At 46.7% G+C, this 115,343-nt stretch carries 98 protein-coding genes, 1 tRNA gene and 2 pseudogenes (2 of these 101 cut by a window edge); 36 read left to right on the plus strand and 65 right to left on the minus strand.

The window, feature by feature from the left end; translation table 11 throughout:
• From ACFS25_RS06450 to ACFS25_RS06465, 4 genes and pseudogenes are all read left to right on the plus strand, one after another.
• Positions 1–240: the 3' portion of a YybH family protein gene (locus ACFS25_RS06450; protein WP_381497756.1), read on the plus strand. 216 nt of this gene lie to the left of the window's left edge; 240 of the gene's 456 nt are visible here — the last part of the coding sequence; the start codon falls outside the window, past its left edge; the stop codon is at positions 238–240.
• A gap of 114 nt (positions 241–354) precedes the next feature.
• Positions 355–681, plus strand: a pseudogene (locus ACFS25_RS06455) (outer membrane protein assembly factor BamB family protein); the annotation flags it as partial.
• 114 nt (positions 682–795) lie between these two features.
• Entirely contained in the window at positions 796–1,701 is a 906-nt protein-coding gene (locus ACFS25_RS06460) for an alpha/beta hydrolase (protein WP_381497758.1), read from the plus strand.
• A 557-nt stretch (positions 1,702–2,258) separates the two neighbouring features.
• A complete protein-coding gene (locus ACFS25_RS06465) occupies positions 2,259–3,047 on the plus strand; it encodes an alpha/beta hydrolase (protein ID WP_381497760.1) in 789 nt (262 codons plus the stop codon).
• 195 nt (positions 3,048–3,242) lie between these two features.
• Here the strand turns inward: ACFS25_RS06465 and ACFS25_RS06470 are convergent, their stop codons facing one another.
• Together ACFS25_RS06470 and ACFS25_RS06475 are read right to left on the minus strand one after the other, a co-directional pair.
• Positions 3,243–4,010 (minus strand): cupin domain-containing protein, encoded by a 768-nt coding sequence (locus tag ACFS25_RS06470; RefSeq protein WP_381497763.1) that lies wholly within the window; start codon positions 4,008–4,010, stop codon positions 3,243–3,245.
• A gap of 136 nt (positions 4,011–4,146) precedes the next feature.
• A complete protein-coding gene (locus tag ACFS25_RS06475; protein WP_381497765.1) occupies positions 4,147–5,445 on the minus strand; it encodes a T9SS type A sorting domain-containing protein in 1,299 nt (432 codons plus the stop codon).
• Positions 5,446–5,599: 154 nt separating this feature from the next.
• On the opposite strand from ACFS25_RS06475, the gene ACFS25_RS06480 reads away from it, so the two are divergent.
• Both ACFS25_RS06480 and ACFS25_RS06485 read left to right on the plus strand, forming a co-directional pair.
• Positions 5,600–6,661 (plus strand): SDR family NAD(P)-dependent oxidoreductase, encoded by a 1,062-nt coding sequence (locus ACFS25_RS06480; protein WP_381497767.1) that lies wholly within the window; start codon positions 5,600–5,602, stop codon positions 6,659–6,661.
• Positions 6,662–6,770: 109 nt separating this feature from the next.
• Entirely contained in the window at positions 6,771–7,055 is a 285-nt protein-coding gene (locus ACFS25_RS06485) for a hypothetical protein (protein WP_381497769.1), read from the plus strand.
• 83 nt (positions 7,056–7,138) lie between these two features.
• Here the strand turns inward: ACFS25_RS06485 and ACFS25_RS06490 are convergent, their stop codons facing one another.
• Entirely contained in the window at positions 7,139–7,204 is a 66-nt protein-coding gene (locus tag ACFS25_RS06490; protein ID WP_381500770.1) for a hypothetical protein, read from the minus strand.
• 40 nt (positions 7,205–7,244) lie between these two features.
• On the minus strand, positions 7,245–7,427 hold the full coding sequence (locus tag ACFS25_RS06495; RefSeq protein WP_381497771.1) for a DUF6582 domain-containing protein: 183 nt from the start codon (positions 7,425–7,427) through the stop codon (positions 7,245–7,247).
• 82 nt (positions 7,428–7,509) lie between these two features.
• Between ACFS25_RS06495 and namA the strand changes: the two genes are divergently transcribed.
• Both namA and ypfJ read left to right on the plus strand, forming a co-directional pair.
• Complete coding sequence (gene namA, locus ACFS25_RS06500) at positions 7,510–8,580, plus strand: NADPH dehydrogenase NamA (RefSeq protein ID WP_381497773.1); 1,071 nt, start codon at positions 7,510–7,512, stop codon at positions 8,578–8,580.
• A gap of 95 nt (positions 8,581–8,675) precedes the next feature.
• On the plus strand, positions 8,676–9,533 hold the full coding sequence (gene ypfJ / locus ACFS25_RS06505) for a KPN_02809 family neutral zinc metallopeptidase (protein ID WP_381497775.1): 858 nt from the start codon (positions 8,676–8,678) through the stop codon (positions 9,531–9,533).
• An 83-nt stretch (positions 9,534–9,616) separates the two neighbouring features.
• Here the strand turns inward: ypfJ and ACFS25_RS06510 are convergent, their stop codons facing one another.
• From ACFS25_RS06510 to ACFS25_RS06525, 4 genes are all read right to left on the minus strand, one after another.
• A complete protein-coding gene (locus ACFS25_RS06510) occupies positions 9,617–9,985 on the minus strand; it encodes a hypothetical protein (RefSeq protein WP_381497777.1) in 369 nt (122 codons plus the stop codon).
• 23 nt (positions 9,986–10,008) lie between these two features.
• On the minus strand, positions 10,009–12,747 hold the full coding sequence (locus ACFS25_RS06515) for an ABC transporter permease (RefSeq protein WP_381497780.1): 2,739 nt from the start codon (positions 12,745–12,747) through the stop codon (positions 10,009–10,011).
• A 3-nt stretch (positions 12,748–12,750) separates the two neighbouring features.
• On the minus strand, positions 12,751–13,077 hold the full coding sequence (locus ACFS25_RS06520) for a PadR family transcriptional regulator (protein ID WP_381497782.1): 327 nt from the start codon (positions 13,075–13,077) through the stop codon (positions 12,751–12,753).
• A 231-nt stretch (positions 13,078–13,308) separates the two neighbouring features.
• Entirely contained in the window at positions 13,309–17,034 is a 3,726-nt protein-coding gene (locus ACFS25_RS06525; protein ID WP_381497784.1) for a PAS domain S-box protein, read from the minus strand.
• A gap of 160 nt (positions 17,035–17,194) precedes the next feature.
• Here ACFS25_RS06525 and ACFS25_RS06530 point away from each other — a divergent pair, with 160 nt between their 5' ends.
• From ACFS25_RS06530 to ACFS25_RS06540, 3 genes are all read left to right on the plus strand, one after another.
• Positions 17,195–17,530 (plus strand): PKD domain-containing protein, encoded by a 336-nt coding sequence (locus ACFS25_RS06530; protein ID WP_381497786.1) that lies wholly within the window; start codon positions 17,195–17,197, stop codon positions 17,528–17,530.
• 6 nt (positions 17,531–17,536) lie between these two features.
• Entirely contained in the window at positions 17,537–18,646 is a 1,110-nt protein-coding gene (locus tag ACFS25_RS06535) for a hypothetical protein (RefSeq protein WP_381497789.1), read from the plus strand.
• Between the two features lie 63 nt (positions 18,647–18,709).
• A complete protein-coding gene (locus ACFS25_RS06540) occupies positions 18,710–19,573 on the plus strand; it encodes a hypothetical protein (RefSeq protein WP_381497791.1) in 864 nt (287 codons plus the stop codon).
• 124 nt (positions 19,574–19,697) lie between these two features.
• On the opposite strand, the gene ACFS25_RS06545 is transcribed toward ACFS25_RS06540, so the two are convergent.
• From ACFS25_RS06545 to ACFS25_RS06575, 7 genes are all read right to left on the minus strand, one after another.
• Positions 19,698–21,122, minus strand: a complete 1,425-nt coding sequence (locus ACFS25_RS06545) for a WG repeat-containing protein (protein ID WP_381497793.1) — start codon at positions 21,120–21,122, stop codon at positions 19,698–19,700.
• A 48-nt stretch (positions 21,123–21,170) separates the two neighbouring features.
• On the minus strand, positions 21,171–21,737 hold the full coding sequence (locus ACFS25_RS06550) for a retropepsin-like aspartic protease family protein (protein WP_381497795.1): 567 nt from the start codon (positions 21,735–21,737) through the stop codon (positions 21,171–21,173).
• Between the two features lie 82 nt (positions 21,738–21,819).
• On the minus strand, positions 21,820–23,172 hold the full coding sequence (locus ACFS25_RS06555; RefSeq protein ID WP_381497797.1) for a hypothetical protein: 1,353 nt from the start codon (positions 23,170–23,172) through the stop codon (positions 21,820–21,822).
• Between the two features lie 77 nt (positions 23,173–23,249).
• Positions 23,250–26,684, minus strand: a complete 3,435-nt coding sequence (locus ACFS25_RS06560) for a hypothetical protein (RefSeq protein WP_381497799.1) — start codon at positions 26,682–26,684, stop codon at positions 23,250–23,252.
• 141 nt (positions 26,685–26,825) lie between these two features.
• Positions 26,826–28,316 (minus strand): hypothetical protein, encoded by a 1,491-nt coding sequence (locus tag ACFS25_RS06565; protein ID WP_381497801.1) that lies wholly within the window; start codon positions 28,314–28,316, stop codon positions 26,826–26,828.
• An 8-nt stretch (positions 28,317–28,324) separates the two neighbouring features.
• The gene (locus tag ACFS25_RS06570; protein WP_381497803.1) at positions 28,325–28,768 is read right to left on the minus strand and encodes a hypothetical protein; all 444 of its coding nucleotides are present in this window, start codon (positions 28,766–28,768) and stop codon (positions 28,325–28,327) included.
• A 65-nt stretch (positions 28,769–28,833) separates the two neighbouring features.
• Positions 28,834–30,342: a tellurite resistance TerB family protein gene (locus ACFS25_RS06575; protein WP_381497805.1), complete on the minus strand. Its 1,509-nt coding sequence runs from the start codon at positions 30,340–30,342 to the stop codon at positions 28,834–28,836.
• A gap of 245 nt (positions 30,343–30,587) precedes the next feature.
• Here ACFS25_RS06575 and ACFS25_RS06580 point away from each other — a divergent pair, with 245 nt between their 5' ends.
• Complete coding sequence (locus ACFS25_RS06580) at positions 30,588–32,342, plus strand: Ig-like domain-containing domain (RefSeq protein ID WP_381497807.1); 1,755 nt, start codon at positions 30,588–30,590, stop codon at positions 32,340–32,342.
• Between the two features lie 165 nt (positions 32,343–32,507).
• Here the strand turns inward: ACFS25_RS06580 and ACFS25_RS06585 are convergent, their stop codons facing one another.
• Complete coding sequence (locus ACFS25_RS06585; protein ID WP_381497809.1) at positions 32,508–32,960, minus strand: hypothetical protein; 453 nt, start codon at positions 32,958–32,960, stop codon at positions 32,508–32,510.
• Between the two features lie 345 nt (positions 32,961–33,305).
• Here ACFS25_RS06585 and rsmA point away from each other — a divergent pair, with 345 nt between their 5' ends.
• Together rsmA and mgtE are read left to right on the plus strand one after the other, a co-directional pair.
• The gene (rsmA, locus tag ACFS25_RS06590) at positions 33,306–34,124 is read left to right on the plus strand and encodes a 16S rRNA (adenine(1518)-N(6)/adenine(1519)-N(6))-dimethyltransferase RsmA (protein WP_381497811.1); all 819 of its coding nucleotides are present in this window, start codon (positions 33,306–33,308) and stop codon (positions 34,122–34,124) included.
• A 56-nt stretch (positions 34,125–34,180) separates the two neighbouring features.
• On the plus strand, positions 34,181–35,533 hold the full coding sequence (gene mgtE, locus ACFS25_RS06595; protein WP_381497813.1) for a magnesium transporter: 1,353 nt from the start codon (positions 34,181–34,183) through the stop codon (positions 35,531–35,533).
• Between the two features lie 89 nt (positions 35,534–35,622).
• On the opposite strand, the gene ACFS25_RS06600 is transcribed toward mgtE, so the two are convergent.
• A complete protein-coding gene (locus ACFS25_RS06600; RefSeq protein ID WP_381497815.1) occupies positions 35,623–36,225 on the minus strand; it encodes a hypothetical protein in 603 nt (200 codons plus the stop codon).
• Between the two features lie 246 nt (positions 36,226–36,471).
• Between ACFS25_RS06600 and ACFS25_RS06605 the strand changes: the two genes are divergently transcribed.
• From ACFS25_RS06605 to ACFS25_RS06615, 3 genes are all read left to right on the plus strand, one after another.
• Entirely contained in the window at positions 36,472–37,038 is a 567-nt protein-coding gene (locus ACFS25_RS06605; RefSeq protein WP_381497818.1) for a DoxX family membrane protein, read from the plus strand.
• A gap of 818 nt (positions 37,039–37,856) precedes the next feature.
• Positions 37,857–38,222, plus strand: a complete 366-nt coding sequence (locus ACFS25_RS06610; protein ID WP_381497820.1) for a hypothetical protein — start codon at positions 37,857–37,859, stop codon at positions 38,220–38,222.
• Positions 38,223–39,070: 848 nt separating this feature from the next.
• Positions 39,071–40,186, plus strand: a complete 1,116-nt coding sequence (locus ACFS25_RS06615) for an alpha/beta hydrolase (RefSeq protein WP_381497822.1) — start codon at positions 39,071–39,073, stop codon at positions 40,184–40,186.
• A gap of 218 nt (positions 40,187–40,404) precedes the next feature.
• Here ACFS25_RS06615 and ACFS25_RS06620 read toward each other — a convergent pair whose 3' ends face one another.
• The 11 genes from ACFS25_RS06620 to ACFS25_RS06670 form a co-directional block, all read right to left on the minus strand.
• Positions 40,405–42,006: a hypothetical protein gene (locus tag ACFS25_RS06620; protein WP_381497824.1), complete on the minus strand. Its 1,602-nt coding sequence runs from the start codon at positions 42,004–42,006 to the stop codon at positions 40,405–40,407.
• Positions 42,007–42,016: 10 nt separating this feature from the next.
• On the minus strand, positions 42,017–42,727 hold the full coding sequence (locus ACFS25_RS06625) for a hypothetical protein (RefSeq protein ID WP_381497825.1): 711 nt from the start codon (positions 42,725–42,727) through the stop codon (positions 42,017–42,019).
• A gap of 1,006 nt (positions 42,728–43,733) precedes the next feature.
• The gene (locus ACFS25_RS06630; RefSeq protein ID WP_381497826.1) at positions 43,734–45,101 is read right to left on the minus strand and encodes a TldD/PmbA family protein; all 1,368 of its coding nucleotides are present in this window, start codon (positions 45,099–45,101) and stop codon (positions 43,734–43,736) included.
• Positions 45,102–45,241: 140 nt separating this feature from the next.
• Complete coding sequence (locus ACFS25_RS06635; RefSeq protein WP_381497828.1) at positions 45,242–46,882, minus strand: TldD/PmbA family protein; 1,641 nt, start codon at positions 46,880–46,882, stop codon at positions 45,242–45,244.
• 512 nt (positions 46,883–47,394) lie between these two features.
• Positions 47,395–47,471 (minus strand) — tRNA-Asp (locus tag ACFS25_RS06640).
• A 186-nt stretch (positions 47,472–47,657) separates the two neighbouring features.
• Positions 47,658–48,803: a cellulase family glycosylhydrolase gene (locus tag ACFS25_RS06645; RefSeq protein ID WP_381497829.1), complete on the minus strand. Its 1,146-nt coding sequence runs from the start codon at positions 48,801–48,803 to the stop codon at positions 47,658–47,660.
• A 38-nt stretch (positions 48,804–48,841) separates the two neighbouring features.
• A complete protein-coding gene (locus ACFS25_RS06650) occupies positions 48,842–49,948 on the minus strand; it encodes a glycoside hydrolase family 43 protein (RefSeq protein WP_381497831.1) in 1,107 nt (368 codons plus the stop codon).
• Between the two features lie 56 nt (positions 49,949–50,004).
• Positions 50,005–50,484, minus strand: a complete 480-nt coding sequence (locus tag ACFS25_RS06655; protein WP_381497833.1) for a Fur family transcriptional regulator — start codon at positions 50,482–50,484, stop codon at positions 50,005–50,007.
• A gap of 428 nt (positions 50,485–50,912) precedes the next feature.
• Entirely contained in the window at positions 50,913–51,257 is a 345-nt protein-coding gene (locus tag ACFS25_RS06660; protein ID WP_381497835.1) for a DUF6686 family protein, read from the minus strand.
• A 19-nt stretch (positions 51,258–51,276) separates the two neighbouring features.
• On the minus strand, positions 51,277–51,612 hold the full coding sequence (locus ACFS25_RS06665; RefSeq protein ID WP_381497837.1) for a hypothetical protein: 336 nt from the start codon (positions 51,610–51,612) through the stop codon (positions 51,277–51,279).
• Between the two features lie 344 nt (positions 51,613–51,956).
• A complete protein-coding gene (locus ACFS25_RS06670) occupies positions 51,957–56,663 on the minus strand; it encodes a translocation/assembly module TamB domain-containing protein (protein WP_381497839.1) in 4,707 nt (1,568 codons plus the stop codon).
• A gap of 132 nt (positions 56,664–56,795) precedes the next feature.
• On the opposite strand from ACFS25_RS06670, the gene tsaD reads away from it, so the two are divergent.
• The 4 genes from tsaD to ACFS25_RS06690 all read left to right on the plus strand — a co-directional run bounded on the left by tsaD (position 56,796) and on the right by ACFS25_RS06690 (position 60,215).
• Positions 56,796–57,794 carry a tRNA (adenosine(37)-N6)-threonylcarbamoyltransferase complex transferase subunit TsaD gene (gene tsaD / locus ACFS25_RS06675; protein WP_381497842.1) on the plus strand — a complete coding sequence of 333 codons (999 nt, stop codon included), beginning with the start codon at positions 56,796–56,798 and terminating at the stop codon, positions 57,792–57,794.
• A gap of 74 nt (positions 57,795–57,868) precedes the next feature.
• Entirely contained in the window at positions 57,869–58,756 is an 888-nt protein-coding gene (locus ACFS25_RS06680; RefSeq protein WP_381497844.1) for an MOSC domain-containing protein, read from the plus strand.
• A 143-nt stretch (positions 58,757–58,899) separates the two neighbouring features.
• A complete protein-coding gene (locus tag ACFS25_RS06685) occupies positions 58,900–59,742 on the plus strand; it encodes a UbiA prenyltransferase family protein (protein ID WP_381497846.1) in 843 nt (280 codons plus the stop codon).
• Between the two features lie 80 nt (positions 59,743–59,822).
• Complete coding sequence (locus ACFS25_RS06690) at positions 59,823–60,215, plus strand: VOC family protein (RefSeq protein WP_381497848.1); 393 nt, start codon at positions 59,823–59,825, stop codon at positions 60,213–60,215.
• An 18-nt stretch (positions 60,216–60,233) separates the two neighbouring features.
• Here ACFS25_RS06690 and ACFS25_RS06695 read toward each other — a convergent pair whose 3' ends face one another.
• The 9 genes from ACFS25_RS06695 to ACFS25_RS06735 form a co-directional block, all read right to left on the minus strand.
• Positions 60,234–61,220, minus strand: coding sequence for an alpha/beta fold hydrolase (locus ACFS25_RS06695; RefSeq protein ID WP_381497850.1), 987 nt, complete (start codon positions 61,218–61,220; stop codon positions 60,234–60,236).
• A 236-nt stretch (positions 61,221–61,456) separates the two neighbouring features.
• Complete coding sequence (locus ACFS25_RS06700) at positions 61,457–61,597, minus strand: tetratricopeptide repeat protein (RefSeq protein ID WP_381500772.1); 141 nt, start codon at positions 61,595–61,597, stop codon at positions 61,457–61,459.
• 51 nt (positions 61,598–61,648) lie between these two features.
• Complete coding sequence (locus tag ACFS25_RS06705; protein WP_381497852.1) at positions 61,649–62,884, minus strand: serine hydrolase domain-containing protein; 1,236 nt, start codon at positions 62,882–62,884, stop codon at positions 61,649–61,651.
• Between the two features lie 17 nt (positions 62,885–62,901).
• Entirely contained in the window at positions 62,902–63,339 is a 438-nt protein-coding gene (locus tag ACFS25_RS06710) for a MarR family winged helix-turn-helix transcriptional regulator (protein ID WP_381497854.1), read from the minus strand.
• A 240-nt stretch (positions 63,340–63,579) separates the two neighbouring features.
• Positions 63,580–66,147 (minus strand): penicillin-binding protein 1A, encoded by a 2,568-nt coding sequence (locus ACFS25_RS06715; protein ID WP_381497856.1) that lies wholly within the window; start codon positions 66,145–66,147, stop codon positions 63,580–63,582.
• 323 nt (positions 66,148–66,470) lie between these two features.
• Positions 66,471–66,938, minus strand: coding sequence for a peptide-methionine (R)-S-oxide reductase MsrB (gene msrB / locus ACFS25_RS06720; RefSeq protein WP_381497858.1), 468 nt, complete (start codon positions 66,936–66,938; stop codon positions 66,471–66,473).
• Positions 66,939–67,113: 175 nt separating this feature from the next.
• A complete protein-coding gene (locus ACFS25_RS06725; RefSeq protein ID WP_381497860.1) occupies positions 67,114–67,929 on the minus strand; it encodes an anti-sigma factor in 816 nt (271 codons plus the stop codon).
• On the minus strand, positions 67,926–68,480 hold the full coding sequence (locus ACFS25_RS06730) for an RNA polymerase sigma factor (RefSeq protein WP_381497862.1): 555 nt from the start codon (positions 68,478–68,480) through the stop codon (positions 67,926–67,928). The genes ACFS25_RS06725 and ACFS25_RS06730 overlap by 4 nt, the downstream gene beginning before the upstream one ends.
• Before the next feature lie 218 nt (positions 68,481–68,698).
• Complete coding sequence (locus tag ACFS25_RS06735; RefSeq protein WP_381497864.1) at positions 68,699–69,739, minus strand: fasciclin domain-containing protein; 1,041 nt, start codon at positions 69,737–69,739, stop codon at positions 68,699–68,701.
• A gap of 140 nt (positions 69,740–69,879) precedes the next feature.
• Between ACFS25_RS06735 and amaB the strand changes: the two genes are divergently transcribed.
• Positions 69,880–71,406 carry an L-piperidine-6-carboxylate dehydrogenase gene (gene amaB, locus ACFS25_RS06740; RefSeq protein ID WP_381497866.1) on the plus strand — a complete coding sequence of 509 codons (1,527 nt, stop codon included), beginning with the start codon at positions 69,880–69,882 and terminating at the stop codon, positions 71,404–71,406.
• A 52-nt stretch (positions 71,407–71,458) separates the two neighbouring features.
• Positions 71,459–72,187 carry a 3-keto-disaccharide hydrolase gene (locus tag ACFS25_RS06745; protein ID WP_381497868.1) on the plus strand — a complete coding sequence of 243 codons (729 nt, stop codon included), beginning with the start codon at positions 71,459–71,461 and terminating at the stop codon, positions 72,185–72,187.
• A gap of 3 nt (positions 72,188–72,190) precedes the next feature.
• Here the strand turns inward: ACFS25_RS06745 and ACFS25_RS06750 are convergent, their stop codons facing one another.
• The 3 genes from ACFS25_RS06750 to ACFS25_RS06760 form a co-directional block, all read right to left on the minus strand.
• Positions 72,191–73,222 carry an aldose 1-epimerase gene (locus ACFS25_RS06750; RefSeq protein WP_381497870.1) on the minus strand — a complete coding sequence of 344 codons (1,032 nt, stop codon included), beginning with the start codon at positions 73,220–73,222 and terminating at the stop codon, positions 72,191–72,193.
• Positions 73,223–73,334: 112 nt separating this feature from the next.
• Positions 73,335–74,408 carry a response regulator gene (locus ACFS25_RS06755; protein WP_381497872.1) on the minus strand — a complete coding sequence of 358 codons (1,074 nt, stop codon included), beginning with the start codon at positions 74,406–74,408 and terminating at the stop codon, positions 73,335–73,337.
• Positions 74,386–75,603, minus strand: coding sequence for a PAS domain-containing sensor histidine kinase (locus ACFS25_RS06760; protein ID WP_381497875.1), 1,218 nt, complete (start codon positions 75,601–75,603; stop codon positions 74,386–74,388). The genes ACFS25_RS06755 and ACFS25_RS06760 overlap by 23 nt, the downstream gene beginning before the upstream one ends.
• 139 nt (positions 75,604–75,742) lie before the next feature.
• On the opposite strand from ACFS25_RS06760, the gene ACFS25_RS06765 reads away from it, so the two are divergent.
• Together ACFS25_RS06765 and ACFS25_RS06770 are read left to right on the plus strand one after the other, a co-directional pair.
• Complete coding sequence (locus tag ACFS25_RS06765; protein ID WP_381497877.1) at positions 75,743–76,072, plus strand: thioredoxin family protein; 330 nt, start codon at positions 75,743–75,745, stop codon at positions 76,070–76,072.
• A 9-nt stretch (positions 76,073–76,081) separates the two neighbouring features.
• Positions 76,082–76,501 (plus strand): hypothetical protein, encoded by a 420-nt coding sequence (locus tag ACFS25_RS06770; RefSeq protein ID WP_381497879.1) that lies wholly within the window; start codon positions 76,082–76,084, stop codon positions 76,499–76,501.
• A gap of 108 nt (positions 76,502–76,609) precedes the next feature.
• On the opposite strand, the gene ACFS25_RS06775 is transcribed toward ACFS25_RS06770, so the two are convergent.
• The 7 genes from ACFS25_RS06775 to ccoS form a co-directional block, all read right to left on the minus strand.
• The gene (locus ACFS25_RS06775) at positions 76,610–77,308 is read right to left on the minus strand and encodes a sulfite exporter TauE/SafE family protein (RefSeq protein WP_381497881.1); all 699 of its coding nucleotides are present in this window, start codon (positions 77,306–77,308) and stop codon (positions 76,610–76,612) included.
• Positions 77,309–77,734: a FixH family protein gene (locus tag ACFS25_RS06780; protein WP_381497883.1), complete on the minus strand. Its 426-nt coding sequence runs from the start codon at positions 77,732–77,734 to the stop codon at positions 77,309–77,311.
• An 86-nt stretch (positions 77,735–77,820) separates the two neighbouring features.
• Complete coding sequence (gene ccoG, locus ACFS25_RS06785) at positions 77,821–79,284, minus strand: cytochrome c oxidase accessory protein CcoG (RefSeq protein ID WP_381497885.1); 1,464 nt, start codon at positions 79,282–79,284, stop codon at positions 77,821–77,823.
• 22 nt (positions 79,285–79,306) lie between these two features.
• Positions 79,307–80,152, minus strand: a complete 846-nt coding sequence (locus ACFS25_RS06790; RefSeq protein ID WP_381497887.1) for a cbb3-type cytochrome c oxidase N-terminal domain-containing protein — start codon at positions 80,150–80,152, stop codon at positions 79,307–79,309.
• Positions 80,153–80,165: 13 nt separating this feature from the next.
• Complete coding sequence (locus ACFS25_RS06795; RefSeq protein WP_381497889.1) at positions 80,166–80,336, minus strand: hypothetical protein; 171 nt, start codon at positions 80,334–80,336, stop codon at positions 80,166–80,168.
• Between the two features lie 83 nt (positions 80,337–80,419).
• Positions 80,420–82,579: a cytochrome-c oxidase, cbb3-type subunit I gene (gene ccoN / locus ACFS25_RS06800; RefSeq protein WP_381500775.1), complete on the minus strand. Its 2,160-nt coding sequence runs from the start codon at positions 82,577–82,579 to the stop codon at positions 80,420–80,422.
• Positions 82,580–82,663: 84 nt separating this feature from the next.
• Complete coding sequence (gene ccoS, locus ACFS25_RS06805; protein ID WP_381497891.1) at positions 82,664–82,840, minus strand: cbb3-type cytochrome oxidase assembly protein CcoS; 177 nt, start codon at positions 82,838–82,840, stop codon at positions 82,664–82,666.
• Between the two features lie 216 nt (positions 82,841–83,056).
• Here ccoS and ACFS25_RS06810 point away from each other — a divergent pair, with 216 nt between their 5' ends.
• Entirely contained in the window at positions 83,057–83,806 is a 750-nt protein-coding gene (locus tag ACFS25_RS06810) for an acyl-CoA desaturase (RefSeq protein ID WP_381497893.1), read from the plus strand.
• A gap of 284 nt (positions 83,807–84,090) precedes the next feature.
• Here the strand turns inward: ACFS25_RS06810 and ACFS25_RS06815 are convergent, their stop codons facing one another.
• Positions 84,091–85,098, minus strand: a complete 1,008-nt coding sequence (locus ACFS25_RS06815) for a hypothetical protein (RefSeq protein WP_381497895.1) — start codon at positions 85,096–85,098, stop codon at positions 84,091–84,093.
• 398 nt (positions 85,099–85,496) lie between these two features.
• Between ACFS25_RS06815 and ACFS25_RS06820 the strand changes: the two genes are divergently transcribed.
• Positions 85,497–85,748 carry a group III truncated hemoglobin gene (locus tag ACFS25_RS06820; RefSeq protein WP_381497897.1) on the plus strand — a complete coding sequence of 84 codons (252 nt, stop codon included), beginning with the start codon at positions 85,497–85,499 and terminating at the stop codon, positions 85,746–85,748.
• A gap of 23 nt (positions 85,749–85,771) precedes the next feature.
• On the opposite strand, the gene ACFS25_RS06825 is transcribed toward ACFS25_RS06820, so the two are convergent.
• Complete coding sequence (locus tag ACFS25_RS06825; RefSeq protein WP_381497899.1) at positions 85,772–88,249, minus strand: heavy metal translocating P-type ATPase; 2,478 nt, start codon at positions 88,247–88,249, stop codon at positions 85,772–85,774.
• A gap of 171 nt (positions 88,250–88,420) precedes the next feature.
• On the opposite strand from ACFS25_RS06825, the pseudogene hemN reads away from it, so the two are divergent.
• Positions 88,421–89,796 (plus strand): annotated as a pseudogene (gene hemN / locus ACFS25_RS06835) (oxygen-independent coproporphyrinogen III oxidase).
• A gap of 49 nt (positions 89,797–89,845) precedes the next feature.
• Here the strand turns inward: hemN and ACFS25_RS06840 are convergent.
• Genes ACFS25_RS06840 through ACFS25_RS06850 form a run of 3 tightly spaced genes read right to left on the minus strand, consistent with a single transcriptional unit; the run spans position 89,846 to position 92,118 of the window.
• Entirely contained in the window at positions 89,846–90,661 is an 816-nt protein-coding gene (locus tag ACFS25_RS06840) for a TIGR02757 family protein (RefSeq protein ID WP_381497906.1), read from the minus strand.
• A 37-nt stretch (positions 90,662–90,698) separates the two neighbouring features.
• Positions 90,699–90,911 carry a hypothetical protein gene (locus ACFS25_RS06845; RefSeq protein ID WP_381497908.1) on the minus strand — a complete coding sequence of 71 codons (213 nt, stop codon included), beginning with the start codon at positions 90,909–90,911 and terminating at the stop codon, positions 90,699–90,701.
• 7 nt (positions 90,912–90,918) lie between these two features.
• Entirely contained in the window at positions 90,919–92,118 is a 1,200-nt protein-coding gene (locus ACFS25_RS06850; RefSeq protein ID WP_381497910.1) for a LysM peptidoglycan-binding domain-containing protein, read from the minus strand.
• Between the two features lie 327 nt (positions 92,119–92,445).
• On the opposite strand from ACFS25_RS06850, the gene porX reads away from it, so the two are divergent.
• On the plus strand, positions 92,446–94,005 hold the full coding sequence (gene porX, locus ACFS25_RS06855; RefSeq protein ID WP_381497911.1) for a T9SS response regulator signal transducer PorX: 1,560 nt from the start codon (positions 92,446–92,448) through the stop codon (positions 94,003–94,005).
• Between the two features lie 96 nt (positions 94,006–94,101).
• Here porX and ACFS25_RS06860 read toward each other — a convergent pair whose 3' ends face one another.
• The 4 genes from ACFS25_RS06860 to galK all read right to left on the minus strand — a co-directional run bounded on the left by ACFS25_RS06860 (position 94,102) and on the right by galK (position 98,561).
• The gene (locus tag ACFS25_RS06860; protein ID WP_381497912.1) at positions 94,102–95,334 is read right to left on the minus strand and encodes an ROK family protein; all 1,233 of its coding nucleotides are present in this window, start codon (positions 95,332–95,334) and stop codon (positions 94,102–94,104) included.
• 522 nt (positions 95,335–95,856) lie between these two features.
• Entirely contained in the window at positions 95,857–96,537 is a 681-nt protein-coding gene (locus tag ACFS25_RS06865; protein ID WP_381497913.1) for a cell division ATP-binding protein FtsE, read from the minus strand.
• 84 nt (positions 96,538–96,621) lie between these two features.
• Entirely contained in the window at positions 96,622–97,290 is a 669-nt protein-coding gene (fsa, locus tag ACFS25_RS06870; protein ID WP_381497914.1) for a fructose-6-phosphate aldolase, read from the minus strand.
• A gap of 89 nt (positions 97,291–97,379) precedes the next feature.
• Complete coding sequence (gene galK, locus ACFS25_RS06875) at positions 97,380–98,561, minus strand: galactokinase (RefSeq protein ID WP_381497915.1); 1,182 nt, start codon at positions 98,559–98,561, stop codon at positions 97,380–97,382.
• Between the two features lie 272 nt (positions 98,562–98,833).
• Here galK and ACFS25_RS06880 point away from each other — a divergent pair, with 272 nt between their 5' ends.
• The 3 genes from ACFS25_RS06880 (at position 98,834) to ACFS25_RS06890 (ending at position 100,808) form a co-directional block, all read left to right on the plus strand.
• Positions 98,834–99,553 (plus strand): tetratricopeptide repeat protein, encoded by a 720-nt coding sequence (locus ACFS25_RS06880; RefSeq protein ID WP_381497916.1) that lies wholly within the window; start codon positions 98,834–98,836, stop codon positions 99,551–99,553.
• A 65-nt stretch (positions 99,554–99,618) separates the two neighbouring features.
• The gene (locus ACFS25_RS06885) at positions 99,619–99,969 is read left to right on the plus strand and encodes a transmembrane 220 family protein (protein ID WP_381497917.1); all 351 of its coding nucleotides are present in this window, start codon (positions 99,619–99,621) and stop codon (positions 99,967–99,969) included.
• Positions 99,966–100,808, plus strand: coding sequence for a hydroxymethylglutaryl-CoA lyase (locus ACFS25_RS06890; protein ID WP_381497918.1), 843 nt, complete (start codon positions 99,966–99,968; stop codon positions 100,806–100,808). The genes ACFS25_RS06885 and ACFS25_RS06890 overlap by 4 nt, the downstream gene beginning before the upstream one ends.
• Before the next feature lie 106 nt (positions 100,809–100,914).
• Here the strand turns inward: ACFS25_RS06890 and ACFS25_RS06895 are convergent, their stop codons facing one another.
• Positions 100,915–101,439, minus strand: coding sequence for a DUF7935 family protein (locus ACFS25_RS06895; protein WP_381497919.1), 525 nt, complete (start codon positions 101,437–101,439; stop codon positions 100,915–100,917).
• A gap of 105 nt (positions 101,440–101,544) precedes the next feature.
• Here ACFS25_RS06895 and ACFS25_RS06900 point away from each other — a divergent pair, with 105 nt between their 5' ends.
• Both ACFS25_RS06900 and ACFS25_RS06905 read left to right on the plus strand, forming a co-directional pair.
• Positions 101,545–101,823 carry a HesB/IscA family protein gene (locus ACFS25_RS06900; protein ID WP_381497920.1) on the plus strand — a complete coding sequence of 93 codons (279 nt, stop codon included), beginning with the start codon at positions 101,545–101,547 and terminating at the stop codon, positions 101,821–101,823.
• Positions 101,824–101,956: 133 nt separating this feature from the next.
• Positions 101,957–105,808 (plus strand): sensor histidine kinase, encoded by a 3,852-nt coding sequence (locus tag ACFS25_RS06905; protein ID WP_381497921.1) that lies wholly within the window; start codon positions 101,957–101,959, stop codon positions 105,806–105,808.
• A 46-nt stretch (positions 105,809–105,854) separates the two neighbouring features.
• Here ACFS25_RS06905 and ACFS25_RS06910 read toward each other — a convergent pair whose 3' ends face one another.
• Entirely contained in the window at positions 105,855–106,448 is a 594-nt protein-coding gene (locus tag ACFS25_RS06910; RefSeq protein WP_381497922.1) for an NUMOD4 domain-containing protein, read from the minus strand.
• A 395-nt stretch (positions 106,449–106,843) separates the two neighbouring features.
• Here ACFS25_RS06910 and ACFS25_RS06915 point away from each other — a divergent pair, with 395 nt between their 5' ends.
• Positions 106,844–107,215, plus strand: coding sequence for a CoA-binding protein (locus ACFS25_RS06915; protein WP_381497923.1), 372 nt, complete (start codon positions 106,844–106,846; stop codon positions 107,213–107,215).
• 38 nt (positions 107,216–107,253) lie between these two features.
• Here ACFS25_RS06915 and ACFS25_RS06920 read toward each other — a convergent pair whose 3' ends face one another.
• The 7 genes from ACFS25_RS06920 to selD all read right to left on the minus strand — a co-directional run bounded on the left by ACFS25_RS06920 (position 107,254) and on the right by selD (position 112,947).
• Entirely contained in the window at positions 107,254–108,261 is a 1,008-nt protein-coding gene (locus ACFS25_RS06920) for a 3-oxoacyl-ACP synthase III family protein (protein ID WP_381497924.1), read from the minus strand.
• A 101-nt stretch (positions 108,262–108,362) separates the two neighbouring features.
• Complete coding sequence (gene purS, locus ACFS25_RS06925) at positions 108,363–108,614, minus strand: phosphoribosylformylglycinamidine synthase subunit PurS (protein WP_381497925.1); 252 nt, start codon at positions 108,612–108,614, stop codon at positions 108,363–108,365.
• A gap of 78 nt (positions 108,615–108,692) precedes the next feature.
• The gene (pssA, locus tag ACFS25_RS06930) at positions 108,693–109,391 is read right to left on the minus strand and encodes a CDP-diacylglycerol--serine O-phosphatidyltransferase (RefSeq protein WP_381497926.1); all 699 of its coding nucleotides are present in this window, start codon (positions 109,389–109,391) and stop codon (positions 108,693–108,695) included.
• Between the two features lie 102 nt (positions 109,392–109,493).
• A complete protein-coding gene (locus tag ACFS25_RS06935) occupies positions 109,494–110,132 on the minus strand; it encodes an MBL fold metallo-hydrolase (protein WP_381497927.1) in 639 nt (212 codons plus the stop codon).
• Between the two features lie 49 nt (positions 110,133–110,181).
• On the minus strand, positions 110,182–110,883 hold the full coding sequence (locus tag ACFS25_RS06940; protein ID WP_381497929.1) for an SAM-dependent methyltransferase: 702 nt from the start codon (positions 110,881–110,883) through the stop codon (positions 110,182–110,184).
• 149 nt (positions 110,884–111,032) lie between these two features.
• On the minus strand, positions 111,033–111,818 hold the full coding sequence (locus ACFS25_RS06945; protein ID WP_381497930.1) for an alpha/beta fold hydrolase: 786 nt from the start codon (positions 111,816–111,818) through the stop codon (positions 111,033–111,035).
• Positions 111,819–111,894: 76 nt separating this feature from the next.
• Entirely contained in the window at positions 111,895–112,947 is a 1,053-nt protein-coding gene (selD, locus tag ACFS25_RS06950) for a selenide, water dikinase SelD (RefSeq protein WP_381497932.1), read from the minus strand.
• A gap of 323 nt (positions 112,948–113,270) precedes the next feature.
• Here selD and ACFS25_RS06955 point away from each other — a divergent pair, with 323 nt between their 5' ends.
• On the plus strand, positions 113,271–115,343 hold the 5' portion of the coding sequence (locus ACFS25_RS06955) for a TonB-dependent receptor (RefSeq protein ID WP_381497934.1). It continues 1,320 nt past the right edge of the window; the window shows 2,073 of its 3,393 coding nt (coding positions 1–2,073); its start codon is at positions 113,271–113,273; its stop codon lies off the right edge, out of view.

A 115,343-nucleotide genomic window follows, 5' to 3' on the forward strand; every position in this document is an offset into this window, starting at 1 on the left:
GTGCAGGCAACTCTACCAACGTTGACGAATTTAAAAACCAATGTTATCAGTTCCGCTACCGACACGCATACCGCTTATGAAGCAGGCACGTTCGCTGTCGATTTGTTGCCTGAAGCGCCCAACCAGCCCCGTGCTTTCGGCGAGGGTAACTTTATTCTCCTCTGGAAAAAAGGCGATGATGGAGTCTGGAAACTTAGTTATGCCCAATTAGAGGATTTGCCGGTGCAGGCCAAAAATTAGACGCCTTTCTGCTTCTGTTCTACGAGCAAGGTCTGTGTTTTCACAGACCTTGCTCATGTTAAAGGGGTATACTTCGTTTTATTTCCCAGTCATTCCATTGAAAATAGAGCGCGGACGGGTGAACATCGCTGGCAAGTGCCATTGGGTGAATACCCTGAACTTATGGCAAAAGGTATTCCACCGACGGGAACAGACAATTATGGGGGCCCTTTAGTGACCGGAAGCGGTCTGATTTTCATTGCGGCTAGTAAAGACGAGCAATTACGGGCATTCGATAAAAAAACGGGCCAAGTGCTATGGCAGGCATCCTTACCGGCGGCTGGTTATGCGTCGCCCAGTACATATGCAATTGGTGGGAAGCAATACATTGTAATTGCCTGTGGGGACGGCAAACTCAACACTAAATCGGGTGATAGGTATGTTGCGTTTAGTCTTGACTAATGGCTCGGCACTGTTGGGTTCTGGTCGTTAAGAATTGATTATAATACTTTTCACACAATCCAGAAGCCTTTTTTGGGTGTATGTATAAGTAAACACTTTTTCTAATTCCTCCTGATGAGGTTTCCACAAATGCTTTTTCTCCGACTGCTCTGGCAGATTCCATGTACACTGCTGATTCTGATTACGGTGTTGTTACTCGCAAACGAATATGCTATGGCCCGGCCTAGTCGGCGGACGAAAGATATTCCCTACACAACGATTGATCCATCTGGCACCGATGCTGAACGACATCTATTGGATGTTTACGCGCCAAGAAAATTATCATCTACTGCCAAAAGACCCGTTGTGATGTTTATTCACGGAGGCAATTGGAATAGTGGCAATAAAAATATCTATACGTTTATTGGTCGGCGGTTGGCTAAGCAGGGCGTGGTAGCTGTAATTATTAACTATCAACTCTCGCCCAATGTGCAGGTACCCGCAATGGCCAATGACTGTGCTCAGGCTGTGCTTTGGACTACGCAGCATATCGCCGAGTATGGCGGTGACCCAGACCGGATCTTTGTGATGGGCCACTCAGCAGGTGGTGGCTTGGCAGCTTTGCTAGCCACTGACGATCAATTATTTGCAAAGATTGGTTTGGCTCAAAATCCTGTAAAGGGCGCTATTCTCGATGATGCAGCCGGGCTGGATATGTTCGATTACCTGACTAAAATGGAGTACTCTAACGATGCGCAATATCTGACTGCATTTGGGAAGAATCCGGCTGTTTGGAAGGCCGTATCGCCCATGTACTATGTTAAGGCTAGTAGTCCACCTATGTTGGTCTACGCAGGTGGCCGCACATATCCAAGCATCACCAACAGCACACAACGATTTCATCAACGGCTTCAGGAACTCAACGTGAAGCACGAATTCAGGGTGTTGCCGGGCAAGAAACACATTGGTATGGTAACGCAGTTGTTTTGGCAGCACAGCATTATTTATCGCGATTTGCTAACGTTTGTGGGGGTAAAGTAGTGAATTGAAAAGCAGGCATGTAGAACTATAATTTACAGGTCATCACTATATGATTAATGCATTATTTGTAGTACAGATCTGTACAGTGGGTTTAAATGACCGTCGAAAAAGTAAAAATTCGCTTACAGATAAATAGGTAAGTATGATAATTAAAAGGTAATTGATTTAATTTCAATGAATTAGGATGATTTATTGACTTGAGTTTTTATTTTTGGGTACTCCTTACTGGACAGCGAAACAGACCATAAAGGGGAATTCTACAACAGGTGGCAAAACGTTTGTGAGCACCATAGTTGCATTATTATACCGTTGCATCCTGTTTTTTTTACCTCGATGTTCTGGGTCCATCATTGAGTCGTATCGAAAACTAATGTCAAGTCGGTAACGATTTGTCGCCCGCCTGTTTTGACCTAGGTTAATTCTATTGTTTGTTTCTCTGCTGACTTTTGTTCTGTTCAACTTACAAAGACAGTAGTAAAGTAAGGTTTATTCTGTTCGCTTTATTAATACGATGACGAGTTTATCCTTTTCTTGAACCATAAACACACGATGTAAGTATGAAAACCAGTAAAACAAAAACTGTTGTATTTGTTACCGGTGCATTTGTCAGCAATAGTGGCTGGGATGAATGGAAAGCGTATTTTGAAAGTAAAGGGTACGACACCATCGCTCCCGCGTGGCCTTTTAAGGATGGCACTGCCGCAGAATTACGAGCCAGACAGCCGAATGACACTGACTTGGCCCATTTGACGTTAGATGAACTGGTTACTCACTATGAGAACATTGTGAAAGCATTACCCGAAAAACCAATTGTGATAGGGCATTCACTGGGCGGGCTTGTTACTCAAATTATTGTAAATCAAGGACTGGCAGCCGCAGGCGTCGCCATTCACTCCGTTCCACCACAGGGCGTTTTCCCTTACGAGTTCTCGTTTCTCAAAGCCGGTTGGAAATCACTGGGCTTGTTTACCTCGCTAGATGAAACCTACCTGATGTCCTTTGAGGACTGGCAGTATGCGTTCGTTAATGAAATGCCACTGGAAGAGCAGCAAGCAGCCTATGAGGCCAACACGATTCCAGAATCAAAAAACGTGGCCAGAGGTGGATTGACTAGTGCTGCTCACGTAGATTATGAAAAACCGCATCCTCCATTATTACTTACGTCGGGTAGCATCGATAATATTATACCTGCCCACCTCAATCACCGGAATTATGAGGCTTATAAAAGCAGTGGTTCAGTTTTGGATTACAAAGAGTTTCCCGGTCGCAACCACTATGTGCTAGGTCAGCCTACCTGGAAAGAAGATGCAGATTATATTTTGGCCTGGCTTGACAAAAATGCATAGCCGTCAAGAATAAATTTTTCTGTTTTCGTTAAAAATACGTCATCCCTACTTAAACGTCGGGATGACGTATTTATGTAAAGCCCGTTCTACTACAAAACTTCATTCTATTTTATTGAGCATTTCCGCCTACTCGTATCCGTGTTTGTATAGGCGAGCTAGACGCAAAATCAACCATATTGTAGTCGAAGAAAAAACTTACTCAAACTGGAACGCGAAGTAAGTACATGTTCCCCGGCTGGTATTTTGAATGGCATGGGGAACGTTGGACTCCAAAAAAATAAGGTCGCCTGCGGTGGCCGGGTGAAGCCCACCTTGTATACTTTCCTGAGCCGTACTATCGACCATGAGTAAGATTTCAGCCGCTCGGTGGGTATGGGGTGGATGGCTCCATAAGTCTTCGTTTAGCGTTGTAACGTGCATCTCAAAGCGTTTTGTCATGGCAGTAGGGCGGTCGAACATACGCCGAATACCGCCTTTATCGTGCGGCTGGAAAGGTACATCGTTCCAATCGACCCAAAATGAACCACCCGCTTTTTTGCCCCGTTCCATATCTTTCGGCTCTTTCGACGCATACCGCATCACGTAGTAAGTAGCCGGAGAGTCTTCCTTATTGTCAAATCCATGTTTGTCGCCCGGCATAAACAGGGCGATACTTCCGGTACCCAGCGTCCTCGTTTTGCCATTGATTGTTATGGTTAGCTTTCCTTCTTTAATGATAATTAATTCCTCGTCGTCATGGGTATGGGCCGGATGCGGAGCCTGATGTGGTGGGAGCGTTGTCGCATGAATCTCGATATGCTGAAAGTCTATCGAAGTGCCTTGCAGAATGGCTCTTTGTTCAGAATTTTCTTTTTTTACCGTTGAGGCTTTTGCCCATACATACACTTTTGACTCAATGGGTTGGGCTAACGTCAATGTAGTTGTTAGAAAAGGCACAACGAAAACAGCGATACATGACTTCATGGAGGATTTTGGCTTTTAATTCCATAAAGCCAAGTATCAGGGAAGGCTACTTCTGGTTTCTTTAAAACAACTGTTGCTGCGATTCTCTAGTGAATACAAAGTGAGACAATTGGTGGTAATTGAGCAATATGGAATGTTATTGCTTAATTACCTTGCGCATAAAGTGCTGATCGCCAATGTGAATGTTTGCAAAATAGAATCCAGTTGGAAAGCTATTTGTGGCTATTGTTCGCGTAACAGCCGGTGCGCTTTTTTCGCCCGTTACCGACGAGTAGAGCTTTCCGCTAGCAGAGTAAAGTTCAATTACATATGCTCCGTTTACGGACGTATTCAGCGTAATACTCAACTCATCTGAAAACGGATTTGGCGTTATCGTAGCTGTCTTGTCATCATTGTTGAAGGCGACACCAACAATTTTTGAATACGTGTAAGTGTTGTCCAGATCAACTTGTTTTAGCCGATAATAAAACGTGCCGCTTCGGGCGCTAACGTCCGTCCATTCATAATTACGGGTAGTAGTTTGTTCAAGTGAAGACGCAATATGAGGGCTTACGGCGTCAAAGCTTACGGCATCTGAACTACGCTCGACCTGATAATAATCGAAACTCTGCTCAAGTGAACTGGTCCAATTTAGCCGTATACCCTCACCAAACGATTGCGCCTGAAAGGAGACCAGCCGCACGGGTAATGCAGCTAAACACCCGCCACCCGCCGATGCATTTGAGCAATTGGGATTAACTGTTGCGCTACCCAATTTGCTGGAGTTGGGGACAGCACCCGGCAGGCAGACATAAACACTGCTGCTGTTCGTTAACACCTGATTGAAGTTACTGACACTGGCCCGAACGGCATAACATCCCTTGCTTGTGGTCGTAGTGGAATTAAGTTGATCATTTTTGGTAAATTGATTTGTGTTGATAACACCATTGTTGAAACATACAGAGCCGCCACCGTTTATACCAAAATTACCATTTACATAAAGCGTCGAACCCTGATCAACAATTAGTTTGCCGTTTAGATCTAAGTTGGCAACGGTAAGTGTCGCGCTGTTTTCAACGATAACTGTGGCCGACCCATTGATTGATGTCAGATTCGTTAGGGTAATGCTACTGCGAATTCGTAATGTACCTCCCCCAATACTGACGTTCAGCGGATTTGTAGCAGAGCTGCCATTGTAAATAACAGTGCCGCCATTCACGTTTCCACCGTTAATTTGGCCGGCACCCGATACACAAATAACGGCTGATCCGCTTAGATTTAAATTACTGATCGAGGACGTGACACAATACGTGCCGGAACTAATGTTTAAGTTACTGCCCGTGAGGTTTGTACAACTGGCGCAGCTGGGTAATGCCGGTGCGCATTGACCCCAAACCCCCGTTTGGGATGTAAACAAAAAACAGAAAGCGAAAATGGCAGGGAAAATTTGTTTCATGCTTTATTGGGATACTGGAGTAACCAAAAATTTATTTTGGTGAATATCAGTAGAAGAGAACTCTATTCAAATGATTTCGGGAAAGAATGTTAGGCTCGCGTGATAACCTTCCGGTAAAACGTCTGTTATCTTAATTCAACGATATGAACAAGCCATGAAGGTTTCGATTCCAACAAAAGCCCTTCTGTGGGCGCTGGCCGGTGTAGGCGCGTGGACAGCCATTAAAGCAACATTGGCTCAGAAACGTAAAATTGATTTTCGCGATAAAACTATTGTTATTACTGGCGGCTCACGGGGATTAGGGCTTGAACTGGCTAGATTATTAGCAAAGGAGGGCGCAAACCTGGCTTTGTGCGCCCGTGATGCAGACGAACTCGACCGCGCCAAATCTGAGTTAGTGCAATTTGGTGTATCAGTTTATACGCAGGTTTGCGATGTTACGAACAAAGTTCAGGTCGAACGCTTTGCTGAAAACGTTCGGCAAGCTATTGGCCCAGTTGATGTACTCATTAATAATGCTGGTATCATCGTTGTGACACCCTATGAACACGCCACAGAAGATGATTTTCGGGAAGCGATGGACACTCATTTCTGGGCAGCTTTCCACATGATTAATGCCGTATTGCCCCAAATGCTGGCGCGTATTAAAAGCACCTCCATGCCGGACATCTCCATGCGGGGCCGCATTGTGAATATTGCATCGATTGGCGGTAAAGTGTCGGTGCCGCATTTGTTGCCTTATTCAACCAGTAAATTTACCCTGGTGGGCTATTCGGAAGGGCTGCGGGCCGAGTTGCAGAAAGATGGAATTTATGTCACGACAATCTGCCCCGGCCTGATGCGGACGGGTAGCCCACGCAATGCCTTATTTAAAGGCCAGAATGAGAAAGAGTATGCTGCCTTTAAAATCAGTGATTCACTGCCGTTTCTGACGATGGGTTCCACTGAAGCTGCCCGCGAAATCGTTGATGCCTGCCGTTACGGTGAAGCTGAACGAATAATAACTCTACCGGCTAAAGTAGCCATTGGGCTTCAGGGACTAGCACCAAATATGATGGCCGAGACGATGGCTGTTGTGAGCAGGATGTTACCGGCACCCGGTGGCATTGGCGAACAGCGGGCTACCGGTAACGATAGCGAAACCAGCCTCTCAGATTCGGCGCTGACAACGCTCACCGACAAGGCGGCTGAGCGCAATAATGAAGCCCTTCGCTGAAAAAATTCGTTGAATTCAAACAAGATTAACTCTTGCTTGTTTAGTTAAAGAAATCCACTTAAAAGGATTAAATCAATCACTCACTAAAGGGTTTAGGCCCAAAATAGTCATGAAAAAAGTACTTGTCGTTTTTGCTGCCCTTGCATTGACACTAAGCGTTGCGCAGGCTCAAGATAGCAAATTGAAGAAAAAAGCTGAAGTTGTTGAGGCAAAAGGTGAAGTAGCTGCTGACAAAGCCGCTATAAAAGCCAACAAAATGGCCCGTGAAGCCGATAAGGCATCTGGCGATAAAACTGCCTTGAAAGCGCATCGCAAAGAACACATGAAACAAGAAGGCGAGTTGATGAAAGATCGCGCCAAGAAAGACGTTAAGGTCGTAAAAGAAAAAATTTAAGCAAGCGGTAAAGGCTAAAAGCAAGAATGCCCGGTTTAAACAAACCGGGCATTCTTGCTTTTAGCTTAGAAAAGGTTAGTAGGTTAATCATCCCCAATGGTTACATCGTGTTTTATGGCTGCTTTCTTAATCCGATCTTTAATTACCACTACTTCATCGGCATCATACTTCGCTGCGTTGGCATTGTGGTTAATCCGAGTCGCCGGCGCGATAATTCCAGGCAACCCGAACGTGCTCTGGCGTATCAATGGGATACTTTTTATTCGTTCGGTCAGCAAACCGGAACGCCGGACCGTGTCCATCGCCATATTTGTGTTCGCCCTCGGTTGTTCGAACCTCGTCTCGTCGGGCAATTTTTGGATCGTTTGCCATAGTTGTTGAGGTTTTAGCTGGATTATTCTAACGATATTCCAGAATCGAATGTTTATCGTTGGTAATACCTTATATGAAAATTATGTCTGTCCTTTTTTCTCCAATTTCCATTCGTAGCATTCACCTTAAAAATCGTATTGTTGTTTCACCCATGTGCCAATATTCCAGCGAAGATGGGTTTTCGACTGATTGGCACCTCGTGCATTTAGGAAGTCGGGCCGTTGGAGGGGCGAGCCTGATAATAAGCGAGGCAGCAGCCGTATCGCCAGAGGGACGCATTTCGCCTAATGATCTGGGTATCTGGAAAGATGAACACATTGCCGGCCTGAAACGGATTACTCAGTTTATTCAGCAAAACGGGGCCGTTGCTGGTATTCAACTAGCGCATGCTGGTCGTAAAGCCAGTACGAACCGCCCGTGGGAGGGAGGTGCAGCCATCTCTCCGACCGACCCGAAAGGATGGCAGACTGTAGCGCCCAGTGCGATTCCGTTCACTGAAGGAAATCCTGAGCCATTGGCTCTGACCGACGAGGGCCTCGAAAAAGTACGGGCTGATTTTGTGTCGGCCACTCAACGAGCTCTATCGGCTGGTTTTCAAGTTATTGAACTTCACGCGGCTCACGGGTATTTACTGCACCAATTTCTGTCGCCGTTAAGTAACCAGCGCACCGATGAGTATGGCGGTTCGTTTGATAATCGCATTCGCCTGTTACTAGAAATCATTGAAGACGTCCAAACAGTCTGGCCTTCAACGCTGCCATTGTTCGTACGCATATCCGCAACTGACTGGACCGAAGGCGGCTGGACAATTGACGATTCTGTACGGTTAGCGGGGGTTCTTAAAAATAAAGGTGTGGACGTTATCGATTGCTCGACGGGCGGCAACGTAGCCAACGCAAAAATTCCAGTTGGCCCCGGCTATCAGGTCCCGTTTGCCGAACGTATCAAACAGGAAACCGGCATAACGACAGCCGCTGTTGGTCTAGTTACAACGGCTGAAGAGGCCGAAGCAATCCTGACGAATGGACAGGCTGATCTAGTTCTATTAGCTCGCGAGTTTTTGCGTGATTCTTATTTTCCGTTGCATGCTGCTCATACGTTAGGCGATGAGATACAGTGGCCTGTACAGTACGAACGGGCTAAACCCCGATGAATAATTGAGGTAAGGTTAAACATTTTGTCGCCAGAAATAGTAATCTTGCCATCAGAAGTCAATCTTGTATAATCACCATTTAACTGAAGAAAATCATGCGTTGGTTAGGAGGACGTGAAAGTGATAATGTCGAAGATCGGCGGGGAAGCGGTGGTGGGGGACTACTCGTTGGGGGTGGTATTGGCACAGTTGTCATAGCTGTTATTGTCATGCTGCTGGGGGGCGATCCGTCAGAAATTCTGAATCAGAGTTCGCCCGATCAGGCAACAGCTCAGGCTCCTGCTGATCAACAGGCCGACGATCAGGCTGCCACATTTACAAAAAAAACGCTGGCCAGTACAGAAGATGTGTGGACAAAAATGTTTGCCGATCAGGGAGCGCAGTATGCTAAACCAACACTGGTAATGTTTCGTAACGCGACCTCATCGGGATGTGGTACGGCCCAGGAAGCAATGGGTCCCTTTTACTGCCCTGCTGACCAAAAAGTGTATATCGACCTCTCGTTTTATGATGAATTGCGTGAGCGCTTCAATGCTCCCGGCGACTTTGCCATGGCCTATGTTATTGCCCACGAGATAGGGCACCATGTGCAGAAACAACTGGGAATTATGGATAAGGTAGACCAGCTTCGCGGGCGTCAGGGTGAGCGGGAGAATAATAAACTGTCGGTCAGGCTCGAATTACAGGCTGATTTTTTTGCTGGTGTCTGGGCGAATCACGCTCAGGGACAAAGCATTGATCTAGATAAAAATGATATCGAGAGCGCACTTACAGCGGCCAACGCCATTGGTGATGACCGGATTCAGAAGGAGACACGCGGCACTGTAGTGCCCGACGCTTTTACGCATGGCACCTCAGCCCAGCGCGTGTACTGGTTCTCGAAGGGATTTAAAACCGGCGACATCAAGCAGGGCGATACATTTAACAGTAATGAAGATGCTAATTTGCAATAGCAGGTTGATAGAAAATCAGGAAGCCGGAATCAGAACGATTCCGGCTTTTTTATTGGTCGATCTGTATTTGGGCTCTGTTCTGCTTATAAGCGTTGCATTGAGCCCACAAGTGCCCTTTTTCTGGTTTGGTATCGCACAATCAGGAGCGTAATAATCAACGCCGGCAAACCCAAAATCACCAAAATCAACCAGGGTATTTCGCTGAGTGGTGCGGTTAGGCCAGCATCATTAAAAACCTGATATTTCAGCAGGTCTTTCTGCAGGCTATTCATATTCGCTACGTCGAACGTTTTGTCGAGATGAATCTTATGTCCGTTTGCATTCCCATCAACCTGAATCGAGAGTGCTTTCTCGTCGTCGGATATTCGCGTTCGTAGGTTCGACGCTACTGCTTTTTGGGCTATTGTAAGCATGCCGATACTTAGTAGCAAGCTCATTAAAAGGAGTTTCATAATTTTATTGGTTTAGTTGGGGGCTATTCACTTCGTAAACTCTTCACCGGGTTCATCAATGCAGCTTTTACACTATGAAAGCTCACCGTTACCAGCGCAATCAGGATGGCGGCAAAACCAACCAATACGAAAATCCATACGCTTATTTCGATTCGATACGAATAGTTGTTCAACCATTTCTGCATAAAAAACCAGGCCAGGGGCGTAGCAATGACTATGGCCAAAATGACCATTTTTACGAAGTCCTGAGAGAGAATATAAACGATACTCGGAATGCTGGCACCCAACACTTTCCGAACGCCAATCTCTTTGGTTCGCTGCTCAATCACCATCAGGGCGATAGCAAACAGACCCAGGCAGGATAGGAGGATGGCGATACCGGAAGCAAGGCTAAAAACCTGCGAAAAGCGTTCCTCTTCCTTATACCAGCTGTCGGTATTTTCATCCACAAATGAACCCGTAAATTCCGATTGTGGCGCTACGTCTTTCCATATAGCTTTCAACTTATCCATTGAACTAGCCAGACTTTGCGGATTGACCCGAACGAAGATGTAGTTTATATCCTCATTGTGAGACAAATACATGGTAATCGGTTTATTCTCACTTGTTGTGGAGTATAAATGAAAATCAGGTACCACGCCAATAATCTGGTATCTGGCACCAGCAGTATCAGTCTGAAAAAATTTGCCAACCGGATCTTTCTCACTGATTATTTTAGCCATACTTTCCGTGATAATCACTCGGTTCAGCGAATCAGATGGATAAGCCGGATTAAATTCACGACCAGCCAACAACTTAATATTGAGGGTTTTGAGGTACTCGTAATCAATATGTACCCAATCGGTCGAGACCTCTTTTTCTTTGTATGTAAATCCCATAACCGACCTCGACGTACTTCTATCCTTACCAAGTCCGAGGTTTACACCGCTCCCCGTGATAGCAACAACGGTGGGGTCGTTTGCTAACGTATTACGCATCCGTCTGAGCGCTTGCCGGCCATCCACTTTATTTCCAACTGGAATACTAATTACCTGTTCTTTCTGAAAACCCAATGGCTGATTCCGCATGTGGTCTACCTGCTGAACGGCAATAATTGTACAACAAATTAATAAACTTGATAGTGTAAACTGCGTAACAATGAGTGAGTTACGTAGTAGACCAGGCCGCTTCAATGTGATTTTTCCCTTCAATACCTCTACCGCATTAAATTTGGACATTTGCCAGGCCGGATACCCACCAGCTATTAGCGTAACCAGCACAAATATGCCCAGTATAAGGGCAATCTTATCGGGTTGTAAGATATAGTCAAGTGTGAGTTTCCCATGAAACGCAGCATTGAAGGCGGGCAAAAGTAGGTACGCGAGAACCATCCCGACAACAAAACCAACGAAGCATATCATAGCCGCTTCGCCCCAGATTTGTACAAAGAGTTGATTTTTAAGTGCCCCCAGCGACTTACGAACGCCAACTTCTTTGGCGCGGGTGAATGAGCGGGCAACGCTCAAGTTGATGAAGTTTATACAGGCAATGAGCAGGATAAAAAGAGCGATGCCCGCCAGCGCATAGACAACGGCGATTGACGTACCCGATCCGCCCGATATGGCTGTATTAAAATGGACATCCGACAGTTTCTGTAATCGAATGGTAAACAAGTCACCGCGCTCATCAGGCTTAGCCCCTTTCTTTTTTAGCCCCTCCAAATTTTCCTGAAAGTACTTAGTCGCAAAGGATTTTAGGCGGGTTTCAAATGTTACCTGATCGACATTAGACGCTAATTTTAGATAAACACTATGCGACATAGCATCCCATTTATCCTTGTCGGACTGATAGTTAACGGAATTTGCGATCTGAATAAAGGCATCGTATTTAATCGATGAATTATCTGGAAAATCGCCCAATACACCCGTTACGATAAAGTCTTTTTTGTTGGCATCAAACCCCAACTGAACTTGTTTTCCTATTGGGTCTTCGTTCCCAAATACGGCCTTCGCCATAGTCTGGCTGATGACGATGCTCCTCCGATCGTTGAGCGCCGTTGCCCGGTTCCCTTTAATCATTGGAAAGGAAAATATCTTCAGAAAGTCAGGATCGGTCAACATGACATTCTTATCGAGAGATTTCCCTTTATACGTCACCACATCACTTCCATTCATTAGCCTCGCTGCGGCTTCAATTTCCGGATATTCTGCTTTTATGGTAGGCCCTAGCGGAAACGGCATGTTACCTGATCGGCTTGCTTTTTCAGGATCATTCGAGAAAAGGTACGTCTGGAAAATACGGTTGCCATCCTGATGAAAGGAATCGAAAGAGAGCTGAAAATAAGCGGTCAAAAACAAAAAGACACTGACGAAGAACGCTACCGAAAGACCAACAACATTGATGGCCGCATAGCCTTTGCTTTTCCAAAGGTTACGGAAGGCGATTTTTAAGTAATTACGTAGCATAGATGGATTCAGTAAAAATGGTTGAGGGTAGTCCCTGATTCGGCTGACCGTCGGTTTATGTGAAGTACGCGTTGTTTTGACAGTTACGTTCGTGTTGTTAAGGAGGCTAATAGCTTGCTGCATAAGAAAGTAAGGACGCACAAACTTGACAACCTCCAGTATGTAAAGCTGACGTGCTTTCTGTTCACCAATTTGATCTACCTGGTCGGCAAACTGCTCATGCAGATCACCCAAAAGTTCTTCCAGCAACTGAGGTGGGCACAGCCACGTTAGTAAGCGGTCGGCCCAAGCGGGGGGAGTAGGGGGGTAATTAGCCATGATTTACGTCAGAGAAGGAGTAGGAATAGAATCCCAAAGCTGGTTGCGAACCTCGCGCATATCGCTCAGGGTTTGCTTCCCCATTGCAGTAATCGTAAATAACCGCTTTCGGCGTCCTCCTCTAGCCGTTGTTGCGCCCCCCAGTTCAGAAATCACGAAGCCTTTCTCTTCCAGACGATACAAGGCAATATGGACGCCACTAAGGCTTATGGCGCGGCTAGTACGTTGCTTCAACTCGGCTGCAATGGTTACGCCATACGCCTGACCTTCCAGTACAGCCACCATCAGTAAGACTATCTCTTCAAATTCGCCTAAGTATGCTCTACTCATGATGGCTAATTACTTCCCTGGTACATTATCTTATCATTTGCTAAACAAATGCCTTGCCAGAATAAGAAAGTGCCATTTCTGCTTAATGGTGGCTTGTCTTTCCTATTTGCTCATAAAAAAACTGTCCAGTAACGGACAGTGTGAGTACGTTTCTGGACAGTTTGATAAAGAAATGAAAATGGAAAATTGCCTATTTCTGGGGCTGTCGCTTCCCTCACAGACTGCATATGTTTACTTCTTCCATTCTGCCAAAAAATCCCCAAATGCAAATTCCAATGCTTGCAGTGCGTCTGATAGCCCGCTGGTATCGTTTACTTTGAGTTTACCTTCGGCGGTGCGAGCAATATCGGCCATACGGGCTACACCAATGGTTCCGGCACTGCCTTTCAGGGTGTGTAGATTGCTTTTTACAGTTGGTATGTCTCCGAGAGCATACGCAGACAGGGCACCTTTTACCAGATCATTAGCCTCCGTGACGAACTCCTCCATAATACTGTCAACTAACTCCTGCCCCCCAATATCAAGTAATTGACCAATAATCTCGTCGTCAATAATGGGTATACTGGGGTCGATAGGTACCAAAGCGGGAACGGACAGTTGCGATGTCACTGTGTTCATGGTCTGTTTGGACCGGTTGGCGTCCGTCAGTTCCTTCACCTTGGCAATCAGGCTTTGGGCACGGATAGGCTTGGCAATATAATCGTCGAGGCCCTGGCTAAGGAAGCGCTCGCGGTCTTCGCGCATCGAATAAGCCGTCATGGCCACAATGATAGGTAGCTGATTGCCAAACTGTTTGCGAAGATGGCGGGTGGTCTCAACACCGTCCATGTCGGGCATCTGAATGTCCATAAAAATGACATCGAACCCGTCGAGTTTATTATCTTTTTTACGCTCTTCGGCTTTCTGTACCTCAATAATAGCCGCCGGACCACTATCAACGGTAGTCACAAGGCAACCTGACTTGCGCAGAATCTCGCTGGCAACTTTGCGGTTTACAGCGTTATCGTCTACCAGCAATACATTGGGGTGATAGGTGCTAAAGAAGTTGGCAAGGGCAACTTCGGCCACTTCCGTTGCTTGCTGCGTAGGGCTAATGCTGGTCTCTTTCAACTCAATTGTGAACCAGAATGTGCTGCCCATACCTACCGTTGATTCGACACCAATCTCGCCCTTCATCAGGCTCGCCAATTCTTTCGAGATGGCTAACCCCAGTCCTGTGCCGCCAAACGATTTTCGCGAAGAGGTATCGACCTGACTAAACGAGTTGAACAGCAGATTGATATTTTGGGGCGAAATACCAATGCCCGAATCCTGCACGGCTACCCGAATTCGATTGAATTTGCCGTGCTTACTAATCAGTGTCACTTCAATTTGTATAGTACCGTTCTCGGTAAACTTGATGGCGTTAGACGTCAGATTCGACAATACTTGCAGGAGCCGGGTCTGGTCAGCTATTACGAACGTTGGCAGATCAGGGCCAATATGGTATGTCAGTTCGTTGTTTTTGGAGTTGGCCTGTTGGCCAAAGAGCGCTATAAGTTTCTCAAAAATCTCCTTAAACGATACGGGTGCTTCATGCAGAACCATCTTCCCGGCTTCAATCTTCGAGAGGTCCAGGATGTCATTCAGAATATTCAGTAATGTTTCCGACGAGCGTTTAACAGTTTTGACATAGCTGCGTTGCTCTTCGTCTAGTTTCGTGTCGTTCAGCAAGTCGATCATGCCAATAACGCCATTCATGGGTGTCCGGATTTCATGGCTCATGTTGGCCAGAAACTGTTCTTTCACTTTCAGAGATCGTTCGGCTTCATCTTTAGCTTTCACCAACTCGGCCGATTGCTTCTTCAGTTCGGTAATGTCACGGGCCAGCACAGCAACGACTGAATCATTACCCCGTGTAGATTCGCCCAGCGTAGAAGCGCCCGGTCCATCGTTCAGCATCAGCATGTTAAACATAAACTGCCGCTCGCTGCCATCTTTTCGACGCATACGGGCCTCGAAATTTCGAAGACTGCGGTTACGGCCAAGTTTAAACATGGCGTGGCGAATGTCCTCCTCCTCGATGAAATATTGGGTTATATCTTGTCCCAGCACCTCGTCGGGTGTGTAGCCCATGCGCTTAAACACCGATGGACTAATCATGGTAATACGCCCTTTTCGATCTACACGGGCGTATATGTCCTGTAAATTCTCAAAAATACCCCTAAATTTCTCTTCGCTCTGGCGCGTGGCAATCTCGGCTCGTTTGCGATTGGTTATGTCTCGCGCAATGCCCGATACTTCGTCAATGACACCACCCGCTAACAGAATTGGGTTGAGGTGAAATTCGAGGTACGTTTCGCCTTTGGGCGTTTCGAAAAATAATTCAAAATTTTGCGCAAATCCCCGAAAAGCTTGTCGGTAGCGATCTTCCAGACGTTTGTGGTTAATATCGCCAATCATGCGCCAGCCAAGATCGGGCGCACTCACCTGGATAGAAGCTGTTACATCCGATTGAGCTTCAATGAGTCGGGCATAATTTTTGTTGAATGATGTCAGTTTCAGTGCCTTATTTACCGACCAGATCAGGTACGTGCTGCTATCAAAAATGGCATTCAGACGAGCGTTCTGCTTATCTAACCGGGCTTCCGATTGTTTGCGGGCAATGGCCAGCGCGACTTGTCCCGAAATAAATTCCAGTAATTCAAGGTCGCGGGGACCATACGTCTGTGCATCATCGTATGATTTCACGCCAATAATACCCGTAATTTCATCGCCAATGCGAAGGGGAGCCGTTAGCATCACCTGAGGTTGAAGCTGACCGTAAAGGTCAATTTGTTGATGATCAGCTAATTGGCGAATGTCTTTTTCGTAAAGGAACAAGGGTTTATTGGCCAGAATTGTGTATTCGAGTAGGCCATTTCCCAGCTTGCGTTTCGTGAATCGCATGTTACCGCCGAAATACTCATCGACGTAATACGGAAACGATAAATAGGTTTTGCTTGAATCGTAGAGTGCAATAAAGAAATTGCGTGCATCGATAATGTTGCCTAGCTCCTCGTGAATTCTGTGGTAAAATTCGTCGAGGTTGGGTGTATTAATTGTCCAGTTAGCAATACTGTAATAAAGCTTCTGCGATTTTTCGGCTCGGATTTTGCCGGTTGTATCGTGCAGGATGCAGCGAAAAGCTGTTGGGCGGCCATTATCGAATCGGCAGTTGACACTTCCCGACAGAAATAGTACTTTCCCAGCTTTAGTTCGAAAAACGGTTTCAATATAAGGGAGTTTGTCTCCTCCCTGAATTCGTTTGAGTAAGCCAAGCGTACTATTGGCGTAATCAGGATGGAGTACGTCGCTTAGGTTGAGTGCCGATATTTCTTCGGAACTGTAGCCTAGTGCTTCGCGCCAGGCACGATTGACGAAAATAAATTTGCCGTCGAGGGTTAGTAGCTGAATCAGGTCGGAGGTATTATCCACCAAATCCTGCAACTGCGCATTGGTATTCGACAGGGCCGAGGCTACCCGCCGTTTATTAGTTACGTCTTCGCCAATAATTGTAAACGAAGAAACATGACCGTTGAGACCATTGATAATGAAGGAATTAACCTGCACACTGCGCAGTGCTCCACTACGGGCCAGCAAGATAATTTCTTTCTGTTCGGGAAAACCACCTTTGGTCAACGCTTCGTGAAACTCGGTTTCGAGCCGGGCGCGGTCGGCTGGCGGAATAAAAACATCGAAAAAGTTTTTACCGATAATGTGCTCTGGTTGCCAGGCAGTTACGCGGTAAGTGTAAGGATTCGCGTAACTAAGGGTTCCGTCGCGCTCAATAGTAAGACCAACCAGATTTAGTTGGTCAACCGTATGTCGAACGTCGAATGCCGGTAACGCATCGGTTACAGCTACGTCGTTGCGTTCGTGGTGAAGCCGATGAATTTCGGCTACCAATTCGTCTTTGGTTTTAGCAGACCAGCGCATGGGTAAGTTGGTAGTTGATATGTCGTCGGACTCTTTAAATTTACGAAAAATGTTGGTTTTTGGCTAGTGCGGAAATGAATGTAAGAAAGGAATTTAGTCTATACGACATTCTTTGGTTGCCTAACTATTGCTTACTTTGCTGAGTCTCACCTGACAAATTATGCTAAAACGATCTATCTGCCTATTGATATTGCTGGCTATGATGGCCTGTGAACCGTTTGACCTGACGAAAAAAAACTTTCCGGTATGTGCTAAACCCTCCGCTGCTATCGGCTATACTGCTGGCCAGCTAGACGTTACGCTTTTTCTCGATAATCCACAGGGTGATATTGGTATTGCTGGTTGGGACCCCGGCGATGGTAAGGGTAAAAATCGCGTTGGAACGCGCGTGACCTACTCCTACGACAAAGCGGGTACCTATACCGTCACGCTTGTGCTTGCCAATTTGTGCGATGATACATTCACCACTACTCGGCAGATTACCGTTAGTAACTAACTCACCATGCGTCTACTTCTTGCTTTTTTTATTTGTCTAGTTGCAGTATTATCGGGCCAGGCGCAAGAGCGTCTTCGCAATGTTCGGATTCGTGTAGTTGACTCGTCACAACTCGAAATCCGGTATGATTTGGTCAATGTCCGACCGGGCGATTCTGTTTATGTTGAAGTACGCAGCCGGTTGCGCGGTGCCCTGCGCATTTTACCTGAATTTGTTCGGGGTGATATTGGTAATCGACTTACAGCTGGTTCTGACCGGCGTATTGTATGGAATGCGCTGGAAAACGGGTATTCACTCAACGAAGAAGTGCAGGCAAAGGTACTCCTCAGAACCGGTCTTCCCGTGTCTCCCCAACCCATACCAGCAGAACCAGCGATTGTGCAGAAACCAGCTACACCACCAATTGCAACGACTCCGACGGCAGAAGTTGTTCCTCCAAAAGCTACCCGAAGTGAACCTGTAGTGGTTACGGAACAGAAACCAATCGTTCCTCCGGTCGAACCGACATTACGACAGGAGAAAAATAAGCGTGCGAAGCCGTCCATTTTTGCGGTCGATTCCAGCACATCTCAACTCGCACCGCCTGTTGTTTCGGCACCGGCACCGCAACCGACGACCACGCGAACTGAGCCAACGGTGAAGCCTGTTGACCCTAGCTTGGCAACCGCCGACCCCGTAAAACCCCGAAAAACGCATTACGCCGGGCCTGCATGGGCACTATTGTCAGTGGTAGCACCGGGTATCGGTAATATTTTCGTGCAGATGCCAAAGCCAAAAGTAGGCCTGCGCCCATTATTGACAGTAGGGTGTTATGGTTTACTGGTTTATGGATTTATGGAGCGGCAGAAATCGCAGGATGACTACAGTAGCTATGAACAGCAGAAAAACATGGCTGCTGGCGAGCCTTATTATCAAACAGCAAACGATCATCACCACCGCTATTTTCTAGCTACGCGAGGGGCTATTGTCGTAGCGGCAGCCGACGTTATTTTGACGTTCATCAAAGGTGTTCACAATAGCCAGTTACAAAAAGAAGCGCGACGGTATCAAAGCCTTACATTGAGGCCGGGTCTTCAGGCTGGGCAGCCAACGGCTGTTGTGCGGTATTCGTTTTAAGAGGAACTTTACAGTAACAGACCTACAAGGTGTCAAAAACCTATGGTTTAACCAAATACATTTATGCGCTTACTCCTGACAATTGGCTTTATAACGCTACTTCTGGTCAATAGCTTTGGCCAGTCGGCGGGGCGACGTGTAAAGTCGGTTACTTGTTCGGCCTCCAGCGAATGGCAGAAGGTGACCCTTAAACAAACCGCCCGATTGCAGGCAAATCAAACCGGCAGTGGGTTAACAGCCCCGGTTCGTCAGGCTACTGCCCCGCCAACCGTCCAACCGGAACTCCCGACCAGAGTAAATTCGAATGTGGCTGTATCGGCTCCCAGTACGGCTCCTTTATCCGGAGGTAATCCTGATTTTCGACCGGCCTTCACGGGTGATTTTGCTACCAATCGTAACGGCTGGAAGGCGGGTAACAAGGGCGATTATTATTACCAGATTGGCTTAGGTCGTTACAGCATCCGCAAGCGCAACACAAACACGCAGCAAGTGGCATTCAGCGCGGTCGAACTACCCGCCGACATAAACCTGAATACGGCTGACATATTTACTATAAAGGTAGATGTGCTGGCGGATTCAGGACGGGTTCCTACAGGTGGGTTGCTATTTGGGGTGAGAGACTCACTCAATTTTAGCGCCTTCACCATGAATGGGAAAGGAGAGGTTTCGATTATTCGAGTAGCCAATGGGAAAACGTTCAGCGATTACATGCCCGGCGATTTCTTCTCACCGGGGGTATCGGTTGAAAAAAACCGTAATCGACTCAGTATACAACGTAAAGGCGATGTCCTGCATTTTTACATCAACGCACAGGAAATTCGGAGTAGTCCCTATCCGTTCAAAATGCTGTCTGGAAATGGTATTGGATTAACATCTTCCGCTTACTGGACATCTTTTCAGAAACTTAGCGTTACGTTAGGGCCGTAATTTGGGAACGTTTAATTATCTGTAGAGCCAGATTTATTGATAGGAAATAACTCTGTCAAAGGCGACGTTTGCCACGCTTTTTGGCTTTGTTCATGGCTCTATTAAAAACCCGACGCAGTACGCCCTAATTCCGAACCTGCTCGCCCGTGCGGTTGATGGTCATGAGTTGGCCATTTAAAAATACGGATGCGGTACTACCCCGAAAGGGGGTCACGGCTTCAAATTCGGGTTGAATAACCCACTCGTCGCGCTCATTAATGTATCCCCACCGGCCTTTACTCCGGGCGCGACGCCAGCCACGTTCATCGGCTCCCAGTTCTACTTTGTCGTAAGGCTTATCACCAAACGCTTCTTCGTATTTTCCCTGACGAGCATCAGATGGTGAAGCTGGTTTTGTTTCTGGCTCGGATGAAGCTATTTTTTCTTCAACTGGCTTACTAACGGGCAAATCGACTTTGTTCGGCTTATCGGGTAGGGGTATCGTAACCGTCGGCTCGCTGGTGGTTTCGGCTGGCGTGTCAGTCGCTTCGGTTGTCTTTGTTTCGGCTTCTGGTTGAGGATCTTCCCGATTTATGTTTGTTTTTTTGCTTGAGCCTTCACCAGACGAAGAACCCGTTGTGCGTTCTGTTTTGTGTTTAGCCTTGGGTGTTCTCTCGCTGGAATTGCTACTTTTTATAAACCAATAGATTACGGCTAGCAAGGCTAACGCGAATAAAACGCCATATATACCACTCCGGTCGGGCTTAATTACCTCCACGTGGACAGTGCTCAGCGGGTTATCATTGGCGTCGAAGAGCGTGTAATCGGTCGTCTTCTGTGGCTTCACCCAACCCCGATTAACTGGCGATAAGCCTTCACCTAAATCATCAATCGTTATCGCCAACAAATTTTCGACTTCCCAGGCGAGGGTGACAGGCTGCCCCTTGCTTACCCGGGCGGGTGTAGCCGTAAACGACCGTACAATGGGGGGAGGTTCTGGCGGACCTTTTGGAGCAACAGGCCGTTCAACTGTAACTACCGGAGGCACAACAGGGACAAACGGTTCAATGGTTGGGCTGGTAGGTTTGATTGGCTCAACAAGTGTAACGGCTGGTTTAGGCGATTCCGGCTCACTCTTTACTAAGTCGTCAAGCGCAGTTCTATTGGTCTGTTCGGTTATAGCAGGGGGAGTAGGAACAACGGCTGGCTCGGTTTGCTGCGCCTTCGCTGCGACTGCCAATCGCTGCAATACAGCCGGTACCCACTGATTTCTGACAAAATCGGCTGATAGTTTGAGCGAGCTAGCCGCGTTTACAATCTGGCTTTGATCCTGATCAATCAGATGACTACGCGAAGGCTGAGCTAATCGAGCAATGCGGGCTTGTATATTTTGAAAAAGCAGATTGTTGTTAGCAACTTCCTGATTTAGTTCAGTTGCCCGTTTTAGGGCATCAGCCAGCGACAGACCAGCCTGTTGGGCGTCCTGAAGATAGCCGTTGTTACGCCAAACGTCGGGGCCGTTGAGCACGATGGCTTCACGAAGTCGGTCGGTCAGTTCGGTTTCTGTCATTGAAAAAGAAAACAGGGTTTATCCTGTATTAAGGTAAAATACCGAATTTCAATCGAACGTCACAATATTACGCCGATAATCCACCGAAATCTTACCAAACTGCGACAAAGCTGACTGACCGAGTAGCAGTGGGGCTTTGGCATTACTAACCACATTGGCATTGACATTTTCAAGAACCCGGTCACCAATCTGTACCGATTTGAGCCGAATAACAGCACCGGGCGAGATGTTGCCATTTGCATCCTGAAACTGCGATTTTCCTACGGCATCAGTCTCGGTGATAGTGCCCTGCTTAACCATAAATTCGGCTTCGGTGGTCGAAATGGATATCAGGCTCGCCCCCGTATCCAGAATAAATTTCATTGGTGTGCCATTGATTATGACGGGTACTTTATAAACACCATTCGCTTTTTCCATTACGACCTCCGTCGAACCACTACCGATTTGGGTCAGCGTTGGTTTTGTGGCCGACTGGATTGTATCGGTTACTGGTTCGTTGGTGCGGCTGTTCTTGTTTCGGCGCGGCTGATGGCTACCCGATCGTGAACAGCCAGAACAACCGGACAAATAAAGAAGATTGCCAAAGAGCAACAGAAATAAGATTATTCGAGCCATTGTCATTAGTCCACAATTTGGCAAAATAGTGTGCGCTGATAGATGGGTTTGATGGATTGATGTCCTATACCATCAAACCCATCTATTCATACCGAATCAGCGCTTTTGTTTTTACTCGCCATACACTGTTTTCGAGGACTGCCTCGCCATCCCGACGCATGGTGATGCGGGTATGTGTGGGGGTATAGCTGTTCTCGCTTTCGCAGGCGGGTTCTATCATGTAGTTCCGATAGGTCAGAAAACGGGCTACCCGACCCGGTTCGGCTTCAAATCTGAATGAGGCAACCGATGGGTTAGCGGCACTGATACTGAACCGGTAAGCTGATTCAGGCGACAGTGAACTAGATTTCTGGGGGAGATCGAACTGCCCGTTTGGATCAGGGGGCGGGAAATAAAATACCTCCGAACGGGCAGGGGTCGGTAAGGGAGCTGCTGTTTGAATGGGAGTAGCTTGTGCCTGTATATGAACAGGAGGAGCGGGTTTGGCCAATGTATCCGGCTCAATAACTGGCTCGCCAGAGCGCATGACAGGCACAGACTTTAGAGTTGCATTGTCGGTCTGTTGCTTCAATTGGCGAATAGCAATCAATGGGTTTTCGGTACCCAATTCTGCCAGAATAGCATCGTAAGCATTGGCTTTCTGCCGAAAATCACCTTGTCCCTGTGGTTGCCGTGGTTCATTTGTCGGTTTGGTACGCAGACCATCATTTTGGCGGCTAAGCCTATTGTTGTCATCTACTAGCCTATCTACCTCATTCTTCAGTGCGCGGTAAGCAAATATATAAACACCACCGGCACCGACTACTAATCCAACAAGTGCACCTATTATCATCATCAGGAGTTGTTTTTCTTCTGCCTCTGTTGCCCGACGTTCCAATTTACTTAGCTGAAGCGCTTCCGGTGTTATACTTGTTTCGTCGCCCGTTGCCGTCTCCGAAGCTGCCGAGGTATTAATGGCCGCTGGCGACGGTTCGGGCGCAATGGCTGGCGGAAGCATTTCGTCAATCTTGGCCAGTAGCTGCGCTTGAACAGCCGGGCTTAGCGGTTTGCCGTAGTTTTTGTCGGCTTTATATTTTGCGTAGAACTGGGCTAATTCCTGACGAATACCTGCATTTGCATCTTCTGGTGACATGGCTTGGAATCGAGCCGTATTTTTCAGACGGCCCAATTCTTCCATTTTAACACCAACTGCATCATAACCGCCGACGGTTCGGATAATAACCGTTGCGTCGCAGCCTTCTCCACAGTTGGTCAATTGATCATAAATCTGCGCGGCTTTGAGGTTATTAGGCAATAGCTGTAAACTCCCAAACACAGCCTTCGCCACATCTTTAGTGAGCGTATCAACAGCCGCCTGATTCGCATTCTGAGCAAAGGTCAGCGATGCTGACGCGAGTAGCCCAACTGTTGTCAGAAAAATTCTATGCGTTTTCATAAAGTAGTCAGGTATGTACGTGTCTGTGGTGTCGCCCATGCGGTTCTTAAACCCGATATTACAGACACATACAAACGTTAGGCCAATGCGTTAGCTAATTTATTGATAGCGCCAATAAGCGGGTAAAAAAACAGCGTTTCTTCAATTGGTGCGCCGAGCGCATCCGTCATGCCGCTGTACTCAGCCGCTACGTCACCTTCTTTCCGCTGAATACCGTCCATCAGCGAGGTGTCCAGATGTGTTCGTAATTCCTGCTGCGCTACTACCAGCGACCGGGCTGACACATTCAGATTCCTGACGAAGCTAAACTGCTGATTAATAGCGAAGAAGAAGTCAATAAATGCGTTGGTCTCCTTCAAGAGCGAGTCAACAACTTCCGGTTTTCGTAAGTCGTCGTAGGTCAGGGTTGAAAATTCATCGTTGAAGGTAGCTGGATATACATAACTAATGGCTTCCGTATCGACAGGCCGACTGTTGGCCGGTTGCATCAAGGCACCTTTGCAGGTAACTTCCTTCGGACCTTTGCGTTCATAGAATAGCGTAAGCCCGCTTGTGTCGTAAGGTTGCTCATATACTTTCTCGAAAATTGCCCGCGCCAATTTTCCCAGCATCTGGTCGTCAGAACTGATAATTGTCAGCACTTTTGAGCCTGTACCGCTAAACGTAATAGCCCCCGGCAGACCAATACCCCGATGCTTCATCAGCCGCGCAATGTGGTAGAGAAGAGCCGTGTAAAACAAAACAAATACTACTTTTAGATCTTCGTCTTTTGCCAGCATGCCGTTGAACGAAAGCATACTTTTGGCTTTTACATCGTTGCTTCTCTCAATCGAGAACCAGAACGCCATAATATCTTCGGAACGGTTCGTATCCAGCATACGCCGGTTGTTATCGCTCAGATTACCAAGGCTCTGACTCTCCAGCAGCGTCTGAATTTTATCGGCATATTTGCGAACAAAACCGTTGTGGCTGGCCGCACCATACTCGCTAAAGGCGTCGCCGTAAATGGCGTTGCCCGCAAACCGGAACGAAGTCAGCAACTTGGGCTCATTGCGCTCATAGACAACCACATCAGATGTTCCACCACCAATATCAACATTGATAACGGGCCGGGCTGATGCGCTCAGCGTTGGGTTTTGTTTGTAGTAATAGAACGGTGCTACCGACTCCGACACCTCGCGTAAACGACCTGGCGACCCGCCAATGTAGCGATCATATAGTTCCTGCCAGTCTGTGCGTAGCTGACTTACACGACCAGGCGTCATACTAGCCGGGAAGAACCAATAAACGGTCGTTTGTGTCAGATTGCCACCCTCAGTCAGCACTTTGTTTTTAATCAGCATCAGCAATTCTTCCAGAAAAGCCTCCACGCGCCGTTCGGTCTGATCGCTGTTTTTAGCCCATTTGAGGTTAGTCGTGATCCGGTTAGAACCCGCCGGTTGCCGCTCTACGTAGAACGGGATGTTAAAATCGGCGAGCGCCTGTGTCTGCTGATTGAAACTCAAATTCATCGGCTCGGCAATGGCTGTACGCGTCGGGAAGCTGTCTGGCCGACCGGGGCCGATCGTTGGTGGTACAAACTCCAGATCATAGAGTAAAAACAACTCAAACAGAGCCGGATTATATTGCGCCGGTGCCACTAGTGTAGCAACCTGCGGGGTTAGTTCGGCCACATCGAACGGACGGGGTGAGCCACCATCTACTTTGTATTCGACGTGGGTGTTAGTCGTTCCAAAATCCACAGAAAACTCAAACTGTTTGCTGCCACCACTGTATTCCTGCCAGCGCGGAATTAGTACGCCGTTCATTTCCCGGCCATCGGCGCGGATATGCGTTTGCAGGTAGTCAAACTCCTCCCGTAGCACATAATATACACTCGACCCGTCAGTATTCTGTTGCCGAACGGTGCGCTGGTGCTTCGATTCGGCTTTTACTTCCGTGTTGTTCTTCTGGCCGAAATACGTCAGATCGTACTGATTTTGGCTATCAAAACCCGACTCGATCAACTGAACGCGATAGTCGGCGGGTACCGTAACCGCGCCCGACCGCACAAATGGATAGATGTTGACCGTGAACGAATTTTCGGTAACTATGCCTTCATTCGTGAGTTCATTGGGTGCATTAGACGAACCAACGGTTGGATTATAAAGCCGCTCGAAGGTTACAAACTGGTTGCCGGGCTGGTTAGGTGCTGTAACAGGAATGTCGAGTGTGACGTTGATGCCGCCACCCTGCGGGGTCATTTTTAACCGAACGCGACCCGTTAACAGATCATCTATATCGAAGAAATCAAAGAAATCTTTTTTTAGAGGTAATAAAAACCCCTTATCGGTGGCGGGGGTTTGCAGGTTACCGTCGAAGAAACGGCCCCGATCGGTTGGAAACGGCAATCGAATAAGGTACGGCTCCAAAAAGTCGCTGACCGTTAGCCAGGGGTAATTTCCCGGCTGGCCCGGTAAAGGCCGTTGGTTTTCACGCCACGATTCGCGGGCGTAGTAGGGGACAGGTGTATTCGAGTTCCACTGTGCCTGCGGGACATAGGTAAACTGCCGAAAAAAGCGATTTTGCAACGCCATCGGACGCGGCTGATTTGGATTCAGGCGAGCATATTTGTCGGATTTGATAATGAAATCACTGACTTGATCAATAGCGCGGGCATCGGATTTTTTCTTGCGGAGCGGGAAACCCAGCACTTCCACCACATCACCCGGACCCGTTGTCAGCTCATCAAAATCCTGATCGAATTTTTCGCGCGTTAGTAGCGGCTGGCCGTTGGGCGACTCGATATGTTCGTAAAATAGCGTTGGATTTTGCTGTTGCAACAGCGTGCGGCTACGGTTGAGGTAGTCATCTACTTCGCGGAACCGGTCGCGGAAGTTGGGCATGAATAACTTAATGGCGTACCAGAATTTTTGGTATTCGATGTCGCGCTGGTGCAATGGGCAAACAGACGCATCAAACATCCGGTCATTTCCCATCGATACATCAACCCAACTCAGGTCATTTCCTGAACTAAAAAACAGCGTTTTGGGCGAAGTGCCGCCAACAACCCGGCCCCGGTAGCTAAGGACAAATAATCTATTGATCGCGTTGAAATTATATTCGGCTGCGTCCTGGTCCAGAAATAGCTTTAAGGCGTCGCCCAGCCGCTTGTGCCCCAGGCTAGGCGATTGCCGAAGCCGGTCGAGGTCCGTGCGAATGTCGAAGGGCGTAATGGTAACAAACGTTTTAAGTTTGTCGTAATTGAAAAATAATTCGCCCACGTCGAGACAATCAGACACGACACGCTGATCGTTGACGGTGCCACTAAGATCAGGTTTAAGGGCCAGATTCAGAAAGGCCGACCGCACTAGATCCATCCGGGCAAAAGGACTCGGAATAGAGGTTGCCTGCTTAGTGGTCTGGCCGCCCTGTGGGTCGCGGATAGCCGCAATCTGGTCGGTACCGAGGGGCTTGCTGACGTACCAGTGAAGCCCTGGTGTTGGGTTATGTAAGCTGAATGTTGTTGGCATAATATTGGTGTTTCAAGTTTGCCGGGGTCAGATCACCGTGGGCCGCGTAGCACGGCCCACTCTTGCGATAGTAAAACCATCCGGTCAGGTGGCCCATAAGGACACAGCCCAGGTGATAAAGCAATCTTGAACGTTGGCTAATTAATAATCCATCACCTTCGGCAGTCGTTCGCGAACAAACTGCTCGGTGCCTTCCGAAAATAATTGTACGAATTTGTCGGCCTCACTACCGTAGGCTTTACCCTCGGCAGTTTTGTTGAGTGTTTGATCTAAATCGTCTACAATATCTAATTTCACATCAGACTCACCCCCAAAGATGCCTTTCTTTTTCGGCTCGAAGCCCCGCACCGTATGGCCGAGATTAGTTGCGTCGAGCAGGAATGGCTCAAACGACCGTTTGTTTTCCCGCATTTCGGAAAGCCACTGCCGGAAGCCCGTATCGAAATTTTTGACGCTGTTGAAAAACGACGAATTCAGAAACGACGTTGAAATTTGAGGATTCGCTTTCGACCATTGTACCGTGCCAGCTGCCTGTCGCAGCCGTTGGCTAAGGTAGGTACTGAACAGGGCCATTTTCGATAACGGCAGGCTGATAAGCTGCTTGGTCGCTCCGGCAAGGTTGCCCAATTGAATACTTAGTCCGTCCTGTTCGATACCAAACTCTTTATAGACCGGACTCGTTGGCCGACCATTGGCAACGGCTAAACTGCTATCGTCCATATTCATAAAATCGACAATAGCCAGCGCCGATGCCATTTCAACAAAGTGAGCTTCGTTTTTCTGACCGCCCGCGCCGGGGTCGTAGGTGTACGCTTTCGTCTGATCGTCGCCGATGTAATAGAGTGCGTTGACCGCCGGGTTGACGCCCTTCTGGTAATAATTAAGCGCAGCTTTGGTTTTGGCAATAAACGAAGCCGGATCAATGAGTTTATTATCGCTGGTCGTCAGGCTGAAATAGGGCATGACCGTCACTGCCCCGATTTTGGCATTGGTCAAAAAAGCCGGATTCGGAATCTGTCCGATGGCCTGTGCTCCCCGAATGTTTTTCAGCAGAATTGGGAACCCAGCCGCGCCCGTACCACCAAAAATTGAACTGACAATAAATATTCGGTCGTTGGCCCCGAAGTTCTCGGCAAATGCCTGAAACACGTCGGAGTAGCGGAACTGGTTTAGCACCGTACTGCCGATGTTGGGATTGCCCACGAAGCCGATGTCCATCTTCGTTTCCAGGTTTTCTTCTGAAAACAACAGGCTGGCGAATGCTTTGCTGGGAGCGTCCAATCCTTCGTAATTTATATAATCCCGGAATTTTTCCTGCTGAACCCCCTGCAATTCAAAGACGTACGTATCCGCAATCGTAGCATTACCACCAATGGCCCGGTTGAGTGTCTTGATTTCGGTGCTGAAAAAGCCCGACGTTGGTTTTGTCTGCAGCCCCGCGCGGATGTTGCCATATTCACGTAGTAGGTCTTTGGTACGCAGCAGATCGTCGTTGGTAGCGTGCGGGTCCAGCACAATCGGAATGATCTCGTCGGTATTATTCATTTTGACGCCCGACGCCAGCAAAAACGTAAGTGCTTTCAACACTCGCGAACCCGTTCCGCCAATGGCGAATACAAATAATTTAGCCATGTTTTTAATTATTTCGAAGGCCAGAGCATGGGCCGGTGTTTGGCATTTTTACTGAAATTTTTCATCACCATCGAGATGATAAAGAAAATAATGACCGTTAATAAGGCCATCTCGAACGCATAGCTCAGAAATACGCTGAAGCCCTGATCGAATAGTGTTCCCTGGTTGGCATCAGCTTCATCGCGCGGAATATCCTGATTGGCCTTCTGGTAGCAGGTGATAAGCGTAATGACAAACAACAGCAGTGCGCTAACACCCGTCATAAGTAGCCAGTGACTCATACCGCTAAAACTTACCTTGTTGAACGGCCATATATAAAACGCGAAGGCCACTACCAAGGCAAGGCCCACCGCCGACCATGTTAGGGGCGACAATAGTTCTTCCTGGTATAAATCTTCGAGTAGGCTGCCGTTAACGAACAGGTTATAAAAATTATAAAGCGACTCTTCCATTCTTTTATTGCGTGAATGATTTAGGAAATGAACAGTCCGCCGTAGCGGTGAATAAATCAGGTTAGTTAATTCAGTGTAATGGTAAGCGTAAAATACTCGGTTTGGTTATTTGGGTTGTAAGCCCGCTCGACGCCCTGCAAGAGATTTTGAATGCCAAACGTCGAATTAGCATCAGGCGAAGCATCGTTTGTGGTGTTCGTGTTGGCAACCCAGTGAGGTGGAAACTGCCGCCGTAGCCGAATTGTCGCCGTACGCTCGCCACGAGCGGGTTTGTTTGTGGTCAGCAACAGTTTATGCGTTGTGCCATTCGCCCCTTCATACGTTTGTACGGCTGAAACCTTGAAGTTATCTTTTCCTTCCACAACATACTGGCTTGCATCGGTTAGCAGCGACGCGGGCAATCGTAAGGCCGATAGATCGACTGCTACCGGAATCGCCAGACTTTTGTCGGTAACGTCGGGTTGCACATCGTCGAGGGCGTGAATGGCTTTGGCATGACTACGGACTTCTTCGTTAGACCGTTTAAAATGCCCTTTGCGGGCGGGGTCAGTTACTAACAGACTGTAAAAGGGGGTAACTGCTTTTGTATCCCGACCAAAGAACCAGGAGTCGGTAAAGCCGGGTAATTGGTCGAATTGGCGGATAGTCTGGTAAGTTTGATCCTGATAGAGCCGTTGCAGCGTTTCATTTCGACCAATCAGGCAGAGATAATAGGGCCGTTCGCCGGTGTACTTTTTCTTGGCGTTATTCCAGCTATAATATGTTCCGTCGAAGTCGGATTTCAATTTTACGACCAGCATCGAGTGCGTACTGGAATAGGGATTAAATACCGTTGTGAGTAGCGAACTGGCGGCATCCAGCGTTTTCTGGGCACTCATACCCGTTAAACTGGGGTCGGAGTAAATCAAATCCGAGACCAACACACTCAGATCATCACCGGACGTATTGCGCAGGATTTCGCTGAAAATACCTTCAAAGTCAGTACTGGTTGTTTTGCCTTTCGTTTTCGCAACTGTAAAGATATTTTTCTCCTTGAAAAACTGTGGCAGCGACAAACCTAAATCATTAACCTCCGTATTCACGACGAATAGCTTCCCCTGACCCGGATTAACCGCGTCGAACTCCGTCAATACGTCGTTTAGCGTGCGCTTAAATGCGCCGTTTCCGCTGGGAGCATCGTAGGGAAACATGCTGGCGCTTGCTTCGAGGTAAACTTTTAGCCGTAACGGTTTGCTGGACGTTACCGCACCTACTAAAGACACCGTCGGAGTTTTGCCGTCTTTAGCTAATTTGCGATAGTCAATAGTACGTTTGATGTAAGTTGATAAGGCATCATCGTCTATACTTCCATCAGCCTTATACAGCTTAGCTGTTTTGTCTTCATCCTTAAGATCTTTCCTTTCTTTAATCAAAAGCGACCGAATGGCTTGGGCTTCGGTAGCATCAAGTTGATTGTCATTTGTCAATGCGTCACTGATTTGACTATTTACCTCATCGACTGGTCCAGAACAGCCAGATAACCAGCCTACCGATAGAACAAGAAGTGACAACAAACAAAAACGGGTGTGAACCATGAATTGGATTTTAAATGATTTTGTTTTTAAGCACACCATATGTATGAGATACAGTGCAACTCAGACGCATTCTGGAAGCCGCAAAAATAGGAATCCTCACACGGGCTACCCCGTCATTAACATAATTCACCTTAAATTTTCTTAAATTTCTATACAACGTAACGAACCAGCCAGCCATTTTATGTCAATCGGTACGGATTAACGATGAACGGACGTTTACCTTTGTAGTTCTGATTACCCCTACCATGACGCTTCGCCACCTTGTACTGATTTTTTTGCTGGTTCTTCCGATTCTTCTCCAAAACTGTGCGCAGGTAGCTCAACCACCCGGCGGCAAAAAAGATACCCTGGCGCCAAAATTAATCAGCAGTTTGCCAGCGTCTCGTCAGTTAAATTATTCTGGTAAGTCGGTCGAGCTGGAGTTTGATGAGTACGTTAACAGCGAGAATCTTCAGCAGAAAATAACGATTACGCCACAGGACAGCAACACGTTCGTGGTGAAATCCTTGCCGCTGGGTATCCGGCTGAATTTTAGCAAGCCTTTTCTGCCCAACACAACGTATACGATTGATTTTGCGGATGGTATTAAAGACATCACCGAGCGTAATATTGCCAAAAATACCAAAGTTGTATTCAGCACTGGCCCTGTTATTGACTCGCTTTACCTAACGGGAAATGTTGTGGACGATGAAAGCCGCCAGCCGCTTCTGGGTTTTGTGGTGGGTCTGTTTGCCTCTACCGACACATTGCCTATTAATCGAAAACGTCCTCAGTATTTTGCCCGAACCGATAGTAGTGGCAATTACCGCATCGAGAATGTGAAGGCCGGGCCATATAAAGTCTATGGCTTCGACGATAAAGATTTGAATTTAGTAAATAACACGCCGGGCGAGCGTGTGGCTTTCCGCGACAGCGTATTGAACCTGACAAGAAACTACACCGGCGTTAACATGGTTGCTTTTCGGGGTTATGGCAAACCGCGTATCAGCCGACGCGAACGTACTGACGAAACATTGGGGCTGGAACTTAGTAGTGGCATTGCCAGCTACAAAATGCGGTTTGGTAGACCTGTCTCAACATCGGCTGCCTCTACAACATCCACCTCTACAACGGCTGTATCCACGACGGCTGTATCAGCAACAACGGTATCCACTACAAGTACAGCGCCTGCGGTGGCCGCATCATCGGGTGACACATTGATTTCATTTCTGGAAAGCCCAAGAATGATTCGGCTTTATAGGCCAGCCAACCGGGCTGCTGGTGACACGCTCCACCTGACTATTATGGCCGAAGATTCGGTTGGAAACCTTACCGAGTTGAGAGAGCGGATTTACTTTTCGCCACTCAAAACAAAGGCCAAGAACCGGACGCCACTAGCGGTTCAGATAACTCCCCCGTCGAACGAGCCGATTGACAAGAATCAGGTGTTTACGCTGACCTTTAATAAACCTGTATTGCGCTACAGTACTGAACGTATTATCATGGGGCCCGATAGTACGAAGCCATTTACCCTAACGCCTTCTGACCTGATCTGGAGTAATAATTTCTCGCATCTGGTTATTAAACAGCCGATTACATTGCGTGATAGTTTGCTGTTCCGGTTATTGAAAGGTTCGTTTATTAGTGTTCAGGGTGACACGCTGGCGCGGTATTCAACTAAATACACCATTGCTGAGGAAGACAGCTACGGCCTGATTGCCGGTCGGATTAATCCCGCTACAGTTGGCTCTGCTGGAAATAAATTTATTGTTGAGTTACTGGACGAGAAATACAAAGTTGTTCGGACGGCTTATGGAACGCCTACTTATAGTTTTGGCCGTCTTAGACCCGGCTTATACCGCGTTCGACTGATTATTGACGCTAACGGAAATCGGAAGCGGGATATTGGTAATGTGCAGAAGGGTGTCCAGCCCGAACGAATTATCTATAATCCCGGTACAGAAGAGAACGGAACCATTCGCGTGAAGCAGAACTTCGAGCTGACCGATATCGATTTCTGAGTTAGATATAGTGCCTTTTTATTACAGGGCTTTTTTGTGCTCTTCGTGGTGTCATGTTTGAGAACCTGACACCACGAAGAGCATAAGAAAGCCTAATTAGCTAATAATTGTTTTTGTAATAAAGCCTTGCCTTTTATTGCAAGCAATATTCTGATAGTTAGTGGTTTAGCTTTTGATTCGTTTATACTTTTCGATAATCACATGGTCAATACCAAGTTTGTCAATTTTTTCAATCCCTTTTTGAATTAGCGTATCATTTACAATTTTAATAACAAATTGGAATTTGTTATTCTCCCATTTCTTATCGACAAAGTAGTCTAGATGCTCCGTGTAGATACTATCAACTAACGTGTATTTTCCTCCGCCTGCCGTGAAGGCATTAGACGCTGAGTCTTTTTCAAGCGTTACAGCGTGGTTTAAGAAAGCGAAATGCGTTGAATTAATGATTTTAATCATTTTATGATTCGGGTTGAACGTAGAAAAAGTCGTGTCCTTTTCTATAGTTGTTGCCGAAACTAATTCCCAAGTTCCATCAATTGGTAAGAGTGGTTGTTTCGTCTTGCAATTACTCAACGTGGACATTACTACAATTAAAATAAGCGCAATTTCGAGTTTCATAATTTTAAGATTTCAAAGAAATAGTTTAGTGTAGGCTTTATTATTTAGGCCTCTTGGGGTGTATCAAGAGGTGCCTGATAGTGACACAATGCTACATTCTTCCGGTATATTTTACAAGGTAGATAGCCAAAAAGCTTAATATATACGTAGCTGAAAAGCTGAAACATGGACGGTTATTTAAACTATAAGTTGTCTATTTTGGCCTAGCAAACTTATCAGAAATGAACGGGTAATGACCCATAATCTGAGTCTTGCTAAGACACAGTTAGAGGTAGTCGCCAATTATTCACTCGTAGCCCCGTACCTTTGCGCCGGACCGCTAGTGCGGCCAGAACCGCCTGCAACATGTACGTTAAACCTAAAAAACAACTCGGCCAACACTTCCTGAAAGACCTGAGCATTGCTCAGCGTATCGTCGAACTCTTGACGGGACATGGCGGCCACGATGGTGAACCGTATAAAAAAGTGCTCGAAATTGGGCCGGGAACGGGTGTTTTGACTCAGTTTTTGCTGCAAGATAGTCGATTTGAGACCTACGTAATCGAGATTGACCGCGAGTCGGTCGACTATCTTAAACAAAATTTTCCGGCGCTGGACGGTCGAATTCTGGCATCTAACTTCCTGACTATCCGGCCCGATTTGCTACCAACAAAAGAGCCTGAAAATACGGAGTCGTTTGCGGTTATTGGTAATTTTCCTTACAACATTTCGTCTCAGATACTTTTTAAAGTGTTAGAAATGCGCGACCGGGTGCCCGAAGTAGTGGGCATGTTTCAGCGTGAGGTAGCGCAACGAATCGCTTCAGGACCGGGTAATAAAGATTATGGAATCTTGAGCGTATTGCTACAGGCGTGGTACGATATTACCTATGAATTTACGGTTGGCCCAGAGGTGTTCAATCCCCCACCAAAGGTTCATTCGGGGGTACTTTCTCTCCGGCGTAACGCGACAGTTGATCTCGGATGCGATGAGCGAAAGTTTACACAGGTCGTCAAGCACGGGTTTAGTCAGCGTCGAAAAACGGTTCGCAATGCGCTTAAACCCCTTAATCCACCAGAAGCGGCCCTCGCCAGCCCATTCATGGACAAACGCGCCGAACAACTGAGTGTGGCGGAGTTTGTGCAATTGACCTTATTAATGATGACGGAGTCGCCAGAACAATAATAAATGATGAACTCGTTATATTATCGTTTATTATCCATAATTCATTCATTGAAACCGTGACTTTCGAACTCACAAAAGACTACCTCGACCGCATCCAAGTAGCCATCGAAGCAGGCAATGATTCGTTGCTGCGGCTGGAGATGGAAGAGTTATATCCAGCTGACATTTCGGGAATTCTTGATGAGTTGGAACCCGCATCAGCCCATTATCTGCTCAGTCTACTTGATAAATCTGTTGGAGCCGAAATTCTGGCTAATCTAGACCAGACTGAGCGCACTAATTTGTTGAAGTTATTTACGTCGTTTGAGATTGCCCCGTTCATTAATCAGATGGATTCTGATGATGCTGTGGACGTACTAAACCAGCAACCAATTCAGATACGGGAAGAAGTAATTGGCTTGCTTGAAGACCGCGAACAGGCCCGCTTTATTCTGGATTTGCTACACTACGAAGACGGTGTGGCAGGCAGTCTAATGCAGAAGGAGCTAATTCGAATCAATGTTAATTTGACGGTAGATGCCTGCATTGAAGAAATTCGCCAGCAAGCCGAAGATGTCGAAAACGTGTATGCCGTTTACGTAGTAGACGATGTTGGTAAATTGCTTGGCCTGGTGTCGTTGAAGAAGATTGTGCTGGCCCGGAACGATGCCAAAATTGCTGATATTTACGACGAAGACGTTGTATTTGTGGAAACCTATCGTTCGGTTACTGAGGTGGCGGAGGTTATGCAGAAGTATGACCTGGATGCTATTCCCGTGGTAAATGTTCAGCAGCGACTTCTGGGCCGAATCACGATTGATGACGTGGTGGACGTAATTACTGACCAGGCTGAAGAGGATATACAGGTTATCTCGGGGCTATCGGGTGAGGTGGAGGAAGATGATAGTGTTTGGCATCGCTCGAAAGTACAACTGCCGTGGCTTGTGGCGGGGGCAGTCGGGAGTTTACTGGCGGCAACAGTCATCAATGGCTTTCAGAGTGAGCTAGGGAAAGTTGCGGCTTTAGCGGCTTTCATTCCTATTATCGGGTCAACGGGTGGCAACGTCGGCATTCAAACCTCATCGTTGATTTTGCAAAGTCTGGCTGACACATCGGGCCTAAGTACAACACTGGGTCGGCGACTGCTCCGAACATTGCTGGTAGCAGTCATTAATGGTCTGGTAGTGGGATTAATTGCGGGTACCTACACCTTCATTATTGGTGAACCACGATTGTTTTTTGTGGTCGCTAGTTCCTTGCTGGCAGTGGTGTTGCTAGCTTCGTTTATGGGCACTGTAACGCCTTTATTGCTTAACAAAATCGGTATTAACCCCGCGGTAGCGTCTGGCCCGTTTATCACAACAGCGAATGACCTGATTGGGATTGGCGTCTATTTTATGATTGCCCAGTGGCTTCTGGCAGAGGTTTAGTTTATACATCCCTTAAGGATAAAGCGTCTGGTACAAAGTACATTACAAAAAAATAGTCTGTTCGCCTATTGGCAATAACGACTGATAACCTACCGATGTCCATGCCCTGTCCGGACGCGACGTCCCCGTCCCATGCCAACGATGCCACCAGAATCAGTTCGTTGTAAGCCATAGCGAAAAACAATGCCATAAAACGTCTTAGAACTATCGAACGAATCGTTGCTAAAATCATAATACCCCGTCGTCAAACCAACGCCGAAATTTGTTGCCACCTGGGCGAAGATATTATAGCTTAATTCCAACATTAAACTTCCTTTCGAGTCGAACACTTTACCGGCGCCAATTGTCATTTCATTGGCAAAGATGCCATAATTGGCTACATCCATTGTTACACGGCCTTCGAGAAACAACGTCGTATCGGGCCGTAACGAATTTCTGCCAAAGGCAATACCCACATCAACAACACGAAACGTCTTCCCAATCTCAATATTTTGTGCGACACGGTCGCTTGTTTTACCTGCTGTGGCATAGATCGAAAACGGTGTAGACCGAATATACCACGGGGCTTGTTTAAAGTTGAAAGTCGCTTTTACAGAATCTGCCGTTGCTAACGACTGACCTAAAAGAACGTTAGTTGAGACGGTCATAATCATCAATAAGCATAAATAGCTTTTCAGGAATAGGTGTTTCATAGGCAAGTAAAAGGAAGCAAATTGCAAGATACTTAGTCTATCCAAGAGGGCAATGGAATGGACTAACTATGGTAGCAAAGCGGTAGTAAGGTAGTTCATATAGGCTGTGAGGTACAGGGTGGATGGGCAAGTAGCTCAACACAGGTTATATAAATTACTAATTAAAAAATAGCACTGACAAATCCGTAGGGAGTCAATAGGGCGTTAGTATAGGCAAAAATCAAACGTCTTAACTAGTCAGCGATTATGAAAACCTTAACAAATCTTTTTGATCGATTCGATCGTTTGGACACTAGTATCAATCGCTGGTTAGTCGCCTACAGCATCTTGTTATTGCGTATTGGGATGGGGATTATTTTCCTGGGATTCGGCATTCTAAAATTCTTTCCTGGTATCAGCCCTATTGAATCACTGGCAACGCGAACTACTACGGTCCTTACGTTAGGGGTATTTTCGGGGCATAGTGCAATGGACTTTGTGGCCGCACTTGAGTGTGTAATTGGTATTTGCTTTGTCTCTGGTCGGTTTTTGCGAGTCGGCGTGTGGCTGATGGCTGCCCAAATGATTGGTGCTATGTCACCTTTATTAATCTATCCAGGTGAGCTTTTTCCTGGCCCTTTGCATGCGCCTACTTTAGCCGCTCAATATATCATTAAGGATATTATATTGGTTGCTGCAGGTATGGTAATTGCATCAACTTGGACGGGTGCCCGTATTGTGGCCGAGCCCCAAAGCCTACGCAGTACGTTGCAAACACGTATTCCCGGCGTATATGGTGTTAAGCGCCTGGCTAGGAAAGTTGCTGCGGTATAAAAAGAAAGGACCGTTGAAGTGTAGCCTGATCCATTGGCGATTAAGCTCTTATGTATGTCTTTGGTTTACTTCGGCTAGGGGTGCAACATCACCACAATAATTGTGTAGAGCCGTTTGACCAAGTTGGCAAAAGAAACTACAACAACGTCTTCCTACAGTAATATACGCATTATAATCCGCCTTTGCCGGGTATCAATTCCATCGCGTTTTGGGAGGACTACTAGTGATTTTGCCGGTTCAGCTAATATAAGTTTTCTCTAGAATGCTGCACGTTAATAATTAACCGGAACGTTGAGTTGGCAAACCTTGGTTTATTGTTGGTAATGCCTTTTAATAGAGAGTGATTTCACCTTTAGAACCAATACAGAATTCATCATCGAAGTGTACACTTCTAACGCTGGAATCCCTCACATTAGGATGTTCTTTCTTGAATCGACTGGTTGCACTTTCCTCGCTAATATTCAGATACGCTTTTTTCCAGGGCTTTGGTGTGATAGAGCCATATCCAGTGACAATTACAAGTGTGTTACCTGTCATAACTGATAATTAGTTAAATATGTATCAATATACGCCTTATTTCTGACTCTAAACACAACGCCGGTAATAGGTGTGAACTGAAAGAAACATGGTCAATCTTATTCTTCTGGGGTATGCCAATATGTTGCCGAAGGCTTATATTGCTACGGATGAAGGATGGATTAATTCTTGAGAGACCCGTTTGTTCTTATCCGTAACTGATAATTTTTTTGACATCTGACTGCCAATGAGCCAGGCTTTTTATTTACCTTTATGTTTTAACTAAAACATATAAATAGCAAATGTCAAACATAGAAACTGAGGTAGGTTCTATTAGTCCACAGGCCTTGATTCGCTATATGCTTTATACAGACGTTAATCGCAGACGTGCTACGCAAGTGGGGTCAGACGCTTGGGTTGACCTGACAACAATCTTGGGTAATAAATACGATTATGGCACTAAACACGAAATAATGTTCAGTGAAATTGATGATGAACCTAACCAATACATCGTGGCTATGATACCTTATATTCGTCAGGTGCCACATCCTGAAAAAGAAGATGAGCTTATACCGCTACGATTTGTCTACTTAGCTTCAGCCGCTTTATGGCCCTTCTTTGACCCCATAGCCGGTGAATCGCTTAATATGGCAATGCTCCCAGAATAAGCAACATGTGTTACCTATATACTACTAACGTATTATAACCTCGTCTTAACGTAACCGCTTCATTACTAGTCTATCTTTAGGCGGACAATAAGTAAGGTTGAACATCATGTGTAATAATGAAACGCCGATCCTTTTGGGATTGGCGTTTTTAGTATTTTCCACACCAGATGAGCCCTTGGCTGGCCCCACCTGTCGCACTGCACGTTTAGTCGAAGGGGTATACTTACTTAATCGCTAAACCTTTAGGAAAGAACCCACAATAAAATTCCAGTAAACGATAGAGATAAGCTAGCTAGAATGGCGATGATATTCAGACAAGCTGGAATGGATTCTTGCCGTTGCCTTTCGGTTATATCGGGATGAAATTCAAAAATCTGCTCGATAAAGTGTCTGACCAGGCTTTTCGTTAATGACTCATATGCTACCATTCTTCTCTTCTAGATTTTTCCGTACAGTTGTTAGACTGAATAATTATAAAATAGGTACAATTTTTTCAGAAAATACTTTAATTATTATTGAATAGGTCTAAAAGTACTGTTTGTTTGCCAAGACTGCATACCATTATTCGTGTTATATGACGCAGTTACATTCATTTCGTGACACTATCTTTTGTCAGAATAATATTTTACTGATTTTACTATCAAAAATATAGTGAGTGGTGTAGTAGACAAGCTATACGTGATTGCACTATCACCCTTCTTTTTCTGTATCACTTCTTCCAAAAATAACTCGATAAAGACCAGTTGAGCGATAAGCAACGGGTATACTTTTTAGGAAAGTAGGTGTTTACTAAGTTTACTAAAACCATTATGCTACCAAGTAGTTAAAGTACAAATTAATCAACGTTCATGAATCATATTTTCACAAAACAAGGTATCCCCTTTCCAAGAGTAAGTGCCACGCTAGCTATTTTGTTCATCCTAGGGATGACCGCCTGTCAAGATCACCGCATCCCTCTATCGGGTCAGGTTATTCAGCCTGCCGGGCCTAAACCCGTTTGGGGTTCCACTATTGGTCCGCAAATGCAAGCCGTTATTGAAGAGCTAGGGCGGCTAAGTCCAACCCCACTCAATCAGCTTACGCCCCAGCAGGCTCGGTTACAGCCTTCGTTTAAGGATGCGGTCAACTCATTACTCGATAAGAACAAGATTCCGCGCCCGACGGCTAATGTCACGGTTAGCCAGCGGATGATTCCAGGAGCCGGTGGGACGCCTATTCGGATTGTCGTATACACGCCTAACAATGTGTCTGGTACGCTGCCTGTCATTGTTTATTTTCATGGGGGAGGCTGGGTAGTTGCTAGTCCGGAGGTGTATGAAAACTCCACGCTGGCTTTGGCCGAAGAGACTGGTGCTATCGTTGTTTCTGTAGACTACCGACTAGCTCCTGAGTACAAATTTCCAACGGCCCATAATGATGCCTTTGCTGCCTATCAGTGGGTGAAGCAAAATGCAGCCAGTCTGAATGGAAATCCAGCTAAAGTTGCCGTAGCGGGGGAGAGCGCCGGAGGGAATATGGCCATTACAGTAGCTATGATGGCCCGTGATCAGCATATAGGCTTACCCGTTCATATTTTGTCGGTATTTCCAGTGGCCAATAACGACCTGAACACCGCTTCCTATAATCAATATGCGAACGCCATGCCGTTGAACCGTCCTCTGATACAATACTTTACAAGTAATTATTTTAACTCGCCTGCCGATGGCGACAGTCCATTAATTTCATTAGTCGATGTAGCAGATTTAAGCGCGCTACCACCAACGACGATTATCGGGGCTGAAATTGACCCGCTACAAACGGAAGGAATGCAGTTACGCGATAAGCTGATAGCGTCTGGTGTGACGGTAACGTATCAGCTGTTTACTGGAGCTACTCATGAGTTTTTCGGTATGTATGCCATCGTCCCCCAAGCACAGCAAGCGCAGGATTTGGCGGCCACACAACTACGAAACGCCTTTAAGTAGCCGATACACGTTCATAATAAACTCGGCTGCCGTACGCTTGTCAAAGCGTACGGCAGCCGAGTTTATTATATTGTACTGGTTATAAGTTTACTACACTACAAAAGATACTACTTCTTACTCATCGTCATCTGCTTTTACGGCCTGTCAGGATACGTATTCATAATTAAATGTGATGCATCGTTGTACAGGCTAAGTCAACCGGAAATTTCAAGCAATTTCTACTGGCAGATACTAATAGCATTTGTGAGCTTGATTTCAATGGACTTATTACTGGTAGTCTGACCAGAATTAACAACGATGGAGTTAAACCCATTGTAGTCTACACCCACTTCGTAATCGGTAGAAGGCTCAAGACCCACTAGTTTTCCCTGTCCAGCTGTGCAAAACGACTGTTGCCAATTGCTGGTGCCCACTTTACGATATCGAGCCCAGGCACTGGGAGAAATTTGCAGGTCGGGTTTATTTTCACAGGAAGCCGTTACTGACACAATAAGGTCAACCAGGTTTTGTGGGTAAGTAACGCTCACTGTATGGTTGCCACATATACTGTTTACCGTCGAAGTGCCAATAAGTTTTCCATCTGGCGAGAACAAGTTAAGTTGGGCAGCTCCTGAAGTCAGTTGGGAAAAAACAATTGAATTATCAGAGGTTGAGCCATTTGCTATATATTGCTGATTCCCGTTATAGAGTATCCAATTCACTGGCTTTCCATCTGGCTTTCCGGTAATTGCCCATTGCCCTCCAGCGGTACAGCTGGTACCGCTGGGAGTCCAGAAAGCAAGGCTATATCCCGACAGATGTGTAATGGGAATAGTAACTTGCAAGCTGCTCCCTTCCTGTTTAACCGCCACATCCCGTTCATAGGTCCATTCGCCGGTATTTTCGGCATAACTGAACACTGGAATTGGATCGCCCGATTTTATTTTTTGACCTGTTTCCGGATTAATCAAGCTAGTAGCTACTTCTACATTAACCATCACTGGCTGGCTGAAGGTAGTAACTTTCTGACTACTTGAATTCGCTATTTCGATAGATACAAACCCGGCTGTTGTGAATGTTCCTTTCACATTTGCATTTCCCTGGTCATCGCCTTTAATCCGGGTTGTAAAACCTCCTGGAAAGGTCCGTAAGGCTGCTTCTGTCTGGCTGGAGTAAGCCGCTACCTGCGTCGATAGGTTACCCACAACAGGTTGCCCCTTAACATCTTTTAGCTGAGTACCAGCCGGTATCGATAGGGTTACATGGTTAGCCATAGAAGCATCAATAGGCGTTGTAATCGATTCATTTGATTTGACATTACCCGTTGCTGACGTTTCGACAACATCCTGCTTTACAATAACCCCAGATGGAGTCGTCGTTTCCTTGACTAATCGAATCTCGAAGGGTGCCGGTTTGGCCTGGTCAACGAATAGGTAAATACTGGAACTGATGTAACCGGGCGCGTCTACCACAATCCGTAGTTCTGCCGGTTTTGCTGCCGATGGAATGCTTCCCTTGAGACCTATAAATAAATCTGCTTTGGCGCTTACAAACGTGGTCGTAGCTAATCCTTCATAAGTGATAACGCGGCTGGCATCGGGTCCAAAAATGCTAATTTGAACAGGAACCTTAAGGGGTTCGACAGTTTTGGCATCAATTACTAATCCTTGAAGGGTTGTTGGTGCGGGTTCGTAATTAATCTTAAAGACAACACCTTTTAGGGGGTCGAGTTGCTGAATGTCCTTTAAATCCTGACAACCCGATACAAGGGCAGCTGTCGCGGTGGACAAAATAATTCCTTTTACAAGGCCTAACCAGCCTGTTTTTTGTTTGACAATCATGATTGTACGACTAAAAACGGGTGGATACGATATTGTAAGAGAGACCAACGCTGATTAAAGGGTAATACTTCAGCGGTTTGAGGTTATTTTCGATGACTGGTCCCTGATCATTGGATGGCTCAAGCATGCCCGTCGTAACGAATGTGATTTTGGGTGATTGCTGATAAAAGATACCCATATCAACCATTAATTTCAGTTTACCGCCTACAAAGGGGTGACCCCAGCCAATGCCTAGATATGGGGCAACTTTATTGAAATTGGCTTCTCCATTCACCGTACCGATCTGGTCAACTGAGAAGACAACATCGTTAAACTTCACATCTTTCGTTGGTTTGCCCAGAAAAGTAATTTGATTTAAATTGCAATAAGCTCCGGTTGTTAACCGAAAATTTACTCGCTTGAAAGGGTAATAATCGACCAGGGCGTTGAATGATGATAGCTTAATCGTATAATCGAAACCAATCTGAAGCTCATCGCTGCTTTTGCCAGAGAGTAAATTTCCTTTGTAATTGAATAGGTTAGCGCCAACTCGTACAGATAGTTGCCGAAAAATAGATTTGTCAACACCAATGCCGAATCCGGCAGTGCTTGCATGAGCGGTGAGGGCTAAGCCTGGCCTATAGCGTGGGAGGGGTTTAGTACTGTTACTGCTTAAATCGGTCTGACTGCGGCCATAAATTGGCAGTAGTATAAATACTAAATAGAGTGAGAGTAGTCTCATGTATGATATTTTATTTACTTATTTAACAAATAAACAACTATTAAGTATCATTTCATAATTATTATTAACTTATAGATTCGTGGCTTTGGTATAGGGTAAGCAGGGGCCTATTTTTCTGAAAATCAGACGATTATATAACAATAGGCAGGATAATTTGTAACGCTAAAGGCTGCTATTAGCCTGAAAAGCATGTAAATGCTGGTAGTAGTCCGCTTAGAATAGCTCTAGAGTGAAATTAACTAAGCAACATGTATCTATTTTTTCAGACTACGCGGAGAGTGTAGTTAGCTATGCCTGTGGAATGGACAGTAAGCAGGTTGAAAAAGGCTATCAGTGAAGCGTCGGCTAGACTTGATTAATTTAGTTTCATCAGCCCGTTGCCATGCTATCGTCACGAGATAATGTGGTATTGGCAGAAATTGGGTTTGGGTAGATCTTATGCAGGTCTATAGCTGTAAAAAGCAGTCTAGCTACTAAAACGCGAACTGGAAGCTATAAGAACTGTAGACTGGTACAAATCGGGCTATCGGTGAGAAGTTATTACCAGCTGGTTTATGGCCCTTTAGTTATACTATTTTATAAGTGCGACCAATTCAGTCTTGTTAAATTTGATCTATTCACTCGTAAATAGAGTGCTCAGTAAAGAAGAAATTCGCAGTATTGAAGCTGTCGTAATGAATACATCTAAAACTAAACCAGTATCTCCAAAACACACACTTGCCGGTCTAATTGACTGAATGTCAATCAGACCGGCAAGTCAAAACTGGATATGTACAATTTAGCCGAATACTCGGATTAGAGGCACGCTGTATTAGCATCAACACCCCAGAAAAGTTAAAGAGATGGAAGCACTGTAAAAGTGATAACATAGACCGTCCACTCTATTTCCCTTCGATGATCCGTAAGAGATTATTTTTGGGGAGCCGTTGATTACCAACAGTTTAACAGCCATTGCTTTAAATTCCTCTGGGTGTCGTTAACAGTTTTCGCAGTTGTTTTATTTTTCTTATATGGCATCTGATAAGCTGGTAAACGTAAAGTCACGGGCTTTTACGGGGGGAATCATGTTGCCATTCATCCGTACCGGAGCGCCCAATGACTCTATATTATTCAGCACAATGACGGCGCTCTCGTTGAAGCGAAAATTTTTCACTGGAAACTTGATTTGACCATTTTCTATGTAGAACGTTCCATCGCGCGTTAACCCCGTTTGCAATAACGTTTGTGGATCGACCATCCGAACGTACCAAAGACGGGTTACCAGGATGCCTTTATCTGTACTTTTGATCATATCGGCTAACGATTGATTGCCTCCCTCCATAATAAATCCGGAGGAGGGCGGGGTGGCTTTTACCCCTTTCTTGTCCGCCCAGAAGCGGGAATAGCTCATATTTTTGACAATCCCTTTTTCGAACCACATTACTTTTTCCTGCGGGCGTCCATCACCAACTCCACCCCCTCCGAGAAAACTCATTGCGGCCAGACGATTCCCCGCGCCCGAAAATGGTTCGCTGGGGGCCTCTGAATTCGTTGGATCAGAATAAATGGTAATCCGTTCGTCAATGAGTTTTTCACCTAGCCGGGTTCCGCCCCCTTTTTTACTCAGAAAACTTCTGCCCTCATCGGCCAGGCGGGTATCCATACCAGACATCATGCTCTGCAGTAACGTACTCATGGCCGTTGGCTCCAGAATGACCGTATATTTACCCGGCTCTATAGACCGGGCGTTGGTGGAGGCCATTGCTTTTTGCACCGCAATGTTCGTTGTTTCGCGGGCATTCAGTTTCGATATATCTGTAAAGTCACGGGTAACGTAACCCGACCCTTTACTATCGGCTGTGCGAACCGTCACGGAGAAATCAGCCGAGGTTGATCGGTTATAGCCAAATAAACCCTTGCTGTTGGCAATAGCCGAAAAACCAGTTGTATCCTGCAAATAGCCGGCAGCCGTCAAGTTCTTTTGCTCACACAGGTCAACACTGTCGAAAGCGACCTGTGCCCGATATTCAGAGTCCATCTTGGCGGTATTTTCCGAATAGGTTGGCGTTTCCAGGTATTTCTGTGGTCCCAGCATGGGCATGTATTCTGGGTTTTCGGGGGCTAGTCTGGCAATTTCTTCGGCGCGTCGAACTGTTCGTTCCAGCGCTCTATCATCGAACTCATTAATAGTTGCCGAACCTGACCGCTTGCCTAATCCGGCAGTAATTAAAAGCGACATATTATCGGCTTCTCCGCCAGAGGAAACGGTGTTCAGGGCGTACCGAATATTACTGCTCCGGGCTCCATTCAGACTAACACTCATTTCATCGGCCTTAGAAAAGGACAACACTTTATCAAGGATTTTCTTTGCTTCTTCTTGGGATATGAGGGCCATATTGTTGATTTAGTTTGGGTATAGTGATGTCGGGGTTTTATGTTGTTGTGTCGGGTTCTCAAACCCGACACATTCGCGTCAGCAACATATGTGTCGGGTTTGAGAACCCGACACAACCTTATTAGATTAGTACGTAGAGACTAAATCTTCCTTGAGGTGTTGAGCACGTTTACGCCGTTGAAACGAGCGGTAGAACTGCCATGCGAAACCGAGTTGATTTGTACGGGCTGTCCTTTGCCATCAAAGAATGTGCCACCCAGACGATAATCCCGTTCGTCGCAGATTTTAACGCAGGAGTTCCAGAATTCCTGCGTGTTGGATTGATAGGCGACATCCCGAAGCATGCCGACAATCTGCCCATCTTTGATCTCGTAGAACAATTGTCCGCCAAACTGGAAGTTATAGCGTTGCTGATCAATTGAATAGGAGCCATCCCCAATGATATAAATGCCTTTCTTGACATCTTTAATCATCTCATCAACTGTGAGTCGATCTTTGCCCGGTGCTAACGATATGTTTGCCATACGCTGAAATTGGGTTACACTCCAGCTATCGCCATAGGCGCACCCCTGCGACTCCGTTTCCCCAAGCATATGTACCTGATCTCGGATGGCTTGGTAGTTGACCAGAATGCCATCTTTGATAATGTCCCACTGCTTGGTTTTAACGCCCTCGTCATCCCAACCTACCTCTCCCAACGAACCTGGCTGTGTTTTGTCGGCGAAGAAGTTAACATCTTTACTGCCGTAATTAAAGGTCTTCGATTTCCATTTATCAATAGTTGCGAACGAGGTACCAGCTAAATTGGCCTCGTAACCCAATACCCGATCTAGCTCAGTTGCGTGACCTACCGATTCATGAATAGTTAAATAGGTGTGTGACGGGTCCAATACCAGGTCGTATTTGCCCGCTTCCACCGACTTGGCTTTCAATTTCTGTTTAGCTTGCTTGGCGGCTGCGGTTACGTCTTCCAGCATGTCGTAGCCTTTATTGTAGCGGGTTGTCACGCCACCTACCCGGTCAGGTGGGGCCGTTTGCAGGTAGTCGTAACTCATGCCCATTGGCGCACTCAGGGAATCCCGGGTGGCTACCAGACCGCTCGCCTTGTCGACGGCGGTGACGGTGAAATTGGGCCAGATCCGGTGAACATCCTGATCGATGTACGAGCCATCGGTCGATGCGAAATATTTCTGCTCATTAATCATGAACAGCACAGAATTGACAAAATTGGCCCCGTTCGCCATCGCAGCCGCATTGACAGCTAGCAGCAAGTCGGTTTTTTCTTTAACCGGTATGTCGAACGAATTTTTCTTAACCGTTGACTTCCAACTCACTTCGCCGAAGCCTTTCTGAGGGGCTAGCTGCACTGGTTTTTTTAGTAGCTTGGCATGGGCTTTGGCAAATGCAACCGCCTTTTCGGCTGTTTTTGCCACCTCTTCTTCACTTTGTGTATTGCCAATAGCGGCAAAGCCCCAACACCCATTGGCAATTACACGTATGCCTACCCCGAACGACTCCGTGTTAATGATGTTTTGGACTTTGTCTTCCCGAGTCATGACATATTGGTTCAGATAGCGGTTAATCCGAACATCGGCGTAGGTGGCTCCTTTGGCCGTGGCACTATGCAGGGCTGCATCGGCCAGCCGTTTCTTAATGGACGTATCTAAACCTGGTTCCATTAATTCTTCGGCGGTAACGGTCCGGGAAAAGGCAGGTAACGTGGGAAGCAAAATTCCGGCAGCTCCCACGCTCATGAGTTGATTAAAGTCGCGACGATTCACTGTATATTTCTCCTATAGGTTAGTAAAAGAGCGGTTCAGCTTTAAATAAACAAGCAGCGTAGATGCCCAATTAAGTTTCGTTAGTTCTTAAAATTATGGAATTTACTATTGCTTATAAGCTATATTATCTACTTTTAATTTTACTTATTGTGAAAAGTAAACTATTTATAAGTTTTGTGCCAAGGAGAGGTTTATATCAGTAATTATTTCGTTAACTGCTCGATCTATCAGGGTGTAAAAAGCCTAAAGTCAGCTTAGATCCAATGATAGCCGGTCTGCTGGTGTAGTCTTATTAGGCAATCCTTTAAGGCAGCGATGCGGGGCCGCCCGGAGCGGCAGACCGTCCAAACAGTATACTCATGGTTATGAGTCGTTGAAGGTAGCTAGCATACGAAAGCACACCATGAAATACTATCGTGGCACAGACTAGAGGCATACGACCTTATTTTGTATACTAAAGTGCTGACAAACAAAAAAGCACTTACCATTTCTGATAAGTGCTTGATTTACATTGGCGGTCCGGACGGGGCTCGAACCCGCGACCCCCTGCGTGACAGGCAGGTATTCTAACCAACTGAACTACCGAACCAACTTTGATCTTCAGTTAACGTTGCCGTCTTTCCTTGATCGTGGCACAAAAGTAGGCTTTTAGGGTATTCTGTGCAAGGGTCTGCCAAAAAAAAATGTGATTAAAATAACTTGCTTCATCCTATACGTTGGGAATCAAGTGGTTCATTGCAATATATTTTATCGTTTGCCTGGATAAAAACCCTCCTTACTTACCCGTACTCTGCTTGATGGCCGCTACTTCGGCTGGATCAACGGGTGTACCGTCCTGTTTGAAGACTTCGTGAAACCAGACAGCCGGTTCCCGTCCATTCACATAAGGCTTCTGCCAGCTATCCCATGGTAAAAAAGTTTGCGTTTTCCCGGCAACAAATCCCCAGTTAATCATACCTACTTTTGCTTTCTTTGCGATGGGCAGATGCGTCTGAAACTTGCTGTTAACGCCCCGCGCCATATATTCAGTGCAGATAACCGGACGACCAAACGTCTGTAAAGCTGGAATGACTTTTTCCAATGCTTCTGGGTTTGAGTACTGATGAAAGGTGATAATATCAGAATTCTCAAGCTGTACCTTTTCCATCGGTGTCCACTTAGCCGAATTCTGCCAGTCGTCGGGTGTGCGATAAATCCAGACGCCCGAAGTTAGTGGTTGGGTGGCTCCGGCGGTTCGTGTCCATTGAAATACCATTGGTAATAGACTCGTAATGATGGCCACTTTCCGGTCTTTAGGCAGTTCTGTTTTCAGGTAATTCTGGCCGTAGTTGTTATCATTGGTGTTGTCTGGCTCATTCCAAAGGTCCCACGCCAAAATGCGCTGGTCATTTTTGAAAGCACCAACTACGCCTTTTACATAAGCTTCCAGGCGCGGGTACTGCGATACATCTGTAAGGGCATCCGCACCCGGACTTTGCACCCAACCCGAATTATGAATTCCGGGTGTTGGTTCGTGTTGCTTACCAAGCTTTGGAAATGGATCCCAGCAAGAGTCGAACAGGACCAGCATAGGCCGGATTTTATGTTTGGCGCAAATTGACAGAAACTGGTCGAGTCGTTTGGTGAAGCCGGCGGGGTCTTGCCAGAGTAAATCATGCAGAAAAACCCGCATGGTATTCATGCCAATGCTTTCGGCCATACTCAGTTCCTTATCAATGGTTTTTGGGTCGAAACTGTCGGCCTGAAACATCTCAAGTTCATTTATAGCGTTGGCAGGCGCATAGTTGGCACCCACCAGGAAGGGCTCTTTTGCATACCAGGCGTTCGCTTCAGTCGCTGACCATCGGTTTGTTTCGGCGTTTTGCTGTGCTAGAGCAGCACTGGAAATGAGAAGAAAAAGTAAAACGGATAAACGCTTCATGAGTAAAGAATTGGTTTTATTAAGCTGTGATGTACTAGTTATTCGCCAGATGGTACGGGCATAGGTGTTTTAGGCGCTGGCTTGCCAAAGTTAGGTGAGCCATCCGTATTCCACGTAAATGGTTGAATATGTGGGGCACGTTTGTTTCCACAACCGTCTGTAGCTGACGGATTCGCGTGGTAAATCATCCAGTCCTGCTTGTTGTCGGCTGAACGAAAAAAGCCGCCGTGACCAGGGGCCCAAACGCCGTTCTCTGGTGCCTGCGTAAATACCGGTCCTGCGCTTTTTATCCAGTTTTTAGAGTCGAGCAAATCACCTTTGCCCGTATAGGTTAATAAGCCGAGACAGTAATCGAGCCAGCAGGCATTAGCTGAATAGACAATGAACAGCTTGTCATTATGGCGTAAGAATTCCGGCCCTTCGTTAACGTATACGTTGGGTACTTCACCGTTCTTCTGCCACGCCTGCGGTACGTCTCCATGCTGCTCCCAGGGTTGATCGGGCTGCGAAATTTTGACGCGGTCGCCATCAATAGTCCAGGGATTTTTGAATCGGGCTATGTAAATATCCTGCCGACCGTTAGACTGGCCTTCCCACCCCGACCAAGCCGCGTAGAGTTGCCCATTGTACTCTATGACCGACATGTCGATTTCCCAGTGATTGGCCTTATCTCCGACTTTGCCCTTCATTGCCCATTCGCCCTGCATAGGATCGGACGAAGGATTTTCAATAACCCAAACCCGATGAGAGAGATTATTAAGTGAGTCGGCTGAGAAGTATACGTACCAATTTCCATTGAAGGAGTGAATTTCGGGTGCCCATAACTCCCTTGAATAGGCTTGTCCAGACGGGGGTGTATAGATGACTTTATGTTCGGCCGTGGCGAGATCGGCCATATTTCTGGTTTTCCAGAGCGTTAAGTTGCTACCCGTGGTATTCATATAATAATACCATCCATCTTTTTGTAATACCCAAGGGTCGGGGCCGGAGTTTTTGACGGGATTTGTAAATGTGCGCTGGGCCTGCAACGTATTGGCTACAAGAAATAAACAAATAAGCGCCCGAATAAAAAAACCTTTCTTTAATAGTACGGTAAGCATGTTGCAGGAAAGCAGTGGTTGCCAGATAAAGGCGAGAACTGACATTTTTACCCTGCGGTGGTTGGTTAATTATACCTGATTGGCTTAGTAAGCAAGCCGTTCTACTCGTGACTGGGTCTGGTTTCACACGTGTCGTCTGTGCATTGACCATAAAACACCAGTGAATGGGACTCCACCTGAAATTGTAGCGTGGTACTCACATTGGTCTTGATCAAGTGTAAACGCGGGTCGCAGAATTCTTTCACCCGATGACAAACGGTGCAAACCATGTGCGCATGCTGTTGCCGTCCCAGCGACTTTTCATATCGACTCTTGCTGTTATCTTCTTCACCAAAATGATGTCGGCGAACTAATCCGCAATCAATCAGAACATCCAGTGTATTATACACCGTTGCCCGACTGACAGGGTACGCTTTCTGATGCATAGCCTGATAAAGCTCTTCGGCATCGAAATGATCATTGCGAGAGTATACTTCGTCTAGAATGGCGAAACGCTCAGATGAACGGCGCAGTCCTTTCGCCAGCAATGATTCTTCAAGCTTGACTCTGGCGGTGGCCAGTAATAAATTAGATTCCTGCATGACGATGTGTTTTTTTAGAAAGGAACCAGTCAGAGGCCAGTTCCTTTTCTCGTTTTTTACTAACCTATGAAGGTATCTTGGATTGAATTGATTAAAGGAAAGGGAATTTACCAGTCCACTGTCAAATAAGCTTCCTGCAAAGCCGCACTAAGCTCGTCGTATTCCTTGAGCGTGATTTGAAAGTTCCTCCCCTGGAAACCAGTTCGTATGCATGTATCCTGTATGTCAAATAGGCCAATCTGATAGACTACGGGCCAACCCCATGGCTGCTGTCAATTAAGCATTGTGTAAGCATCCTGCTTGCTGAACGTCAGTGACGTACCTCTAAAGGAAATTTCGACACTGGCCGCGCTAACTTGTCGATTGGAATCTTGTAAAAACATACGTTGCTCAGTTAGGAAAAGTCAAAAAGTGAGATGTCGCTAGTTTTACTGGCTATTTTTTTCGGTAGACGTTTGCAGAATTTTGTCTACCTGCATGAGTACACCCGCTTCATCCATCATTTGATTTAACTCATCAATCTCTGCGTCCGAGAACATAATAAAGTAGTTCTGCATAGGTGTTTTCAACAGCCATTCTTTACCGTGAGTTGTAAAAAAGGGGCGCATACCCGTTCGTTCTGCAATCATTTGTTTATAGGTAGAAAACTCTATTTCTGATAAAACAAACATTGAGTTCTTGTACGCTACATTATAAGATTGACAGCCTGTGCAAAAGCCGATATAACCATTTTCGTGTTGAGTCAGGTATTTTAATTGATGCTGATGTTCCATATCTGTAAATTATAATGGCTTAGTTAGATTGAATCTTGAGCAGATCATAAAGCCCCAATAATCTCAACGCTTTTGACAGACCAGCCTGAAATAAATCAAACTCTATTCGGGATAAGCTAAATTGAACATCTGGATGGCTGGTATTGATAATCATATGAAGCTGACCATCGGGCATCAACATACCACACTGGTCAAAATTCACCTGGCCTATATTGCGGCACAACTCCACAAATTCAGAGTGATCGAAGCCTAATAGGATGTTTTTAAATGTCAAACCAACCCGTTGGCAATGGGGGCATTGAGCAATACAGAATAGATCCTGATCAAAAAGCAGAGTAGGCTTGCATGTGTTCATTACGGATAAAGTTTAGTATCACCAGTTAATTTGTGCCTGTGCCCGGACGTGAGTTTAATTGTGTGTATCAACCAATTTAATCACAACCGGCACACAGGGCTTAAGATCATTTATTTATTGTCAAGAGTATAGTATCCTACCAAAATGTACAGACTTACTAAGCTGAAAGGGTTGACTAGAGGAATCCTCTTCCCTTTACTTTATTTAGACTAATTTTAAACAAAAATAAAAGAGCATTTCTTTAGACGCAAGGATTTTACGAAGAAGTTTGTCGTATAATTTATTGTGAAATTGTAATTATCAGATTATGAGATGGTTAATCTGAGTCAGATAGTGACGGAAATTCAAAGCGCATCTCGTCCCTTACTACCAACAGTAGTAATTGGTGTTGGTGATGGGGAAACTGGAGCAGGAGTCTCAACTGGCTGAGGTGGTATCAGACCCGGTGTAGTGCGTTTAGTACCGAAGAGTCGGTTAAACGAACGGGTATACAGTAAACTTATGCCTCCTCCTGTCGTAATCGTGCTGTTAAAACTGGACTGGCTTAGAATACTTTGCTGATTGCGGTTGTACACCTTCGCCCGTAAGTGTCCATCGGGAGTGATAAAGTATTCGAGCGTCCACTCGCCTAGCAAACTCGCTGCGTTATATTGACTTTGGCCATATGTGAAGCCACCGTCTCGGCTAATGCGAAGGCGATCATTTAATAAGCGATATGAGAACCGTAGTTGCAGGTTGTTGAGTAAATTTTCGCTTTGGGTGTTACTTGTAAATCCGCCAAATGACACGCCCACATCCAGTTTTTCATTGAGGTTTGAGGCTAAGCGGCTAATCTGATTCGAAAGCAGTTCGCTCACGCTATTCGCCACCCCGCTGTTTACCTGACCCTGATCGAATAGGCTGGTTCCTTCCGATAGTAACTGATTGAACAACAAAACACTGCTAACCTGCCGGGTTAATTCCTGATCGTTACTCTGAATCCGAGACTCGAAAGCCGTTACAGCTTGCCGAAAATCTGACGACGACGGATATTCCTTAATGTCCAGATCGTAACTGATGGCGGGAGTGCCTAATTCGCCGGTTAATTTAATGACTAAATCTACCGGATATCGTCGGCTTTGATCAGTTCTGTTATTTGTCGACGACGTATTAAGGGGTAATAAAGGCGCTAGCGAGGTGTATTGCGTGTAAGCCGCCGTTACATCCAGTAGCGCACCGTATGGGTCACCAGTCCACGTAATTCGGCTGTTAGGCCGAATTTGAAACCGTTTATTAATAATGTTTTGAAAAGTAAACGTGTAATCGCCTTTCAAAATTTCGTAGTTGCCGGTCATCGTGAAGTCGCCTTTGGTATCCACCTTCATCCCAACGCGCCCCTGTCCATAAGCACTGATGATGTCACCCGTTTGGCGATCTAGCTGAATTTCGCAATACGCATCGGGCGTAATATCGAAATTGAAATCCATCTGAATTCTCGATAAATCAATTTCGCCGTCAGACTTACTTGCCGTTTGACTTCCAGGCTTCCCTGATGATGCGCTGGAGGTCCGGCTGACAAATCGAATCTGATCGTCGGCTGCTACAGACGTGGCTCCATCCAGCGGGATGTATATTCGAGTGCCTTTATTACTGGCTACATTGGCGCGAACAGTTAGATTATTCGTCGGCCCGTAGAGTTCCGCCCGTCCGGTCACCACAGCCTGCCCATAAAAAGAATCATTATCCTGGGCAGCTGTATTCATGATTTTGAAATTCTTAAAATCAGCATCGAAGCCGAGGGTAAAATACCGGAAACCATCGTGGTAAACGCCCCCCCGAAGCAAGGCCGTATTACCCTGAGGATCATGTAGGGTAAGCTGACGGGTGATAATCTCGTTTTCACCAAAATAGATTTTGTCGTCAAAGGTGAAATCGGCTTTCAGGTAATCGAACCGCCCACGACCCCCCTGTATGGCTACTTCGCCCTTCAACACCGGCACGGCAGGCTTGCCCGTTACAGCCACTACACCACTCGCTATACCGCCAAGATTCGAAAATAAGCCCTTGGTAAAGGGTTCCAGAAGAGCTAAATCGGCATTATTGACCGTCGCTTGCAGCGCTAGCGGGTTAGCCTTCTGTTGGGGCGTATAATTACCCGTTAGAGTTACTACATCGGCCCCGTTGCGATTCACACGGGCATCTACGTTGAGTCGTTGCGCCAGTTGGTCCCACTCGCCCTGTCCTCGCACGTCGCCAATCAACTCGTTCTCGTATGACAAAGCCCTAACGGACATGGCACTTTCAAGAATCGGCGTATCATACAAGTTTCGAATAGACATGGAGCCATTCAATGTACCTCCGAGCGTTGTATTAAGAACCGAATTCAGGGAGGCTAACAGGAAGTTTTGTGCTTCGACAGCCAGATGTTGCCCTGAATCCGGTGAGATTTTACCCGATGCTTGAATCAGTTGGTTTTCATTCAGCAGGGAGAGGTCCCGAATGGTATACTCGTCGCCAACTTTCCGAATCAAACTTTGCGGATTTAACGTCCAGTCGCCATCCAGCACGCGCAGTTTTGACTGCCGAAATGTTAAATCGATGGCGTCACCTTTGAAACTCAATTCGCCGTTCAGATCAGCCCTGTTTATGTTTCGACCACTGCTATCGGCTTGCTCAATTCGGCTCGTAAAGTCAATGTGGTCAACATCCCACGAGGCTTCCGCCTGAAGGTTACGTGTGGGCAGACGCGAACTAAAAAACTGCCTTTTCGATGAAACAACTGCCGACGCCAGTACGTCTTCACCGTAGGTAAACTTAGAGGTTGTCAAGTCCAGATCGCTCGGTCCAAACCCTATTTTACCGAAACGAAGTGAATCCGTTTTAACAGTGGTCGTCAGAAATAAAGTGTTATCTGCCGTAAAGCGGCCTTCTAATCGGGTTGTAGGGGCCACATAGACCGACGATCCTAAAAACGCCAGTAAGGGCGCGCTGTTCTTCGTGATAACTTGATAGTCAACCCCATATCGCTGGTTAAGATCGGTTGATTTTTTTCCGGTAAGCTGTTCGGCCTTGCGCTTTTTCAGATCGTAGTAAGCCTTCATGCCAGCGGCATCGCCCGCAAAGTAAAGTTGGTACTCCTTCGCCAATTTGGTCAGATCGTCAATGGTGCGCTGAGGCTGGAACGTACCTTGCAAACGGGTGGTTAGAAAGTCGGAATCAAGGTCGAAATAGCGTTGAGTACCACCCGAGTCAGACGCGACCCCGGTTCGCTGTTCAACCGAAGAGGCAAGGGTGAGTTTATCAACAGCCAGGGTACGCCCAGGCCGGTTTAGGGTGAGTGTCGCGTTGGTAAAGACGGCACTACCCACAATATCATCGAGTTTACTACCTTCCAGCTTAACATCTAACTTTGTTTGAACCACCAGCGAATCGCGCAGATAGCCCAACTCGCGTAAATCGGCGTGTTCTACAGTGCCTCGTAAATCGTACTTGTTGCGAGGTCCAACTAAATTAAATTCACCATCAAGATTGAAGGCCAGATTTGGGTCATGAATAGTCAGCTTTCCCTGAAAAAGACCTTGCTGTAAATTTCCCTGAGCTACCACATTGTGGTAGTCGTAGTCTTCCCATCCGAACTGGCCAAACTGCCCATCGAAATCAATACTGGCTCGCTTTAAGTTAGTGCCTCGCCCTGTTATCCGTCCTTCACCATTAAGTTTGCCAAATTGATCGGGCTGATTTATTAACTGGCCGAGATCAAAATTCTCACCTTTTAAGTTGGCCGTATAAGTCGTTAAATCAGAATTTTTAGTGAGTTTCAGCGCCAAATCGCCCGTTACATTACCAATGCCTGTCCGGAAGACTCCTTTTGTTTTGAAATCACTAAACGTACCGGCAAAATTGGCGTTAAACGCTACCATGCCTAGCTTCTGAATCGTCTTGTTAAAGGATGAGTCGGGGTAATACTGACGAATGTCAGCCATGTGAACGACTGAAGGAGTGAAGGCAAAATTGACCGTCGTCTTATCCATATCGGGTAAGCCCTTCCAGGCTATATAGCCCGTTAACTGGCTACGCCCGTTGGGGCCAAACCGCAGGTCGGTATTCTTAAGCCGGAGGTCGTTGACTGTACCGCTAAAGTTGCTTGTCAGGAACCAGGTTTCGTTGAGGCCACGTAGATAATCCGAAAAATAGCCCAGATCTTTTGACTCTACTCTACTATCGCGAAAGTTAGCCTGCATGAGTACCCGGCTATTGAAATCACCAAACGCCGATGGTTTATCGTAGAATAACGTTAGCCCGTTACGGATGATCGAATTGCCAATATGAGCGTATAGCCGGGCTAACTCCATTTTGGTATTGCAGTACAGAAAGCGAGTATCTAACTGCCGTATTTTTATCCTTGAGTCGCGGTCAATGCCTGATAATCCTTTGGCCTCAAACGCAATTGTGTCGCCCAGTACTAAAAAATTGCTAACCTCGGCGGTGAGATTCTGGAGCGTAAAATGGTTATAGTCAAAGCTGGTCGGGTTGTGAAGGAAAGGCTCACGCGGATCTTCGAGTGTATAAGAGCCGTCAACCAAGTGGATATGACCAATGGTGAAAGGGACATTGTGGTTCGGAATACTCGGCTTGGTTGGATCGGCGGTTAGTTCTTCAATACGGGCGATGAAATCATCAAGATTGGTGTCGCCATTCGTCCGATTTTTGATCATTCTGACATCGGGCCGGTACAACACCACTTCGTCTAAATGAATATTATGCGCCGATGAATCAAGTAAATTATGAAGATTATAATCAGCATCAATCCGCTTAACCGTAATCATTGGCCGACCCTGACGATCCTGGATATGAACACCTTCGAGTGTCAGCGAATCGAACCACTTAATCGAAACACCGTCAAGCGTAACTGGAAAACGAAGTTTATCAGATAGCCATTCGGCCCCTTTTTTGGCTATGCGCGTTTGTATAGCCGGGAGTTGTAAGCTCAGCAGGATGCCCAAGGCTAAACCTAGTACCGTGAGAACCAGGTAAAGCAGCGTTTTAAGAAATATGGCGAAAAACTGACGCATCCGTGGCGGAAATGCCTAATCTACAACAAATAACAAAAATTGAGTACACTTTAGACTCTATAAACGAGTGAACGGTTTAGTCATAACTTCCATTGTTCGTTTTGTGAAATCATTATCCATTAGTTTTGTACGGTGAACATTTTAGCCATTGAGTCTTCCTGCGACGAAACGTCGGCGGCTGTTTTAGTCAACGGACATATTTTGTCCAACGTAATTGCTACTCAGTTAATTCATGAACAGTACGGGGGCGTTGTGCCCGAACTGGCCTCAAGAGCGCATCAGCAACATATTTTGCCAGTCGTTGAGCGGGCATTGGCCGATGCAAATCTACCAAAAAATGAACTGTCGGCCATTGCCTTTACGCGCGGACCTGGTTTGTTGGGGTCGCTGCTGGTGGGAACTTCATTTGCTAAATCTCTGGCTCTGGGCCTGAATATTCCGCTCATCGAAGTCAACCATATGCAGGCACACGTATTAGCACACTTCATTGAAACCCCCAAACCCACATTTCCATTTCTGTGTCTAACGGTGAGTGGGGGGCACACGCAGATCGTGCGCGTAGACGGGCCTCTTGACATGACTGTTATGGGACAAACGGTAGATGATGCCGTGGGTGAAGCGTTTGATAAGTCGGCCAAATTAGTAGGCTTGCCTTATCCCGGCGGGCCACTTATTGATAAATACGCCAAAGAAGGTAATCCGTTGGCGTTTAAGTTTCCGATGAGTGACGTGCCCAATTTGGATTTTTCGTTTAGCGGCATCAAAACTGCCGTTATGTATTTCCTGCGAGACAATACGAAGAGCAATCCTGCTTTTATTACCCAAAATCTGGCGGATATTTGCGCCAGTATTCAATACACGTTGATACAAATGCTGCTGACTAAATTGAAACGGGCTGTCCGCGAAACGGGCATTCATGAAATTGCTATTGCCGGGGGTGTTTCGGCTAATAGCGGGTTACGTACAACACTGACACAAATCGGTAATGAACAGGGATGGAACGTTTATATTCCTCGTTTTGAGTATTGCACAGACAATGCAGCCATGATTGCTATGGCTGCCTCATTTAAATATGAACAGGGTGACTTTACGGCACAAACCGTTAGTCCACTACCAAGAATGAGTATGTAAGACAGTGGTTAACAATAGACTGCTCACCCACAATAATTGACTACACCGGACACCAGTAATGACTACCGACTTTTATGACTATCTCCGAACTTCGAATTTATCCTATCAAATCACTAAGCGGTATTTCTGTAAACGAAACCGTTGTTGAAGAGAAAGGCTTTCGCTATGATCGACGGTTTATGCTGGTTTCGCCAATGGGAGATTTTATCACACAGCGTACCAACCACCATATGGCATTGATTGACGTGGCTATTCACGACGATACACTGCGCGTTTGGCACCGACATCACCCGGAAGATGTGCTTGAACTGCCGTTGACTATTCATGAGCAAACGGGCGATTCGACCCCAACCCGTGAAACAATGCTGGTCAATATCTGGGATGATAAAGATGTGGCCGCCCTGACAGTCAGCGAAGAAGCCGACCAATGGTTCACTAAATTTCTCGAAAAACCCTGTCGGCTGGTGTTTATGCCCGACACTACCCATCGCCCAGTTGACCCTGCTTATGCTCGTCAGAAGGATACGGTTAGTTTTGCCGATGGGTATCCCTACCTGCTAATTGGTCAGGCGTCGCTTGATAACCTGAACCAGCGGCTTGCCGAACCAATTTCCATGATACGTTTTCGGCCCAATATTGTTGTGGCGGATAGTTTGCCCAACGAAGAAGACGCCTGGACTCACTTTCGGGTGGGGGGTATAGATTTCTTCGGTGTTAAGCCCTGCGCCCGCTGTGTACTGACTACGATTGACCCGGAAACTGGTCAGCAGGGAAAAGAACCCCTACGCACACTGGCAACTTATCGCCAATGGAAACACAAAATTCTGTTTGGTCAAAATGTATTAGCCAAACCAACGGGTGAGTCCATTTTAGGAAAACTGCATGTCGGTCAATCTATCGAGGTGGTTAGTCGGCAGGAACCGTGGCTAGCTCCGCCTGTTGCTACTATGTCGGGCGTTTAGCCGAAGATGGTTTAAACCTGTTATCAAAAAGTAATTGACCAAAAACGATACCTGGCAGACGAGAGATAGGGGAAGCCAGTCCGTGAATGATCTTCTATATTCTTACTTAACATACTTTTACCCTTACTTACGAATTACATCCATTGCTCAACTATCTACGAAACGTTTACTATCTGAGTTTCCCCGTTGTGGTAGGGGCCGTGCTATCCAACCGCATGGCTAGCCGACTTTCCGACGTTGAACCGGTACACTGGGCGACACCCATTGTGCTGGCGTTAGTCGTGTTTATCATTTATACCGTTGATCGTCTGCTCGACATCAGGAAACCCAATGCCGATTACCCAAACCAACCGCTCACGGCTCGCCATCAGTTTCATCGTACGCATGCTCAGGTGTTGTGGCGCGTTGTCATTGGAGCGACTAGTTTGGCCTTCGTTCTGACGTTTTTTTTGCCGGGTAGTGTGGTCAAATTTGGGATTGTGCTGGGTGGTATTTGTGCGGCCTATGTAGGAGCGGTTTTTCGGCTTCCAGCCCGGCATCCGGCCTTGCTGCTGAAAGAGCCGCTCGTTGCTATGCTCTATGCCGCTGGCGTTTGGGGAAGTGTCTGGGTACAACGACCTTCAGTTAGTAGTATTGAGATTGCAGAAGGGCTGATGTTTCTTGGCATCGCGTTTCAAAATCTTATTCTATTTGCTGTGATGGAACAACTTGAAACGCCTGACCAAAGCCTGTTTTCGTTAGCGACGGCGTGGGGACTGGATAGCTGTGATCTGATTTTACGCTGGTTAACATTCGTGATCGTACTGACGGGCTTTGCTCTCTGTTTTATAACGACAGACCGATTCGCCCAACGCTCTGCGCTGATGCTTGCACTGATGAGCTTAACCCTGTACGGTATCCAACGCTATCCAGACTATTTTCTTCGGAACGAACGTTATCGGTGGCTCGGCGATGGTGTCTTCTGGATGCCTATACTGGTGTTGTAAAAAGTCAATAGGTTGATAAGGTGGAGGTTTGTGCTAATACAGACGTAGCAAGAACAAAAGAACAGAGTGACCTTTGTCCTATGCATATAGAACATCTTGCCTTGTGGGTCCGCGACTTAAACCGGATGCGAACCTTCTACCAAACTTATTTTAAGGCTATTTCCAATGAAAAATACGTCAACGCCGGTAAGGGCTTCTCGTCCTATTTTCTGACGTTTCCCGATGGAGGTACCCGCTTGGAAATCATGCAGATGCCGGGTATCTCTGACATGAAAAATGATGTATTAACTCAATTTATTGGTCTCACTCATTTTGCCGTTTCGGTCGGCAGTGAAGAGGCCGTTCATGGTCTAACCGACCGGCTCCGGGTTGATGGGTTCGTCATTGTTGGCGAACCCCGCCGAACAGGTGACGGCTGCTACGAAAGTGTGGTACTGGATCCGGAAGGAAACCGGCTTGAAATAACGGTCTAAACGAACGAAACAAACAGCTCAGAGTCTATTCGTTTCGTTCGTTTTTGCTTTTATGGCTAACGATTTAGCGCTGACTGTTTCCTTAACATCGCGTTGCGTCAGGATATTGAGAATGATTTCAGTCATGTACTCCCGTTTGTTGAACACGATGTCATGGCGGTTTTCGGGTAGAAGAAATTGCTTCACTCGTGCATTAACTAAGTGCTGTTGCGCAAACCAGACATTAGTAGGATACACTAAATCGTCCCGCTGACCGTGTAACATCGTGATGTTAGCCCGGATTTTTGGCCAATCGGGTAAAATAGCTTCCAGAGCATGTCGGTGAGCCAGTTTTTCGTCATTTGCCAAGCGAAGGAGTGGTGATACCCCCCAGCGAATCAACGGGCTGTCGGCAAAATAGCTGATTGGGTACGTTCGCTCAAGCCCCGGTCCCAAGGCCGACGAAACGAACACGACATGATTGACCCGTCCCGGATTATTCATCGCCAGTCGTGCCGATACCGAGCCACCATAGGATGAACCAACAATCATTAAATAGGGCGCTTTTCGATACCGGTCAATGAGCGGTTGCAGCAATTTAGCCTGCCGGATAATTGATGTTTCAACCCGTCCAAAATCCGAATACCCATAACCGGGTCGGTCAACGGCTACCAACCGAGCACGGTTGAGCAACATCGTATCTTTGAAAAACTCCTTGAAGAATGACAATGAACTTGGTGCACCATGAATAAAGATCACGACCGGCAACGTCGAATCGGCTGGCGAAGCAGACGTTTCTATAAATCGAATTGTTCGGGGTTCTTCGTTACTCTTAGTTCCGTCGTTCTGCTGTTGACTAACGTGGTAATAATGTACAGTCGGGTGGATACGCTGTCCCTGAAACTCTTCGGCTATTTCCTTGTCTGTCTGACGGGAGTCAATGAACCAAGCAGCAACTAACACGCCAACAATCAGTATGAGAATAGTAAATATAGTCCAGCGGAAGATTTGTGTGAATAATTTCATAGTATCAGGATGTAGACCTACAACTACAAATTTCTGGCTAAATGTTTAAATTAGTACAATTGATTTTTTGTCACTACTTGATTGTCATAGCAACTCAGCATATCGGTTAAGCTGCTTTCCGTTTCATTCCGGATAGGTTAATGGCATCAGATGATAACAGTGGGTACCTCTTTTGCCTGCTATCGACCCGCAAACGCCACAATAAACCTCGCTAGTTTAACTGATATACGATAAATTTACTTTGCTAGTTTCTCCAACATCAATTTAGCTTCATAATTAGTGGGATCAATTTTTAATGCCTGCTCAAAGACTGCTCTGGCTTTGGCGACGTCTTTTAATCCATATAAGGCATTGCCTAAAGATACATAAGTCCACACCTGATTCGGGAAGACTTCTGAGGCAATTCGGGCCAATACACAGGCTTGCTGTTACCTTTTAAGCTCATTGAGTCCCTCAAACAGATTCGTATAATCGCGGGTGTCTGGCGTGTAGTCATAGCCAACGGTAAGGATAGTACGAAAGCGTTTCCGGACATTCGAAAAGCCTTTACGATCTATTTCATCGATGACCGAACTGGTAAACTGACGGTGGGGATTTTCAACTTTCCCTGTATAAACAATGTCCAGCACCTTTTGGGTCACTTCAATTGGATTCTGGTATTGATTAATCAGCACAATGACTGTGTACTCATCCTGGGGAACGATTTCAAAATTAGCTGCCCATCCTTTTGACCCTCCGGAATGTGATACCCGCTTACGACCCTGTGGCTCGGTAATGGTCCAACCATATCCGTAATAGCTGTTTATACGACTCATAACATACGGCGTCCACATCGCTTGGCGGGTCTGAGCTGGTATTGTCTTCATAAACCAACGCCCAAATCGCCACAAGTCTGTTGAGTTTGACATGGCCCCGCCGTCGGAGAAGGCGGGCATATAGCTATCTTTTTCGGGAACATAGGCTTTGTCCGTGAACAAGTCATAAGGCGTTGCTTCAGCTGGAGCCTGGAAGCCTTCTGGCCGGAGATATGTATTCGTCATTCCAGCCGGAGAAAGTATACGTTCCTGCCAGACAATTGTGTAGGGTTTACCCGTTACTTTTTCGATGATCTTACCTAATAAAATATAGCCTGAATTTGAGTAACCAAACTCCATTCCAAGCGTATCTTTAACCGTGACACCAGCTACGACAAAGGGCATAATATCGTCAATGGACGAAACCGTTGCGTGTACTTTATCGTAATCTGAATTCGCCATGTAGTCATTTGTGGCACCCGTGTGCGTCAATAAGTGGCGTACCCGAATGTGATTTCCATTGGGTATTTTCCATTCTGGGAGGTAATCATTGACTGTTTTATCCAGATCTATTTTGCCTTCATTGACCAACTGCATGATCAGTGTAGCTGTAAAAATCTTTCCCACAGAGGCAATACTGAACGTAGTAGTTGGCTGGATCGCAATCTTTTTTTCGCGATCAGCGAGACCAAAAACTTTTTGGTAGAGAATGGTATCGCCTTTGGCTAACAGCACACTGCCGCTGAAGTAGCGTTGATGAACATAGCTGTCCATCAACGAGTCTAATTTTTGAGTAAGTAAGGTCTGGCCAAAACTGTAGGAAGTTAGTACCAGCAGCTGTCCTGCCAGCAAAAATTTACATGCATTCATGATGTGGTTGGTTGAATTTATGTAGTGGGAATGATGGAGCAGTTCGAGAAGATACGTTCGAGTGTTTGTTTTAGCTGCTGGCTTTCAGTCTCTTGTAATCCCTGTAAGGCTGTCTCACGATTTTGTTGAATGATGGGTGCCACTGCGCTTATAAGCTGATGCCCGGCATCGGTAGGGCGCATATCCACTTTGCGACGGTCAGCAGAGCTTGTGGTTCGGGCCAGTAGTTCCTTTTTTACTAATAAATCGATTATTCTTGCCACCGAAGCTTGATCTTTAAAAACGTGCTCAGCAATCTCGGCTTGGCCCAGTTCAGGAAATTCCAGAATAACATTTAGCACTAACCACTGGTCAATGGTGATGTCGATGCCAGCACGGTTGATGTTTGCCTGGGCGAATTGCCGATAGCGTTTGATGGTTTTCTCCAGCGAGTAAAAGATGATTTCGTTCAGCATAATACATAGTGATTCCACTACAAATGTATATGTTTTATCATAATATGATATATCATACAAAAATATAATTGTTGAACCCACTTTTGACCAAGCTGACTGCTATTAGGCAATCTGCTTGGTCAAAAGTGGGTTCTGTATAACCTGATAAGTGCTGAAATGAAGGGCCCTGTGTAGCGGTGGTGCCCAATGTCTTACCCGACCGACCGACAAACTAAGTTCAGGCGGTCTTGAAATCTGTATTTATGGCCTGTTGGTTGTATCAGGTGGAGCAGTTGGGTCAGGGGCTGGTGCAATAGGAATAAACGTTGAGTCGCCTGGTTCACCAGAGGTATCGGTTGAATCCGACTCAGTAGTATCTTCTTCATCGCCGGAGGGACCACAGTTTAAGTAGTCCTTCATAATGCCCTCTCCTTTGGGAAACGGTCCCTGCAAGTTCTTAAACCTTGGATCACGGTAGACTTTCTCTAAAAATGTCCCCACCAGCGGCAAGGCTGTTTTAGCCCCTTCGCCCAAATCCGTTGAGCGAAAATGGATACTTCGGTCGTCGCCACCAACCCATGCGCCCACCACTAAATTGTTGGATACGCCCACAAACCAACCGTCGGAATTGTTGGAGGTAGTGCCCGTTTTGGCACCCATTTCATTGTGGTTTTTGAACAGGTCGAATGACCAAAGATTTTGTGACGTGCCACCCGACTCCTGTAAACCACCTTGCAGCATGTACCGCATCAGAAAGGCTGTTTCTGAACTGATTGCCCGTTTATGTTGGCTGGTAAATGTTTCAATTACGTTGCCATCCCTATCTTCAATGCGCTGAACGATTATTGGCTCCGTGGATTCACCATCGTTTACAAAAGTGCAATAGGCACCAACCAGTTCATACAGAGACACATCCGACGACCCAAGCCCAATGGAAGGCACAGCGTCTAAACGGCTCTTGATGCCCATCCGATGCGCGTATTGGGCTACGCGTTCGGGTGTAACACGGTCGGTTAACTGGGCCGTAATGGAGTTTACGGAACGAGCCATGGCCCGGCGCAGGGTCATATTCGAGTAGGAATAATAGCCGGTTGAATTTCGGGGTTCCCAAATTTTGTCCTCTCCATTTTCACGGTATTCTTTACGGAATGGCCTATCCTGAATTCGGTCACAAGGGCTAAGATTGATGAGTGAATCGTCAATAGCGGTGGTATAAACGAAAGGTTTAAAGGTTGAACCCGGTTGGCGTTTTCCCTGCTTCACGTGGTCATACTTGAAATAGTCATAGTCCAGACCGCCCACCCAGGCCCGAATGTAGCCCGTACGCGGGTCCATTGCCACCATACCTGACTGCAAAAAATGCTTGTAATAGGCAATGGAGTCGTAAGGGGTCATTTCTGTCGTTTCGTAACCACGCTTACTGTTCCAGCTAAATACCCGCATCTTATACTTCACGTTTTTCATGTAGTAGTTGATCGAGTCAGGATAAAGTGGCATAAAGCGACGGCTCAGGGATTTGTAGCGTTCGGTTCGTCGGGCTACGGAGTCAATAAAACCTGGCAGCTCATTTCCATCTTCGTCGGTCCAGGGGTTTCGGCCGCGCCAATGGTTATCGAAGGTATGCTGCAACTGCTTCATTTTTTCGCTCGTAGCCTGTTCGGCATACGTTTGCATTCGCGAGTCGACAGTCGTGACAATGCGCAAACCATCGGTATAAAGATCGTAGCCGTTGTTATTGTCCTCTGCCCACTTCTTCACATAATCTAACACAGCATTTTTGAGGTAACTGGCCGGGCCGGAATAGGGGTTTTCGGGGGTGAACTCGGTTAATAGGGGTAGTGCACTAGTTGAGTCTGCCTGTCGTTTGGTCAGGAAATTATATTTGGCCATTTGGCCCAGCACGATATTTCGGCGTTCACGTGAGCGCTGCGGATTCTTGAGCGGATTGTAATTCGTTGTAGCCTTCTGTAAGCCAACCAATACGGCACCTTCCTGCACGTTCAGGCTGTCGGGGAGTTTATTGAAAAAGGTGCGGGCGGCTGTCTTTAGACCAAATGCATTGCTGCCAAAATCCACCGTATTGAAATAATACGTGATAATTTCATCTTTCGAAAAGTTTCGTTCTAGCTTTAACGCCATCAACCACTCTTTCGACTTGTAAACGACTTTTCTAATAAACGGAATACGCGACAAAAGACCCGTACTAGTCTTTTTTCGCGTTTTAAAGAGATTTTTGGCTAACTGCTGTGTAATGGTTGATCCGCCCCCATCACGTCCAAAGCTAATTACGGCCCGACCAATAGCCCGTGGATCAACACCGCTATGATCGTAGAAGCGGGCGTCTTCGGTCGCAATCAACGCATTAATTAGCGACTTCGGGATGTTTTCGTACTTGATAGGTGTTCGGTTTTCAGCGTAAAATTTACCGATCATCACCCCATCCTGCGAATAAATTTCTGACGACTGATTGAGCTTCGGGTTCTTTAACTCCTCCACACTAGGCATGGCCCCAGTCAAATACAGGAAGTTATAGTTAAGGATAAACACGTAGATGCCCAATGCCAGAGAACCCCAAAGTACCCCTTTGGTTATTTTTTTGAGGTAGGGGTAATACCAGGAATCGGGATTAATATACCGGTGGATAAATGAGCGAAATTGATTGCGGTAGTCTTGATAGGTACTAACCCATAAATTGACACGCTCTTCACCAGCAACTCGTGCAAGTTGGCGCCCAACTCCGCGCCTGACATTGCCTCCTAATTTTTGGCGTTTTCTGAATTCGCCAAAAGCGTGCCGAACAGCGCGGAACCGCTCCCTGTATTGACTCATGCGTTAATAGTCGAAGAAAACTTATTATTCCAGATTTGGCTTGCCGGAAAGCTGCCAACTTACCCAGCCGTAAAAATAGCGTAGTAAGATACTCTGAAACGTATTGACCAGACGAATCTGCTGTACTAAACGGGTCAATACGCTTCTGGTAATCCAGACCGGATCTATCCAGACCGGGCTTCAAATATAACGTATTTTCGACCGATGTGATATACAAAAACCGGGTCGTGTGAGCGACCCGGTTTATTTTGATGTAGTTGTTTTAAGAGAAATTAAGAAAAAGAAATATGGAACGAAAGTGAAATTCCTTTTCTATGTATCCTTTATTTCTTCTCAAACGTCATAGCTACGCCGTTCATGCAATAGCGAAGGCCCGTAGGTTTTGGCCCATCATTAAATACGTGCCCCAAATGACCTCCGCAAACGTTGCATAAAACTTCGGTGCGTACCATGCCAAACGCTTTGTCAGATGTCTCCCGAACGGCGCTTTTAGTAATAGGTTCGTAAAAACTTGGCCAGCCCGTACCTGAATCAAATTTTGTAGCAGATGCGAACAACGGAGTATGGCAGGCTGCACAATAGAATGTGCCATGATCATGAATATCATTCAACGGGCTAGTAAAAGCCCGTTCGGTGCCGTGGTCACGCAAGACCGCATACTGGTCTGCCGTAAGTATTTTTTTCCACTCGGCATTCGTTTTTACCACGCGCCGGGGTGGAGTATCGTCTGTTGTAAAGGCTAATCCCGATAACAGACAGGCAGATAGAAAAAATAGCAGGGTGATTTTCATGAATTTTTTGTTGTTATGAGATACTTCTTAGTACAGACAAATAGATGTCAACCGACCACTTTATTTATCAGTCAGACGGCCCGAAAGCTTAACTATACTAGCTGTATAGCCTGACAAAACAGTGTTTTTAATCACAATTAACTAGTAGTCAAAACAGGAAACAGTAGAGTTACGTTCAGGCATTTACCGGAGCAAGAGCCAGCAGCGTCGAGAGAGTAGGCGTAGGGCTACCTCCCCTTTTTTCAACCGTTACCGCGAAGGCATCAGCCCGATTGACGGAACGGTTCAGACGTTGAACCATATCGGGTGCAGTGGATGAGTCAAACACACCGGCATCAACGGGTTTGCCACCTACCATCGACCAAAGCTGGTACTGTTTGTCAGCAGGTAACGGCGGCAATGATTGAACCTGCACGGCTACCTGATGCGTTTGGCTATTCCAGAAAACAAGCATGTTACCCTGGGGCGCTTTCTCGTTGCCCCGTAATTCCAGTGTTCGTGTTCCCGGTTGTCGTAATACAGCTAATGCCTGATCTGTCTGCGTTTTCTGGTCGCGCAACTGGCGTACCTCTGTTTGCATCTTGCTATTGTCCGTACGGATGGAAGCCATCGTTTTCTGGTTTGTCCGTAGCTGCGAAAGCAGAAAGAATGAAAACAGCAGCAATAAAAGGCCCATCGACGCAGCTACAATCCAGGTAACCCGAAACGTGGGTGATGAAGTTGTATCTACCGGCATCGGCCGAACAATGGTCTCCTGTACTGGCCTCCCAAAATCGAGCTGGTCCAGCAATTTTGTTTTTACTGAAGCGGGCGGTTCAACGCTATGCAAAAGGGCATAACTTTCTAGAACTTCCGATAGCTGATCAAGTTCGCGTCGTATGTCAGGATAAATAGAAGACAGGCACTCAACCTCGCGTCGCTCCTGGTCGCTCACCGCACCCATGACGTAAGACTCTAAGATACCAGACGCTATGTATTCTGTGACGTTCATGATTTAAATAATTGCTTTAATTCCTGTAATGCTGCCCTAACCCGGGTTTTTACTGTTCCCAATGGCAGATTCAGTTCTTCGGCGGCTTCTTCGTGGGTGTATCCTGCAAAGTAAACCAGATCAATTAACTGTTTTCGCTCGGGTCTTAGCTGGTTCACAACTTCTTTAATACCGATGTGGTCTGGATTAGGTTGTTCTGTACTGTGTTGCCGATCAACAATATGTACGTTCTCTTCATCGGTTCGGATTGCAGCGAAGGGTTGTGTTTTGCGGGAACGTAGCGAATCAATAGCCGTATTCCTAGCGACATTTAACATCCACGTAAATAAACGCCCTTTGCTGGCATCATAAGCGTCTAAGTTCTTCCAGATTTTAACGAAGATATCCTGTAGGAGATCAGCTGCTTGCTCATCATCGCGCACGATGCGTAGCACAACACCAAAAAGTGCAGGCGAATATTGATCGTAGAGCCATTGGAAGGCCTGCTGATCGCGCTGAGTAAGCTTTTCAATCAGGACACTTTCCGAAACTAATGAGGACTGGCGTTTCACGAGGGGGATGTTAAGAGAGCCAAATATATATAGAATTTTAAAAAATGAACGGATACGTTAGGATAAAGTGAAGCGCTCGTAGCAGTCAGATAATCGTTATTATACTCGTTATGCCTTTACGACATAGCCCATAAACGGGGTAGAGCAACTTATGAATGCCCTACCCCGTTAGGTCTACTTTACTCATTTACACGGTGTTGTTATCAAATAATTTAGTTCTATCGAAAAGCATCTACGCCCGTTTTAGGCATTAATACATTACTTATTCCGTAAACGATTCCATTCGACTGACGGTTGTCTGCCCCTTCAATAGTGGATGTACCACCTTGCTCGTCTGTCAGCGTCATACGGCCATTGGATTCCTGAATTGTTAGAGTCGTGCCCGACAATGTTTTTAACTTTGCTTTGCCGTTGCCCGCTTTGATTTGCCGCGCTAAGTCATCCGAAGTCAACGAGCCATTTACCACATGGTAGGATAAAAGTTGTTGCAAAGCCGCGCGATTGCTGCCTTCCAATAAAGCTCCCTTCGCCGTAGCTGACAGTTTCTTGAATGCCATGTTCGTTGGCGCAAAAATCGTATAGGGGCCGGTTCCTTTGAGCGTTTCCCACATATTGGCCGATTGTAGCGCGTTTTGCAACGTTGTATAATTGGGCGATGAAGACACGAAATCGCCAATGCTGGTATTGCGAACGGTGCTGCCCGCTTTTACCGCCGGGGTTTCACTGGATTTAGCCCCCGATACAGCTGCGGCTGTTCCGGCATTAGAATCTGCCGCACCCGTATTGGATGAATATGAACTACCCGAACTACTTGATGAACCTCGGGTAGCACTATTATTTTGTCCATTGCTCACCTGATTGGCTGTGGGCGAAGACGTCGTTGTAGTCCCGGATGAATTTGGATTACTGCCAACGCCTGTCGGTGCGTTTGTGACATTATTGCTATTGTAATTTGTTGTATTACTGTTGTTGATAGCAGTCCCATCACTGGATGAACTTCGCCGATACCTAGCGTCTTGCGTAGACGTATTTGTGGTAGCATTTGCATTGCCGGCTTTCTGATTGGTTGTCTTTCGGCTACGTTTCATCGCTCGTTTCTGATCGCGGGAGGGTTTGGCAGGCATCGAGTCTGTGGCAATAGCTCCCTGTGGGTAGGTCGTTGAGGTTGCCGTTCCCGTAGGCGTCGTTTGTGCCCAACTAGTGGTAGCAAGTAGCGCAGTTCCTAACGCAAACAGGCTAAGAGGTTGCTTGATTTTCATAGCGTTGTGTATTAAGTGGTGAATCACTTATTGGTGCTACTCTAACCTGATTACCCGTAAAAAGTTTGTGGGTGAGTAGGTATTGTTTGGGTAAAGGCGGGTAGATTTGTTCCAGTCTCAACAAACCACAGAACAATTCCATGCAGTCTATTCTTCCGCTGCCCACCCAGCCCATTAAGCCCGGCACGAGTACAGGACAACACTTTTGGCAGTCCGATGCCGCTAAGACTATTGATTCATATTCTCCCGCCGATGGCCAATTAATTGCCCGTGTCAATGTATCGACCCGTGCCGATTATGACCGTGTTGTTGAAACAGCACAGGCAGCATTTGCTGAGTGGCGATTAGTGCCAGCACCCCGTCGGGGCGAAATTGTTCGGCAAATGGGTGAACAGTTCCGGCGGTATAAACGTGAATTGGGAACCCTCGTTAGCTATGAAATGGGTAAGTCGTTGCAGGAGGGATTGGGCGAAGTACAGGAGATTATTGACATCTGTGATTTTGCCGTGGGACAATCACGCCAGCTTTACGGCCTTTCGATGCACTCCGAACGGCCTGCTCACCGAATGATGGAACAGTGGCATCCGTTAGGCGTGATGGGCATTATTTCGGCTTTCAACTTCCCCGTAGCTGTTTGGTCCTGGAATGCTATGTTAGCCTGGGTTTGTGGTGATGTATGCATCTGGAAACCATCCGAAAAAACACCCCTGACGGCTTTGGCCTGTCAGCAAATTATCAGTGAAGTTTTGCGCAATAACGAGGTGCCCGAAGGTGTATCGTGCATCGTTACGGGTGGGCGGGACGCAGGTGAGTGGCTAGCCCGCGATCCGCGCGTTGCCCTTGTTTCTGCTACAGGAAGCACCCGCATGGGCAAAGCCGTAGCCGAAGCCGTAGCTGGTCGATTGGGACGAAGCCTGCTCGAACTGGGCGGCAACAACGCCATTATCGTTTCGGAACAAGCCGACCTCGACTTAGCGATTCCAGCTATCGTATTTGGGGCCGTTGGTACAGCCGGGCAACGGTGTACTACCACGCGCCGGATTATTGTGCAGGAACGTATTTATGACGAGGTGAAAAGCCGACTTAAACATGCGTACGCACAATTGCGCATCGGCAACCCGCTGGATGAGTCGTTTCATGTTGGGCCAGTCATTGACCAAATGGCTGTAGGCAATTATCAGGTAGCTGTTACAGAGATTAAAGAATCTGGCGGGAAATTCGTAGTGGAGCCCGGTTTAATTGATGGACTGGGTTTTGAATCAGACTGTTATGTGCGTCCCTGCATTGCAGAAGCCGAAAACCACTGGCCGATAGTCCAGCGTGAAACCTTCGCCCCAATCTTGTATTTGCTTAAATACACTACGTTGGAGGATGCTATCGAACAGCAAAACAACGTGCCGCAGGGGTTGTCGTCGGCTATTTTTACGCTCAATATGCGCGAAGCCGAACGATTTTTGTCGGGCGTTGGGTCCGATTGTGGTATTGCCAACGTTAATATTGGTACGTCGGGGGCCGAAATTGGTGGCGCCTTTGGGGGCGAAAAAGAAACGGGTGGTGGACGTGAATCGGGTTCCGATGCCTGGAAAGCCTATATGCGCCGACAAACCAATACCATCAATTATGGTACAACGATGCCCCTTGCCCAAGGAATTACATTTGAATTATGAGGAGTTTATAGAGAGGAATTGTCTTTTAAGTATTCAATCCATTATAACGACTATGTTCCTAAAAATTTTTGCTATCAGTTTGTTCGTGTGTCTTGCTTACAGGGGGGCAGAGGCTCAGGAACTTAACACGTTATCGTCTCAGGAAAAAAAAGAAGGCTGGAAACTACTGTTTAACGGTCGTAACGTAGCGGGCTGGCACACCTATGGCACAAAAGGTGTGGGCTCGTCCTGGAAAATTGATCAGGGGGCGTTGAAATTGGATGTTCCCAATCGAGTTGGTAATAAAGCATCTGATGGGGGCGACCTGGTAACTGATGCTGTGATGCCCGGTGACTTTGAGTTTAAGGCAGAATGGAGAGTTGAGCGGTTTACCAACAGCGGGATTTTCTTTTTTGTGCAGGAAGACCCGCAGTATAAAAACATTTTCGATACGGGCTTGGAACTTCAGGTGCTGGACGATGCCATCTACGAGGGCGCCGATGAAAACAAGCACCGGGCTGGAGACTTTTTTAGCGTGGCCAATGCCAGAGTTCGCGAGTTACAACCTGTTGGTGGCTGGAACAAGGTTCACTTTATCCTGAAAAAGAACAAACTCACAGTCACTCTAAATGGCTTCAGCATTCAGGAACACGATTTAACCAGCGCCGACTGGAAACAGCGTGTGGCTGCCAGTAAATTAAAAAATGCGCCCATCAGTAAAGGTCGCTTTGTAGGGCGCATTGGGTTGCAGGATTGGGGAAGTTCAGTCTGGTTCCGAAATGTGAAGATGCGTTCGCTGTAAGAACTATTCCAGCCGCACCCACATTGTTCCAGAAAGCGTTTCTCCTGGATTCAGAATAGTTAATCCTTCACCATTGTTGAACGCATCAACATTGGCTGTAAGAGGCTCAATAGCAATGCTATCGCGCCGGGTGGGTGTGTAACAGACTAGATAGTTAAGTTTGTTCTCACCCGTTTGTTGACCGACAATCAGCCGGACGCCCGTCTCCAGGGATGTCAAAACGGTTTCGGCAAAGGATTCTGGACTGGTTGAGTCGCTCGTCGGCTCGATAGCAAAAGCGGTATCTAACTTTTTTTCATGCAACTCTATCGTGCCCGCCAATTCTGCCGCCTGCATGCCATGCGGAATCATATTTTTGTCGAGTAGGATAGGCGTTCGGTTGGGTAATGACAAACTCATCGCATCGACAGATTCGCCCGAAAGTGTAAAGTACGGATGCCAGCCAAATGATGCCGGGCAACGCGTTGCACCGGTATTGAGCGCTGAATAACTGACCTGAAGGGCGCACATACGATCATCGGTAGTGTGGTTTCCTTTGGGTAGCAAATTGGCTTGTATTAATGTATAGGTAGCCGTCAGCGCAAAGGGAAAGGGATAACCAACGGTGTCTCCGGCATAATCATATCGTATAACCAGTTGGGCTTGCGTTGGCGTAATCTCTTGACCCACAACAGAAAATGCCCGACCGTGCACAAAACCATGTAGGGCATTGTCACGGTTCACTTCGTTCATCTTCAGGGCGTAATCTTCTCCTTCGAAGTGATAGATGCCGTGCCGAATACGACTTGGAAATGGATATAAAAGGGCACTGGCGTAGCTTTCATCAGCCAGCAGTGTTTGGGGGGAGTCGGGGGCGTGTAGCAAAGCAAATAAGTATTGGCCTTTTCGCAAAACCAATCGTCGGAGAATGCCCCCGAATTCTGGAATGATCGTGATAAACTCACCCGATTCGGTATGTTCGAGTATGTATTCAGTGAGGGGGGCGGTTCCGGTTGGTAACGTACCGAATGGCTGGGTTGATATCTGAAAGGGCATAAAACAAAAGACGTAAGTCAGTAAAACGTAATCCTTCCTGAGTAAGTATTGTTTAGAGGGCACTAAAATATCTTAGTAAAATTTCTGGTTTTAAGCAGTTTAAGCTAAGAACTTACCAATTAGCCTTTCGTAATTTGTCTGGTTGCAGTAGTCGGATGCCTGCTCCACTAGTTTCGATCAGGCCATCGTGTTTGAACTCGCTAAGGGTTCGGATCAGCGATTCGGTGGCGGTCCCGATAATAGCCGCCAGATCATCGCGCGAGAGTTGAATGGGTGGGGCTGGATCACCATTTGGCAACGGCTCCTGAAGTCGCAATAGTGCATCGGCCACCCGCCTGCGTAGTGAACTGTAGGCCATACCCAGCAACTGGTTTTCCCTTTCGCTGACACGCCCCGCCAGCAGACGCACAAACTGACGACTTACGTCGGGTCGTGCCGTAAGCAATTGCCGGAAGTCGTCTTTGGGTATGTATATCAGTTCGGTATCATCGAGCGTCAGGGCTGAATCGGTATAATTTATTTCTTCGAGCAAGGCTAAATCGCCAAAAAATTCGCCCGGCCCGTACATGCCGGTCACTAATTCCTTCCCGTCGTTGTTCGTACGGGTAGTTTTGACCCGGCCACTTTTTAAAAAATAAAGGCGCGTTGGCTCGTCACCTTCGGTATAGACAAACTGCTTTTTGGGGACGTAATGGGTCTTGCGGCCCACCGATAAATCCTGTAAACCACCGGCTGTGCGCGCATCATCCAGAAACTGGTTCAAACCTTCCTGCTGTAGATTATACTTATCCGCCTGAAGGTTGTCTGGTCCAACACTTTGGAATCGATTGAATCGACCCTCTACGGCACTGAGCAGTTCCGTATCGTCGAACGGTTTGGTCAGGTAGTCGTCGGCACCCAGATCCATACCCTTGCGGAAATCGACCCGTTCAGATTTGGCGGTTAGAAAGATAAATGGAATACCGCTGAGTTCGGGGTTTTTATTGACAATATGCAAAACACCATAACCGTCTAAAACCGGCATCATAATGTCGCAGATAATCAGATCAGGATGGTCGGTCAGGGCTTGCTCCACGCCGAGTTTTCCGTTTTCAGCCGTCAGCACGCGGTAGCCGGACAGTTCCAGAATCTCCGCCGTATTCTCCCGAATATCAGCATTGTCTTCAATAAGCAGAATGGTTTTCATAAGGAAATAGAAGCGTAACGGTGGTGCCCTCGCCTAACTGGCTGGTCAAGTCAATCGTGCCGCCCAGCAGTTCGAGGTACTTGGCAACAATATGCAGCCCAAGACCAGTACCCGCAAGGTTAGTGACGTTTTTGGCCCGAAAAAAACGTTCGAACAAGTGTTTTTGATCATCGGCAGAAATGCCAATTCCTTCATCACGAACGGTAATCTGGAAGGCATTTTTCTGGTAATGAACAGCCAACTGAATTGCTTGATTATCAGTTGAATATTTAATGGCGTTGGATAACAGGTTTACTAAAATCTTGCGAAGTAACGATGGATCACTGCGTACTGGCTGCGGTAAATCGAACTGTGTTTGAATAAACTGACCAGCTTTCAGCATGTCATCTAAATCGGTCATTACTTCGTCGACTAATTCGGGTAATTCCACCCATGACCAGGTAGCCGCTACTCGCCCTTCTTCAAGCCGCCCTACCGACAGGAACTCCTCCAGAATATCGTTGAGGTGATTGACTGACGATTTAATACGATGAATGTGCCGAAGTCGCTTGTCCTGCTGGTCGGTAGTGGGGTATTTCTCAATCAGTGATGCCGATGTTAGAATTGCACTCAGTGGCGTTCTGAATTCGTGCGAGGCCATCGATACGAAACGGGACTTTAACTCACCCAGTTCGCGTTCGGCGGCCAGTGCTTTGCCCAACTCATCTTTCGATTGTTCGAGTTGGTGCAATGTTGCCATGAGTGCATGGGTGCGGTCTATTACCTTTTGTTCCAACTCGGCATTAAGTTGCTCAATGCGACTTTTTTGTTCGAGTAACGTATGTTCGGCTTCTTTTTTTGCCGTAATATCAATAATGTATCCTACCGCTAACAGGGCTTTTTGCTGATAAAAATAACTCAGACTGATCTCTGCCGGAAATACTGAACCATCCTTCCGTTTGGCGTAAAGGTCGCGTCCGTGGCCCATAGACCGTACCTGTGGATTCACGTTGAATGAAGCTCGTAACTGAACATGGCGATGAGCAACTGAGTCGGGTACGAGCGACTCAATAGTTAATTCACCCATTTCGGCTTCACTATACCCAAATAAAGAACAAGCATACCGGTTCGATGATACAATTCGACCTCGATCATCGGAAACGACGATGCCAATAGTAGCGTGAGTAAAAACAGCTTCAAAGGAATCGTCGAACATGCGATAGACTAATTATAGTTACAAAGTAAACGTCTATTAAACTAATTGAACTGACAAAAATCAGTTTTTGGATTGATGCGTCTCACGATCTGGTGCGTAGCAAAGGGCCAATTTTACAGCCATTAACCGGATTATTGTCATGGTACCTTACTCTTCGTTAGTAACGACGGCACCTCAATTGCACGTACTATTGGTATTCTCGCCCGCTGCTCCGGTCCAACGTGCCGAAGTAGATTGCTTGTTGGAGAAAGCCCGATTGGTACTGAACCCAACTGTACGGATCATGCGCGTTAGTGAAGCAACTCACCCCGAAGTAGTCCGTAGTTTCGGTTTTACGTCCTTGCCCGCTTTTGTCTTACTTCAGCAGGGGGTGGAATTATGGCGGTATTCGGGTCCTATCGATAGCGATGAACTTGTCTGCCAACTGGGAAACCAGATAGAGAAAATGTCTTTTAAAAACCTTTTATAGCTAATCAGCATGGATAGTACACTGTCAAGCAGTTCGTCAATTATGCCTTTAACGACAGCCTCCTGCCATCAGGAAAATCAGCACTGGCAACTCATTATTCGTCAGCAGGAAGAGGAAATACGCCAACTTCAAACGCTGTTGCTCGATGTAATGAAGCAGTACAACTGCCACAGCCTTCGCCACGACGCGGTTGATTATTGCCGTGATCTGAATGAATTGCAAACCAAGCTTAATCGACTACACCGCGATCTGATTTGTGAATCAGTGGACTGTATGCCCGCTACCGGAAAAACATCCTGTTCTGATGCCCGCTTTGCGTTGTCAGTAACGCTTGAGCGTCATGCTACCGCCCTTATTGGTGAATTTTCCCGAATCAAGGATGGCTGTCTTCAGTTCCTGTCGGGAATGATGAGTTTGAATTTGCTGTGAGTTTGCTGATTAGATGGCCTATTTCATAGAGGGTCGTTGAGTGATGAACCAGAAAACAGTGGGTTCATCGCTCAACGACCCTCTATACTATAACGTGCTTAGCCAGCCTTATTTGGTTAGTAACCCGTGGCATAGAGGAATAGAATCCAATGAACCCGCGGGTAACCGATAGTCCGATAAACCCCGACCAATGAGTAGTAAAGACACAACTACCGTAGCAATAGAGAGGACGCGATTCAGCCATTGGCGACCCACACTTGTTAACCAGCCAGCAACCAGATTAACCCCCAGGAGCGCGGGCAACGTACCCATTCCGAACAGCATCATGTAGGACGCGCCCGCCATCGGCGTGTTTGTTGACAATGTTCCGGCTAAAGCCAGATATGTAAAGCCGCACGGTAAAAGACCATTCAGCACGCCCAACCCGGCAAAACTCACCCAGCCCGGTTGTTGCAAACCGTGCCGGAATATAGTGGTGATCTGCTGATTCAGCCAGGGCCAGTGCAGCCGGGCCGGTAAGCCATTACGCCACACGAAACTCACCAATAGAACTACGCCACAAATGACCGCCAGTGGTCGCTGCCAGCCCAGCAGATTCAGCCCTAAACCCAGTGTGCCAGCCAGTGCCCCCAAAATACCATACGTTGCAATGCGTCCGGTATGATATAAGCTTACGGCTCGCCATCGTTGGCCCGTTGGCAACCGGCCAACGGGCAACGCAGCTACCAGCGGCCCGCACATGCCAACGCAGTGCAGGCTACTGATTAGACCAGTCAGAAAAGCGGTGGCGAGCCAGGGCGACATCATTTACAGAAAAATTTGTTCCTCTTTGTAGTACTCAAGCTGCCCATCCGACCAGGTGAACTGTACGCGCCAGTTCCCTTTGGCCAGGGCTTTGGTAGGAATAACCTGCCGGGTTGGGTGCTTAGCCGGAATCGTTATTCGGAAATCCTGCTGACTGTCGCTGGGACGGTAAAATGTGATTTCTCCTTTTTGGAGAGTACTGGGCAGCACGAAAATAACCTGCTGCTGGTCTGCCTGATACGTCATGGTTGTAGAGGAATTATGGCGGGCGTTAGCTACCCGGTCGATGTGTTGCTGGTACTCAATTTCATTCTGATAATAATTGTCGCTTACCAGATCGACGTGCTGGCGAGTCATCAGGTACACTAACGTGCCAATGAAGCCCGCAAAAAGCACGAACACAAGAATGATTGATTTGCCCCAGTTCATTTCTTTTCAATGTTAAATGAGCGAATGGCTGAGGGTTGACTAACTAAAGCGGTTATTCACTTAGTCAAAACTCATTCAGTCAAAAATTAATTAACAGGTCCCAAAAAGGTCGTTTTGACTTCATCCAGCACGACGCCTTCCGACACAACCTCGACGGTTAACTTCGTGCTGCTTTCGTGGATAGACTTTTCGGGTAACAGAATAAAGAACATTCCTTTCGTCAAGTCATCGGCGGGAACGTTAGCTATGGGTTGTACCATTCGCAGTATAGCGCCGGGATAATCTACGCGGAAGGTAACAGGTTTCGACTGGTGCGTTTTATTGACTAATTCGACCAGATACAGGTTAGATATCAGGCTATGGCCGGGACCGCTTTCGGTTTCGCGCTGGTACAATTGCCCCGGAGCCCGCAAGATGGTCGTGTCGAGGGCGCTGCGGCCTGCGAGCAGGAACACCCACACGCTCATCAAAAATACGAGTACAAGACTGTACCCCATCATACGGGGTGTTACGCGCCAGGGCTGACGGGTTTCAATGCCGTCGAGCGAATCGTAGCGAATCAGACCGCGCGGGCGGCCAAGTTTGTCCATCACGTCATCGCAGGCATCGATACAAAGTGTGCAGCTTACGCACTCCATCTGGATGCCGTTTCGGATATCTATACCCGTTGGGCAGACCTGTACGCAGAGTTTGCAATCGATGCAATCTCCCTTTGGTAGTGAAGAATAGTCAGCTATAGCTACCTCTTTGTTCTTCATTCTCCACTCTTGATTCTTCACTACCTTACCACGCGGCTCGCCCCGCACATCGTCGTAGGTGACAACCATAGACTGCTTGTCCAACAACACACTTTGTAGACGCCCATATGGGCAGATGGTCGTACAGACGATTTCGCGCACACAAGCAAATACGGCATAGAAAACACCTGTGAAAAGTAGAATAGCCGCCAGCCCAGCAAGGTGATTAGCGGGGTTATCGGTGATGATTGCCAACAGCGCATCTTTGCCCACAATGTAAGCCAGAAACGTGTTGCTGATCGCGAATGAAATCAAGAAGAAAATGCTGTGCTTTGCTGTTTTCTTCGCTAGTTTCTCGGTTGTCCAGGGGGACGCATCGAGTCGTTTGCGGGCATTTTGGTCGCCTTCAATCCATATCTCGATTTTCCGGAAAACCATTTCCATGAAAATCGTCTGCGGACAAGCCCATCCACAGAATACGCGCCCATACACGACCGTAAAAAGGGCAATAAAGACGATAAAGGCTATTAGCCCAATCGCTACCAAGTAAAAATCCTGCGGCCAGAACGTAACGCCGAAAAAGTTAAATTTCCGCTCAAGTATATTAAACAGAAATAGGGGTTGCCCGTCATAACTCAGAAACGGTCCGGCAAACAGAGCGGTCAACAATACCCAGGCTACCACCGTCCGCCAGCGATAGTAACGCCCCTTTACCACGCGCGGGTACAGCCACTGGCGATTGTTGTCCTGATTGGCTGTACCCTGCGGAATTGGTCCGTTATCCGGTGTCTGAACGTTAAGTTGGGAATTCATGAGGTTTCGTTGTTAAAAAGCCTTACCGCATTGCTACCTTCGGCGCGGGCGTAGCTGTAACCTTATCACCCTGTGGCTCTTTCGCTCCGGCGGGTTTGGTACCTTGCAGCGATAATACATAGCTGGCTACCTGCTGAATTTGAAGCGGATTCAGTTGTTTTTTCCAGGAAATCATGCCCTTTTCTGGAACGCCTTCCGTTACGGTGTGATAGACTGCTTTGATCGTGCCGCCGTGTAACCAGGAGTCATCGGTCAGGTTTGGGCCAACTTTCCCTTCGGCGTATTGACCGTGACAGGCCGTACAGTACTGAGTAAATAGCACATTTCCGGCTTCGATACCCTTTTTGTCGGCGAGCAACGTGACAGTATTTTCGTTAATTTTACCCGCTACGAGTTTGATATAAGCCGACCGTGCTTTCTCGGCAATGGCCACCTCCTGTGTATATTCCTGCTCCATGATGTTTCCTTTGCCTACAACGTGGTAAATCAGGAGGTAAACTACCGCGAAGCCAACTGTGCTGTAAAACAGGCCCATAAACCAGGAGGGCGTTGGGTTGTCGAGTTCGACAATGCCATCGTAGTCGTGTTCCATCATTAAGTCTTTTTCCTCACTTAATGAATGTAACCCCATTAGCCGTTGCCACAACGGACGCGTATCCACGGGTTTAGCGACGGCTTCCATCTCTGGTGCCAGCGCCTGGCGCAGAATATAAGCCAGATAGAGCGTAATTGTAAGCAATAACCCCGTGCCGACGGTTACGAACATCATCACGACTACCCACAGCAGGTCTTCGCCGGATGTTAGATTCCAGATCGATTTTTCGGTGGCTACGGTCGGGTCGAAGAGAGAAATTAGAAGAAGATTCATTGATTCGAGTCGATTAAACCTCTGTTGATTCGTCCAGTGGCAGGTTGCCCATTTGCTGGAGTTGACTTTTATCGGCAATTATCAGATATAGACTGACCAAGAGAAAAAAGACGAAAAACGTCAGGAATGAGCCGACCATGTATAGGTCAGCGCCGGGGATTTTTGAGATGAATTGCTTGAACATGAGTTTGAGCGAATGGTGAATAATAAATGATGACCGGGTTGCCAGATTGATGAATACGTAGTGCAATAGCCTAGTTTCATCATCTATTTTTGTGACGTTTCCATCTTTTTGATATCCGTTCCTAACCGCTGGATATAGGCAATGAGGGCGACGATTTCTCGGTCGGGTTTGACCTTAATGCCTTCTTTTGCCAGTTGACCACTTACTTCGTTAGCTTGCTTTTTGAGCCCTTCATTCGCGGAAGAAATCGTCTGGTCGTCGTAGGGAACACCTACTTTTCTCAGGGCATTGAGTTTATCTGATGTGTTCGACATGTCGAGTTGCTGGGTAATCAACCAGGGGTATGACGGCATAATGGAGCCTGGCGACATTGACGTTGGTTCGTTCATGTGGTGATAGTGCCAGGAGTCGGGGTATTTGCCGCCTTCGCGGTGTAGGTCTGGTCCGGTACGTTTACTGCCCCAAAGAAATGGGTGGTCATAAACAAATTCGCCCGCTTTCGAATATTCGCCGTATCGTTCGGTTTCGGAGCGAAATGGCCGTACCATCTGGCTGTGGCAGTTTACACATCCCTCGCGGATGTATAGATCGCGGCCCTGCACTTCAAGAGCCGTGTAGGGTTGCACCGAAGGAATCGTTGGTACGTTTGACTCCACCATAAAGGTTGGGATAAGCTCAATCATAGAGCCAATCAGCACCACGACCAGCGAAGCTACCAACAGCGGAAATGGTTTGCGTTCTAACCAGCGATGCCAGAAGGTATCAGAACCCGTTGGGGTGTAAGCTTTGGATAGGGCGTAAGCTTCGGCATCTTCGTTAGCAACCAATTTACCGATGGCCATCGTCTTGAAGAGATTATACGCCATTAAAATAGCCCCAATCAGGTAGAGCGTTCCGCCCACTGCCCGCATCATATGCATGGGTAGAATTTGCAGTGTCGTTTCCAGAAAAGTGGGGTATTTAAGGACACTTGCGTCCGTAAACTCCTTCCACATCAGGCCCTGCGCGAAACCTGCGATGTACATCGGTATGGCGTAAAATAGAATGCCGAGCGTACCAATCCAGAAGTGAAAATTCAGTAGTTTTTTTGAGTACAACGGCGTTCTGAACATACGCGGAATGAGCCAGTACAGCATGGCAAACGTCAGAAAACCATTCCAGCCTAAAGCACCAACGTGTACGTGAGCAACAATCCAGTCGGTGAAGTGGGCAATAGCATTAACGTTTTTGAGCGCCAGCATCGGCCCTTCAAACGTAGCCATCCCGTAAGAAGTCAGGGCCACCACCATGAACTTCAGGATGGTGTCTTCGCGAACTTTATCCCAGGCACCACGCAGCGTCAATAGCCCGTTAATCATACCGCCCCACGATGGCGCAATGAGCATAATGGAAAATACCACCCCTAATGACTGTGCCCAGTCGGGGAGGGACGTGTACAGTAAATGGTGCGGCCCCGCCCAGATGTAGATGAAAATCAAGGCCCAGAAGTGCAGAATCGAGAGCCGATACGAATAGACCGGACGGTTAGCCATTTTGGGTAGGAAGTAGTACATCATGCCCAGATACGGTGTCGTCAGGAAAAAGGCCACTGCGTTGTGCCCGTACCACCATTGTACCAGTGCGTCCTGCACACCGGCGTAGACATAATAGCTTTTGAACAGGCTGACCGGCATCTGAAAGGAGTTGACGACGTGTAGCACCGCAATCGTAATAAACGTAGCGATGTAAAACCAGATGGCAACGTACAGGTGCCGTTCGCGTCGTTTGATAATCGTCCCAAACATGTTGATGCCGAATACAACCCAGATGAGTGTAATGGCAATGTCAATGGGCCATTCGAGTTCGGCATATTCGTGCGAGCTGGTCAGTCCCAGCGGAAGCGTAATGACTGCCGATACAATAATGGCCTGCCAACCCCAGAAGTGAATTTTGCTCAACAAATCGCTGAACATTCGGGCTTTGCAGAGCCGTTGTAACGAGTAATACACGCCCATGAAAATGGCGTTGCCGACGAAGGCGAAAATTACCGCATTGGTATGCAATGGGCGAATCCGGCCGAAGGTTGTGTACTGGTTGCCGAGATTAGCCGATGGCGCGAACAACTGAGTGGCAATCAGGACGCCGACAAGCATCCCGATGACACCCCAGATAATGGTGGCTATGGCGAAGTCGCGGACAATACGGTTGTCGTAGGCGAAACGCTCTATCAGCGTATTACCACTCGGCGGTAGATGCCCAGTCATAACTTGATCTGGATTTTTCCGGACTGGTAATGTAGTAGTGGTGGGTTTATTTATCGAAACATTCATAGTGAACGAGTACAGAGATTACTCTGCGTTTGATTGAGTTTTAGGCGTGTCCGGTGCATCGTCTTCCAGTAGCATTCGAATTGAGGGCGTATAGAGGTCGTCCTGCTGGCCGGTTTTCATCGACCAGAAAAATGCCCCCAGAAAGCCCAGCGCCATTAGTAGACTGATACCAATCATAAAGAAGATAACGCTCATAGCTTTATTGGTTTGCTGGCTCAAAAGTGAGGGGATTTCAGCGGGTGGAAGATGAGTTTCGTCAGACGGGGAGCTGATTTTGGTCGGTTTGGGTATCGGTTGACAAAATTCAGGTAGTCGGCTGATACGCGTCAGAAAATCGGAGACTAGCGGGCGGCAACTTTGCCAACGAAACTGTTCTTTGTTAATTCATGCCTATCGGGCATGGCCTCTTTTATGATTATCCTCGCTTTCTTTCTGGCTCACTGGTACCTATCGGTGCTGATGCAGACCTTATTCCTTCACCGCTATGCCGCCCACCAGATGTTCACCATGAGCCATCGATGGGAAAAAGTCTTTTACGTGCTGACATTCATTGGGCAGGGATCGTCTTTTCTGAGTCCGCGTGCCTACGGTATTATGCACCGATTGCACCACGCCCACGCTGACACGGAACAGGACCCGCACTCGCCACAGTTTTCTAAGAATCTCTTCGATATGATGTGGAAGACCCGGATCTTCTATAGCGAAATCAAGACCAACCGCGACTCTATTCCGGCGAAGTTTAAAAAGGGGGTGCCCAACTGGGAATGGATGGAACGCTTTGGATGCCGATGGCCGGTACGCCTTGCCTGGGGGACGGCTTACACGCTGTTTTATATTCAGTTTGCCACATCGCCCTGGATGTTTTTGCTTCTACCTGTGCATTTTCTGATGGGGCCAATTCATGGCGCTATTATCAACTGGTACGCTCACCGATATGGCTACACGAATTTCAAGGTAGATGATACGGCCAAAAACCTGTTACCGTTCGATTTCCTGATGATGGGTGAATCGTACCACAATAATCACCACAAATATGGCGGGCGAGTTAACTTCGGCGGCTTCCGGTGGCACGAATTCGATCCGGCTTATCCGTTGCTGAAAGTACTTCATGGTCTCAAAATTGTGAAGCTGCGCATGGGGCGCGATGAAGAATATATGTGAGGTTTGGTAATCGAGTGGGTGGGTTGATGCAGTTATACGGCTACTGCTTTAATTGTATTATGTGACTTTTGATTTTTTTGCCGTCCGAATGACCACTTTCAAAAATTCGTGTATCGCTATGAATCGACTACGTTCACTTACTTCCTACGATGTTATTGCCACACTGGCGTGGCTGGTAGCCTTACTGATTACATCCATTTATGGTGTTGGCCTCGCCCGATTTTTCTTCTAAAACCAGACGGTGTTAGGCATCATAAGATAAGTGATGGGTTGGTGTTGTTGACTTAGTTGGTAAGGGACTGTAGATAAGAATCGGGAACTGCCAGTGGATAGTAAGTGAACTTTTGGATATGGCCGTTTAGTGAGCTGACGGTGTTACCATCAAGATTTCCAATCTGCATCTGCGTGACTGTGGGAATTGACATTGTAGATGCCTGGTGAACTGTTCCGCCATTTCGCACCAACGATGTGTTGCCATAATGATAACTAAAGCCACAACGGTTATCTACATTCGCCATTATTCCAACGCTCGCTGGGGCCACTTGATCTATGCCGGATAAGCTGATAATGACGCCCGAAAAGCGTAAGTCCATGCGATTAGGCTTACCCCCACCATTCAGGCTATAGACACCACTATTTACGTGTGCACTTCCTGGTGTAAACTCGACAACAAGACTCCCCTCTAACTGATTATACCAGTCCGAACCAGTGAACTTTATACACGAGTCAGCGCTTCTGGTCACCGCTATCGTTGTGGTTGGAATGTAGGAAGTAGCAAATGCACCGACCTCCAAGTTTGCGTTTGTCACACTACCCGATACAGTAAGTATCAGCGTTCCGGCTGTCGGCCTGAACGTTAGCGATACTCGGCTTGTTAGGTTCGTTCCTGATAGCGTACCCGTTGCGGTTCCCGATAGTGTTACGCTGCCAATCCCGTAGAAAGAAAGTGTGTTTGTGGTGTCTGTGGTCCGTGTAGTCTGTGTGGAAAGAGTGGCTGAGTTAAGCAGTCGGTTCGTTCTTGCTCCCTCCATCAATAAACCCCGACTATTATGTGTAATGGGGTCATATTCGATTCGGGGAACATTAGCTGCAGCGATCTGCATCACACCCGAAATACCCATATAGGTGCCTATGCTGCTACGCGAAAAGATAAGCCCTGCTGGTAACCCCGAACCAAAATCCAGCACTAACGAGGGTGTAAAAGAAGCTACTTGCTGTACTAGAGACTGACTACAGCCGGAGGGAATGAAAAAGGTGAGAACGACAAGTAGTCTGATGTAAATTTGTCTCATTTGCGTAAGTTACATGTTTGATCGTTCTATACTAACATGCTGATGTTGACCCCCGAAAAAGCACAAGTCTATACGGGTAGAGGTATAATTTGCGCTTGTTACACTTTCCGGCACCGGAAACGCTCCATTCCTTCTCCGAAAAAGAGTTACAAGCCAGATGGATGATTAGTGGGTGGGGGATATTTTAGTACACATAAGACAATCTGTTGCGTTAGCAGTGATGATTCTCTCTGGCCTCAATGAACTATAATGCCTCTGACTATCCACGATATTGACTCCGAAGCAGACATTTCGCAATTGGTTGATCAGTTCTACGAACGTGTTCAGAGGACGCCGAACTTGGGCCAATCTTTACTGATGTAGCGCAGGTTGACTGGTCGCAGCATATTCCGCGACTGGTGGCTTTCTGGTCAACGGTTCTGCTGGGGGCGGAGCAGTACAAAGGGAATCCCTTTCTGCCGCACCTTGAGTTGGGCAACAAAACCGCTATTCATACGGTGCACTTCCAGCGGTGGTTAAGTTTATTTAATCAAACAGTAGACGAGTTGTTTGCTGGAGACCGGGCCGAAATGGCCAAAATACGAGCACAGTCGATTGCTGTGGCTCTGCAAAGCAAATTATACGTAGCCGGATTGCTACACCATCCTTGAGAGGGTATTTTTCTTCTAATGGTTTACTGGATTTTCTGTCGGTCAAATCGCCATCCCCGCATTCCCATCGTGGCTATCAGCAACATCGTTGCCGAACTAATCGGCATCAGAATGGCGGCAACTACCGGGGATAAATTTCCTAACAATGCGTAACTCAGGCCAATGCCATTATAGAGCAACGAAACAGCAAAACTGACCCGAATCAGCCGCATACCGAAGCGGCTATACCGCAGAAATTGAGGTAATTGCGTCAGTGAACCGGATTCCATAATGGCATCACTCGACGGTGTAAACTGGATTGTATCGTCTGTAATGGCAATGCCTACATCAGCCTGCTTCAAAGCGCCAGCGTCGTTTAGTCCATCGCCAACCATCATAACGCGGTGACCCTTGGCTTGTAAGTCGCGAACGAAATCCAATTTTTCCTGTGGGCGGCAGTTGAAATACATGTGTCCGGTATCGGGAAAGCATCGTGTCAAGCCGGCCTGTGCATGGTCGTTGTCGCCGGAAAGCAGGTATAATTGATACGTTGGTCTTAGCTGGTTAAGCATGGTTTCTAATCCCACTCGGTATTGATTCGGAAAATTGAAATAGCCTCGGTATTCGTGGTCGATGTTCAGATACACACGGGCTCCGGTCGGCTGGTTAGCTTCCCCCTGATCTGTGTTCTCGAAGATCGCAACTGGGGTTTTTACAAACGAATATTGTCCTATTTTAACGATTCGCCCATCGACAATTGCCTGAATGCCATGCCCAGGTATTTCTGTAAATCCTTCTACGGACATCGGCGCACTTCCAGACAGATAGTTTGCCAGTTTGCGGCTTAACGGGTGAACTGACTGCCGCACCAGCGACGCAATCATCGCTATCTCGATTGAATTCAGAGGTCGGTCGAAGGCTTCAGTAATTTCTGTTTGTGGTGTAGTAAGTGTACCTGTTTTATCAAATACAACCGTATCGCAAGCCGCCATCTGCTCAATAACTTCAGCGTTTTTGAGGAATAAATGGCGTTTTCCGAGTAACCGCAGACCGTTGCCCAAGGCGAATGGGTACGATAAGGAGAGGGCACAGGGACAGGCAATAATGAGTACCGCCGTAAACGCATTAATCGCACGGGCCGGATCGTTGTTGGCGTACCAGTATACGCCCACCCCGGTGGCTATCGTAATGACCGTTAAGGTAAAATACTTGCCAATAGTATCGGCAAAACTCCGAATCCGGGATGTTTCATTTTTTTGGAAAGCGTCATTATTCCAGAGTTGAGTCAGGTAACTTTGCGAAACGTCGCGCACAACTTCTAGTTCGATAGCTTCGCCAACTTGTTTGCCACCCGCGTATAGTAATGCACCGGGTTCTTTCGGTTCCGGCTCCGATTCGCCCGTTACGAAACTATAATCAACCATTGCCTGACCTTTGTATAGCAGCCCATCAGCTGGAATCAACTCATGATTTCGTACCCGGATGCGGTCCCCCTTATGAAGTTGCGCTACGGGTACGGCGGTTTCCTGCCCTGCTTTTATTACCATCACGGCCAGAGGGAAGTATGATTTGTAATCCCGCTCGAACGATAGAAACTCGTGCGTTCGCTGCTGAAACCACTTTCCGCATAACAAAAAGAAAATCAGTCCCGTAAGTGAGTCGAAATAGCCAGCTCCACCAAGGGCCAGCACCTCATAGGCACCCCGGCAAAAGGCGACTAGAATACCCAGCAGGATAGGCAGATCAATATTGATAATGCCTTTTTTTAGACTCGTCCAGACAGACTCGAAATAACTCGATGCAGAATAGAAAACAACGGGAATGGCCAACAGTAAATTGATAATCCCGAATAGATGTTTAAACGAGGGGTCATCAAGTCCGAGGTATTCGGGGAAGCTGAACAGCATAATATTGCCTGCACAAAACCCCGCCACACCCAGTCGGTATAAAAATGGTCGATTGGAGGTACTTTGACCAGCTTTAACTACATCGTTTAGGCTAATTAACGGCTCATAGCCGATGGAACTGAGTAATTCGACCACCTGCCGTAGCGTGAATACGGTCGGGTTGTAGGTGATGTATACCTGCTTCTTCAGGAAATCCACCCGCGATTGTTGAATGGCCGGATTGATTCGGTATAAGTGTTCGAGCAGCCACAGGCACGAGCTACAATGAATAGTCGGAATATAGAAGGTGATCTTCGCCGTTGATTCACTGGAAAACTCCAGCAATTGGGCCACAATGTCGGGGTGGTCCAGAAATTCTAACCGGGTTTGATTGGCTCTGGAATTATACAACTCGCCTACCTTTAAATTATTACCCGGTCTGTTGTGGTCCTTTGGCGTGACTTGTCCCGATTGGTCAATGGCGTAATACTGGCAAAGCTGGTGCTGACTAAGAATGCTGTACACCGTTTTGCAACCATCACAGCAGAACGTTTTATCATCGAGAGCAACACTCTCGTTAGTGCAATCGTTGCCGCAGTGGTAGCAAATGGTTGATGAAATTGTAGCCGTATTCATACCTCGAAATTTGGAAGCAAATTGGCGAAAAACCACTTCCTGACTCCTGACAAGCATCAGTTAATGCCATGATACGACTCAGTATATACTCTTCATGACCAAACCATTTTTGTGCTATTCGTGAAGGGATAGTTATCCCCTCTGCGTACTGGCTTTTGATTAATAGTATCCATGAACTCCCTCATTCAGAAATATAATATCCCCGGTCCGCGTTATACCAGCTATCCAACCGTACCCTTCTGGGATGAAACCACTTTTAGTGAAGCGGCCTGGATTCGTCATTTGCAACGGGCTTTTACCATCAGTAATACAACGAATGGTATCAGCCTGTACATTCATCTTCCCTACTGCGAAAGCCTTTGCACATTCTGCGGCTGCAATAAACGTATTACCCGGAACCACGGCGTTGAGGTTCCGTACATTGATGCGCTGCTGGCCGAGTGGACTCTGTATTGTAATCTACTACCAGAGAAACCACGTATTGCCGAGCTTCACCTCGGTGGCGGTACGCCCAGTTTTTTGCTCCCGAACAACTCGAACGACTTCTAGCGGGCATCTTTCAACGGGCCACACCCACCGAATTGCCTGATTACGGTTGGGAAGGACATCCAAATAATACGACTCAAAAGCATCTGGAGGTTTTATATAACTTCGGCTTTCGGCGCGTCAGCTTTGGTGTGCAGGATTATGACCCAGTCGTGCAACAGGCCATTCACCGACATCAACCCCTAGAAAATGTTCGGCAGGTGACCCACTGGGCGCGGGCCACCGGGTATACCTCTATCAGCCATGATTTAGTGTTTGGGCTTCCATTTCAGACAACTGATTCTATCGAAGACACAATTTATAAAACCCTGACGCTTCTGCCTGACCGCATTGCGTTTTATTCCTACGCCCACGTGCCCTGGCTCAAAGGCAGTGGCGGTGCCGCCTTCGGACAGAGAGGATTTCGGGATGAAGATTTGCCAACCGGCGACGCCAAACGCGAATTATACGAAGTTGGCCGTGATTTGTTGCAGGCCGGTGGTTACTCTGAAATTGGCATGGATCACTTTGCCCGTCCCCACGATTCGCTTTATAAAGCTATGCAGGCCGGAACGCTCCACCGGAATTTCATGGGCTACACAACCACTCAAACACGCGTATTACTCGGCCTCGGTGCGTCGTCTATCAGCGATGTATGGTCGGCCTTTTCGCAAAATGAGAAAGGGATAGATGCGTACATCGATAGGGTGATAGCGGGTCAATTACCCTTACTGCGCGGACATGTTCTAGATGATCAGGACCAGTTTTTACGCCGACAAATTCTGAATATCATGTGCCAGGGACAGACCAGTTGGCATCTTGGCAGTTGGTCAAAGCAGGAGTGGGCCGATCTAAGTGCCCGTCTGGAAGGATTTCGGCTTGATGGTATTTTGGATTATGACACCGAGGGGTTACGGGTGCGTCCCGAAGGCTGGCCTTTTCTGCGGGTTATCTGCATGGCCTTCGATGAGCGGTTAAACTACGCCCAGCCACGATCCCAACTGTTTTCGCAAACGGTTTAATCGTTTCCTCATACCTATCTTATTACGGTTGATAGGCAAATGGAGAAACTTACATTTCTCCTTCAACACCTAACCCAAAAAGGGCAAAATCGTAGCGTACGGGATCGAGAGGGTCAAATTGCCGGAGGGTTTCGGTTAGCTCAAGAGCGGCTTTCCAGTCAGTTTGTGGTCTGGTGAGTAATTTTAGCTGGCGAGCTACACGATTAACATGTACATCAATGGGTATTACTAACTGGCTGGAATGCAGGCGCGTCCACAAGCCGAAGTCAACACCACGGTTGTCATGGCGCACCATCCACCGCAGAAACATCAATAACCGCTTGCACGACGAGTTGCGGGCGGGAGTTGCAATGTGCTTACGGGTTCGTTCCGGAAAAAAATCAGTAAGACCGCAAAATCGATCATGAAAGGCGATAAGAGACGCTTCAACTGTCTGTAAAATGGCAGGAGTGCCGATTACATTTACTGGCGGAATGTCTGACGGGCTACTCAAAAAAGCATCTTCCAGTGAGTCATGTTCCTGATAATAATGCCGGAAGAAGTGAAGAAAGTACAGCGCATCAGTAGCATTGAAGGTGCGGTGTTTGAAGTTCAGAAATCGCTTCAAATCGCTTTCTCCATGATTCCGAATGAAATCATATGGTGTACCATCCATGAGTTCGACCAACTCGGTTGCTTTCTTCAGAATAACCGAGCGGTGCCCCCAGGCCAGCACTGCCGACCAAAACCCCATTAGTTCAATGTCCTGTTTCTGGCTAAAGCGGTGTGGAATACTGATTGGGTCGCGTTCAACAAACGAAGGACGATTGTATTGATCGGCCTTTGTATCCAAAAAATCTTTTAAGGAGGAATAACTTTCTTGCATTCAGTATTAATTCGTCAGCGCTCCGACGATCTGGTCGTTATTTACTTTCTCCTCCGCTAACGACCCAGGCCATCGCTCTGGAAATCCCCGAAAATATGGCTAGCAGGGTAGACATCAGAAACGTGAAGACCGCAATGAATGGATAAGCAAGGGTAAACATAATTGTAAATGTCACGTAGCCCGGTGAGGCTTTCATCTGCTCATCGCGTTCTTGATGACGCCGGGCAATACGTTCTTCTTTAGTTTCCATAAATCAGTTATCGAACAATATAACTTACTTCAGCTCGAAAACGTCGATCTTCTGGTGAAAGTTTCGCGAAAGCCTGCGTCGATAATTTAATTAAAATCTTGTCATTGACTCCCGTATTTGGCAACCGGCCAATGACTTTTACCCAAAGGCTTTGGTTATTAAATTCGTTTCGTACCTGCACCAGTGTCCCAATAGGAGCTGTGCGGTGTAGGGCAAGGTATTTGCCCGATCCATCGTTTCCGTCAATCATTTCGGCCACACCACTGCTGGATAGGCGACGGCCGCGCGTTGGCATTGGCGCGTCGTTTCCTGGACGGGGCGGTTCAATTTCTTCGGCAGCTTTCTCCGCTGGTTTTTCTATTGGTTTCGTAGCGGGCCGATTGTCAGTCTCGGTTGGTTTGTTGTTTACTGGCGAGGGTGGGGTATCATTATGATGCTCGGGTTTTGATTCGGTAGGCGTCGTAGACCGGGGTTCGTTAATGCGTGGTTCGGTGGGATGAGCCGTTACGGGTGGTCGGAGTGCCACATCATTATCACTATGTCGGTTAGGTGTATCAGGTGTTTTAGCGGCTACAGTTGGTGCCGGGGTTGATGGCGTACGGGCCAGATATGCTTTTTCTGAAACGATAAGTGCCTGACCAATAAGTACATTGTTGCCGGGCAGGTTATTCCATTTGCGTAAATCCGATTGCGATACGCCGTACCTACTGGCTAAGCTATACAGCGTTTGCCGTGGTTCAACAACGTGGATGCCAGCTCGTGCCGGATCGTCGATTTTTTTGACCTCTTTCTCATCAGGCTTTAGCGTTTTTACCACTTTAGGCTTCATCGTCTCCGCCATTCTAACTTCGTTTTTGGCCTCTTGCTTTTGACTTGCTTTGTCAATTGCTTTTTTTTCTTCTTTACGGCTTAGCGCATTATCTGGGAGCAAAATCCTGACTAATTGGCCGTACCGAACGCCATCTTTCAAGTCAGGATTCGCAGCTTTAATATCGGCAACTGAGCGGCCATACCGTCGGGCAATGGAGAAAAGAGTCTGGCCTTCATCAACACGATGCAAAATGAAACGCTTACCATCTTTTTTCTCAATGCCAATCGAATCGGCCACCGTCACCCGTATGGATTTGGCCGGATTAGCCAGCGTGACGTGACTATATAATAGTCCGCTTAGTATCCATAAAGCGGAACGAACAGGAAGTTTTTTCATGGGTTATAACAGCCGAAAGGTGGTCGAAGTCAGTACTCAGCGGCCAAGTCTATAAACGGCTCATAGTGTAAAAGTAACGCAAAAATTGGGCTGTTTTTATTAGCCACAAATTTCGGAGCGTATGGTTTAATGTGGGTCAAACATCAGCACTGAATTTACTGGTTTCAATCGAGTTTCGACAAAAATACCTTTTTCTCCTGTTAAAAAACCTTAAAACAGAACCACATGAACAGAAGCGGTCGTTTGATGTTAAACAAGGGACGGTTATTCATTTCGTAGCCAATAAGGCAAAACGAAGGAACCCGTGTAATAACCACCTTCGGAACTATGCAAAATTATTCGATACTCTGGGCCGACGACGAGATTGATCTCTTAAAGCCCCACATTCTGTTTCTGAAAAATAAAGGATACGACGTTACACCCGTTAATAGTGGGGCAGATGCGCTCGATCAGGTTGAGCAAACCAACTACGACGTTGTGTTTCTCGACGAAATGATGCCTGGTATGACGGGGCTGGAAACGCTCGCGCAGATTAAGCAGATGCGCCCGAACCTGCCCGTCGTAATGATCACCAAAAGCGAAGAGGAGCACATTATGGAAGAGGCTATCGGCTCCAAAATTGCCGATTACCTGATTAAACCGCTCAACCCGAATCAAATTCTGCTGTCGGTCAAAAAGATTCTTGACAACAAACGTCTTGTTACCGAACGTACTAACATTGGCTACCAACAGGAGTTTCGCAATATATCTATGCAATACAATGATCGCATGGATTTTGACGAATGGGCTGATGTTTATAAAAAGCTCATCTATTGGGAGTTAGAACTTGATAACTCCCAGGATAAGAGTATGTTGGAAGTTATGAACATGCAGAAAAGCGAGGCTAACTCAGAATTTTGCAAGTATGTAATAGACAATTACGAAGATTGGCTAAACGACCCTAAAACAGAAAGCCCTGTTATGTCGCATCAGTTGATGCGCAAAAAAGTGTTTCCACTTCTGGACGCAAATGCGGCTCCTCTATTCTTTATTCTGGTTGATAATCTTCGTTACGACCAGTGGAAAATTATTGAACCTCTATTAGCTGAATATTTTACGGTTGAAGAGGAATCGTCATACTATTCCATTTTACCGACCACGACTGGATTTGCCCGAAACGCCATTTTTTCGGGAATGATGCCCAGCGAGATGGAGAAAAAGCATCCTGATTTATGGGTTAATGACGACAGCGAAGATGAGGGATTGAACAACCATGAAGATGAATTTCTGCACCGGCAGCTTGAGGCAAGTCGCCTGAATATTAAGTCGTCATACCACAAGATTCTAAACGTTAATCAAGGGAAATCGCTCGTCGATAACTTCAATAATTTGCTACAGAATCAGTTGAACGTGGTAGTTTATAATTTTGTGGATATGCTGTCGCACGCCCGCACCGACATGGCGATGATTAAAGAGTTGGCTCCTGATGAGTCGGCTTATCGTTCCATTACACGTTCGTGGTTCCTGCATTCGCCCCTGCTTGAATTTATACAAAAAATTGCTGCCAAGGGTGGACGGCTTATTATCACGACTGATCACGGGATGATTCGGGTGCAGAAACCAGCTAAAATTGTTGGCTATCGCGAAACGAATACGAACCTGCGTTACAAACAAGGCAAGAACCTCGGCTTCGACGATAACCACCTTTTTGTAGGGCGTAAACCAGAACGGTTATTTCTGCCAAAGCCCCACGTATCAACGGCTTACGTGTTTACGCTGGAGGATTATTTCTTTGCGTATCCTAACAATTACAACTATTACGTTAACCACTATCGCAATACCTTCCAACATGGGGGCGTATCGCTGGAGGAGATGATTATTCCCTTTGCATATTTGAAGGCGAAGTAAATAGGAACGAGCATAAGAAAGGCGGCCCGGGAGAAAAGGAGTTTTAAACTCCTTTTCTCCCGGGCCGCCTTTCTTGCTTAATAGGACACGGCTAATTTAATAATTCGCAAAAATATCTTCCATTACGTAGACGTGTGTACCTAACCATTTGGCGGTGCCGTTTAACTGCGTGAGTTCTATGGTCATGTCATTTCGGAAATCGCTTAAGCAATACTTACTAATGGCCTGCTCCATTGTGTTCAGAATAAAGGCGGCTGCTTTGGTTAATACCCCATCCACAATAATCATTTCGGGGTTAAATAAACTAATAGCAATGGCTAGCCCTTTACCCAGTTGAAAACCAGTTTCATGCAAAATGTCGATGGCATAGGAGTCGCCATCGTGAGCTGCGTTGATAAGTTCATCGATGTCAATTTGGTTAACATTGTCACGAAAGAAAGCCAGTTTGGAAACTTGCCCGGCCAGAATATCGCGCTGTACCCGTCCAACCAGCGCCGACGCTGATGTTATTGTACTGAGACAACCAATTTTTCCGCAGAAACATAACTCGCCTTCCGGATCGACCTGGATGTGGCCTAATTCGCCCGCAAATCCACTCGCTCCATTAAATACTTCACCATTTACAATAATGCCTAGACCAACACCCCAGTCAATAGTTATAGCCAGCACCTGTTTTTTACCCCTTGCCCCCCCAAATCGACTTTCGCCTAGCACCGTTGCCTTCGTATCGTTAATGAGGTAAACCGGCTTGCCGAGTTGATCTGATAACCAATCAGTTATTGATTCGCCTGCTTGAATTATATTCTTATAGGTCAGGTTTAAGCCCCGGCGGGCATCCACCAATCCCGGCATAGATACGCCTATGGCAATGAGTTCATCGGCATTAATATTCGACTCGGCCAGGGCGTTGGTGAAGTAATACGCCAACGACGAAAGAAAGGTTGGGTTGTCGTCAAGTCGTAGGTCGTAGTCACCGCGAAAAATCACTTTTCGCTGGACGTTCATGAATAATATTTTCGTGTCGTGTGTACTGACATCCAACACGGCCACATAATTATGCTTCGTATCTAATCCGAATAATACCGGTCGCCGACCGTTACTACCAATAGCCGTGCCGATGGGCGTTACCCACTGGGTATCAATAAGCTCTTCGACCAAGCCCGTTACCGACGGAACACTGCTATGCAACATCTTCGTCAAGTGGGCCAGCGTACAGGTTCCTTCGGCATATAAGTGAGCCAGCACCTTTCGCTGTTTTTGGTTCTTCTTATAATCGACGACCGACTGTTGAGCAGGTGCCTCCTTATCAAGGACAGGAGATGTATGCATAGGGTATAAACAGAGGAATAATAGTTTCGGAATGACCAACCGAACGTAAATGTCATTTTTATCTGCAAAGTAACCGCAATGGTTGAACTACTTATATTGCTAATAGCTCTTAATTAGTAAAAATCAAGCCCAATTGATAAAATTAACATTAAACAAGCATTAAATATTTATCTACATGAGCAGTATTTTTTTTCTTCTTTCCCAGATATATAATCTAGCCCTGTCAAAAAACTTGTTAATTTAATAATCTTGACCAAAGAACAGACTACTAACCCTAATTACAGTGATTTGGTCTTGAAACTAAACGCACCGACGCGTTAGAGCGGGTAAAGCAACATAAAGTATGGGTATGTTCCCTAAATGACCGGAAAGGGAGTTCTTTATACGTACCCCACTATAAATCAGGGATATACCTGAGGGACCATATCCAACTACTAATGGTTGTTTACAGCCAATTGACTGGGTGCATCAATAGCCAGAAAGCGCACGTTTATGCGAAAACGAAGTAGGAGGGAGGAGTTCTTATCCTTTTAATTCGATCACCTGTCCATCCTGACAGCGGAGTACACGGGCAGGATATTTGTGTAGCAAATCATAGTTATGCGTTGCCATGAGTACGGCAGTTCCGGCGTTGTTGATCGCCTGAAATACTTTCATTATCTGATCTGCTACCGATGGGTCAAGGTTGCCGGTAGGCTCATCGGCAATAAGGATTTGCGGTTCGTTCAACATGGCGCGGGCAACCACTACTCGCTGTTGTTCACCCCCCGAAAGCTGATGGGGCATTTTTTTCTGAGCCGTTCCTAAACCAACCTGCATCAGTACATCCGCAATGCGATTGTTCATCTCCGTCTTGTTATTCCAGCCGGTTGCCTTGAGTACAAACTTCAGGTTTTCTTCAACTGAGCGGTCGGAGAACAATTGAAAATCTTGGAAGACAATTCCGATTTTTCGACGTAGTTGGGGAACATCACGGGGTTTCAAGGCATCGAGTGAGTAGCCCGCTACGAACCCTTTCCCGTTCTGAAGCCAGAGGTCAGCGTATAACGTCTTGAGCAATGACGTTTTACCACTGCCCGTCCGGCCAATAAGATAGGCAAACTCACCCTTGTTAATTTGGAATGATACGTCGCCCAATACCAACTTTTTCTCTTGGTAAATGTCGGCACGTTCGAGTGTAAGAACGGGTTCTGCGGAAAACATATGGAATTAAGCTTTACGAGGTACGGTTGCACGAGCGTCACCATACCGGGACCGCCTACGCGACCATACCTCGTAATTCAAAAGTTACTTTTTCACAGGTAAAGATGCTTTCTCGTGGTCAGCGAGGAATTTAGCTAAGCCACTATCAGTAAGTGGGTGGCTAAGCAGCATCTTCATAACGCTTAATGGCGCCGTCATAACGTCAGCGCCAATTTCAGCGCATTGAATTACGTGCATTGGGTGACGCACAGAAGCCGCCAGAACTTCGGTTGTATAGCCGTAGTTCGTGAAAATCGTTACAATTTGCTCAACAAGAGCCATACCGTCAGTTGCAATGTCGTCTAACCGGCCCACAAACGGCGATACATACGTAGCCCCCGCTTTAGCAGCTAGTAATGCCTGACCCGCCGAGAAAATCAGCGTACAGTTGGTACGGATACCTTTTTCAGAGAAATATTTAATTGCCTTGATGCTGTCGCCACTCATCGGCACCTTTACAACAATATTCTCGTCGATATCAGCCAGTTCTTCGCCTTCCTTAATCATCTCCTCGTATTTGATAGAGATAACTTCTGCGCTAACATCGCCTTGCACGATTTCGCAAATTTGCTTGTAGTGGCGCATTACGTTGTCTTTCCCCGTAATACCTTCTTTCGCCATCAGCGAAGGATTGGTGGTTACACCGTCGAGAATTCCCATATCCTGGGCTTCGCGAATGTCGTCCAGATTGGCCGTGTCAATGAAAAACTTCATGGTTAAATAGTTAAACAGTTAAATAGTCGGACAGGTAAACAGCAAACTACTATTGGCCAGTTGCAGGCTTTAATCGCCCGCTTGACTGACTAACTAATTAGGTGTGTCCCATCCTGGATTTTGCAGATGTGAAGGTACGTATCTTTCCCCGTTCGGGCTTTATATTGTTTGGTAATCAGATTCTCAAAATCGCCGAGGGCTTCTTCCCGCACTAAATTGATGGTACAGCCGCCAAATCCACCACCCATCATACGGGCACCCAGTACGCCTGGTTGTTGGCGGGCAATTTCCACTAAAATATCTAGTTCCGGGCAACTCACTTCATACCAGTGACTTAAGCCCTCATGTGAGCCATACATCAACTGGCCGAACGTGATAATATCGTCTACTTCGAGCGCAGACACACCGTCCAGCAATCGTTGATTTTCCTGGACAACATAGGCACATCGACGATAAATTAAGGGTTCTGTATCGCGTAGATGCTGGTCCAACATGGGCATTGTTACATCGCGCAGGCTCTTGATTTCGGGGTAAAATGTTTGCAGAAATCGAACTCCTGACTCGCATTGGGCCCGGCGCGTATTGTACTCCGATGTGACTAGAGAGTGTTTCACCCGAGAGTCGCAGAGAACAATACTGATGCCATCCATGCGTAAGGGAGCATACGTGTAGTCGAGCGACCGGCAATCGAGTTTTATAACATGGTCGGCTTTGCCCATCATGCTGGCAAACATATCCATGATGCCCACTTTAGCGCCAACGAACTCATTTTCGGCCCGTTGCGATAATTTCACCATAGCCACCCGCTCGATTCCTAAACTGAACAGTTCGTTCAGGGCGAAACCAACACCATTTTCAAGAGCCGCCGACGAGGACAAACCCGAACCCATTGGAATTGTGCCGCCAAAAACGCAGTTGAAGCCACCTACTTTATGGCCCGCCAACTGAAACTGTGATACAACGCCCAATAGGTAATCGGCCCACGTATGCGTAGGTATCAGGTCGGTCAACGAGCCTTGATAGGTTTTGTTGAGATCGTGTGCTATGAAATGAAGTTCATTGTCTGAGCGTGGCCCTACAACTAAATAGATGGCTTTGTCAATAGCCGCCGGGAGCACAAAACCTTCGTTATAATCGGTATGTTCGCCAATGAGGTTGACACGGCCAGGAGAGCAAATCAGAATCGGGCTGCCAGTCTGCCGGGGCAATGCGGCTGGATTGGCTTCAAATGCCTTTTGGAACGAACTGGTAAGCTGACTAAGTAAGTTCATGTTAGCTTGGGGAATTTAGCGGTCTGATACAGCTAAACGCATAACCCGCTAAACAACGTAACTATCAACTATCCTGCTAAACGAAATCTGGCTGGATAGAAACAAAAAATGGCAAACCAATGTCTCACCGCTACGACCACCTACCCTTGCTTCGGTCAAGACCTGGGGGATTCAGCAGGAGCTGGTAGCACCGATTTGCCGATGTAAAGTTACGTAATTGTTAGCCAAACGACCAAATTTCACCCGTACCTTTATACCCAAATTAAGTAAGTATGAAGCGTTCATTAGGGCTAATTTTAGGTATCGTATTCAGTATCAGTGCGTGTAGTTCGTCGGATAAATACGTTGAGCAGGGTCGGATTTATTTAAAAGAAGGTAAATTTAGAGAGGCAATACAGGTGTTGAACCAAGCTATTGAAGCAAATGATAAGAATGCCGAAGCGTTTAATTCCCGGGGTGTAGCCTATTTTGAATTGAAGGAATATGCAAACGCTACCCTCGACTACGACCAGGCTATTAAACTAAAGCCTGAATTTTACCGGTCTTATTACAACCGAGGCTTATTAAAAGTTGCGCAAAACGACCAGGCTGGAGCCTTAAAAGACTACTCGGACGCTATCCGATTGGTGCCCGACACCAGCCGCAGTATTAGCGCCGAACTTTTTTTGAATCGGGGTCAGCTATTTGCGACGCAGGGGCAGATTCAGCCCGCCCTTACCGATTTTTCGCAGGCTATTTCGCTGAATGCAACTAATTCGCAGGCGTTGTATAACCGGGGAAATCTACGGTTTCAGCAGAAAGATCTTGCCGGGGCTATTACCGATTTTCAACAAGCGGTCCGGTTTGATCCTAAGTTTGGGAAAGCTTTTTATGGATTGGGCATTGCTCAACTAATAAAAAATGAACGTGAAAGCGGCTGTTTGAGTTTAAAACAAGCCCAAACGCTTGGCTATGTCGATGCGGCAAATGCTTTGGCTGAATATTGCCAGTAGTGTTTTGGTTCAGTAATTTCTTTACCAACCATTCTTATTAATACATCTGCTTTATTATACTCAACATGAGAAAGACGTTCTCTATCATCTTTGGCCTGCTGTTTGTTTTATTTGCCGCCTTGCAATATAATGACCCCGATCCTCAGGTTTGGATTCCCATTTACGCTCTGGCTGCCATAGCCTGTTTTATGGCTTACGCGGGCGTAGGACGCTGGTGGTTTTTTGTCGTAATGGCCGTTATGTATGTCGTTGCCGCTGTATATCAATGGCCGCCGGTATTTGAAGGATTCCTGTTTAGCGAAGTAGGCATGCGGAGTATGAATATAGAACTGGCTCGCGAAGCAGGTGGATTAGCGATTTGTGCTGTTGTAATGTCTCTGTTGGCCGTACTTACGCGTCAATCCATACGCCGATGAAACTCATTGAGTGTCCTCGTGATGCGATGCAGGGGCTAGCCCATTTTGTGCCGACAGACCTCAAAATTCGCTATCTGAATGCCTTGTTGCAGGTAGGTTTCGATACGCTCGACTTTGGTAGTTTTGTGTCGCCCAAAGCCATTCCGCAAATGCGTGATACAGCCGATGTACTTGCCGGACTTGATTTATCGACCACGAAAACAAAACTGCTAGCCATTGTCGCAAACCGTCGTGGGGCTGAGGAGGCCGTCATGCACTCACAAATTCAATACGTTGGCTTCCCATTGTCTGTTTCGGAAACGTTTCAGCAACGCAATACCAATAAATCCATTGCACAGGCTTTTGCTGACGTAACTGACATTCAGAGTCTATGTGTTCAGGAAGGAAAAGAAGTAGTCGTTTACTTGTCGATGAGTTTTGGGAATCCTTACGGCGACGCCTATAGTCCCGACCTTGTTGGCGAGTTCACCGAAAAAATAGTTCAAATGGGAATCCGTATTATTGCTCCATCTGACACTGTCGGTTCATCGACACCCGAGGCTATTGAATCTCTCTTTCAGTACCTGATTAGTAAATTTCCACAGGTTGAATTTGGGGCGCACCTACACGCCCGACCGGGTGACGGCCCGGCTAAAGTTCGGGCTGCATTACGGGCGGGTGTCCAACGAATAGACGGTGCATTACGGGGCTTCGGCGGGTGCCCGATGGCGTCTGATGACCTTACGGGCAACCTACCTACAGAAGAAATTATTCAAACGATAACCAATGAAGGAATTACGCTGCCGATTGATCAGGAAGCGCTTCAAAAAGCCCTAACGTTGTCAGCAGGAGTATTCTAAGTAATGCGGACGGTCCGCCGTTGCGGTGGAAACCCGTGTAGTCGAAGGTGTGTAGGTGATTAAACGTTTAGGTTTCGGCTGTGCGGCCTTCCGATCACAGTACGCTCTACATAAACATCACCTGAATTTCTTCTTTAACAGCTTTGAGTGCGTCATAGGTAGGCTGCTTGTCTTTCTGGATAATCCGCTCGAAAATTCGTTTGGAAAGTTCGAGGGCAGGTGCGTCGGGGCGTGTATCGCCCGATGCCTGATTGACAAGGGTCATCACGTCGTTCATCGCAGCCTGAATCTGATCCCAGGTAGCCTGACTCATATATACTTGCTGCGACAGGTTATGAGTGTATTCATCCCGAATCTCCTGCAGGAGCCGTTGCTGAAATTCCAGTACCGTTGTTGAACTGCCGCTCAGCCGCAACAATAAGTTATTGGGACTAATACGTTCTAGAAATAAGACCATTCGCTCGTAGGCTTGCAAGCGTATCGGTACAACGGTATCAGTATAGCGGTTTTTAACGTCGAATTTATGACGGTCGGCTTCACGCTCCAATAATAGTTTGACGGTCAGGTACATCCCATATAATACTAAGCTAGCTGGTACGATCAACTTCAGGAAATCGCTCAATAGGTCCATAAAAAGGAAAACGTTGTTTAACTGGAAAACGGTAATTTTACGGTAACCTGCTAACAATTGCTAAAAGATTTATTGATAACGGGCTCCCGTTTACTGCTAATTGACATGCTTGATAATCCTGTTATAGTTCGGCCCGAAGCACGTCAACAGATTCTGGAAACGTTGCAGGCCAATAAAATTCCCGGCGAATATGGTTTACGTGTTGGCGTTAAGGGTGGAGGTTGCGGCTCATCGTGGCTGTTGGGCTTCGATCTGCCGGGACCTACCGACGAAGTGTATAACGTTGAAGGGGTGCTGGTCATTATTGATCGTAAGCATTTGCTCTATGTATTAGGCGCCGAAATTGGGTATGAGCCAGGTGGGTTTACGGTCGAAAAAGGTTGAATAATAATTAGTTAGCCGGGTACGATAAGGAGGCTTGGGAAGTCTATTCATGGATAACTGTCTACAAATAAGTATTCTATGAATTCTGGCATGATTTTAGGACTGTTTTCGCTAAAGACAATACCTCCTGTTTGTGAAGCGCTTTGAAGAACATATTTTTTTATTGTTAGCCGTATTGGCCGTGGCCTTGTCGGTCGTGTGCTTCTTACTGTTGGAGCAAAATGCGCCTGGGGCTACCGATGAGCAATATTTAAGTTCTGTGCAGCAGCGCGTAAAAGAGGAACTACAGGTTAGTGCCGTTGAACTGGACAGTGTAACAGCCTTGCTCAAACGCAAATCAACCCCCACATTTGCTGACCTGAGTATACCCACGAAATATCCTTATTTCGTGTTTCGTAATAAGAAATTAGTTTACTGGTCCGATCATCGATTTATACCGGACTTTGCCCGACTTACCCCTGTAACAACGCCTAAACTGGTTGATTTTGACAAAGAACGTTACATTGTCAGCCACAAGCGGATCGCTGATTGGGCCGATGAACTGGATGTGTTCTCACTCATAAATGTTTACCAGTATTACCACAGCAGTAATGCGTACTTGCAATCCGGCTATAGCCCTAATTTATTCGCGCTCGACCCCGTATCGGTTTCGGATCAGCGGCTAAATGCATTTCAGGCTATTTATGATAACAAATCGGCCTTTTTGTTTTCGGTGGTACCACCGAAAGTAGACGCTTATCGCAATCATTCTACGCCCGTTAATACCGTTATCCTGGCAACACTGGGTGTGATTTTTCTGGGTCTGTATATTCTTCAACTGATGGTTCGGTTGAAACGAAAACGAAAGTACGAAGTCGGGTTTGTCTGGCTGGCGGCTTACCTGCTCTTATTACGGATGGTGATGCTCTATTTTGGCGTACCGTTTCTGTTCGTTGAGCTAGACTTGTTCAATCCCAAATTTTATGCGTCTTCGGTATTGGTACCGTCGCTGGGCGATTTGTTGCTAAATGCACTTGTTGTTACCATACTAGCCTTTTACTGGGTCAGGCATTACTACCGGTCGCATACATATGCCTTTCTTTTACACCTGCCCAACTGGCTGAAAATGCTTATTTCGGTAGGCTGTGTAATCGTTAGCTACGGCGTGTTTACGCTGTGCTATATCGAACTCAATAATATTTACGAAAAATCTCAATTTACCCTTGACATCACCCTTAATATCCGTTTCTCGTTTCTGAAAATTATCTGTCTGGTCGTTTTTATTACCGTTTCTTTCATCTACTTTTTAGTCACGCACATGCTGGCGAGTTTGTTCTTACGCTACAATCGGATCAAGCACATTGGCATAGGCGTGTTGTTGATTATAGCTGGCTCACTCATCAGTTGTGGGCTTTGGTTTGTAATGGACTGGCCGTTGGAGAGTGTATTTCTGCTCAATGGAATTTACTTCCTGCTCATTTATGTAAGTCAATTCACGAAAACGCTCTACGCATTTCGGTACAAAACATCAATCTATCTGTTCTTAGCCGCTTTTGTTTGTGCCGTTATGACCTCCTATGTGGTTTATAACCAGGAAATTAAGAAACAATTGATTCATGAGCAGGAGTTTGCCACTCAGCTACTGGCCGAAAACGATGAGTTTGGTGAATTTTTGATGAGTAAGGCGCAGGAGTCTATCCGTAGCGATGCCGACATTGGCCGGGTATTACAAACCGATACGCTACTGGTGCGAGAGCGTATTCAGCAACGGGTTAAAAGCCTGCATTTAGACAAATATTTCGACAAGTATGACATTGAGGTATTTTCGTTCCGGGCCAACGGACATCCCCTCGATAATAGCCCAAATGCTGTTTCGTTAGCCGCCTTAACGAGCCGTTACAAGCAGGCTAATTACCAAACCGAATATCCCGGCGTTTATTTTATTAACGAAGTCGGTAATCAGTTTGTAAAACAGTATTTATGCTTCGTCTCTATCCCACAGTCAGGGTCTTTGTCGCCTTCTGCCCGACCCCAAGTAAGTTTTTCTAACGACGCAGTAGGCTATGTGGTGCTCGATCTTCGGCTACGTAATGAACGACCTAAAAGTGTATATCCTGAATTGCTGGTCGACACTAAGTTTACTCAGAATTCTGATACACAGGCCTACAGTTATGCTTTCTTTAGTGGCCCGCATGCCGATAAGCATTCAGTAGGTCAGCCGCAAAAACATCAGCTGCTTTACAGCACAGGCAGCTACAATTACGACCGAAAACTCGACCTCCTGTTGTTGGATAACCCAGCTCTGTTTGCTAATGGTCTATCAACCAATGGCTACCAGCACATTGCCAAGCGTGGACAAGATGGCCGAATCGTTGTGGTATCGTCGGCAGAGTACCCGTTTGGGAATATATTTTCCAATTTCTCGTTTCTGTATCTGTTGTTGGTCCTGACAGTAATCGTTGTAATTCTTGGATACGCTATTAATTACGGGTTCTCACAGTTTAGCATTAACTATTCGACCCGGATTCAGATTCTGCTGAATGTTGCTTTTTTTCTGCCCCTGCTATTTGTGATTGTTATTATTGTGAATGTTATCAGTTCAAATTACATCACAAATCAGGAAAGCACGTACATCAGTAATACGCGCAATATTGCCGCTAATTTTCTAACCTATTTAGATGAACACTTACACGCCCAAAAGCGAAGTAAAGCCTCTATGGAGGAAGAGCTAAGCAAAATTGCCCGTGACGCAGATATAGACATCAATTTATTTGACACCCAGGGGCGGCTCTATACGTCAACGCGCCCGTTGATTTATGAAAGTGGCTATCTCTCCAAATACATTAATCCAGAAGCGTTCATTCACATCATTGAGGACAAAGAGAATGAACGATTGCTAAACGAATCGTTGGGTAGCAAGCAATATCGAACGGCCTACGCTGGCATTAAATCATACGATGGGCGACTGCTGGGTGTGTTGAGCATTCCCTATTTTTATGCCCGCCCTGAACTTGACCGGCAAATTATTGAGGTAATCGCATCGGCACTGAGCATCTTTACCGCCCTGTTTCTATTTTTCCTGATTTTATCTTACTTCGCATCGCATGTGTTGACAAAACCGCTGCGGTTACTGACACAAAAGATCAGGAAAACAAATCTCGAACTTCCCAACGACCCGTTGCCCTGGCAATCTGACGACGAAATTGGCCTGCTTATTCGGGAATATAATCGAATGCTGGTCAAATTAGAAGAGAGCAAACAGGCGCTGGCACAGACTGAAAAGCAATCGGCCTGGCGAGAAATGGCCAAGCAGGTAGCACACGAAATTAAGAATCCACTTACACCGATGAAACTGACGCTGCAACACCTACAGCGAACGTTTCCTAATACGAGCGAATCATCGGCGGGCGCAAATGACCCCGCTCGCCGGATTATTTTACGGACATTCGATTCACTTTTAGACCAGATTGATAACCTCAGCGACATTGCTACGTCTTTTTCTGAGTTCGCGAAGATGCCATTGCCCAAAAAGGAAGTTTTTGAGGTAACGGGCGTGTTTAACAAAACGGTCGATCTATATGCCGATGATAAACGTATTTCGCTTCACCGTCAAATAACAGAAGGACCTGTTATGGCTATCGGCGACCGGCAACTTATTGGCCGGATTCTGACCAACTTGCTCATCAATGCGATTCAGTCGGTGCCGCCGGGTCGAAAACCCGTAATTGACATAAAGCTCTACACCAATGCCGACAATGTGCAAATCGAAATTCATGACAATGGAGCAGGCATACCTGAAGCGATCAGAAGTAAAGTTTTCCTGCCGAATTTCAGCACAAAGCGGGGCGGCTCAGGACTAGGGCTGGCCATTGCCAAGCGGGGCGTTGAACACGCCGGAGGCACTATCTGGTTTGAGACAACGGAAGACGTCGGCTCGTCGTTTTTTGTATCGCTCCCGTTAGCAGGCGTTCCGGGGCCGTTGGTGGGTGAGTCGGTTAATTATTAATGGAGGACAGGGGTATTCCTCCGGCAATAAACTTAAGAAGAGAGGCTTAGTCAAGAGTAACATGTTTCCAATTCTCACCCGACCGGATACGATTAAGCTGCGTATGAGTGATACCAAACTGCTTCGCAATCATTTTTAGTCGATTTTTGTCATTGAGTAGCAGTTTTTTAATGATTCTGACTTTGGTTTCGGTAAGTTTATAGTTACGGGTTTGTCGAGGCAACTGGCGATTTTTAAGACTGGGGTTATTTCGATTATGCTCAATCATCTCATCTTTCGTCGCCCACCGCAAATTTTGAAAATAGTTACCCTGCTTGTCGTAATCAAGGTGAATGACGAAAGTTTGATCAGGTTGATCGCGTTTAACGAACTGCTCAGCTACTAATTTATGCACATAGCGGTTCAACGTTTTACCTCCCGAACGAATATTTAGCGATCGGTATCCCTGAATAATTGAGCCTTTTATGAATTTGCTGGTAGGCTGGCTGACACTAATACCAGAACGTGTTGCTGACGCAGACTGAAAACTACGTAACCGGCCGTAATTCGAAACCTCGTAGTGAGGTGGATTTTCAACACCCTCAAACAAGATTTGTACCCACTTCTCATTCCAGAAACTTTGGCTTTCTTTGACGTTCATGAACGAAGCAAATTTTGTGCGTAGCTACTTCTAATAAATATTATTTACTTAATAAAAATACGGTATATTAAGTCAAAAGAAATGAAACGTAAGGCACAACAGATTGAGTATCAATAATCCTGCATCTTTCTTCTTTTACATTCGTATTAATGGAATCTTAACAAGAATAAGCAAAAATGGTTATCTATTTTTTATAGTACATTAACTTTCAAGAGAATTTTTTCCAAAAATCAATGTACTCTTGTATCACACTATACTGATGTAACTATTATCACAACAGAGTTGAAAAGACATTTTTAGGACAACGGTCATGCAATCTGAAACCGCTTATGGTCCGTATTGGTTAAGGTTATAACGAAGTGCAGATTTAATTAGTAGTTATATTTATCAATATAATGAATACAAACGTAAAAAGGACCGTAATTGTTGGAGCGACTGAAAAGTCAGGTCGTTACGCTAATTTGGCAGCGTATAGCCTACTCCGTCATGGGCACGATATTGAACTGATTGGCTTGAAAGAAGGGCAAATTGAGGGTCACTTGATCCATACGGGACATCCTGCTTTGGCCGATATAGACACGGTGACTATGTACGTTGGACCGCAGAATCAGCCACCTTTATACGACTATATCAAAAGCTTGAAGCCACGCCGGGTCATTTTTAATCCCGGTGCCGAAAATCCAGAATTCGAGCGCCAGCTACAGGCTGAAGGCATTGAGCCAATCGAAGGGTGTACGTTGGTAATGTTATCTGTAGGAACATATTAACAGTTGTAGAGCCGCCATACAGTGCGGCTCTACAACTGTTACCACTTGATTAAAGCTGATGCCCAGGTGAAACCGCTACCGAAGGCAGCCAGACAAACCAGATCGCCCGGTTTTATACGTCCTTGTTCATACGCTTCAGTGAGGGCAATTGGAATAGAAGCCGCTGTGGTGTTGCCATACTGTTGAATATTGTTGAACACCTTTTCGTCGGGCAGATTCATCTGTTGTTGCACATAACTCGAAATGCGGATATTAGCCTGGTGCGGCACCAATAGCGTAAGATCGTCGGGCTGGTAACCGTTAGCAGTTAAGCTTTCATTGATAACCTCCATGAATCGCACGACAGCGTGTTTAAATACCGCGTTTCCGTTCATGGTTACGTTATAACTGCTTTCTTCGGCATTCGCATCGGCAACCCAATGCCCTTTACGGCTGCTGCCTGGGTCACGGATGTACAACTCTTCCGCATAACGACCGTCTGCGTGGAGGTGTGTAGATAGCACCCGGTGTTCAGGGTCGGTGGTGGCCTGTAGGACAGCCGCTCCCGCGCCGTCGCCAAAAATAACGGCAACGCTCCGGCCTTCGTTGCTTTTGTTGAGTAATGACGACTGTATCTCCGAACCAACCACCAAAATGGTTTTGTACATCCCGGTCTTTATAAACTGGTCGGCAATTGAGATCGCATAAACAAAGCCGGAACATTGGTTACGGATATCGATAACGCCAATCCCGTCTAAGCCTAACTCACGCTGCATTAGAAAAGCCGAACCGGGGAAATAATAATCCGGCGTAATGGTAGCATAAACGATGAGGTCAACATCGGATGGCTCCAGCCCAGCGCGGTCGAGGGCCATCCGCGAAGCTGCCGTAGCCATACTAGCGTTGGTATCTTTGCCATACGTAAAATAGCGCCGTTGCTTAATACCCGTTCGCTCCTGAATCCAGGCGTCGGACGTGTCCATATACTGGGTTAGATCATCATTTGTGACGATATTATCCGGCACATAAAAACCTAACCCTTTAATACTCGAGTAAACCGTATTCATTCGTTGATGGTAAAATAGTCCTCAAAAATAGCACTTTTGTGGTGAGTGTTCCTCTCCAAATCGATTGTGCTATCAATGTCGGATAAAGACGCCGGTCGTAGTCAGGCCGCGTGCACCTCGAATGAATACTCTTCCATAATTAGATTGGCCAGCAGTTGGCGACAGGCAGAATCCACTGTTACGCGGGCCTGATCTTCGGTTTCAGCCTCTACTTCAAGGCGAATGTGCTTGCCAATACGGACGTTATCGATACTGTCCATCTGGAGATTATGAAGTCCCAGCTTAACGGCTTTACCCTGCGGGTCCAGAATTTCCGAGCGGGTCATGATGTTGATTTCGGCGATGTATTTCATTACTTAAAAAGTGAAAGAGTGTGAGGGCGAAAGACAAGCGAGTTGATTTACTGTTCGCTCTGTACCGACGACCCGGTTTTATTTCGCACCGGCGACCCGATTTTGCTCCTTGGTAAAAAGTGAAACAAGAATGTAAAGTAAAATAATCAATGGAATGGCTGCGTAGTGCAAAAATAGCAAGAGCAACACGGAAGCTATCAGAAAACTGAATTTAATCCGGTTTTCGGTCCAGCCGAAAGATTTGAATTTTAGGGCAAAGAGCGGCAATTCAGACACGAGCATAAACGAAAACGCAATCATCATACCCAGAGCTATGTCGTTCTTCCAAATCGCGTCGTACTGTGGCTGATAGCGTTCCATAAGGGGAAAAGCCCCGATAAGCATAGCGTTGGCCGGAACGGGCAAGCCAATGAATGACTCAGATTGACGCGTATCTATGTTGAAATTTGCCAGCCTCAAGGCCGATAGAACCGCAATTAAAAATGCCCCGTACGAAATCGAACCTAATTCCTGAAACCAGCAAAGCTGAAAGACAATTGTAGCAGGAAGTACCCCAAACGTCACAACGTCGGCCAGTGAGTCCAGTTCTTTGCCGAATGGACCCGAAATGTTGACCAGTCGGGCTACAAAGCCATCGCCGAAATCAAGAACAGCTGCCACACCAATTAACCAGGAGGCTATTTCCAGATGACCGCGCAGGGCCATCACCATGCCAATACAGCCACACAGCAAATTGCCGCAGGTCATAGCGTTGGGAAGGTGTTTGAGTAGATTCATATAAGTATGAACGGACGTATCATCCGTTTGGCCATCGGCATTACTAAGAAAGTTGGCGTGTTAGCCAAACAGACCGGAATCGCACCAGCGACTGGTCCGTTTTTACATCTTCACAAATGGATTCGTTCGTTTTTCCTGACCGATGGTTGTTGGTTCCATGTGGCCGGGATAAACAGTATAATCGTCGGGTAATGTAAAAAACTGTGTTTGGATGCTATTAATGAGATCGGCATGATTGCAATATGGGAAATCTGTGCGGCCTACGCTCCCCCGAAAAAGCACATCTCCGCCAATCACGTAGCGTTCAGCGTGGTTCACAAAGGCTACATGCCCCGGTGCATGTCCCGGTACAAAGATGACATCTAAAACAGTGTTGCCAAACCGGAACTGATCGCCTTCTTTTAGAAATTCATCAATGGAAGAGTGTTCATACCCTCGCAATCCATAAAGAGCGCAACGAGTTGGTACATCATTATAGATAACCATATCCGATTCATGTAGATAAGCTTTAACGTTAATTTTTCGCTTCACATAAGCAACACCAAACACATGATCGAGATGGGAGTGCGTTAAAAGCAAATACTTGACCTTAAGCTTATTGCTGTCAATGAATTTTCCTAATGCTTCTTTTTCGGCCTGTTGATAACAGCCTGGGTCAATGATAACAGCCTCGCCAGTTGCATCGTCGGCAATGACGTAGGTGTTTTCCTGAAATGGAGAAAACTCGAAGGTTTGAATCATAAAAGAGTCGTTAGTGGTTAGTTTCTTCTAGTCACTAACTACTGATTTGTCACAAAAGTAAAAACACCGTTGGTTTTTTACGCAAATCGGGCACTTGTGTTTTCCATTCTCGGATAGTCAGTGTGCGAACGAAGGCATCGGGCGCCGTTAAATTACAGGCTACGCACAGGCGGGTATTGCTCTGGCAATTAGCTAGCGCATCGGCAAAAAGCGCATCATTACGGTACGGCGTTTCCATGAAAATCTGGGTTTGCTGTCGCTGCTGAGCTTCCTGTTCGAGAAAGCGCAAGGCCCGGGCCCGTTCCTGCCGCTCGATGGGTAAGTAGCCGTGAAAGACAAACGATTGCCCGCTCATACCCGATGCCATAAGCGCCAGCAAAATAGACGATGGGCCAACCAGTGGCTCCACGCGCCAGCCGAGTGTATGGGCCATGCCAACCACTACAGCACCAGGGTCGGCAACACCGGGGCAACCCGCTTCAGACATTACAGCCGCATTGCGTTTGCGTTCAGTTAACTCCTGAATCTGACGACGCGTGTCGGCTGGCGGAGTGTCTTTGTCAAGGTCGAAAAACGTGGTTTCGTCAATAACACGGCTTGTTTTCAGGCTACTGATAAGCCGACGAGCTGTGCGGACATTTTCGATAAAATAAGCATCCGTTTTTTCGATAATGTCCCGAACATAAGGCAGAAGCACTAATTCAGCCGTATCGTCGGCGAGTGGAGTAGGAATGAGGTATAGAGTTGGCATTTTTTGTCATGTTAGCCTATACGCCGGTGCGGAAGAAAGGACTTTCGCCGGGCAGTGCTGTAATTGAAAATAGAATTTACGTATCCGAAGTGTGCTTCCACTCTGGCGGTCTAGCTCCGTTATCGCGTCGCCGTTGCGACATGACAAAGTTAACCTTGAATAAACTTCATCAATACCTCAACGAATTCCACTGGTTTTTCGGCTTGCACCCAGTGGCCTGCGCCCTGAATAATTTCGATTTGAGCGTTCGGGAAAATACGTTTGATGCCTGGAATATCTTCATCCAGAATATAGGGCGACTCACTACCCCGTATAAACAACGTTGGATCGGTTACAATGTGGGGATTGGTCAACTCTTCGCCAACGGTATGTAGTTCGCGTTCAATAATGGGTAGGTTTATTCGCCAATCGAACACACCCTGTTCCGTTCGGTATAGGTTCTTAAGCAGAAACTGTCGTACGGGCAGCGAGGGCTCATACTGTTGTAAAATGGCATCGGCCTCATTGCGTCCTTTGATGCCCAAGAGGTCAATCGCTTTTAACCCGCGTATAAGGTCAGCGTGGTGAATGGGATAGAATTTGGGCGCAATGTCTACCACAACAAGTTTCGAAAACCTGGGGGGCGGTCCGTCGTTACGGTAGGTCATTACATACTGCATTACGGTTTTGCCGCCCATCGAATGACCAACCAGAATAGGGTTTTCGAGACCCTGATCAATCAAAAACTCGCGCAGGTCAGCCGCCATACTTTGGTAATCCTGCTCATCGGCACGAGGGGATTGGCCATGATTTCGCTGGTCGAGGGCAAACACACGGTAACCTCGTGCGGCAATAGTTTTACTAATCGTTAACCAGTTATCGGATGAACCAAAAATGCCATGCAAAATGACAATTGCCGGTCCAGTCTCGCCAGTCTGGCGGAAGAATAATTTCATAAACGTAAACGCAGAAGTTGTGCAAAGGTCGCCAAAATGCTTCGCGTTCTTCGCACAACCTTCTGCATCTCACCTTTTAATTTACATAAATTACTTTTTCCCGTTGCTCAACCAACTCGCCGAAGGCTTGCAGATCGAAACCATTTTCGTGGGCTACGCGCTCAAATTCAGCCGTGCTTCCCGGTTCAACAGCAATCAACAAGCCGCCTGATGTCTGTGGATCAGCCAAAATATATTTCTGTATCTCCGTTAACTCGCTGATTTTGTAACCGTAACTTTCCCAGTTACGGACGGTACCTCCCGGGAAACTTTTTTGTGCCAGATATTCCTCAATCACCGGCAATGTAGGAACAGCGTCAAACGTAAGTAGTGCACTTAGACCAGATCCTTCGGCCATTTCGGTGAGGTGACCCAGCAATCCGAAGCCCGTGACGTCGGTCAAGGCTTTCACATACGGTAATTTCCCCAGAACGGCCCCGAAACTGTTGAGTTTTGCCATTTGCGCTGGAGCAATATCCGCGTGTTCAGGCTTTAGGATACCTTTTTTCTGGGCTGTTGTTAAGATGCCTACGCCGAGCGGTTTAGTCAGATATAATCGGCATCCGGCGGTGGCCGTGTTGTTTTGTTTGAGGTACTCAAGCCGGACTCTCCCCGTAACGGCCAGCCCAAAAATGGGTTCGGGCGAGTCGATGCTATGCCCTCCGGCGAGAGGGATTCCCGCTTCCCGGCAAATAGCTCGGGACCCTTCAAGTACTTGGCTGGCTACTTCGGGCGGTATTTTGTCCAACGGCCAGCCCAAAATAGCAATAGCCATAATCGGTTCGCCCCCCATTGCGTAGATATCGCTGATGGCATTGGCCGATGCGATACGCCCAAAATCAAAAGCGTCGTCTACAATGGGCATAAAAAAATCGGTGGTACTGATGATTGCCTCACCATTGCCGAGATCGAGCACGGCAGCATCATCACGAGAGTCATTACCGACGAGCAAATTTGCGTAGTACGGCTGAACCGAAGTCTGATTACTATGCAGAATCCGATCCAGAATCTTAGGCGAAATTTTACAGCCGCAGCCTGCTCCGTGGCTGTATTGAGTGAGTTTAAAGACAGGCGTTTCTATTGGCGTCATAACGAGACAAAACTAAGATAGAAATGATGGACGGAAGCACGTAATCGTCCCTATAGGTACATCTCCATTGGCCGAATGGTTCTTTAAGTATCCAAAGCTATTTAAGTGGTAATGTGGACTTAACAATATGGTAATAGGCCATTATAGAACGTATCCAGTTTGAAATAGACTTATTTGTAGAATTTCGTCTATAGACTTCTATATATTGGTACTTTATTAAGAAGATCTACTTTACAGCTCAAAAAAATAGAGCATATTTGTCTTTAATTGAGAACACATCTGATAGGATTACGTCTCAGTAATATAACCAAACAAACACTTCTATGTATAAAAAACTACTGCAATTTCGAATGGCTTTTATGCTGGTCGGCAGTATTCTATTGGCCGTGCTCGGTGGCAGCACAGCCATGGCGCAGGTAACAACTGCAGTTATTGATGGTCTTGTAACCGACGATAAGGGTGCGGTTTTACCGGGTGCTACGGTTGTAGCTGTTCACACGCCATCAGGTAGCCGTTACGGTACAACGTCTAACGCATCTGGTCGCTATACGCTTCCGGGTGTTCGTGTTGGTGGACCCTTTACAGTAACGGCCACGTTTGTTGGTTTTAAGGATCAGGTGGTAGGCGAAGTCTTTACAAACCTGGGTACCTCTGCCGATGTAAGCTTTAAGATGGCTGACAACAGCAATGTGTTATCGGAAGTAGTCGTCTCGGGTAACCAAGGTGGAATTATTAGTTCTAACCGAACTGGTGCTGCTACTTCGTATGGTCGTGCAACGATCAATACAATTCCAACCATTGGTCGTACGATTGCCGATATTACTAAGTATAACGCTTATGGTAATGGGCAGTCGTTTGGTGGTCAGGACAGTCGCTTTAATAACATTACCATTGACGGTGCCGTTTTTAATAATGGTTTTGGTTTAGGATCATCTGCTCAAGCGGGTGGTCGGACAGGTACAACGGCCGTTTCATTAGACGCTCTTGATGAAATTCAGGTTAACGTAGCGCCTTATGACGTTCGTCAGACCGGTTTTTCGGGAGCAGGCATCAATGCTGTAACGCGTTCAGGAACGAACGATTTTTCGGGCTCTGCTTATTATCTTTTCCAAAACAGCAGTTTAGCTGGGAAAAAAGCTGACGGTAGAGATCTGGCACCCGTGACTATTGATAAAAAGACATCCGGCTTTCGCCTAGGTGGTCCAATTATTAAAAACAAATTATTCTTCTTTGTCAACGTAGAGCAATTTAAGAGCAGCGTACCTGCACTGGATTTTGTTGCCGATCGTGGAACCGGAACCGCTGGTAACGTATCTCGTGTAACAGCGGCTGATCTGGAAGACTTGAGTTCGTTCATGAAAACGAACTTCAATCGTGATCTTGGAGCCATTGATAACTTCAACAATCAGGTGAAAAGTACAAAGGGTTTGATTCGTTTAGATTGGAACATTAACGACAATAACAAATTGTCTGTGCGTTATTCTCACCACGATTCTAAGTCAGATCAGGCAATTAGCAACAGTAATAGTAGCAACACGGCTGGTAATGGTAACCGTACCGGTTATGCCTCTTCGGGTTATGCCGGTAATTTGGCTCTTTCCCCTCAAAATACAGGCTATCAAATCGCCGATAACACCCGGTCTATTGCTGCTGAATTAAACTCTACGTTTGGTGGAAAATTTGCTAACAAACTGGTTGCTACCTATAACAAGCAGATTGAAGATCGTACGTATCTGACTGGTGTCTTTCCAACAATTGATATTCTGAAGGATGGCACTACTTATACATCTATTGGTTTCGATCCGTTCACGCCGAACAACAAACTGAATTATTCAACACTGAATGTTACGGACAACTTCAGTTACTTTGCTGGTAAGCACACGCTTACATTTGGATTATCGTATGAAAAATATACGTCAAATAACGTATTTTTTCCAGCATCGAACGGTGTATATGTGTACAACTCAATTGCCGACTTCAAAACAGCGGCCCTTGCGTCTATAAATAACCCGACTGCTACTACTTCGCCAGTTTCATTGGCCCGTTATAACTTGCGTTACTCGTTGGTACCAGGTGGTGCTGAACCATTACAGACGTTGCACAGAACCACATATAGTGCTTATGTGCAAGACGAATTTCAGATTAATCCGACCTTCAAACTGACGGCTGGTATTCGGGCCGATATTTTCGCTTATGATAATTCGACTGCCGCTGCTTTTACTAACCCGAGAGTATCTAGTCTTGTATATAAAGACGAAAATGGAGCTGATTATAAGCTTAATACCGGTGCTTTCCCAAAAGCTCGTCTGCTGATTTCTCCCCGTGTTGGTTTTAACTGGGATGTAAAAGGTGATAGAAAAACTCAAATTCGGGGTGGTAGCGGTTTGTTCGTATCG

Origin of the sequence: Spirosoma flavum (assembly GCF_042686045.1) — a bacterium.
GTDB lineage: Bacteria > Bacteroidota > Bacteroidia > Cytophagales > Spirosomataceae > Spirosoma > Spirosoma flavum.

Excerpts from the sequence above, each read along its gene's own strand:
- ACFS25_RS06460 (WP_381497758.1), top strand. The coding sequence starts at position 796 with ATGAGGTTTCCACAAATGCTTTTTCTCCGACTGCTCTGGCAGATTCCA.
- ACFS25_RS06465 (WP_381497760.1), top strand. The coding sequence starts at position 2,259 with ATGAAAACCAGTAAAACAAAAACTGTTGTATTTGTTACCGGTGCATTT.
- ACFS25_RS06470 (WP_381497763.1), bottom strand. The coding sequence starts at position 4,010 with ATGAAGTCATGTATCGCTGTTTTCGTTGTGCCTTTTCTAACAACTACA.
- ACFS25_RS06475 (WP_381497765.1), bottom strand. The coding sequence starts at position 5,445 with ATGAAACAAATTTTCCCTGCCATTTTCGCTTTCTGTTTTTTGTTTACA.
- ACFS25_RS06480 (WP_381497767.1), top strand. The coding sequence starts at position 5,600 with ATGAAGGTTTCGATTCCAACAAAAGCCCTTCTGTGGGCGCTGGCCGGT.
- ACFS25_RS06485 (WP_381497769.1), top strand. The coding sequence starts at position 6,771 with ATGAAAAAAGTACTTGTCGTTTTTGCTGCCCTTGCATTGACACTAAGC.
- ACFS25_RS06495 (WP_381497771.1), bottom strand. The coding sequence starts at position 7,427 with ATGGCAAACGATCCAAAAATTGCCCGACGAGACGAGGTTCGAACAACC.
- namA (WP_381497773.1), top strand. The coding sequence starts at position 7,510 with ATGTCTGTCCTTTTTTCTCCAATTTCCATTCGTAGCATTCACCTTAAA.
- ypfJ (WP_381497775.1), top strand. The coding sequence starts at position 8,676 with ATGCGTTGGTTAGGAGGACGTGAAAGTGATAATGTCGAAGATCGGCGG.
- ACFS25_RS06510 (WP_381497777.1), bottom strand. The coding sequence starts at position 9,985 with ATGAAACTCCTTTTAATGAGCTTGCTACTAAGTATCGGCATGCTTACA.
- ACFS25_RS06515 (WP_381497780.1), bottom strand. The coding sequence starts at position 12,747 with ATGGCTAATTACCCCCCTACTCCCCCCGCTTGGGCCGACCGCTTACTA.
- ACFS25_RS06520 (WP_381497782.1), bottom strand. The coding sequence starts at position 13,077 with ATGAGTAGAGCATACTTAGGCGAATTTGAAGAGATAGTCTTACTGATG.
- ACFS25_RS06525 (WP_381497784.1), bottom strand. The coding sequence starts at position 17,034 with ATGCGCTGGTCTGCTAAAACCAAAGACGAATTGGTAGCCGAAATTCAT.
- ACFS25_RS06530 (WP_381497786.1), top strand. The coding sequence starts at position 17,195 with ATGCTAAAACGATCTATCTGCCTATTGATATTGCTGGCTATGATGGCC.
- ACFS25_RS06535 (WP_381497789.1), top strand. The coding sequence starts at position 17,537 with ATGCGTCTACTTCTTGCTTTTTTTATTTGTCTAGTTGCAGTATTATCG.
- ACFS25_RS06540 (WP_381497791.1), top strand. The coding sequence starts at position 18,710 with ATGCGCTTACTCCTGACAATTGGCTTTATAACGCTACTTCTGGTCAAT.
- ACFS25_RS06545 (WP_381497793.1), bottom strand. The coding sequence starts at position 21,122 with ATGACAGAAACCGAACTGACCGACCGACTTCGTGAAGCCATCGTGCTC.
- ACFS25_RS06550 (WP_381497795.1), bottom strand. The coding sequence starts at position 21,737 with ATGGCTCGAATAATCTTATTTCTGTTGCTCTTTGGCAATCTTCTTTAT.
- ACFS25_RS06555 (WP_381497797.1), bottom strand. The coding sequence starts at position 23,172 with ATGAAAACGCATAGAATTTTTCTGACAACAGTTGGGCTACTCGCGTCA.
- ACFS25_RS06560 (WP_381497799.1), bottom strand. The coding sequence starts at position 26,684 with ATGCCAACAACATTCAGCTTACATAACCCAACACCAGGGCTTCACTGG.
- ACFS25_RS06565 (WP_381497801.1), bottom strand. The coding sequence starts at position 28,316 with ATGGCTAAATTATTTGTATTCGCCATTGGCGGAACGGGTTCGCGAGTG.
- ACFS25_RS06570 (WP_381497803.1), bottom strand. The coding sequence starts at position 28,768 with ATGGAAGAGTCGCTTTATAATTTTTATAACCTGTTCGTTAACGGCAGC.
- ACFS25_RS06575 (WP_381497805.1), bottom strand. The coding sequence starts at position 30,342 with ATGGTTCACACCCGTTTTTGTTTGTTGTCACTTCTTGTTCTATCGGTA.
- ACFS25_RS06580 (WP_381497807.1), top strand. The coding sequence starts at position 30,588 with ATGACGCTTCGCCACCTTGTACTGATTTTTTTGCTGGTTCTTCCGATT.
- ACFS25_RS06585 (WP_381497809.1), bottom strand. The coding sequence starts at position 32,960 with ATGAAACTCGAAATTGCGCTTATTTTAATTGTAGTAATGTCCACGTTG.
- rsmA (WP_381497811.1), top strand. The coding sequence starts at position 33,306 with ATGTACGTTAAACCTAAAAAACAACTCGGCCAACACTTCCTGAAAGAC.
- ACFS25_RS06600 (WP_381497815.1), bottom strand. The coding sequence starts at position 36,225 with ATGAAACACCTATTCCTGAAAAGCTATTTATGCTTATTGATGATTATG.
- ACFS25_RS06605 (WP_381497818.1), top strand. The coding sequence starts at position 36,472 with ATGAAAACCTTAACAAATCTTTTTGATCGATTCGATCGTTTGGACACT.
- ACFS25_RS06610 (WP_381497820.1), top strand. The coding sequence starts at position 37,857 with ATGTCAAACATAGAAACTGAGGTAGGTTCTATTAGTCCACAGGCCTTG.
- ACFS25_RS06615 (WP_381497822.1), top strand. The coding sequence starts at position 39,071 with ATGAATCATATTTTCACAAAACAAGGTATCCCCTTTCCAAGAGTAAGT.
- ACFS25_RS06620 (WP_381497824.1), bottom strand. The coding sequence starts at position 42,006 with ATGATTGTCAAACAAAAAACAGGCTGGTTAGGCCTTGTAAAAGGAATT.
- ACFS25_RS06625 (WP_381497825.1), bottom strand. The coding sequence starts at position 42,727 with ATGAGACTACTCTCACTCTATTTAGTATTTATACTACTGCCAATTTAT.
- ACFS25_RS06630 (WP_381497826.1), bottom strand. The coding sequence starts at position 45,101 with ATGGCCCTCATATCCCAAGAAGAAGCAAAGAAAATCCTTGATAAAGTG.
- ACFS25_RS06645 (WP_381497829.1), bottom strand. The coding sequence starts at position 48,803 with ATGAAGCGTTTATCCGTTTTACTTTTTCTTCTCATTTCCAGTGCTGCT.
- ACFS25_RS06650 (WP_381497831.1), bottom strand. The coding sequence starts at position 49,948 with ATGTCAGTTCTCGCCTTTATCTGGCAACCACTGCTTTCCTGCAACATG.
- ACFS25_RS06655 (WP_381497833.1), bottom strand. The coding sequence starts at position 50,484 with ATGCAGGAATCTAATTTATTACTGGCCACCGCCAGAGTCAAGCTTGAA.
- ACFS25_RS06660 (WP_381497835.1), bottom strand. The coding sequence starts at position 51,257 with ATGGAACATCAGCATCAATTAAAATACCTGACTCAACACGAAAATGGT.
- ACFS25_RS06665 (WP_381497837.1), bottom strand. The coding sequence starts at position 51,612 with ATGAACACATGCAAGCCTACTCTGCTTTTTGATCAGGATCTATTCTGT.
- ACFS25_RS06670 (WP_381497839.1), bottom strand. The coding sequence starts at position 56,663 with ATGCGTCAGTTTTTCGCCATATTTCTTAAAACGCTGCTTTACCTGGTT.
- ACFS25_RS06680 (WP_381497844.1), top strand. The coding sequence starts at position 57,869 with ATGACTATCTCCGAACTTCGAATTTATCCTATCAAATCACTAAGCGGT.
- ACFS25_RS06690 (WP_381497848.1), top strand. The coding sequence starts at position 59,823 with ATGCATATAGAACATCTTGCCTTGTGGGTCCGCGACTTAAACCGGATG.
- ACFS25_RS06695 (WP_381497850.1), bottom strand. The coding sequence starts at position 61,220 with ATGAAATTATTCACACAAATCTTCCGCTGGACTATATTTACTATTCTC.
- ACFS25_RS06705 (WP_381497852.1), bottom strand. The coding sequence starts at position 62,884 with ATGAATGCATGTAAATTTTTGCTGGCAGGACAGCTGCTGGTACTAACT.
- ACFS25_RS06710 (WP_381497854.1), bottom strand. The coding sequence starts at position 63,339 with ATGCTGAACGAAATCATCTTTTACTCGCTGGAGAAAACCATCAAACGC.
- ACFS25_RS06715 (WP_381497856.1), bottom strand. The coding sequence starts at position 66,147 with ATGAGTCAATACAGGGAGCGGTTCCGCGCTGTTCGGCACGCTTTTGGC.
- msrB (WP_381497858.1), bottom strand. The coding sequence starts at position 66,938 with ATGAAAATCACCCTGCTATTTTTTCTATCTGCCTGTCTGTTATCGGGA.
- ACFS25_RS06725 (WP_381497860.1), bottom strand. The coding sequence starts at position 67,929 with ATGAACGTCACAGAATACATAGCGTCTGGTATCTTAGAGTCTTACGTC.
- ACFS25_RS06735 (WP_381497864.1), bottom strand. The coding sequence starts at position 69,739 with ATGAAAATCAAGCAACCTCTTAGCCTGTTTGCGTTAGGAACTGCGCTA.
- amaB (WP_381497866.1), top strand. The coding sequence starts at position 69,880 with ATGCAGTCTATTCTTCCGCTGCCCACCCAGCCCATTAAGCCCGGCACG.
- ACFS25_RS06745 (WP_381497868.1), top strand. The coding sequence starts at position 71,459 with ATGTTCCTAAAAATTTTTGCTATCAGTTTGTTCGTGTGTCTTGCTTAC.
- ACFS25_RS06750 (WP_381497870.1), bottom strand. The coding sequence starts at position 73,222 with ATGCCCTTTCAGATATCAACCCAGCCATTCGGTACGTTACCAACCGGA.
- ACFS25_RS06755 (WP_381497872.1), bottom strand. The coding sequence starts at position 74,408 with ATGAAAACCATTCTGCTTATTGAAGACAATGCTGATATTCGGGAGAAT.
- ACFS25_RS06760 (WP_381497875.1), bottom strand. The coding sequence starts at position 75,603 with ATGTTCGACGATTCCTTTGAAGCTGTTTTTACTCACGCTACTATTGGC.
- ACFS25_RS06765 (WP_381497877.1), top strand. The coding sequence starts at position 75,743 with ATGGTACCTTACTCTTCGTTAGTAACGACGGCACCTCAATTGCACGTA.
- ACFS25_RS06770 (WP_381497879.1), top strand. The coding sequence starts at position 76,082 with ATGGATAGTACACTGTCAAGCAGTTCGTCAATTATGCCTTTAACGACA.
- ACFS25_RS06775 (WP_381497881.1), bottom strand. The coding sequence starts at position 77,308 with ATGATGTCGCCCTGGCTCGCCACCGCTTTTCTGACTGGTCTAATCAGT.
- ACFS25_RS06780 (WP_381497883.1), bottom strand. The coding sequence starts at position 77,734 with ATGAACTGGGGCAAATCAATCATTCTTGTGTTCGTGCTTTTTGCGGGC.
- ccoG (WP_381497885.1), bottom strand. The coding sequence starts at position 79,284 with ATGAATTCCCAACTTAACGTTCAGACACCGGATAACGGACCAATTCCG.
- ACFS25_RS06790 (WP_381497887.1), bottom strand. The coding sequence starts at position 80,152 with ATGAATCTTCTTCTAATTTCTCTCTTCGACCCGACCGTAGCCACCGAA.
- ACFS25_RS06795 (WP_381497889.1), bottom strand. The coding sequence starts at position 80,336 with ATGTTCAAGCAATTCATCTCAAAAATCCCCGGCGCTGACCTATACATG.
- ccoN (WP_381500775.1), bottom strand. The coding sequence starts at position 82,579 with ATGACTGGGCATCTACCGCCGAGTGGTAATACGCTGATAGAGCGTTTC.
- ccoS (WP_381497891.1), bottom strand. The coding sequence starts at position 82,840 with ATGAGCGTTATCTTCTTTATGATTGGTATCAGTCTACTAATGGCGCTG.
- ACFS25_RS06810 (WP_381497893.1), top strand. The coding sequence starts at position 83,057 with ATGATTATCCTCGCTTTCTTTCTGGCTCACTGGTACCTATCGGTGCTG.
- ACFS25_RS06815 (WP_381497895.1), bottom strand. The coding sequence starts at position 85,098 with ATGAGACAAATTTACATCAGACTACTTGTCGTTCTCACCTTTTTCATT.
- ACFS25_RS06825 (WP_381497899.1), bottom strand. The coding sequence starts at position 88,249 with ATGAATACGGCTACAATTTCATCAACCATTTGCTACCACTGCGGCAAC.
- ACFS25_RS06840 (WP_381497906.1), bottom strand. The coding sequence starts at position 90,661 with ATGCAAGAAAGTTATTCCTCCTTAAAAGATTTTTTGGATACAAAGGCC.
- ACFS25_RS06845 (WP_381497908.1), bottom strand. The coding sequence starts at position 90,911 with ATGGAAACTAAAGAAGAACGTATTGCCCGGCGTCATCAAGAACGCGAT.
- ACFS25_RS06850 (WP_381497910.1), bottom strand. The coding sequence starts at position 92,118 with ATGAAAAAACTTCCTGTTCGTTCCGCTTTATGGATACTAAGCGGACTA.
- porX (WP_381497911.1), top strand. The coding sequence starts at position 92,446 with ATGCAAAATTATTCGATACTCTGGGCCGACGACGAGATTGATCTCTTA.
- ACFS25_RS06860 (WP_381497912.1), bottom strand. The coding sequence starts at position 95,334 with ATGCATACATCTCCTGTCCTTGATAAGGAGGCACCTGCTCAACAGTCG.
- ACFS25_RS06865 (WP_381497913.1), bottom strand. The coding sequence starts at position 96,537 with ATGTTTTCCGCAGAACCCGTTCTTACACTCGAACGTGCCGACATTTAC.
- fsa (WP_381497914.1), bottom strand. The coding sequence starts at position 97,290 with ATGAAGTTTTTCATTGACACGGCCAATCTGGACGACATTCGCGAAGCC.
- galK (WP_381497915.1), bottom strand. The coding sequence starts at position 98,561 with ATGAACTTACTTAGTCAGCTTACCAGTTCGTTCCAAAAGGCATTTGAA.
- ACFS25_RS06880 (WP_381497916.1), top strand. The coding sequence starts at position 98,834 with ATGAAGCGTTCATTAGGGCTAATTTTAGGTATCGTATTCAGTATCAGT.
- ACFS25_RS06885 (WP_381497917.1), top strand. The coding sequence starts at position 99,619 with ATGAGAAAGACGTTCTCTATCATCTTTGGCCTGCTGTTTGTTTTATTT.
- ACFS25_RS06890 (WP_381497918.1), top strand. The coding sequence starts at position 99,966 with ATGAAACTCATTGAGTGTCCTCGTGATGCGATGCAGGGGCTAGCCCAT.
- ACFS25_RS06895 (WP_381497919.1), bottom strand. The coding sequence starts at position 101,439 with ATGGACCTATTGAGCGATTTCCTGAAGTTGATCGTACCAGCTAGCTTA.
- ACFS25_RS06900 (WP_381497920.1), top strand. The coding sequence starts at position 101,545 with ATGCTTGATAATCCTGTTATAGTTCGGCCCGAAGCACGTCAACAGATT.
- ACFS25_RS06910 (WP_381497922.1), bottom strand. The coding sequence starts at position 106,448 with ATGAACGTCAAAGAAAGCCAAAGTTTCTGGAATGAGAAGTGGGTACAA.
- ACFS25_RS06915 (WP_381497923.1), top strand. The coding sequence starts at position 106,844 with ATGAATACAAACGTAAAAAGGACCGTAATTGTTGGAGCGACTGAAAAG.
- ACFS25_RS06920 (WP_381497924.1), bottom strand. The coding sequence starts at position 108,261 with ATGAATACGGTTTACTCGAGTATTAAAGGGTTAGGTTTTTATGTGCCG.
- purS (WP_381497925.1), bottom strand. The coding sequence starts at position 108,614 with ATGAAATACATCGCCGAAATCAACATCATGACCCGCTCGGAAATTCTG.
- pssA (WP_381497926.1), bottom strand. The coding sequence starts at position 109,391 with ATGAATCTACTCAAACACCTTCCCAACGCTATGACCTGCGGCAATTTG.
- ACFS25_RS06935 (WP_381497927.1), bottom strand. The coding sequence starts at position 110,132 with ATGATTCAAACCTTCGAGTTTTCTCCATTTCAGGAAAACACCTACGTC.
- ACFS25_RS06940 (WP_381497929.1), bottom strand. The coding sequence starts at position 110,883 with ATGCCAACTCTATACCTCATTCCTACTCCACTCGCCGACGATACGGCT.
- ACFS25_RS06945 (WP_381497930.1), bottom strand. The coding sequence starts at position 111,818 with ATGAAATTATTCTTCCGCCAGACTGGCGAGACTGGACCGGCAATTGTC.
- selD (WP_381497932.1), bottom strand. The coding sequence starts at position 112,947 with ATGACGCCAATAGAAACGCCTGTCTTTAAACTCACTCAATACAGCCAC.